This window comes from Tabrizicola sp., from assembly GCF_041919135.1.
GTDB lineage: Bacteria > Pseudomonadota > Alphaproteobacteria > Rhodobacterales > Rhodobacteraceae > Tabrizicola.
The window spans coordinates 1-98189 of sequence record NZ_JAYRUJ010000014.1 but is presented as its reverse complement, the minus strand read 5'-3'; the positions used below and the strand labels follow the sequence as shown (position 1 = coordinate 98189).

Annotated in this window: 96 protein-coding genes, 2 tRNA genes and 4 pseudogenes; 56 read left to right on the top strand and 46 right to left on the bottom strand. The window is 66.6% G+C overall.

From position 1 onward, the window contains the following. The 5 genes and pseudogenes from rlmN to ACE3UA_RS12230 all read left to right on the top strand — a co-directional run. A partial coding sequence (gene rlmN, locus ACE3UA_RS12250; protein WP_374645451.1) for a 23S rRNA (adenine(2503)-C(2))-methyltransferase RlmN occupies window positions 1–945 on the top strand: 945 nt, incomplete at its 5' end. Window positions 946–957: 12 nt separating this feature from the next. Then, entirely contained in the window at window positions 958–1920 is a 963-nt protein-coding gene (locus ACE3UA_RS12245) for a LysR family transcriptional regulator (protein ID WP_029074207.1), read from the top strand. Window positions 1921–2235: 315 nt separating this feature from the next. Beyond that, window positions 2236–3069, top strand: a pseudogene (gene cml, locus ACE3UA_RS12240) (CmlA/FloR family chloramphenicol efflux MFS transporter); the annotation flags it as partial. A gap of 47 nt (window positions 3070–3116) precedes the next feature. Then, the gene (locus tag ACE3UA_RS12235) at window positions 3117–4037 is read left to right on the top strand and encodes a LysR family transcriptional regulator (RefSeq protein WP_239498451.1); all 921 of its coding nucleotides are present in this window, start codon (window positions 3117–3119) and stop codon (window positions 4035–4037) included. Then, a pseudogene (locus ACE3UA_RS12230) lies at window positions 3974–4159 on the top strand (DUF3363 domain-containing protein); the annotation flags it as partial. The gene ACE3UA_RS12235 and the pseudogene ACE3UA_RS12230, both read left to right, overlap by 64 nt. Before the next feature lie 123 nt (window positions 4160–4282). Here the strand turns inward: ACE3UA_RS12230 and fabF are convergent. Both fabF and ACE3UA_RS12220 read right to left on the bottom strand, forming a co-directional pair. Continuing rightward, entirely contained in the window at window positions 4283–5545 is a 1263-nt protein-coding gene (fabF, locus tag ACE3UA_RS12225; protein ID WP_084639837.1) for a beta-ketoacyl-ACP synthase II, read from the bottom strand. A 4-nt stretch (window positions 5546–5549) separates the two neighbouring features. Further along, the gene (locus ACE3UA_RS12220; RefSeq protein ID WP_031623797.1) at window positions 5550–6056 is read right to left on the bottom strand and encodes a helix-turn-helix domain-containing protein; all 507 of its coding nucleotides are present in this window, start codon (window positions 6054–6056) and stop codon (window positions 5550–5552) included. 269 nt (window positions 6057–6325) lie between these two features. On the opposite strand from ACE3UA_RS12220, the gene ACE3UA_RS12215 reads away from it, so the two are divergent. Together ACE3UA_RS12215 and ACE3UA_RS12210 are read left to right on the top strand one after the other, a co-directional pair. Continuing rightward, window positions 6326–8314: a conjugal transfer protein TraG gene (locus ACE3UA_RS12215; protein ID WP_271258272.1), complete on the top strand. Its 1989-nt coding sequence runs from the start codon at window positions 6326–6328 to the stop codon at window positions 8312–8314. Window positions 8315–8324: 10 nt separating this feature from the next. Next, a complete protein-coding gene (locus ACE3UA_RS12210) occupies window positions 8325–8798 on the top strand; it encodes a CopG family transcriptional regulator (protein ID WP_374645446.1) in 474 nt (157 codons plus the stop codon). Between the two features lie 76 nt (window positions 8799–8874). Here ACE3UA_RS12210 and ACE3UA_RS12205 read toward each other — a convergent pair whose 3' ends face one another. Beyond that, window positions 8875–9645: an alpha/beta fold hydrolase gene (locus ACE3UA_RS12205; protein WP_031623917.1), complete on the bottom strand. Its 771-nt coding sequence runs from the start codon at window positions 9643–9645 to the stop codon at window positions 8875–8877. Window positions 9646–9975: 330 nt separating this feature from the next. On the opposite strand from ACE3UA_RS12205, the gene trbB reads away from it, so the two are divergent. From trbB to trbF, 8 genes are read left to right on the top strand one after another with little or no spacing between them, the layout of a single operon-like run. Beyond that, entirely contained in the window at window positions 9976–10971 is a 996-nt protein-coding gene (gene trbB, locus ACE3UA_RS12200; RefSeq protein WP_029074262.1) for a P-type conjugative transfer ATPase TrbB, read from the top strand. After that, complete coding sequence (locus ACE3UA_RS12195) at window positions 10968–11300, top strand: TrbC/VirB2 family protein (RefSeq protein WP_029074261.1); 333 nt, start codon at window positions 10968–10970, stop codon at window positions 11298–11300. Before trbB ends, ACE3UA_RS12195 begins: the two co-directional genes overlap by 4 nt. Then, window positions 11300–11581 carry a VirB3 family type IV secretion system protein gene (locus ACE3UA_RS12190; RefSeq protein WP_029074260.1) on the top strand — a complete coding sequence of 94 codons (282 nt, stop codon included), beginning with the start codon at window positions 11300–11302 and terminating at the stop codon, window positions 11579–11581. The genes ACE3UA_RS12195 and ACE3UA_RS12190 overlap by 1 nt, the downstream gene beginning before the upstream one ends. Window positions 11582–11591: 10 nt before the next feature. Beyond that, on the top strand, window positions 11592–14084 hold the full coding sequence (trbE, locus tag ACE3UA_RS12185) for a conjugal transfer protein TrbE (RefSeq protein WP_029074259.1): 2493 nt from the start codon (window positions 11592–11594) through the stop codon (window positions 14082–14084). After that, the gene (gene trbJ, locus ACE3UA_RS12180; protein WP_029074258.1) at window positions 14081–14857 is read left to right on the top strand and encodes a P-type conjugative transfer protein TrbJ; all 777 of its coding nucleotides are present in this window, start codon (window positions 14081–14083) and stop codon (window positions 14855–14857) included. Before trbE ends, trbJ begins: the two co-directional genes overlap by 4 nt. A gap of 14 nt (window positions 14858–14871) precedes the next feature. After that, a complete protein-coding gene (trbK-alt, locus tag ACE3UA_RS12175) occupies window positions 14872–15138 on the top strand; it encodes a putative entry exclusion protein TrbK-alt (protein ID WP_031623918.1) in 267 nt (88 codons plus the stop codon). 2 nt (window positions 15139–15140) lie between these two features. Then, a complete protein-coding gene (gene trbL / locus ACE3UA_RS12170) occupies window positions 15141–16496 on the top strand; it encodes a P-type conjugative transfer protein TrbL (RefSeq protein WP_029074256.1) in 1356 nt (451 codons plus the stop codon). Beyond that, entirely contained in the window at window positions 16493–17182 is a 690-nt protein-coding gene (gene trbF / locus ACE3UA_RS12165) for a conjugal transfer protein TrbF (RefSeq protein ID WP_031623919.1), read from the top strand. Before trbL ends, trbF begins: the two co-directional genes overlap by 4 nt. A 5-nt stretch (window positions 17183–17187) precedes the next feature. Here trbF and ACE3UA_RS12160 read toward each other — a convergent pair whose 3' ends face one another. Continuing rightward, the gene (locus ACE3UA_RS12160) at window positions 17188–17565 is read right to left on the bottom strand and encodes a nuclear transport factor 2 family protein (RefSeq protein WP_029074878.1); all 378 of its coding nucleotides are present in this window, start codon (window positions 17563–17565) and stop codon (window positions 17188–17190) included. Window positions 17566–17661: 96 nt separating this feature from the next. On the opposite strand from ACE3UA_RS12160, the gene trbG reads away from it, so the two are divergent. The 7 genes and pseudogenes from trbG to ACE3UA_RS12125 all read left to right on the top strand — a co-directional run. Next, window positions 17662–18579, top strand: a complete 918-nt coding sequence (gene trbG / locus ACE3UA_RS12155; protein ID WP_200523655.1) for a P-type conjugative transfer protein TrbG — start codon at window positions 17662–17664, stop codon at window positions 18577–18579. Beyond that, window positions 18576–19712 carry a TrbI/VirB10 family protein gene (locus ACE3UA_RS12150; RefSeq protein WP_031623920.1) on the top strand — a complete coding sequence of 379 codons (1137 nt, stop codon included), beginning with the start codon at window positions 18576–18578 and terminating at the stop codon, window positions 19710–19712. The genes trbG and ACE3UA_RS12150 overlap by 4 nt, the downstream gene beginning before the upstream one ends. Before the next feature lie 2 nt (window positions 19713–19714). Next, the gene (locus tag ACE3UA_RS12145; protein ID WP_029074252.1) at window positions 19715–19936 is read left to right on the top strand and encodes a DUF2274 domain-containing protein; all 222 of its coding nucleotides are present in this window, start codon (window positions 19715–19717) and stop codon (window positions 19934–19936) included. Between the two features lie 135 nt (window positions 19937–20071). Beyond that, window positions 20072–20389, top strand: a complete 318-nt coding sequence (locus ACE3UA_RS12140; protein WP_029074251.1) for a hypothetical protein — start codon at window positions 20072–20074, stop codon at window positions 20387–20389. Between the two features lie 2 nt (window positions 20390–20391). Beyond that, entirely contained in the window at window positions 20392–20739 is a 348-nt protein-coding gene (locus ACE3UA_RS12135; protein WP_374645439.1) for a DUF6516 family protein, read from the top strand. After that, complete coding sequence (locus ACE3UA_RS12130) at window positions 20736–21134, top strand: helix-turn-helix domain-containing protein (RefSeq protein WP_183794222.1); 399 nt, start codon at window positions 20736–20738, stop codon at window positions 21132–21134. Before ACE3UA_RS12135 ends, ACE3UA_RS12130 begins: the two co-directional genes overlap by 4 nt. Further along, window positions 21131–22183, top strand: a pseudogene (locus ACE3UA_RS12125) (recombinase family protein); the annotation flags it as partial. The gene ACE3UA_RS12130 and the pseudogene ACE3UA_RS12125, both read left to right, overlap by 4 nt. 576 nt (window positions 22184–22759) lie before the next feature. Here ACE3UA_RS12125 and ACE3UA_RS12120 read toward each other — a convergent pair. The 10 genes from ACE3UA_RS12120 to ACE3UA_RS12075 all read right to left on the bottom strand — a co-directional run bounded on the left by ACE3UA_RS12120 (window position 22760) and on the right by ACE3UA_RS12075 (window position 32621). Then, window positions 22760–22836, bottom strand: a tRNA-Arg gene (locus ACE3UA_RS12120). 630 nt (window positions 22837–23466) lie between these two features. Next, window positions 23467–24687, bottom strand: a complete 1221-nt coding sequence (locus ACE3UA_RS12115; RefSeq protein WP_374645437.1) for a cysteine desulfurase — start codon at window positions 24685–24687, stop codon at window positions 23467–23469. Continuing rightward, complete coding sequence (locus ACE3UA_RS12110) at window positions 24680–25276, bottom strand: YIP1 family protein (protein ID WP_374645435.1); 597 nt, start codon at window positions 25274–25276, stop codon at window positions 24680–24682. Before ACE3UA_RS12110 ends, ACE3UA_RS12115 begins: the two co-directional genes overlap by 8 nt. Then, window positions 25273–25761, bottom strand: coding sequence for a YIP1 family protein (locus ACE3UA_RS12105; RefSeq protein ID WP_374645433.1), 489 nt, complete (start codon window positions 25759–25761; stop codon window positions 25273–25275). The genes ACE3UA_RS12110 and ACE3UA_RS12105 overlap by 4 nt, the downstream gene beginning before the upstream one ends. Then, the gene (gene sufD, locus ACE3UA_RS12100; RefSeq protein WP_374645431.1) at window positions 25758–27059 is read right to left on the bottom strand and encodes a Fe-S cluster assembly protein SufD; all 1302 of its coding nucleotides are present in this window, start codon (window positions 27057–27059) and stop codon (window positions 25758–25760) included. The genes ACE3UA_RS12105 and sufD overlap by 4 nt, the downstream gene beginning before the upstream one ends. Further along, entirely contained in the window at window positions 27059–27814 is a 756-nt protein-coding gene (sufC, locus tag ACE3UA_RS12095; protein WP_374645429.1) for a Fe-S cluster assembly ATPase SufC, read from the bottom strand. Before sufC ends, sufD begins: the two co-directional genes overlap by 1 nt. Before the next feature lie 22 nt (window positions 27815–27836). Next, window positions 27837–29498 (bottom strand): glycosyltransferase family 2 protein, encoded by a 1662-nt coding sequence (locus ACE3UA_RS12090; protein ID WP_374645427.1) that lies wholly within the window; start codon window positions 29496–29498, stop codon window positions 27837–27839. Further along, window positions 29498–31015: a Fe-S cluster assembly protein SufB gene (sufB, locus tag ACE3UA_RS12085; RefSeq protein ID WP_374645425.1), complete on the bottom strand. Its 1518-nt coding sequence runs from the start codon at window positions 31013–31015 to the stop codon at window positions 29498–29500. Before sufB ends, ACE3UA_RS12090 begins: the two co-directional genes overlap by 1 nt. Window positions 31016–31027: 12 nt before the next feature. Further along, on the bottom strand, window positions 31028–32071 hold the full coding sequence (locus ACE3UA_RS12080; RefSeq protein ID WP_374645423.1) for a cysteine desulfurase family protein: 1044 nt from the start codon (window positions 32069–32071) through the stop codon (window positions 31028–31030). Between the two features lie 76 nt (window positions 32072–32147). Next, entirely contained in the window at window positions 32148–32621 is a 474-nt protein-coding gene (locus tag ACE3UA_RS12075) for an Rrf2 family transcriptional regulator (RefSeq protein WP_197641745.1), read from the bottom strand. Window positions 32622–32802: 181 nt separating this feature from the next. Between ACE3UA_RS12075 and ACE3UA_RS12070 the strand changes: the two genes are divergently transcribed. The 6 genes from ACE3UA_RS12070 (at window position 32803) to typA (ending at window position 38303) form a co-directional block, all read left to right on the top strand. Further along, the gene (locus tag ACE3UA_RS12070) at window positions 32803–33462 is read left to right on the top strand and encodes an alpha/beta hydrolase (RefSeq protein WP_374645421.1); all 660 of its coding nucleotides are present in this window, start codon (window positions 32803–32805) and stop codon (window positions 33460–33462) included. A gap of 1 nt (window position 33463) precedes the next feature. Further along, complete coding sequence (locus ACE3UA_RS12065) at window positions 33464–33733, top strand: hypothetical protein (protein ID WP_374645419.1); 270 nt, start codon at window positions 33464–33466, stop codon at window positions 33731–33733. Continuing rightward, window positions 33730–34314 (top strand): HD family hydrolase, encoded by a 585-nt coding sequence (locus tag ACE3UA_RS12060; RefSeq protein WP_374645417.1) that lies wholly within the window; start codon window positions 33730–33732, stop codon window positions 34312–34314. The genes ACE3UA_RS12065 and ACE3UA_RS12060 overlap by 4 nt, the downstream gene beginning before the upstream one ends. A 168-nt stretch (window positions 34315–34482) precedes the next feature. Further along, entirely contained in the window at window positions 34483–35697 is a 1215-nt protein-coding gene (locus ACE3UA_RS12055; protein WP_374645415.1) for an NADP-dependent isocitrate dehydrogenase, read from the top strand. A 115-nt stretch (window positions 35698–35812) separates the two neighbouring features. Then, a complete protein-coding gene (locus tag ACE3UA_RS12050; RefSeq protein WP_374645413.1) occupies window positions 35813–36415 on the top strand; it encodes a YitT family protein in 603 nt (200 codons plus the stop codon). 70 nt (window positions 36416–36485) lie between these two features. Further along, entirely contained in the window at window positions 36486–38303 is a 1818-nt protein-coding gene (typA, locus tag ACE3UA_RS12045) for a translational GTPase TypA (protein WP_374645411.1), read from the top strand. 73 nt (window positions 38304–38376) lie between these two features. On the opposite strand, the gene ACE3UA_RS12040 is transcribed toward typA, so the two are convergent. The 4 genes from ACE3UA_RS12040 to recA form a co-directional block, all read right to left on the bottom strand. Continuing rightward, window positions 38377–39171: a class II glutamine amidotransferase gene (locus tag ACE3UA_RS12040; RefSeq protein WP_374645409.1), complete on the bottom strand. Its 795-nt coding sequence runs from the start codon at window positions 39169–39171 to the stop codon at window positions 38377–38379. Window positions 39172–39293: 122 nt separating this feature from the next. Next, window positions 39294–39584 carry a DUF1330 domain-containing protein gene (locus tag ACE3UA_RS12035; RefSeq protein WP_125323858.1) on the bottom strand — a complete coding sequence of 97 codons (291 nt, stop codon included), beginning with the start codon at window positions 39582–39584 and terminating at the stop codon, window positions 39294–39296. Between the two features lies 1 nt (window position 39585). Next, the gene (alaS, locus tag ACE3UA_RS12030; RefSeq protein WP_374645406.1) at window positions 39586–42240 is read right to left on the bottom strand and encodes an alanine--tRNA ligase; all 2655 of its coding nucleotides are present in this window, start codon (window positions 42238–42240) and stop codon (window positions 39586–39588) included. Between the two features lie 145 nt (window positions 42241–42385). Beyond that, entirely contained in the window at window positions 42386–43453 is a 1068-nt protein-coding gene (gene recA / locus ACE3UA_RS12025; RefSeq protein ID WP_374645404.1) for a recombinase RecA, read from the bottom strand. A 203-nt stretch (window positions 43454–43656) separates the two neighbouring features. Between recA and ACE3UA_RS12020 the strand changes: the two genes are divergently transcribed. Both ACE3UA_RS12020 and ACE3UA_RS12015 read left to right on the top strand, forming a co-directional pair. After that, window positions 43657–44247, top strand: coding sequence for a hypothetical protein (locus ACE3UA_RS12020; RefSeq protein ID WP_374645402.1), 591 nt, complete (start codon window positions 43657–43659; stop codon window positions 44245–44247). 105 nt (window positions 44248–44352) lie between these two features. Next, window positions 44353–44913: a YSC84-related protein gene (locus tag ACE3UA_RS12015; protein WP_197641756.1), complete on the top strand. Its 561-nt coding sequence runs from the start codon at window positions 44353–44355 to the stop codon at window positions 44911–44913. A 154-nt stretch (window positions 44914–45067) separates the two neighbouring features. On the opposite strand, the gene ACE3UA_RS12010 is transcribed toward ACE3UA_RS12015, so the two are convergent. Next, window positions 45068–45931: an NAD(P)-dependent oxidoreductase gene (locus tag ACE3UA_RS12010; protein WP_374645399.1), complete on the bottom strand. Its 864-nt coding sequence runs from the start codon at window positions 45929–45931 to the stop codon at window positions 45068–45070. An 80-nt stretch (window positions 45932–46011) separates the two neighbouring features. Here ACE3UA_RS12010 and ACE3UA_RS12005 point away from each other — a divergent pair, with 80 nt between their 5' ends. Continuing rightward, complete coding sequence (locus ACE3UA_RS12005; RefSeq protein WP_374645397.1) at window positions 46012–48477, top strand: penicillin acylase family protein; 2466 nt, start codon at window positions 46012–46014, stop codon at window positions 48475–48477. A 42-nt stretch (window positions 48478–48519) separates the two neighbouring features. Here the strand turns inward: ACE3UA_RS12005 and hflX are convergent, their stop codons facing one another. The 9 genes from hflX to dusB form a co-directional block, all read right to left on the bottom strand. Further along, window positions 48520–49794, bottom strand: a complete 1275-nt coding sequence (gene hflX / locus ACE3UA_RS12000; protein WP_374645465.1) for a GTPase HflX — start codon at window positions 49792–49794, stop codon at window positions 48520–48522. 56 nt (window positions 49795–49850) lie between these two features. Then, window positions 49851–50084 (bottom strand): RNA chaperone Hfq, encoded by a 234-nt coding sequence (gene hfq / locus ACE3UA_RS11995; protein ID WP_008028786.1) that lies wholly within the window; start codon window positions 50082–50084, stop codon window positions 49851–49853. Between the two features lie 133 nt (window positions 50085–50217). Beyond that, window positions 50218–51735: a potassium transporter TrkG gene (locus ACE3UA_RS11990; RefSeq protein WP_374645394.1), complete on the bottom strand. Its 1518-nt coding sequence runs from the start codon at window positions 51733–51735 to the stop codon at window positions 50218–50220. Further along, window positions 51735–53111 carry a Trk system potassium transporter TrkA gene (trkA, locus tag ACE3UA_RS11985; RefSeq protein WP_374645392.1) on the bottom strand — a complete coding sequence of 459 codons (1377 nt, stop codon included), beginning with the start codon at window positions 53109–53111 and terminating at the stop codon, window positions 51735–51737. Before trkA ends, ACE3UA_RS11990 begins: the two co-directional genes overlap by 1 nt. Window positions 53112–53176: 65 nt before the next feature. Continuing rightward, window positions 53177–54571: a sigma-54-dependent transcriptional regulator gene (locus tag ACE3UA_RS11980; RefSeq protein ID WP_374645390.1), complete on the bottom strand. Its 1395-nt coding sequence runs from the start codon at window positions 54569–54571 to the stop codon at window positions 53177–53179. A gap of 3 nt (window positions 54572–54574) precedes the next feature. After that, a complete protein-coding gene (locus ACE3UA_RS11975) occupies window positions 54575–56842 on the bottom strand; it encodes an ATP-binding protein (protein ID WP_374645388.1) in 2268 nt (755 codons plus the stop codon). Window positions 56843–56940: 98 nt separating this feature from the next. Next, window positions 56941–58308 carry a response regulator gene (locus tag ACE3UA_RS11970; RefSeq protein WP_374645386.1) on the bottom strand — a complete coding sequence of 456 codons (1368 nt, stop codon included), beginning with the start codon at window positions 58306–58308 and terminating at the stop codon, window positions 56941–56943. Continuing rightward, window positions 58308–59387 (bottom strand): nitrogen regulation protein NR(II), encoded by a 1080-nt coding sequence (locus tag ACE3UA_RS11965; RefSeq protein WP_374645384.1) that lies wholly within the window; start codon window positions 59385–59387, stop codon window positions 58308–58310. Before ACE3UA_RS11965 ends, ACE3UA_RS11970 begins: the two co-directional genes overlap by 1 nt. Continuing rightward, window positions 59384–60355, bottom strand: a complete 972-nt coding sequence (gene dusB, locus ACE3UA_RS11960; protein WP_374645463.1) for a tRNA dihydrouridine synthase DusB — start codon at window positions 60353–60355, stop codon at window positions 59384–59386. The genes ACE3UA_RS11965 and dusB overlap by 4 nt, the downstream gene beginning before the upstream one ends. 184 nt (window positions 60356–60539) lie before the next feature. On the opposite strand from dusB, the gene ACE3UA_RS11955 reads away from it, so the two are divergent. Genes ACE3UA_RS11955 through ACE3UA_RS11945 form a run of 3 tightly spaced genes read left to right on the top strand, consistent with a single transcriptional unit; the run spans window position 60540 to window position 62640 of the window. Further along, window positions 60540–61673, top strand: coding sequence for a bifunctional 2-C-methyl-D-erythritol 4-phosphate cytidylyltransferase/2-C-methyl-D-erythritol 2,4-cyclodiphosphate synthase (locus ACE3UA_RS11955; protein ID WP_374645382.1), 1134 nt, complete (start codon window positions 60540–60542; stop codon window positions 61671–61673). Beyond that, a complete protein-coding gene (locus tag ACE3UA_RS11950) occupies window positions 61670–62176 on the top strand; it encodes a phosphatidylglycerophosphatase A (protein WP_374645380.1) in 507 nt (168 codons plus the stop codon). Before ACE3UA_RS11955 ends, ACE3UA_RS11950 begins: the two co-directional genes overlap by 4 nt. Beyond that, entirely contained in the window at window positions 62173–62640 is a 468-nt protein-coding gene (locus tag ACE3UA_RS11945; RefSeq protein ID WP_374645461.1) for a CinA family protein, read from the top strand. The genes ACE3UA_RS11950 and ACE3UA_RS11945 overlap by 4 nt, the downstream gene beginning before the upstream one ends. A 36-nt stretch (window positions 62641–62676) precedes the next feature. Here ACE3UA_RS11945 and ACE3UA_RS11940 read toward each other — a convergent pair whose 3' ends face one another. Together ACE3UA_RS11940 and ACE3UA_RS11935 are read right to left on the bottom strand one after the other, a co-directional pair. Beyond that, on the bottom strand, window positions 62677–63543 hold the full coding sequence (locus ACE3UA_RS11940; protein ID WP_374645378.1) for a PHB depolymerase family esterase: 867 nt from the start codon (window positions 63541–63543) through the stop codon (window positions 62677–62679). Window positions 63544–63600: 57 nt separating this feature from the next. After that, window positions 63601–64056 (bottom strand): type II toxin-antitoxin system RatA family toxin, encoded by a 456-nt coding sequence (locus tag ACE3UA_RS11935; protein WP_374645459.1) that lies wholly within the window; start codon window positions 64054–64056, stop codon window positions 63601–63603. Window positions 64057–64252: 196 nt separating this feature from the next. Here ACE3UA_RS11935 and hpt point away from each other — a divergent pair, with 196 nt between their 5' ends. The 4 genes from hpt (at window position 64253) to ACE3UA_RS11915 (ending at window position 66902) form a co-directional block, all read left to right on the top strand. Further along, window positions 64253–64795, top strand: coding sequence for a hypoxanthine phosphoribosyltransferase (gene hpt / locus ACE3UA_RS11930; protein ID WP_374645376.1), 543 nt, complete (start codon window positions 64253–64255; stop codon window positions 64793–64795). 3 nt (window positions 64796–64798) lie between these two features. Further along, window positions 64799–64963, top strand: a complete 165-nt coding sequence (locus ACE3UA_RS11925) for a hypothetical protein (protein ID WP_374645374.1) — start codon at window positions 64799–64801, stop codon at window positions 64961–64963. 60 nt (window positions 64964–65023) lie between these two features. Further along, the gene (locus tag ACE3UA_RS11920; RefSeq protein WP_374645372.1) at window positions 65024–65911 is read left to right on the top strand and encodes a cytochrome c; all 888 of its coding nucleotides are present in this window, start codon (window positions 65024–65026) and stop codon (window positions 65909–65911) included. 112 nt (window positions 65912–66023) lie between these two features. After that, window positions 66024–66902 carry a hypothetical protein gene (locus tag ACE3UA_RS11915; RefSeq protein WP_374645370.1) on the top strand — a complete coding sequence of 293 codons (879 nt, stop codon included), beginning with the start codon at window positions 66024–66026 and terminating at the stop codon, window positions 66900–66902. Window positions 66903–66947: 45 nt separating this feature from the next. Here ACE3UA_RS11915 and lipA read toward each other — a convergent pair whose 3' ends face one another. Beyond that, a complete protein-coding gene (gene lipA, locus ACE3UA_RS11910) occupies window positions 66948–67892 on the bottom strand; it encodes a lipoyl synthase (RefSeq protein WP_374645368.1) in 945 nt (314 codons plus the stop codon). A gap of 137 nt (window positions 67893–68029) precedes the next feature. Here lipA and ACE3UA_RS11905 point away from each other — a divergent pair, with 137 nt between their 5' ends. Beyond that, the gene (locus ACE3UA_RS11905) at window positions 68030–68611 is read left to right on the top strand and encodes a hypothetical protein (RefSeq protein WP_374645366.1); all 582 of its coding nucleotides are present in this window, start codon (window positions 68030–68032) and stop codon (window positions 68609–68611) included. On the opposite strand, the gene ACE3UA_RS11900 is transcribed toward ACE3UA_RS11905, so the two are convergent. After that, window positions 68608–69729, bottom strand: coding sequence for a DUF6456 domain-containing protein (locus ACE3UA_RS11900; protein WP_374645364.1), 1122 nt, complete (start codon window positions 69727–69729; stop codon window positions 68608–68610). The genes ACE3UA_RS11905 and ACE3UA_RS11900 overlap by 4 nt on opposite strands. A gap of 221 nt (window positions 69730–69950) precedes the next feature. Between ACE3UA_RS11900 and ACE3UA_RS11895 the strand changes: the two genes are divergently transcribed. Beyond that, the gene (locus ACE3UA_RS11895; RefSeq protein ID WP_374645362.1) at window positions 69951–70235 is read left to right on the top strand and encodes a DUF6477 family protein; all 285 of its coding nucleotides are present in this window, start codon (window positions 69951–69953) and stop codon (window positions 70233–70235) included. Window positions 70236–70251: 16 nt separating this feature from the next. Here ACE3UA_RS11895 and ACE3UA_RS11890 read toward each other — a convergent pair whose 3' ends face one another. Next, window positions 70252–71793: a trimethylamine methyltransferase family protein gene (locus ACE3UA_RS11890; RefSeq protein ID WP_374645360.1), complete on the bottom strand. Its 1542-nt coding sequence runs from the start codon at window positions 71791–71793 to the stop codon at window positions 70252–70254. Between the two features lie 232 nt (window positions 71794–72025). Between ACE3UA_RS11890 and ACE3UA_RS11885 the strand changes: the two genes are divergently transcribed. Both ACE3UA_RS11885 and guaA read left to right on the top strand, forming a co-directional pair. Beyond that, a complete protein-coding gene (locus ACE3UA_RS11885) occupies window positions 72026–72664 on the top strand; it encodes an outer membrane protein (RefSeq protein ID WP_374645358.1) in 639 nt (212 codons plus the stop codon). A gap of 77 nt (window positions 72665–72741) precedes the next feature. Continuing rightward, entirely contained in the window at window positions 72742–74316 is a 1575-nt protein-coding gene (gene guaA, locus ACE3UA_RS11880; RefSeq protein WP_374645356.1) for a glutamine-hydrolyzing GMP synthase, read from the top strand. A 72-nt stretch (window positions 74317–74388) separates the two neighbouring features. On the opposite strand, the gene ACE3UA_RS11875 is transcribed toward guaA, so the two are convergent. Further along, window positions 74389–74859: a hypothetical protein gene (locus tag ACE3UA_RS11875; protein ID WP_374645354.1), complete on the bottom strand. Its 471-nt coding sequence runs from the start codon at window positions 74857–74859 to the stop codon at window positions 74389–74391. Window positions 74860–74958: 99 nt separating this feature from the next. Between ACE3UA_RS11875 and ACE3UA_RS11870 the strand changes: the two genes are divergently transcribed. The 6 genes from ACE3UA_RS11870 (at window position 74959) to ACE3UA_RS11845 (ending at window position 80470) form a co-directional block, all read left to right on the top strand. Beyond that, window positions 74959–75888, top strand: coding sequence for a DMT family transporter (locus tag ACE3UA_RS11870; RefSeq protein ID WP_374645352.1), 930 nt, complete (start codon window positions 74959–74961; stop codon window positions 75886–75888). Between the two features lie 41 nt (window positions 75889–75929). Next, entirely contained in the window at window positions 75930–76994 is a 1065-nt protein-coding gene (locus ACE3UA_RS11865) for a hypothetical protein (protein WP_374645350.1), read from the top strand. A 98-nt stretch (window positions 76995–77092) separates the two neighbouring features. Beyond that, window positions 77093–77950, top strand: a complete 858-nt coding sequence (locus ACE3UA_RS11860) for an ATPase (RefSeq protein WP_374645348.1) — start codon at window positions 77093–77095, stop codon at window positions 77948–77950. Window positions 77951–78007: 57 nt separating this feature from the next. Next, window positions 78008–78925, top strand: coding sequence for a homoserine O-succinyltransferase (metA, locus tag ACE3UA_RS11855; RefSeq protein ID WP_374645346.1), 918 nt, complete (start codon window positions 78008–78010; stop codon window positions 78923–78925). A 61-nt stretch (window positions 78926–78986) separates the two neighbouring features. Then, window positions 78987–79859, top strand: a complete 873-nt coding sequence (gene ppk2, locus ACE3UA_RS11850) for a polyphosphate kinase 2 (RefSeq protein WP_374645344.1) — start codon at window positions 78987–78989, stop codon at window positions 79857–79859. Continuing rightward, window positions 79856–80470, top strand: coding sequence for a TetR/AcrR family transcriptional regulator (locus ACE3UA_RS11845; protein WP_374645457.1), 615 nt, complete (start codon window positions 79856–79858; stop codon window positions 80468–80470). The genes ppk2 and ACE3UA_RS11845 overlap by 4 nt, the downstream gene beginning before the upstream one ends. 232 nt (window positions 80471–80702) lie before the next feature. On the opposite strand, the gene ACE3UA_RS11840 is transcribed toward ACE3UA_RS11845, so the two are convergent. The 5 genes from ACE3UA_RS11840 to ACE3UA_RS11820 all read right to left on the bottom strand — a co-directional run bounded on the left by ACE3UA_RS11840 (window position 80703) and on the right by ACE3UA_RS11820 (window position 85397). Continuing rightward, complete coding sequence (locus ACE3UA_RS11840) at window positions 80703–81776, bottom strand: ABC transporter ATP-binding protein (RefSeq protein ID WP_374645455.1); 1074 nt, start codon at window positions 81774–81776, stop codon at window positions 80703–80705. A gap of 23 nt (window positions 81777–81799) precedes the next feature. Then, complete coding sequence (locus ACE3UA_RS11835; RefSeq protein WP_374645342.1) at window positions 81800–82609, bottom strand: ABC transporter permease; 810 nt, start codon at window positions 82607–82609, stop codon at window positions 81800–81802. Beyond that, on the bottom strand, window positions 82606–83475 hold the full coding sequence (locus ACE3UA_RS11830) for an ABC transporter permease (protein ID WP_374645340.1): 870 nt from the start codon (window positions 83473–83475) through the stop codon (window positions 82606–82608). Before ACE3UA_RS11830 ends, ACE3UA_RS11835 begins: the two co-directional genes overlap by 4 nt. Window positions 83476–83592: 117 nt before the next feature. Continuing rightward, entirely contained in the window at window positions 83593–83853 is a 261-nt protein-coding gene (locus ACE3UA_RS11825) for a hypothetical protein (protein ID WP_374645338.1), read from the bottom strand. Between the two features lie 119 nt (window positions 83854–83972). After that, window positions 83973–85397, bottom strand: coding sequence for a PLP-dependent aminotransferase family protein (locus ACE3UA_RS11820; protein WP_374645336.1), 1425 nt, complete (start codon window positions 85395–85397; stop codon window positions 83973–83975). Window positions 85398–85466: 69 nt separating this feature from the next. On the opposite strand from ACE3UA_RS11820, the gene ACE3UA_RS11815 reads away from it, so the two are divergent. Beyond that, a complete protein-coding gene (locus ACE3UA_RS11815) occupies window positions 85467–85670 on the top strand; it encodes a DUF1127 domain-containing protein (protein ID WP_374645334.1) in 204 nt (67 codons plus the stop codon). 87 nt (window positions 85671–85757) lie between these two features. On the opposite strand, the gene ACE3UA_RS11810 is transcribed toward ACE3UA_RS11815, so the two are convergent. From ACE3UA_RS11810 to ACE3UA_RS11790, 5 genes are all read right to left on the bottom strand, one after another. Further along, entirely contained in the window at window positions 85758–87638 is a 1881-nt protein-coding gene (locus tag ACE3UA_RS11810; protein WP_374645332.1) for an acyltransferase family protein, read from the bottom strand. Window positions 87639–87749: 111 nt separating this feature from the next. Further along, complete coding sequence (gene rpsI, locus ACE3UA_RS11805) at window positions 87750–88232, bottom strand: 30S ribosomal protein S9 (protein WP_197644169.1); 483 nt, start codon at window positions 88230–88232, stop codon at window positions 87750–87752. 2 nt (window positions 88233–88234) lie between these two features. Further along, a complete protein-coding gene (rplM, locus tag ACE3UA_RS11800) occupies window positions 88235–88699 on the bottom strand; it encodes a 50S ribosomal protein L13 (RefSeq protein WP_374645330.1) in 465 nt (154 codons plus the stop codon). Window positions 88700–88882: 183 nt separating this feature from the next. After that, the gene (locus tag ACE3UA_RS11795; protein WP_374645453.1) at window positions 88883–89659 is read right to left on the bottom strand and encodes an SseB family protein; all 777 of its coding nucleotides are present in this window, start codon (window positions 89657–89659) and stop codon (window positions 88883–88885) included. Between the two features lie 4 nt (window positions 89660–89663). Beyond that, on the bottom strand, window positions 89664–90260 hold the full coding sequence (locus ACE3UA_RS11790; RefSeq protein WP_374645328.1) for a uracil-DNA glycosylase family protein: 597 nt from the start codon (window positions 90258–90260) through the stop codon (window positions 89664–89666). 241 nt (window positions 90261–90501) lie between these two features. On the opposite strand from ACE3UA_RS11790, the gene ACE3UA_RS11785 reads away from it, so the two are divergent. The 4 genes from ACE3UA_RS11785 (at window position 90502) to kdsA (ending at window position 94991) form a co-directional block, all read left to right on the top strand. After that, window positions 90502–91716 carry a Na+/H+ antiporter NhaA gene (locus ACE3UA_RS11785; protein ID WP_374645326.1) on the top strand — a complete coding sequence of 405 codons (1215 nt, stop codon included), beginning with the start codon at window positions 90502–90504 and terminating at the stop codon, window positions 91714–91716. A 98-nt stretch (window positions 91717–91814) separates the two neighbouring features. Then, window positions 91815–92468, top strand: coding sequence for an ABC transporter ATP-binding protein (locus tag ACE3UA_RS11780; protein ID WP_197644178.1), 654 nt, complete (start codon window positions 91815–91817; stop codon window positions 92466–92468). Further along, window positions 92452–94140, top strand: coding sequence for a capsule biosynthesis protein (locus ACE3UA_RS11775; protein ID WP_374645323.1), 1689 nt, complete (start codon window positions 92452–92454; stop codon window positions 94138–94140). Before ACE3UA_RS11780 ends, ACE3UA_RS11775 begins: the two co-directional genes overlap by 17 nt. 20 nt (window positions 94141–94160) lie before the next feature. Further along, entirely contained in the window at window positions 94161–94991 is an 831-nt protein-coding gene (kdsA, locus tag ACE3UA_RS11770) for a 3-deoxy-8-phosphooctulonate synthase (protein ID WP_374645321.1), read from the top strand. 78 nt (window positions 94992–95069) lie between these two features. Here the strand turns inward: kdsA and ACE3UA_RS11765 are convergent, their stop codons facing one another. After that, complete coding sequence (locus ACE3UA_RS11765) at window positions 95070–96236, bottom strand: NAD(P)/FAD-dependent oxidoreductase (protein WP_374645319.1); 1167 nt, start codon at window positions 96234–96236, stop codon at window positions 95070–95072. A gap of 112 nt (window positions 96237–96348) precedes the next feature. Here ACE3UA_RS11765 and ACE3UA_RS11760 point away from each other — a divergent pair. From ACE3UA_RS11760 to ACE3UA_RS11750, 3 genes are all read left to right on the top strand, one after another. After that, window positions 96349–96423: transfer RNA gene (locus tag ACE3UA_RS11760), tRNA-Gln, on the top strand. A gap of 187 nt (window positions 96424–96610) precedes the next feature. Further along, entirely contained in the window at window positions 96611–97024 is a 414-nt protein-coding gene (locus ACE3UA_RS11755) for a hypothetical protein (protein WP_374645317.1), read from the top strand. A gap of 394 nt (window positions 97025–97418) precedes the next feature. Beyond that, entirely contained in the window at window positions 97419–98108 is a 690-nt protein-coding gene (locus ACE3UA_RS11750) for a primase-helicase family protein (protein ID WP_374645315.1), read from the top strand. On the opposite strand, the pseudogene ACE3UA_RS11745 reads toward ACE3UA_RS11750, so the two are convergent. Next, window positions 98092–98189 (bottom strand): annotated as a pseudogene (locus tag ACE3UA_RS11745) (IS5/IS1182 family transposase); the annotation flags it as partial. The gene ACE3UA_RS11750 and the pseudogene ACE3UA_RS11745 sit on opposite strands and share 17 nt — an antisense overlap.

Below are 98189 nucleotides of genomic sequence, written 5' to 3'. Positions count from 1 at the left end.
TATCGCGACCTGTTCTGCCCACACATGGACCTGCCGCGCGCCTTGCGGAACTGGTCAGAGGCTCGGGGCGTCCAGTTGCGGAGCCTTCGCAAAATCACGCATGAGCGCGGCGGTCGGTCGCAGAAGGTGCTTTTCGGCCTTCATGACGGTTATGCCGTTGAAAGCGTTCTGATCCGTCGTCACGACGGACACACCGCCTGTATTTCGTCACAGGTTGGATGTGCCTTCGCCTGCCAGTTCTGCGCTTCCGGCCAAGCCGGCCTCAAGCGCAACCTTTCGGCGGGCGAGATTGTCGAACAGGTCGTTCAACTCGGGCCGAAGGTCAACCGGATCGTGTTCATGGGCATCGGCGAGCCTTTGAACAACTACGAGCAGGTGATGAAGGCGATTCGTATCCTGCGCGACCGGCGAGGGATGAATTTTCCCACCACGGGAATCACGCTTTCGACCATCGGCATACCGAAGGCTCTAGCGCAATTGCGAGAAGAGCATCTGGCGATCAATCTGACTATATCGCTGCATGCGACGACGCAGGAAGTTCGCGACCGTCTCATCCCCGGATCGCGTAAGCACGACATCAAGGAGGTCATCGCGCGCGCTTCGTCATGGGCGGAACGGCACAACCGGATCGTCACCTTTGTCTATCTGGTCCTCCCCGGCATCAACGACACGCTTGCTGATGCGAAACGGCTTGCCGGTCTCATGAACAAGCGAAGGGCGCGTGTGAACCTTATGCGCTGGAATCCTGTCGATGGCATCGCGCTTGATCGAACCGGCGACCGCAGCCTCGGACTTTTCCGTGAAGTGCTGGATCGCGCCGGTGTGCCGGTCGTGGTGCGGGATACACAGGGGCGGGATATTTCGGCGGCATGCGGTCAGCTCTGGTTGCGCGATCTGCGCGGAATCCCGGTCGAAAAACGCGGAGCCACAAAAAAGGCCGCCTAGCGGGAGCTTAGGATGCGGCGTTCGAAAAGACATGCGAACGATGCCTTCCGATCAAGTGAAACGCTGCTCGGGTCGCGCATACCTCTCTTGTCGCTGATCCAGACGCTTGCGGTCGCTGAATATCTCAACTTCCGCCACGCAGCGAACGCACTCGGGGTTGCACAATCCAGCGTCAGCGCCCGCGTGAAGGCGCTGGAAGAAGACCTTGGCATCCTCCTGTTCGAGCGTCGTGCGCGTGGCGTTCGGTTGACCGAAGCCGGACGCCACTTCGTCGAGCGGATCGCAGCCGGCGTCGATCAACTCGACCATGCGGTGAAGACCGCAGGCATGGCGGCGACGGGGGAATGGGGCCGCCTGCGCATCGGCGTCCATGCCTTGATTCCGCGCAGCTTCCTCGCCGATCTGATCGGGCAGTATCGGGAAAACCATCCCGGCATCGAGGTCGAAATCACCGAAGGCACGGCCCGCGATGCGGTCATGCAGCTTCGTGCCGACCGGCTGGACGTGGCGTTCGTCGCTGGCACACCAGAGCTGCCCGACTGCCATACACGGCCGGTCTGGACTGAATCGCTGGTAGCGGTGCTACCGGATAGGCATCGTCTTGCCGGGCAGCCGGCAATCACTTGGGCCGATCTGGTCGGCGAAACCTTCCTTGTCCGCTATGGTGGCACTGGCCCGCAGGTTCATGACCATATCGTGCTGCGCCTTGCCGGGCGCTGGCCCGCGCCTTCGATACTGCGCTTCGACGTAGGACGTGGCACGCTACTATCCATGGTCGGACAGGGATTCGGCATTACCATCGTCGGGGCAGCGACGGCACTGCTGCCGACTGCCGGCATCACCTTCCTGCCTTTCGCCGATGAGCCAGAGCCGGTTGCCTTTACCGCCGTCTGGTCGCCGTTCAATCGAAGCGCCGCGCTCCGTGATCTGCTCTCTCTCGCAAAAGAAATGGGTCGGCTGATCCGCGTCGACTGAACCTCTGCCCGTTCCAGCCAACCGCCAAAGCAAGGCATAGGGGTTTCATACGGCCAAGAATGACGGGAACGTCAACAGCGGGGGATTGGGTGGCTACGAGCCAGCGATACGGCATTGCGAGGCAACAGCTGATCGTATAAGTGATAGCTAGTCAAATTTGTGATCGTGGAGTGGTCAGCATGGGAAATCCAAAGTCAGCAGACAAGTAAGCCGCAACAGCAAAATTGTTGTTGCGGCGCTCTGTGAGACCAATCCCATGTGATTGCTGATGTGCAGACGCCGCCCGAGATTTCTTAATCGAGCGGTTGACTTATCATGACCATCACACGCCCTGCATGGGCCTATACGCTGCCGGCAGCCCTACTGCTGATGGCTCCCTTCGACATCCTCGCTTCACTGGCGATGGATATTTATCTCCCCGTCGTTCCAGCGATGCCCGGCATCCTGAACACGACGCCCGCCATGATCCAACTCACGTTGAGCCTCTATATTGTGATGCTCGGTGTGGGCCAGGTGATTTTTGGTCCGCTCTCAGACCGCATCGGGCGACGGCCAATTCTACTTGCGGGCGCAACGGCTTTCGTCATTGCGTCTCTGGGAGCAGCTTGGTCTTCAACTGCACCAGCCTTTGTCGCTTTCCGTCTGCTTCAAGCAGTCGGCGCGTCGGCCATGCTGGTGGCGACGTTCGCGACGGTTCGCGACGTTTATGCCAGTCGTCCTGAGGGTGTCGTCATCTACGGCCTTTTCAGTTCGATGCTGGCGTTCGTACCTGCGCTCGGCCCTATCGCCGGAGCGTTGATCGGCGAGTTCTTGGGATGGCAGGCGATATTCATTGCTTTGGCTATACTGGCGATGCTCGCACTCCTAAATGCGGGTTTCAGGTGGCACGAAACCCGCCCTCTGGATCAAGCGAAGACGCGCCGATCTGTTTTGCCGATCTTCGCGAGTCCGGCTTTTTGGGTTTACACCATCGGCTTTAGCGCCGGTATGGGCACCTTCTTCGTCTTCTTCTCGACGGCTCCCCGTGTGCTCATAGGCCAAGCGGAATATTCCGAGATCGGATTCAGCTTTGCCTTCGCCACTGTCGCGCTTGTAATGATCGTGACAACTCGTTTCGCGAAGTCCTTTGTCACCAGATGGGGCATCGCGGATTAAATCTGTTGAGCAATCATCTCCTTTCGGGGCGAGTGCCAATGATGACCTTAGTTCACACTCTCGCTGTCGCCGAATATCTCAACTTCCGTCACGCCGCCAACGCGCTCGGCGTTGCACAGTCCAGCGTCAGCGCCCGCGTGAAGGCACTGGAAGAAGACCTCGGCATCCTCTTGTTCGAGCGTCATGCGCGCGGCGTTCGGCTGACCGAGGCCGGACGCCATTTCGTCGAGCGGATAGCCGTAGGTATTGACCAACTCGACCATGCGGTGAAAACCGCCGGCATGGCGGCAGCCGGAGAAAGCGGCCGGCTTCGTATCGGTATCCATGCCCTGATTCCGCATAGCTTCCTCGCAAAGCTGATCGGCCAATACCGCAAGGATTACCCCGATGTTGAAGTCGAGATCGCCGAAGGCCCGGCCCGTGAAGCGGTGGTGCAGCTTCGCGCCGGCAGGTTGGACGTGGCGTTCGTCGCGGGCACGCCCCAACCACCCGACTGCCATTCCCGTCGCACATGGACCGAACCGCTCTTGGCGGTGCTACCGGAACGGCATCCGCTCGCCAAGCGGTCAGCCGTCACATGGCCCGATTTGGCAGGCGAGACGTTCCTTGTCCGGCATGGCGGCACTGGACCGCAGGTTCATAGCCATATCGTGCTACGCCATGCCGAGCGCTGGCCTGCGCCGTCGATCCTGCGCTTCGACGTGGGGCGTGGCACCCTTTTGTCTTTGGTCGGACAGGGCTTTGGCATCACCATCGTCGGCGCGGCCACGGCGCTGTTGCCGACAAACGGCATTGTCTTTTTGCCCTTCACCGACGAGCCGGAGCCGGTCGCCTTCTCGGCTGTCTGGTCGCCGTCCAATCGCAGCGCGGCGCTTCGCAACCTGCTCAGCCTCGCCAACGACATGGGCCGGAAGGTCTGCACGGACTACCGTTCGATACTACCACGGATAGCGAAGGCGTGAGCGACAAGTCCAACGGCACCGTACAATTATCCAGCAGCCAGTTCGCTGTGGTTGAAAAGAGCCATAAATGCACCCTTGTCCCGTGGCGGCCGGTCATCAACCGCCAGCTCAGCAGCGAGGTCTGCGCGGGCAGATAGGACCGGCGCTATAGGATCAATGCTCTATTCGACCTTCCTCTCAAAAGCGTTATCTGACCATCGTTGCGTAGCGAACCGAAGTGTTTGCGGAAGCACAGTCCGGGACTGTTACTGCCATCGCCGGAAAGCGACACTTGCATTAACACCGCCAAAGCCGAATCCGTTGGAAATGGCATGTTCCATGAGAATGGGCCGCGCAGATTGGCGAACGAGGTCGATACCAGCGGCAACAGGATCGGGGGTTTCTAAATTTCTCGTTGGGGGAGCAATTTGATCGCGCAAAGCGAGCACCGTGAAGATTGCCTCAATACCGCCTGCGGCACCAAGTAGGTGCCCCGTAGCCGATTTCGTGGCGCTTACGACCACATCATGATTGCCGAACACGGATTGTATCGCGGCAATTTCTCCTCGATCTCCTACGGGGGTGGAGGTGGAATGTGCGTTCAAATGTTGAATATCGATTGGTTTCAACCCAGCACTGTGGAGTGCAATTCCCATCGCACGGGCCGCGCCTCGGCCGTCATCTGGACCGGCAGTCATATGATGTGCATCGGCGCTTGTGCCGTATCCCACCAATTCCGCTATGGGCTTGGCACCCCGAGCGAGGGCATGTTCTAATTCCTCTATGACGATCAGACCCGCCCCTTCAGACATTACGAAACCATCGCGCCCGGTGTCGAACGGCCTCGACGCCAGTTCCGGGGTAGTATTGTAGCCGGTGGATAGTGCTCGCGCGGCAGCAAATGCCCCAAGACTAACCTTATCAATGCATGCTTCTGCCCCGCCGCACAGAGCGATGTCGGCCTCGTTAGAGCGTATCAGCCGCGCGGCGTCGCCGATGGCTTGAACGCTGGCAGCGCAGGCGGTTACAGGCGTGCCAATAGGACCTGTAAATCCATGCCTGATGGTAACATGTCCTGCCGCGAGATTGGCCAGAAACGATGGCACGGTAAAGGGTGATAGCCTCCGTGCTCCCCGTGTATCCGTTATACGAACTGCTGAAGCAATTGCAGGAAATCCGCCTATACCAGAGGCAATAATTGTCGCCGTGCGCTCACGTTCGTAGTCGCACGTAGGATGCCATCCCGCCGTTTCAAGAGCCTCCATCGCGGCCGCTAGTGCGAACAGAATGAAGCGATCCATTTTTCGTTGATCCTTTGTGTCAACGATCACATCGGGATCGAAACCGGCTTCGGAATCTTCAATCAGGCTGGGAACGAGTCCTCCGATTTTCACCGGCAGGTCGCTGGAGATTTCATCGGGCAAACTCCTAATTCCTGATTTTCCTTCCAAGAGCCTTTTCCAGCTTGTTTCGGTCCCGGAACCAAGAGGGCCCACCAGACCCATGCCGGTTATAACAATTCGACGCATTTGATTATTCCGCTTTTTCTGAGTTTACCCGCTTCACACGGTTTATGACGCGCATCGTTTCTTCCGTCGCCGCTGGGCCTGCTAGAAGAACCGTGTTTTCAGGAGTGATTTTTTCTCCAGTATCCGCATCGACTATGATGGCGTTTCGTTCCCTACCGGTTTCCCTGTCGCCAAGGCGCATGGCTATTTCATTGGGCGCAAGATTCCGGTTTCCCCATGCGAACAGGGCGATTGCTACCGGATAGAAATCTCGCCCCTTGTCGGTAAGGACGTATTCAAATCGAGGCGGATGATCATTGTATCGTTGCCTTTCAAACAACCCTTCGGCTGTGAGATGTTTCAATCGCCTCGCCAAAATGTTCGTGGAAATACCGAGATTCTTCTCGAATTCATCGAATTTGCTCAACCCTTGGAAGGCGTCCCGCAGGATCAGGATGCTCCACCAGTCACCGACGCTTTCCAGCGCTCGGGCTGCGGGACATTCGGATGATAGAAAGCTTGTTCGTTGCATGGCACATCCATAATGGCGTTACTTCCATTATGCAAGTTACCTATGTGACAGCGGCGACATGACGCGAGGGCTATCCGAGGCATCCATTGCGGCGATTCGCCCGACCAGTTGAGCAGCGGCGATCACCCGGCCGGATGGCGGTGAATGCAACCCGTCCTATTTGCCGCCGATAGTATCCGGCAGCCCTCTCGCATCCGCTTTCCTGTTGCCTGTCCCGATTTTGCCTACTCTCTGATCGGCTCCGTCTCTTTTGCCGACTGGAGCCTGCATTGCGCGGAGGCCGAATCCTTTGGAGTCAGATCGCCGTAGTCTTCACCATCGTCTTGGTGATGACGTGGGCGGCGACGCAATGGGTAGCGTTTCGTCTCGGCTTCCAGCCCCAGCTTGGCAATCCGTGGTTCGAGCTGGTTGGCCTGCCGGTCTATTATCCGCCGGCCTTCTTTTGGTGGTGGTTTTCGTTCGACGCCTACGCGCCCGCGATCTTCGTCGAGGGCGGCATCATCGCCGTATCGGGCGGTTTCCTCGCCATCGCCGCCGCCATCCTCATGTCGATCATCCGGGCACGGGAGGCGCGCAACGTCGCCACCTATGGTTCGGCGCGATGGGCAGAGGATAGGGAAATCCGCACCGCCGGCCTGCTCGGTCCCGATGGCGTCCTGCTCGGCCGATACAACCGGGACTACCTGCGCCATGATGGCCCGGAGCATGTCCTATGCTTCGCCCCGACGCGCAGCGGCAAAGGTGTCGGGCTGGTGGTGCCGACGCTGCTGACATGGTCCGCATCCGCCATCGTCCACGACATAAAAGGCGAAAACTGGACGCTGACAGCGGGCTTCCGCGCGAAGCATGGCCGCGTGCTGCTGTTCGATCCAACCAACGCCAGATCGTCGGCCTACAACCCGCTGCTGGAGGTCCGGCAAGGGGAATGGGAAGTCCGCGACGTGCAGAACATCGCGGATATTCTGGTCGATCCCGAAGGCAGCTTGGACAAAAGGAACCATTGGGAAAAGACCAGTCATTCGCTGCTGGTCGGCGCGATCCTGCATATCCTCTATGCGGAGAAGGACAAGACCTTGGCGGGCGTTGCCAACTTCCTGTCCGATCCGCGTCGCCCGGTCGAGGCGACCTTGCGCGCCATGATGGATACGCCGCATCTCGGCGAGGCTGGCGTTCATCCCGTCATCGCGTCGTCGGCCCGCGAGCTGCTGAACAAGAGCGAGAACGAGCGCAGCGGCGTCCTTTCCACAGCCATGTCATTTCTCGGCCTCTACCGCGATCCCGTGGTGGCGCAGGTGACGGCACGATGCGACTGGCGCATTGCCGATCTGGTCGGCAGCCGCCGGCCCGTCACGCTCTATCTGGTCGTGCCGCCGTCCGACATAAACCGCACCAAGCCGCTTATCCGCCTGATCCTCAACCAGATCGGCAGGCGGTTGACCGAGGAACTGACCACCTCCGGCAAGCGCCATCGCCTGCTGTTGATGCTGGACGAGTTTCCGGCGCTCGGCCGGCTCGACTTCTTTGAATCGGCGCTCGCCTTCATGGCGGGGTATGGAATCAAAGGCTTCCTGATCGCGCAGAGCCTCAACCAGATCGAGCGCGCCTATGGGCCGAACAACGCCATCCTCGACAACTGCCACGTCCGCGTCAGCTTCGCCACGAATGACGAGCGGACGGCCAAGCGGGTGAGCGACGCGCTTGGCACCGCGACCGAGTTGCGCGATTCCACCAACTACGCCGGCCATCGCCTTGCACCGTGGTTAGGTCACTTGATGGTTTCACGGCAGGAGACGGCTCGGCCGCTGCTCACGCCGGGCGAGATCATGCAGCTTCCGCCAACCGACGAAATCGTCATGGTCGCGGGCACGCCGCCGATCCGCGCAACCAAGGCCCGCTATTTCGAGGATGCGCGGTTTCAGGAACGCATCCTGACCCCGCCCGATCTGGTCGCCGCTCCGCTGGCGCCCAGCCCATCCGCCGATGACTGGTCCGGCCGCGTGGTCGCGGCGGGAAGCCGTTCCGCAACGGTCGCCGCAGATGCGACCGAGGGCGATCCGGCCAACGCCGGCATTCGCCGCGAGCCGGAATTGCCCGAGCATGAGGAAATCGTCACCCCGCCGCCATCCCCCGAACAGGAGTTCGACATTCTGGACGACGAGCCGGATGTTGACGCGGCCAAGGCCCGCACTATCCGCCAGCGCATGAGGATGGTGGCGCGGCAGGTGGCGATGAACCCCGATGATGGAATCGAGCTTTGAGGACACGCCTATGACCACACGCACCCGCCTGAATCTCTATTTCGACCCAGCGCTCATCCCGCAGATCGAGGCGATGGCGCTGCGCCGCTCGGCGGCGCTGCGCCGCAATGTCTCGAAATCCGCCATCGTGGAGGCGGCGGTCATGTCCTACCTGTCCGGCGATGCCGACGACCAGCTTGAAGCCGCCATGTCTCGCCGCTTGGATAAACTCGGCCGCCAGATCGACACGCTCGACCTAGATCTCGCCGTCCTCGGCGAGACGGTCGCGCAGTTCATCCATTTCTGGATGACCCTCACGCCGCCGCTTTCAGGAGCCGCGCAATCTGCTGCCCGCGCGAAAGGTGCGGAACGGTTTGAAGGATTCATGCAGAATCTCGGCCGGCGTCTGGCGACGGGCGACAGGTTCTTGAAGGAGATTACGAGAGATGTTGGGCCTGAAGAAGGTCTTCCGGGGTTGAACAATCATCCAACGCAGGAGCGCTGATGAAGATTATTGCACCGACTATAGTCGCTATGCGCGGCGCTAGGTTCGCCTACTTCTCTCCGTCAACGCATCAATGTTATCTAGAGCTTCCGAATTGCTGAACTACCTCTCCGGTTATCCACGCGCTATCAGGCATCAGATCAAAGTGATTTCGCCCAGGGCGTTCGAGATACCGTGCTGATGGGAAATGTGCGACGGCGGCGGCTGTTGCATTCCGAAAAAAGCACTTTTCGCCTGCATAAAGTAAAACTGGCGCAGTGAACGACTCAGAAGCCGCACCCAAGGGCGGCCATTCAGCTTCAGCGGTGCGTAATGCATGAAGTGCGTTGGTGTTGACGCGAGCAAGACGGGTGGCCATGCCGTCCGGCACATCGAACATTTGCATCCAAACAGCAAGCCAAGCTTGTGCTCCACTGGAAAATGTTTCGGCAACCATATCTGTCGCCAAATCGACTTCAGAGTGAAGCTCGAACCCCCCAAGAATCAATCCTCGATAAGCCTCTGGATTTTGAACGGCGGCAGCGAGCGCTATTTTTGCGCCGAGCGAGTATCCCCAGACTAATGGATTTACTAGATCTAGGGTGTTGATTACCGTTTCAATGTCAGAAGCCATTTTGGGCAATGCGTAAGAGGACGAATTCGTGGGGCATGTGCTTAGCCCGTGCCCGCGAGGTTCGACACATACGACATGAAATTCCTTAGCCAATCCTGAGATGTAGCCAAGTTCTAACCAGTCCTCACAGGTCATGCTGATGCCAAAGATCAGGACAAGAGGCAGGTTCGTTTCATCACCAAACGTCTCATACCTCACGAGAACGTCGTCATTTTTAACATAGGGCATGACCATCAATAACGTGCGACAAGCCTGATCGCAACTTCGGTAGCAAAAAGGAGAGGTGGAAAGGCAGCAGAATCTCGGCCGGCGTCTGGCGACCGGCGACAGGTTCCTCAAAGAGCTGTCGCGCGACCTCGACTCACTTCCCGACGATCCGTTGCCGGACGAATCCGAGAGCAACGGCGATCAAGAATAAGTATTCGGACCCGTCCTATTTACCGCCGATGGCCGCCGATTGCCGCCGCCGCTTAGATACTTGTTGAACCGGCCCAATTCCGGGCTTTCTTAATCGACCCCGATCCGGGGACCGCCTGTTGCGCCCCGCCAGAAGCCGGGGCCGACATGACCACCAACCACCACAGACAGGAAGCGATCCAGCGCGGCGCGCGCATGTTGCGCACCGCGCTCGGCCCCGCCATTGCCCGGCTGCTCGAAGACCCGGCCGTGGTCGAGGTAATGTTGAACCCGGACGGTCGCCTTTGGGTGGACCGGCTGTCCGAAGGGCTTTCCGACACGGGCGAACGCCTGTCCGCCGCCGATGGCGAACGCATCGTGCGGCTGGTCGCGCATCATGTCGGCGCAGAGGTTCATGCCCGCAGCCCCCGCGTCTCGGCAGAGCTGCCCGAGAGCGGGGAACGGTTCGAGGGCCTTTTGCCGCCCGTGGTCGCCGCGCCGGCCTTCGCCATCCGTAAACCTGCCGTCGCGGTGTTCACGCTCGACGACTATGTGGCCGCCGGCATCATGTCTGCCGATCAGGCGGAAACGCTGCGCGAAGCCGTCGCAGCCCGCGCCAATATCTTGGTGGCGGGCGGCACTTCCACCGGCAAGACCACGCTCACCAATGCCCTTTTGGCGGAGGTCGCCAAGGGCGCGGATCGTGTCGTCATCATCGAAGACACCCGCGAGCTGCAATGTGCCGCGCCCAATCTGGTGGCGCTGCGCACCAAGGATGGCGTCGCCAGCCTGTCGGACCTTGTGCGGTCCTCGCTGCGCCTGCGCCCCGACCGCATCCCGATTGGGGAGGTGCGCGGATCGGAAGCCCTCGACCTGCTCAAAGCATGGGGCACGGGCCATCCCGGCGGGATCGGCACCATTCACGCCGGCACCGGCATCGGCGCGCTTCGTCGCCTTGAACAGCTCATCCAAGAGGCTGTCGTCACGGTCCCGCGTGCGCTGATCGCCGAGACTATCGACCTTGTTGCCGTCCTTTCCGGGCGCGGTTCCGCGCGCCGGCTGGCCGAGCTTGCCCGCGTCGAGGGGCTGGGGCCGGACGGCGACTACCGCATCACGCATCCCATCCCTTCGGCAATCCCCACCAGCACAGGAGAATCTTCATGATCCGCACCCTTACGCGCGGCTATCGCTTCGCCACGACCGCCGCATCTGCCCTTGCCATCAGCCTCATGCTTGCCCCGGCCGCCCATGCGTCCGGTTCGTCGATGCCATGGGAACAGCCCTTGCAGCAAATCCTCCAGTCCATCGAGGGGCCGGTCGCCAAGATCATCGCCGTCATCATCATCATCGTGACGGGCCTGACCCTCGCGTTCGGCGATACCAGCGGCGGCTTCCGTCGCCTGATCCAGATCGTTTTCGGCCTGTCCATCGCGTTCGCCGCATCGAGCTTCTTCCTGTCTTTCTTCTCGTTCGGCGGCGGGGCGCTCGTTTGATGGCGGGCGGCCTCGAACTGCTCGACGCGGTGCCGGGCTTCACGGTCCCGGTCCACCGGGCGCTGACCGAGCATATTTTGCTCGGCGGCGCACCGCGCTCCATCGCCATCATGAACGGAACGCTGGCCGGAGCCGTGGGCCTCGGTTTGCGCCTCTGGCTGGTCGGCATCGCCATTTGGGCAATCGGCCATTTCGCAGCCGTATGGGCGGCGAAGCGCGATCCCCAATTCGTCGAGGTCGGGCGTAGGCATCTGCGCGTCCCCGGCCATCTGGCGGTGTGAGGGCGCGGCCATGATGAACCTTTCCGAATATCGCCGCACCGCCGCCCGGCTCGCCGACTATTTGCCATGGGCCGCATTGCTCGGCTCCGGCGTCGTCTTGAACAAGGACGGCAGTTTTCAGAGGACCGCGAAGTTTCGCGGTCCCGATCTGGATTCCGCCGTCGCGGCCGAGCTGGTCGCCGTCGCCGGCCGCATCAATAACGCCGTGCGCCGCCTCGGCTCCGGCTGGAGCATCTTTGTTGAGGCGCAGCGCAGCGAGGCCGCGACCTATCCCGACAGCACCTTTCCCGATGCGGCATCGGCGCTGGTCGATGCCGAGCGCAAAGCCGGGTTCGAGGAAGCAGGCACGCATTTCGTGTCGGGCTATTTCCTGACCTTCCTCTGGCTGCCCCCGGCCGAGGAAGCCGCCCGCGCCGAAACATGGCTCTACGAGGGCCGCGAGAAAACCGGCGTGGACCCGTGGGAGCTGCTGCGCGGCTTCATCGACCGCACCGACCGCGTGTTGGCTTTGCTCGACGGCTTCATGCCCGAGTGCCGTTGGATGGATGATGGCGCGACGCTGACCTATCTCCACTCCACCATCTCGACCAACCGGCATCGCGTGCGCGTGCCCGAGGTGCCCATGCACCTCGATGCGCTGCTCGCCGACCAGCCCTTGACCGGCGGGCTGGAGCCGCGCCTTGGGACCAAGCATCTGCGCGTGCTGACCATCGTGGGATTCCCGACCGCGACGACGCCGGGCCTGCTCGACGAAATGAACCGCCTGCCGTTCCCCTACAGGTGGAGCACGCGCGCGATCCTGCTCGACAAGACCGACGCGACGCGGCTGCTGACCCGCATCCGCCGCCAATGGTTTGCGAAGCGCAAGAGCATCGCCGCGATCTTGAAAGAGGTGATGACCAACGAGGCGTCCGCGCTGGTGGACACCGACGCGGCCAACAAGGCGCTCGACGCCGACATGGCCTTGCAGGAACTCGGCGCGGACGTGGCGGGCATGGCCTATGTCACGGCCACCGTCACCGTATGGGATGCCGACCCGCGCCTAGCCGACGAGAAGCTGCGCCTGGTCGAGAAGATCGTTCAGGGGCGCGACTTCACCGCCATGCCCGAGAGCGTCAACGCGGTTGACGCATGGCTCGGCAGCCTGCCCGGACACGCCTACGCCAATGTCCGCCAGCCGCCCATCAGCACATTGAATCTCGCCCACATGATCCCGCTGTCGGCGGTGTGGGCGGGGCCGGAACGGGACGAGCATTTCGGTGCGCCCCCTCTGCTCTTTGGAAAGACCGAAGGCTCAACCCCGTTCCGGTTGTCTTTGCATGTCGGCGACGTAGGGCACACCCTTGTCGTCGGCCCCACGGGCGCGGGCAAGAGCGTGCTGCTCGCCCTTATGGCCTTGCAGTTCCGGCGCTACGCCGGATCGCAGGTCTTCGCCTTCGACTTCGGCGGCAGCATCCGCGCCGCCGCGCTCGCCATGGGCGGCGACTGGCACGACCTTGGTGGCGGGCTGACAGAAGGGGCCGAGGCGTCCGTCTCGCTCCAGCCGCTCGCCCGCATCCACGACACCTATGAACGCGCATGGGCGGCGGACTGGATCGCCGCCATCCTCATGCGGGAAGGCATCGCCATCACGCCCGAGGTCAAAGAGTATCTTTGGACGGCGCTGACTTCGCTGGCCTCGGCCCCGGTCGAGGAACGCACCATCACCGGCCTTGCGGTGCTGCTGCAATCCAACGATCTGAAACAGGCGCTCCGGCCGTTCTGCGTCGGCGGTGCCTATGGCCGGCTGCTCGACGCCGAAGCCGAACATCTCGGCTCGGCGGATGTGCAGGCGTTCGAGATCGAGGGCCTTGTCGGGACTGGAGCGGCCCCGGCCGTGCTGTCCTACCTGTTCCACCGCATCGGCGACCGGCTCGACGGGCGGCCGACGCTTCTCATCATAGATGAAGGCTGGCTTGCGCTGGACGACGAGGGTTTCGCCGGCCAGCTCCGCGAATGGCTGAAAACGCTCCGCAAAAAGAACGCCAGCGTCATCTTCGCCACGCAAAGCCTGTCCGACATTGACGGCAGCAACATCGCGCCCGCGATCATCGAGAGCTGCCCGACGCGGCTTCTGCTGCCGAACGAGCGCGCCATCGAGCCGCAGATTACCGAGATTTACCGGCGTTTCGGGTTGAATGACCGGCAGATCGAAATCCTCGCACGGGCCACGCCCAAGCGCGACTACTACTGCCAGTCGAGGCGCGGCAATCGCCTGTTCGAGCTTGGCCTGTCCGAAATCGGCCTCGCGCTCTGCGCCGCATCCGCCAAATCCGACCAGACGCTCATTGCACAGATCGTCGCCGAACACGGCCGCGACGGCTTCCTCGCCGCATGGCTACGCGCGCGCGGCGTCGAGTGGGCGGCCGAGCTGATCCCCAACCTCACCAATCTTGCCGACCGGCCGGAATCCGCCGCGCCGGCCCGGCTCGATACCCACCCCACACAGGAGATTCTTCCATGACCTATCCCAAGTTTGTCGGGGCTTCGGCCCTCGCGCTGGCGCTCGCAGTGCCCGTCGCGCTGTCGCCCATGCTGGCAAGCCCGGCCCATGCGCAATTCGGTTTCGGCCGGATCGTCTATGACCCGAGCAACTACGCGCAAAACCTGCTCACGGCAGCGCGCACGCTGGAGCAGATCAACAACCAGATCACCAGCCTCCAGAACGAGGCGCAGATGCTCATCAATCAGGCCCGCAATCTGGCGAGCCTGCCGTATTCGTCGCTCCAGCAGCTCCAGCAGAACGTGAGCCGGACGCAGCAGCTTCTTAGCCAAGCGCAGAACATCGCGTTCGAGGTCGGGCAGATCGACCAAGCGTTTCAACAGCAATACGGCAACGTCTCGCTTTCGACGACCGACGCCCAGCTTGTCGCCGATGCGCGCAGCCGGTGGGAGAACACGGTCGGCGGCTTGCAGGACGCAATGCGCGTGCAGGCGGGTGCGGTCGGCAACATCGACAGCAACCGCGCCGAGATGGCCGCGCTTGTCGGCCAGAGCCAAGGCGCGACCGGCGCGCTGCAAGCCACGCAGGCCGGCAACCAGCTTCTCGCGCTCCAGTCACAGCAGCTTTCCGATCTGATCGCGGTCATCTCGGCGAACGGCCGCGCCGACGCGCTGACCGAAGCCGAGCGCGCGACCGCCGCCGAACAGGGCCGCATCCAGCGCGAGCGTTTCCTGACGCCCGGCAGCGGCTATCAGCCGGGTAACGCGCAGATGTTCAACAACGGCAACAACTGACCGGGAGGCTCGCCATGGACGGCAAGATGCTGGTCCGGCTCGGGGCCGTGGTGTTCGTTGCGATTGCCTTGACAGTGACCGCAATCGACATGACGCGGAAGGACGAGCCTTCCGCGTCACGGCCGGCATCGGCCCTCCAGCCCCCGGCCGATCCCCTGCGCGAAACCCTGCGCCGTTGCCAGCAACTCGGCGAGGCGGCGGCGAGCGACACCGACTGCCTCGCCGCATGGGCTGAATCCCGCGACCGCTTCCTCGGCCGTGACCGCAGCGAGGCGCGCTGACCATGGGAAACACGGGCGTCATCGACAATTTCCTCGGCGTATTCACGCGCTACATCGACAGCGGGTTCGGGCTGTTGTCTGGCGAAGTCGCCTTCATCGCTACCACCCTGATCGTCATCGACGTGACGCTTGCCGCGCTCTTTTGGGCATGGGGCGCAGATGACGACATCATCGCTCGGCTGGTGAAGAAGACCCTTTTCGTGGGCGTCTTCGCCTACATCATCGGCAATTGGAACAACCTCGCCCGGATCGTCTTCGAGAGCTTCGCCGGCCTCGGTCTCATGGCGTCGGGCACCGGCTTTTCTGTCACCGGTCTGACGCGGCCGGGCCGCGTAGCGCAGACCGGCCTCGACGCCGGCCGCCCGCTGCTCGACTCCATTTCCGACCTGATGGGCTGGATCGCCTTCTTCGAGAACTTCATCCAGATCGCGTGCCTGCTGTTCGCATGGGCGCTCGTGGTGTTGGCCTTCTTCATCCTCGCCATCCAGCTTTTCGTGACCCTCATCGAGTTCAAGCTGACCACGCTTGCCGGCTTCGTCCTCATCCCCTTCGGCCTGTTCGGCAAGACCGCCTTCATGGCCGAGAAGGTCTTGGGCAACGTGGTGTCCTCCGGCATCAAGGTTCTGGTGCTCGCCGTCATCATCGGTATCGGCAGCACCTTGTTTTCGCAATTCACGGCCGGTTTCGGCGGGGCGACCCCGACCATCGACGACGCCATGGCGATTGTGCTGGCAGCTCTGTCGCTGCTCGGCCTCGGCATCTTCGGCCCCGGCATAGCAAACGGCATCGTTTCGGGCGGCCCGCAGCTCGGCGCGGGTGCTGCCGTGGGAACCGGGCTTGCGGTCGCAGGTGCAGCCGTCGCCGCTGGCGGCGGGGCCATGCTCGCCGCCAAAGGTGGTGCCGCTGCCCTGTCCGGCGGGGCCGCGGCCGTCCGCGGCGGCGCGGCCACCGCGGGCGCGGCGACCGCCGCCTATAGCGTCGGATCGCTTGGCCAGTCCGGCGCGGCAGGCGTCGCCTCCGGTCTCGGCGGCGTCGGCCGCGCAGCAGGTTCGGCCGCCATCTCACCCCTCAAACGCGCCGCCGCGCGGGCCAGCGAATCCGTCAAATCCAGCTTCTCCGAAGGTTCGAAGGCCGGATTCGGCGCAAGCGGCGGCAGCTCCACCATGGGAACGGTCGGCGGGAGCGATGCTGCGCCCGCATCGCCGGCACCATCCGCCGGTCCTCCGGCCTGGGCGCAGCGCATGCAGCGTTCGCAAGCCCTCAACCACGGCACGACCATGGCCGCCCATGCGGTGCGCTCCGGCGACAGCCACGGCTCCGGTTCCTCCATCAATCTTTCCGAAAGTGACCGCTCATGAGCATCTTCAAACGACCAGCAACTCATTACGGCAAGACGCCGGAACCCGAGACGCCTTATCAGCGCGCCGCGCAAGTGTGGGACGAGCGTATCGGCTCGGCCCGCGTGCAGGCGCGGAACTGGCGGCTCATGGCCTTCGGCTCGCTGATCCTCTCGGCCGGCTTCGCCTCTGCGCTGGTCTGGCAGTCCGCGCGTGGGACCGTGGTGCCTTGGGTCGTGCAGGTGGACAATCTCGGTCAGGCGCAGACCGTCGCGCCAGCCAATGCCGACTATCGCCCGACCGATCCGCAGATTGCTTTCCATCTCGGCCGCTTCATCGAACAGGTCCGCGCGATCCCGGCCGACGCGATCATCGTCCGCCAGAACTGGCTTCGCGCCTATGAATGGACCACGGATCGCGGCGCGGCGGCATTGAACGATTACGCCCGCGCCAATGACCCTTTCACCAAGGTCGGCCGCCAACAGGTCGCCGTCGAGGTGTCCAGCGTCATCCGGGCCTCGCCCAACAGCTTCCGCGTCGCGTGGACGGAAAGGCATTTCGAGAACGGCCAGCTTTCCACCACGGAACGATGGACGGCCATCCTCACTATCGTCATCCAGCCGCCGCGCGACGCCGAGCGCCTGCGCGCCAATCCGCTGGGAATCTACGTCAATGCAATTTCGTGGTCGCGGGAGATGAGCCAATGAAAACGTCAGCTTGCATCAATCACCTCGCTGATCTTTCCCTTGGAGATCATGAAGAACGAGGTGCCCGCTATCTCGATCTTCTGCCCAGCCTTCCAGCCGTTGGGCAGGTCGGCCTTGACCTTGGCGCGATAGCCGATGCGCACCGCTGCACGGTCCTCAATGGCGATGCAGTCGAGAATTGTCTGTTCTCTTTCCGCAAACAATTCAACACCCTGTTCCGCCAACGCGCGAAATGCCTCAATCCCATGCGTCTCGTTCGTCACTTCTCCGTTCGATCTGTTGATAAACCGAACGTCGCCCGACAGGCAGTCGAGCATCGCCTGAACATTCATCGTGTTGTAGGCGTCGATATACCGGGCAACAATCGTCGGGACAGTATCCATCCTGTCAGTTCCTCACTACTAATCCTAAAGCCGCTATCGTATGCTATTTTTGTGACGGTCGTGGCAATCGCTTTGACCGGCTGCGCCACCAATCGGATGCCGCAATTCAGCTATGACGCCAGCGTTCCGCCGCTGCCGACCGTGCAGGCGGCAGCAGTCGACAACACGCCCCGGCCGCTGCATGTGCCCCCGGCATGGACCGTGGCGCGGGGCGGTACGGCTGCCGGCACGCCGACCGGCCGCGTCGAGAACGCCAATGCAGCCGCCCGCGTCGAGCCGCGCCGCGAAGGCTACTACAACGCCATCCAGATATATCCGTGGTCGGAAGGCGCGCTCTATCAGGTCTATGCCGCAGTCGGGCAGATCACGACGATCGCGCTGGAGCCGGGCGAGAGCCTGACCGGCGCGGGGCCAATCGCGGCGGGCGACACCGCCCGCTGGATCATCGGCGACACGGAATCCGGTTCGGGCGCGAACCGCCGCGTCCATATCCTCGTGAAGCCGACGCGACCCGACATCGCCACCAACCTTGTCGTCACCACCGACCGGCGCACCTACATGATCGAGCTGCGCGCCCGGGAATCGCTCTACATGCCCGCCGTCGCCTGGGCCTATCCCGCGACGCCCGGCCAGCGCCGCACCGTTCCGACAGCCCCGATCATCCCCGCCGAGGCGGCGCGGAACTATCGCTACGCCTTGCAGGTGCAGGGCGATAGCCCGCCATGGCGGCCCGTCTCCGTCTTCGACGATGGCCGCCGCGTCTATGTCGTCTTCCCGGCCGGGATCGTGCAGGGCGAGATGCCGCCCATCTTCGTGCTTGGCGCGAACGGCGAGCCGCAGATCGTCAACAGCCGAGTCCACCAGAACGTCCTGATCGTGGACCGCCTGTTCGGCGCGGCCGAGCTGCGCCTTGGCTCTGGCAGCCGCCAGCAGGTCGTCAGGATCGTCCGCACCAACCCGACGCAGGCCGCCGACGCGCAGCCCGCCAGCGCGACCGGAGGCTCCCCGTCATGACCGACAACACCATCACCGAAACCGCAGCCCCCATGCGGCTGCGCGCCGAGCCGCCGCGCGTCACCCGCCTGTCCCGCAAGATGCTGGCGGGCGTCGGCGCGGTTGCGTTGCTCGGCATCGGCGGCGCACTCATCTATGCGCTCCAGACCCGCGACGGAGGGCCGGACGGCGGCGAACTCTACTCGACCGAGAACCGGCCCACGGCGGACGGCCTCGCCGGTCTGCCAAGCGACTATAGCGGGCCGGTGCTCGGCCCCGCGCTGCCCGGAGATTTGGGCCGTCCGATCCTCGACGCGCAGAACCGAGGGCAGCCCGTCGCACCGCCTACGATGGCGACGCCCGCCGTCGATCCCGCCGAGGAACGCCGCCGCGCCGAGGAAGAAGCCGCGCGCTTAAGCAATGTGTTCTTCCAGTCCGGCCCGCGCACGGGATCGCCGGCAGGGACGGCCATGCCCAGCCTTGCCGGTCTTGGCCTCGGCGGACAGCCCGCGACGCAGGACCGGCACGCGGCTTTCCTCAATGGACCCGTGGACCGGCAGACTGTCGCGCCGGATCGTGTCGCGCCGCCGGCATCGCCCTACATCCTTCAGGCCGGGGCCGTGATTCCGGCCGCGCTCATCACCGGCATCCGTTCGGACCTGCCGGGCCAGATCACGGCTCAAGTGACCGAGAACGTCTATGACAGCCCGACCGGGTCGCTGCTGCTGATCCCGCAGGGAACGCGCATCATCGGCCAATACGATGACGGCGTGACCTTCGGCCAGCGAAGGGTGCTCTTGGTGTGGAACCGCCTGATCCTGCCGGGCGGCCGTTCCATCGTCCTTGAGCGTCTGCCGGGTGCGGACGCTTCCGGTTACGCCGGGCTTGAGGATGGCGTGGATTACCACTGGTGGGATCTGATGAAGGCCGCAGGGCTGTCCACGCTGCTCGCAGTCGGCACGGAACTGGCGACCAGCGACGAGGACCGGCTTATCCGGGCCATCCGCGACGGGGCGCAGGATACCGTCAATCAGGCGGGGCAGCAGATCGTCCAGCGCCAGTTGCAGGTCGCACCGACGCTGACCATCCGGCCCGGCTTCCCGGTCAGGATCATCGTCACCCGCGACCTTGTATTCGAACCGGCAGGAGGTTGACCATGACCAAGCTGAAACTCGGCCCGCTGCCCGACGACAAGCCCGTGAAGATCACCGTGGAGCTGCCTGCGCCACTTCACCGCGATCTGGTCGCCTATGCCGAGGTGCTGGCCCGCGAGAGCGGCCAGCCCGCCGCCGATCCCGTCAGGCTCATCGTGCCGATGCTGGAGCGGTTCATCGCAACGGATCGCGGCTTCGCCAAGGCACGGCGAGCCGCCAACTGAGTCCCATCCCGGCAGGGGTGCCGCCAGCGCATAGGCGCAAATGCGGCACGCTACAGGCCGCCGACTGCCCTCCATGGTTCGCCTAATTCCGGGGCCTTGAGCGCCTCGGATTCCAACAGAACCAAGGAGGATTCCATGTGCGCAGAGCGCCGCCGCGCCCGGAGAGGGCGACCGCGACAGTCGATCCCCGAACCACTTCCCGACGATCTTTTCGACTACGCCGACGATCCTACGCCCGACGGCCGGACGCGAGCCGGCAACATGCCACTTCTCGGCCCGGATGGGCAGAGGATGCGTGTCACCGACGACTGGCCCGAAGACATTCCCGTCACCGAAGCCGAGATTGACGTGTTCGAGCGTTGGTTCGGCGATGTGTTCGACGAACTCTTGAACCCGAGAAAGCCGAATGACAGCTTGCAATACCTATCACAAACTGATAGGAAAAAGACGTGAGCGTGGATCGTGATCCAAGCCTCGACACGCTTCTGGACCTCGACGGACAGATGCTCTTTGTCGATCCCGAGGGCGGCCATTGGGTGAAGTTCGTCGTCACCCGCGTTCCGGCCTCGCCGGAAAAGCCGCACGGCCTCGATTATTCGCTCACGCTTCACGAGCCTTCGGGCGAACGGCTGGTCGGCTTCGACAATGCCCATCCGGTCGGCCGAGGCAGGCGCGGCGCGCCGATGGACCATCGGCACCGCTTTCAGACCGTGAAGCCTTACGCCTACGAGGATGCGGCCACGCTGCTGGCCGACTTCTGGCAGGCCGTGGACGCGGTATTGAAGGAACGAGGTGCCCTATGACCACATTGAAAGTCGGGATTGCCGACTATGAAGAAATGAAGGCCCGCACCATGCGGATCGCGCGCGGCGAGGAAAAACCTGTGCCCAGCGATCCGAAGGTGTGGTTCACCTCGACCGAATCCTTTGCCAAGGTGCTGTCGGCCGGCAACCGCGAACTGCTGCGCATCATCGCCGAGAAAGCCCCGGCATCGCTGGAGGAACTGGCGGAAATCACCGGCCGGGCCGGCTCCAATCTGTCACGCACCCTGAAAACCATGGAGAACTACGGTCTTGTGCGACTCGAACCGGGGCATGGGCGTAAGCTCGCGCCCAAGGTGGTGCATGACCGCGTGGAGCTGGCGTTGCCCCTGATCGACCACCCCAAGATGAAGAAAGCTATGGGAGGCCGACCATGAACATTCACAGCCCAACCACTACCGCCCGCGCCGCGCTCTACCTGCGCGTTTCGACTGCCCGGCAGGCGGAGCATGATATTTCCATTCCCGACCAGAAGCGGCAGGGCGAAGCCTATTGCGAGCAGCGCGGCTATCAGCTCGTTGAGACTTATGTGGAACCGGGCGCAACCGCCACCAACGACAAGCGCCCCGAATTCCAGCGCATGATCGAGGCGGGCACGTCGAAGCCCGCGCCCTTCGACATTGTCGTGGTGCATAGCTTCTCGCGCTTCTTCCGCGATCACTTCGAGATGGAGTTCTACGTTCGCAAGCTGGCGAAGAACGGCGTCAAGCTCGTGTCCATCACGCAGGAAATGGGCGACGATCCCATGCACCAGATGATGCGGCAGATCATGGCGCTGTTCGACGAATACCAGTCCAAGGAGAACGCCAAGCACGTCCTGCGCGCCATGAACGAGAATGCCCGGCAGGGTTTCTGGAACGGCGCACGGCCGCCCATCGGCTATCGCATCGTCGCGGCCGAGCAGCGCGGATCGAAGATCAAGAAGAAGCTGGAGATCGACCCGCTGCACGCCGACACCGTGCGGCTGATCTATCGCCTGTTCCTCGAAGGAGACGGCACGTCCGGCGCGATGGGCGTCAAGGCCATCGCCACCTATCTCAACGAGCGCCGCTTCTTCACCCGCGACGGAGGGCGTTGGGGATTGGCGCAAATCCACGCCATCCTGACCCGCACCACCTATATCGGCGAGCACAGGTTCAACACCCGCTCGCACAAGGATCGGGAGAAGAAGCCGGAGAGCGAGGTCGCCATCATGGCGGTGCCGCCCCTAATCGAGCGCGAGACGTTCGACGCGGTGCAAGCCCGCCTCAAGTCCCGCAATCCCATGGTGACGCCTGCACGTGTCTCCAGCGGCCCGACGCTCCTGACCGGCATTTGCTTCTGCGCCAAGTGCGGGGGAGCGATGACGCTTCGCACCGGCCAAGGCAGCACGGGCGCGACATACCGCTACTATACCTGCTCGACCAAGGCCCGGCAGGGCAAGACCGGCTGCAAGGGTCGCACGATCCCCATGGACAAGCTGGACCATACGGTCGCCGATTATATCGGGGACCGCCTGCTCCTGCCCAAGCGGTTGGAAACCGTCCTTGCCAGCGTCATCGACCGCCGACAGGAACGCACCGAGCGCCGCCGCGAGCATCTTGCCGAGCTTCAAAGGCGAATCACGGAAGCCGACCAGCGGCTCGGCCGTCTCTTTGACGCCATCGAAGCCGGCATGGTGGACAAGGACGACGCCATGGCAAAGGAACGCATGGTGAGCCTCAAGGCATTGCGGGATCAAGCCGCCGCCGACGCGGAGCGCACGCAGCTCGCGCTCGATAGTTCAGGCAATCAGGGCGTCACCCCCGATATGCTCAAGGGGTTTGCCCGCAAAGCCCGTGAACGGATCAGGCTCAACGATGGCGGCTACCGCCGCGACCATCTACGCGCGCTGGCGCAGCGTGTCGAGGTTGCCGACGACGAGGTTCGCATCATGGGATCGAAGTCGGAACTGCTGCGAACGCTGGTCGCCGCTTCAAGCGTAGAAACGGCGGCGTTCGGCGTTCATAGTTCTGTTCTGAAATGGCGCACCCGACACGATTCGAACGTGTGGCCTCCACCTTCGGAGGGTGGCGCTCTATCCAGCTGAGCTACGGGTGCATCGTCGTTTTGATAGTGTGCGAGATCAACCAAGGTCAATCCCGAAACCAGTTACTCGAATCAACGTCATTCATGCGGTTCCGAGGGCCGCCAACTTCCGTCGTTCTTACTCTACAACCTCCTTAAAGTTTGCTTCCGTGGCGCTTCCGCGACCAAGAGAGCGATTTTCACAGTTCTATCGACTTCCACCAATTCCTTGGTTTCTATCGACATTTTCTACACCCACAACAAAGCCACTTGACTTACCTCTGCCTTCGGAGGGCAGCACTCTATCCAGCTGAGCTACGGGTGCCTGGGCCTGTCCTTAGCCGAAGCCTGCGGGGGTTTCAACGCCAAAGGAAAGAACTTCCGCCCCGCAACCAGCGAAAATGCAGGGCCCCGGACGATGCCCATGCCGAGGGGCGCTGAACCTGGGCCGAAGGGTGATACTATCGCGCGACGACGGCAGCCTGCCGGGTTTCGCCGACGCGACGGGGGCGGGGCGAGGATGGCCGCGCTGGACGCCAGCCTGTCGCATGACCTTGGCACCGGCCGCTTATTCGCGCTGCCGGGAAAGACGGCCCCGGAACCATGGCAATCGCGCCGGGGTGAAATGCGGCCGTCTGGGGATGAGGCGGGGTTTCCGACGCCTCAGGCGAACAGCTCGTGTGCAAGCTCCAGCGCCGAGACCAGGGCGTCGACCTCCTCCAGCGTGTTGTAAAGCCCGAAGGAGGCCCGGCAGGAGGCGGTGATTCCAAGATGCGTCATCAGCGGCATGGCGCAATGCGTGCCGGCGCGGACGGCGATGCCGCGTTTGTCCAGGATGGTGGAGATGTCGTGGGCATGGGCCGCGCCCTGCATGGTGAAGGAGAAGATCGCCCCCTTCCCCGCCGAATTCCCCTGCACGTTCAGCCAGTTGAGGCCCTGCAGCCGGTCGCGCGCATAGTCGCGCAGGCTGCGCTCATGCGCGGCGACATTGGCCATGCCGAGGCCCATGAGATAATCCAGCGCCACGCCAAGGCCGATCTGCTGCACGATGCCGGGGGTCCCGGCCTCGAACTTCATCGGCGGGTCGTTCCAGGTGACGGTATCGCGCGTGACCTCGCGGATCATGTCGCCGCCGCCCAGGAAGGGGCGCATCTCGGCCTGGCGCTCGCGCGAGATCCAGATCGCGCCCGAGCCGGAGGGGCCGTAAAGCTTATGCCCGGTGATGGCGTAGAAATCGCAGCCGATGGCCTGCACGTCGACCGGCATGTGCACCGAGGACTGGCTGCCGTCGACGAGGACGGGCACCCCCTTCTCGCGCGCGCCCCGGCAGATCGCGGCGACATCAACCACGGTGCCAAGCACGTTCGACATCTGGGTCACGGCGACCAGCTTCGTCCGGGGGCCGATCGCGCCGATCACCGCCTGCGGGTCCAGGTCGCCGTTGCCGTCCACCTCGACCCATTTCAGCACCACGCCCTGCCGTTCGCGCAGGAAGTGCCAGGGGACGATGTTGGCGTGATGCTCCATCACCGAAAGCACGATCTCGTCGCCCGGCTGCAGGCGCGGCGCGGCCCAGGCATAGGAGACGAGGTTGATCCCCTCGGTCGTGCCGGTGGTGAAGACGATCTCCTCCTCCGACGCGGCGTTCAGGAAGCGGGCGATGGTGCCGCGGGTGGATTCGTATTTCTCGGTCGCGAGGTTCGACAGGTAGTGCAACCCGCGGTGGACGTTGGCGTATTCCTGCGCATAGCCGCGGGTGATCGCGTCGATCACCACCTGCGGCTTCTGCGCGCTGGCGCCGTTGTCCAGATAGACCAGTGGCTTGCCGTTCACCTGGCGCGACAGGATCGGGAAATCGGCGCGGATCTTGGCGAGATCATACATTGGACAGGGCCTCCGGCCCGAGGATGAGGCCCATGAGCAGCGCCGCCAGCAGGGCCGCGGCGAAGGTCGTGACGACCATTCCGGCGAAGACCGCGCCGAGCGATCTGAAGCCGTGCAGTTCGGCGATGAAATTCACCGAGAGCCAGAGGAACAGGCCGAAGCCCACAAGGCCGATCAGCCCGGCGAAGGGCGGGATCAGCACGAAGGCCACCAGTTGCAGGATCTGCACGCCCAGCATCAGGAGTTGCAGCCAGACCACGACCAGCAGCGAATCCGGAAGGTTTCCGCTGCCGCCGAAGGCGCGGCCGACGCGGTAGGTCAGGACGGCGGTCAGGATCAGGATCAGCCATTGCACGACCGCCGTGCGGACCGGGCTGGAGGCAAGAAAACCGGCCATCGGCTCGTCCCCCGGCGGGGCGAGGACGAAGCTGGCCTGCAGGATTAGCGTCGACAGGACCGCCATCAGCAAAAGCCCGGCCGACCGCGCCGAGAGCGGCACGCCCTCGGCCAGAAGCGCGCGGGTGGCGGCGCGGGGATCGCGCAGGGACAGGCGCGCGAGGTCGCGGATGCGGGCGGGCAGTCCGGTCATGCCGCGCCCCCGCGCTCGGCCTCGTGCAGCATGGTGAGCCAGAGCCAGAGAAATGCCGCGCCCACTCCGATCCGCACCGAGGTAAGGGCGGGTCCGGGACCGATCATTCCCGCGACAAGGCCCTGCAACAGCATCAGCGGGCCAACGGTCGCCAGCGCCCAGAACAGGGCGATGCGCGCAGCATACCAGCTGCCCTGCCCTCCCAGCGGGCGGGCGATCAGCCGGCTGATGGCGGCCAGGGCATACCAGAAGGGTATCAAGGCCAGCACCGCCAATCCGAAGGCCAGGATGCGGGGCGCGGCCGAAGCCTCTCCCGCAAGGAAGGCGTCGCGCGCGGCGACGGGCCACAGGCCGACGAAGGCCAGGATCAGGAAGACGAGGAGCAGCGTGAAGGCAAAGGCCTCGGACCTGCCGCGCGCCAGATGGCGGCGCAGCGCCGCGCGCGGCGCGCGCCAGGTCGAGACCAGTTCGGTCGAGACGGTCATCGCCCCGCCTTCGCCGCGTGGCGCGCGAGCCATGCCTCCAGCCGGCCGCGGATGTCCTCGGCGATGGTCTCGTCGGCGATCTCCTGGATCGATTCGGCGAGGAAGGCCAGGACCAGCAGCGCCTGCGCCACGGTGCGCGGCACGCCGCGCGATTGCAGGTAGAACAGCGCCGTCTCGTCGATCGCGCCCGAGGTCGAGCCGTGGCTGCATTTCACGTCGTCGGCGTAGATCTCCAGCTCGGGCTTGGCGAGGAACTGGCTGTCCTCGTCCAGAAGCAGGCTCTGGCTGATCTGGTAGCCGTCGGTCTTCTGCGCGCCGGGCTTCACCAGGATCTTGCCCTGGAACACGCCCGTCGCGCCGTTCATCAACACCTTCTTGAACACCTGCCGGCTTTCGCAGGCCTCGGCGGCATGGGTGATGAAGACGGTATCGTCGTGGTGGAAATCGCCGTCCCCGACCGCTGCCCCGGCGACATGGGCGCGGGCCTCGTCGCCGGTCAGTTCCAGCACCGCCTCGTTCCGGGTCATCCGGCCATTGGCGGTCAGGGTGAAGGAGCGGAACTCGGACCTCGCCCCCAGGCGGGCGAAGATGTGGGTGGCGGCGCGGCGTTCATGGTCGCGGCCCTGGACGCGGATATGGTGGAACTCGGCCCCGTCGGCGACCTCGACCTCCAGCACCTTGGTCAGGCGCGCGGCACCCGGACCGCTTTCCAGAAACGTCAGCGCGGCCCCGGCCTCGACCTTAACGCAATGGTGCAGGATCGCGTCGGAAGTTGCTGATTCATGGACATAATGCAGCGCCACAGGGCGCGCGGCGCGACCCGTCACCCGGATCAGGACACCATCGGTTGCCTCGGCCGTGGCAAGCGCCGCCAGCGGGCGCTGCACCGGAATCTGCCCCCGCGCCTCCAGCACGCCATAGACGCCTTGCGCCCAGTGGATGTCCTTCCCTCCGGCCTCGGCCAGCCGCTCGATCTCGACCCCGGCGAGGGTCGGGTCATCGGATTGCGCCGGATCGAACAGGCCATCGACGAAGACCAGTTTCAGCCGGTCGATCCCGTCGAAGACCGGCGTCTCGTCGCCGGCCGCGAAGGGCGCGGCGGCAGAGACTTCGGGCGAGATCAGGCCCGCCGGATCGGTGTAGCGCCAGTATTCGTCGCGGCGCGCGGGCAGGCCCATGGCCGCAAGCCGGGCCCGCGCCTCGGCCCTTGCCCCGGCCAGCCAGCCCTTGCCCGCATGCTCCGGCATGACCGCCAGCCGCGCCGCGAGCGCGTCTTCCTTGACCTTCGGCAGTGCCATCAGCCCACCTCGTTCAGAATGTCGGCATAGCCGTTGGTTTCGACCTCCAGCGCCAGCTCCGGCCCGCCGGTCTTGACGATCCGCCCCGCCGCCATGATGTGCACCACGTCCGGCTTGATGTGATCGAGAAGCCGCTGATAATGGGTGATGACCAGGAAGGACCGCCCCGCGCTGCGCAGCGCGTTCACGCCGTCCGAGACCAGCTTCATCGCGTCCACGTCCAGGCCGGAGTCGGTCTCGTCCAGGATGCACATCCGGGGCTCCAGCATGGCCATCTGCAGGATTTCGTTGCGCTTCTTCTCGCCGCCCGAGAAGCCGACATTGACCGGACGCTTCAGCATCTCGGCGTCGATCTTCAGCGCCCTGGCCTTCTCGCGCACCAGTTTCAGAAAGTCGCCGGCGGACAGTTCCTCCTCGCCGCGCGCCTTGCGCTGCGCGTTCACCGCCGTCCGCAGGAAGGTCATGTTGCCGACGCCGGGAATCTCGACCGGATACTGGAAGGCCAGGAACAGGCCGGCCGCCGCGCGCGCCTCGGGCTCCATTTCCAGAAGCTCCTGGCCGTCCAGCGTGGCCGAGCCCGCCGTCACCTCATAGCCGTCGCGGCCCGAAAGCACATAGGACAGCGTCGACTTGCCCGAGCCGTTCGGCCCCATGATCGCATGGACCTCGCCCGGACCGATCTTGAGGTCGACGCCGCGGAGGATCACCTTGTCCTCGTCTTCAAGTTTGACGTGCAGGTTGTTGATTTCAAGCATTTTTCTTTTCCTGTATCCGATGTCAGCGCGGGTCCTGGAACCAGCCGATGACCTGGGTGAGCATTTCGGGCGGGATCGGCCCCGGCGTGACGGTGAAGCGCGCCATGCGGCCGACCACCTCTTCCTTGCGGGCCAGTTTCTCGACCGCGTGATAGTATTTGCGGTCCAGGTAATCGTCAAAAAGCACCGTGGTCGGCCGCCGCGCGCGCAGGCGCACCGCCGCCAGGCAGGCGGCGCGGAACCGGCCGTCGATCAGCACGAGGTCGGGCTCGCCCAGATCGGGACGGTCCCAGACCGAAAGCGCATAGCGCGGAAAGCGGGCATGCTGCGCGGCGGTGCGGGGATAGCCCCACTCCTTGGTCGGGCCGATGTCGACATGATGGACGCGGGCCCTGTCCGACACTCCCGCCAGCGCCTCGGCCAGCCTTGCGGCCCAGTCGGGATCGCTTTCCACGCTGACGACCTGCGCCCCGCCCCGCGCGGCCAGCATGGTGGATCCGCCGCTGCCATATTCAAGCACGTTGCGCGCCCCGGCATAGGCCTTGGTCACGAAGGCTGCCTCGAGGTCCGGGAAGGTCAACTCGAATGCAGGCGCGACCGCCTCTGCACGCATGCCTTCCCCCTGCGCCACGTCTTCCTGACTTTCTGTCGGCAGCGCCGCCAGCAGCTTTCGAACCAGGCCATCCGAGACCGCCTTTGCCCTGGCGACGGCGGGATGGGCAAGCAGGCGCTCGATCTCGACGGTCACCGCGTCCTGCCAATACAGGATCGAGCGGTCCGCCTCCTCATTGCGATCATGCTCGCGGAAGAATGCGCCATTGTGCCGGTCATTCGCCTCGCCAGCCGCGTCTGCCTTGTAGCCGCGCCCGCGCTGCTTTTTCAGGGCGAAGAACTCGGGGGTGCGCACGAGGTAATGGTTGATCTGCGCCAGGGCCCAGCCGGATTCCCTGGGCGTCACGGCGTTCGTCCGGCCGAGGGAGGCACCCCGGCTCCAAAGCAGTTGCCGACGCCCCGGACGGCCCGGCTTTCCCGAGCCGGTCAGCACCGCCGCCAGGTCCAGCCCCACCTCGGCGTTGACGAGGGGACGGTGGATTCCGACGCTGGCGAAACCCGCGATCGAGGCGGTCTTGCGGAACAGCGACTTCACTTCGAGATTGCCTTTGAACGGCAGGCCCGACGCCCGTTCGAAGGCAGGGCTCAGGAACCGGCCGGGGAAGGTCGCATGTCCGTTGCTGCCGAAGATGCGCCAGTTGACCAGAAAGCACTGGGCCGCGCCCATGGCGCCGATCAAGGCGTCAAGATTGCGGTCCCCTACGTGGACATTCAGGAATTCGTCCGCATCCAGCCACATGTACCAGTCACCATCGCGGTATCCGATCTCATGCGTGAACGCGGTCGAGGCGACGGTCTGCGGCGATTGCCCCGCTTCGACGGAGGTCCGCAGGTGCCGGATCTCGCCCGCCTCGGCCAGTGCAGCCAGCAATTCCTCCATGCCGTCGTTCGACGGATTGGAGCAGATCACGATGTCGTCGAAACCGATGAGCTTGTGATAGGCGACCCATTCCAGCAGGAACGGCGCCTCGTTCTTCATGGCCGAGAACAGCACCTTCCTTGTCGCGGCAACCGGATGGCCGACGACCTCGGCCACCCCCGCAAGGGCCGCAGAGTTTGCCGGCGCATCCATCACCCGACCGAGCCTTCCAGGCTGATCGCAACCAGGCTCTGCGCCTCCATGGCGAATTCCATCGGCAGGGCCTGAAGGACCTCCTTGCAGAAGCCGTTCACCACCAGGGCGACCGCCTCCTCCTCGTCCATGCCACGGCTGCGGCAGTAGAAAAGCTGGTCGTCATCCACCTTGGAGGTGGTCGCTTCGTGTTCGACGCGGCTGGAATTGTTGCGCACTTCGATATAGGGCACGGTATGCGCCCCGCATTTGTCGCCGATGAGGAGACTGTCGCACTGGGTATAGTTGCGGCTGTCCTTGGCCTTGGGGTGCATCGACACGAGGCCCCGATAGGTGTTCTGCGCCCGGCCCGCCGAGATGCCCTTGGACACGATGCGCGACTTGGTGCGCTTGCCGAGGTGGACCATCTTGGTCCCGGTATCGGCCTGCTGGGCGTTGTTGGCGATGGCGATCGAGTAGAACTCGCCCTGGGAATCATCGCCGCGCAGGATGCAGGAGGGGTATTTCCAGGTGATCGCCGAGCCGGTTTCCACCTGCGTCCACATCACCTTGGCCCGGTCGCCCCGGCAATCGGCGCGCTTGGTGACGAAGTTGTAGATGCCCCCCACCCCGTTCTCGTCGCCCGGATACCAGTTCTGCACCGTGGAATATTTCACCTCGGCATCCTTCAGGATCACGATCTCGACCACGGCGGCGTGCAATTGGTGGATATCGCGCTTTGGCGCGGTGCAGCCCTCCAGGTAGCTGACGTAAGAGCCTTCGTCGGCGATGATCAGCGTGCGCTCGAACTGGCCGGTGTTCTCGGCATTGATGCGGAAATAGGTCGAGAGTTCCATCGGGCAGCGGGTGCCCTTGGGGATGTAGACGAAGGAGCCGTCGCTGAAGACGGCGCTGTTCAGGGTGGCGAAGAAGTTGTCCGACTGCGGCACGACGCTGCCCAGATACTGTTTCACCAGTTCGGGATAGTCGCGGATCGCCTCCGAGATCGGGCAGAAGATCACGCCGGCCTTGGCCAGTTCCGCCTTGAAGGTGGTGCCCACGGAAACCGAATCGAAGACCGCGTCCACCGCCACCTTGCGGGGTTCCGCCTCACCTTCGACTCCGGCCAGAAGCATCTGTTCCTTCAGCGGAATCCCGAGTTTCGCATAGGTGGCCAGCAGCTTCGGGTCGACCTCGTCCAGCGACTTCGGCTTCGAGGACATGCTCTTGGGCTTGGCGTAGTAATACTGGTCCTGATAGTCGATCTCGGGATAGTTCAGCATCGCCCAGCGGGGTTCTTCCATCTGCACCCAGCGCCGATAGGCGGCGAGACGCCAGTCCAGCATCCATTCCGGCTCGCCGTTCTTCTGGCTGATCAGGCGGACGATGTCCTCGCTGATGCCCTTCGGGGCGTATTCCGTCTCGATCTCGGTTTCCCAGCCGTATTTGTACTTGCCGGCCATCGCCTGCACGGTCTCGATCGTCTCGCGGTCGACGCCCTCGCGGATATCCTGGCTCGTCTCGAGAATGGCGGTCATCGGCGTTTCCTTTCAGGCGGCCCGGGTTCGGGCCTTGGCATAGGCGGCGGTCCAGGCTTTTGCAAACCGCTGCACGTCATCTTTCGTTACCCCGGGCCCGATCGAGACCCGGATCGCCTGCGCGGCACGGGCCTCGTCGAAACCCATCGCCGTCAGGACGCGGCTGGCCCGCACCTTGCCGCTGGAACAGGCCGAGCCCGCCGAGACGGCGAACCCCGCAAGGTCCATCGCCATGACCTGAGTCTCGCCCTTCCAGCCGGGGGCGATCAGGCACAGCGTGTTCGGCAGTCTAGGCGAACCATTTCCGACCGAAATAGTCTCTTTTGTCGCAGCAGACAACTCCGATTCTAGAATATTTCTAATCTGGGCGACTTCCTCCCAGATCCCGCCCGCCAGATCGCGCTGCGCGGCCTCGGCGGCGGCGGCGAAACCGGCGATGCCGATCAGGTTCTCGGTCCCGGCACGGCGGCCCATCTCCTGCCCGCCGCCCCGCAGCTGCGCGGGAACCTCGATCCCTTGCCGCACCACCAGCGCGCCGATGCCCTTGGGCCCGCCCAGCTTGTGCGCGCTGACCAGCCCCATGTCGCAGCCCAGCCAGTTGAAGGCAAAGGGCACCTTGCCGAAGGCCTGCGTCAGATCGCTGACCGCCAGCCCCTGCGGCAGGTCCTGCAGCACCCCGGTCTCGGAATTCGCCAGTTGCAGCGCCGTGCGGCCCGGATCGGCGACCGTGACCCTGCCCTGCCCGTCCACCGGCAACGACGGCTCGCACCAGGCCGCCACCGCATCATGCTCCACACCCGCGCAGGAAAGCCCGCGCCCCGCGCAGGCCAGGGCCGCCGCCTCGGTCGCGCCCGAGGTGAAGACGACATCCGCCCCCTCGGCCCCCAGCGCCGCCGCGATCTTCGCGCGGCTGCGTTCCATCAGCGCCTTGGCCGCCCGCCCCTCGGCATGGACCGAGGACGGGTTCCCCACCACCTCCATCGCCGCGACCATCGCCGCCCTGGCCTCGGGCCGCAAAGGCGTGGTCGCGTTCCAGTCGAGATAGAGCCGGGTCATGCCGCTGCCTCTTGGCGAAAATACGCCACGGGAGGTCCGGAGAAACCCTCCGGGGCCGGGCAAGGGCGCAACGCCCTCATTCCTCGTCCACCACGCGGAACAGGCTTGGCACCGCGGGGCACGGCGTCAGGTCGTTCTTCACCACATCCGACAGCCGCACCTGGTGCAGGAAGACATAGACATTCGCCGACAGGCTCTCCCACAGCCGGTTGGTCAGCGATTGCGCCCGCGTGCCCGACAGCCCGCCCGAGGCCCCCGCCCCGGTATGCATCGCGTCCACCGTCTCCTCGACCGCCTGCATCACGTCCGAGATGCGGATCTGGTCCGGCGAGCGGGCCAGCTTGTAGCCGCCGCCGGGACCGCGCACCGCCTCGACCAGGCCGGCGCGGCGGAGTTTCACGAAAAGCTGCTCCAGATAGGGCAGCGAGATGTCCTGGCGCCGGGAAATCTCGGCCAGCGAGACCAGATCGTCGCCGCCCGCCTTCGCCTCGGCCAGCGCCAGGTCGGCCAGCGCCACCATCGCATAACGTCCCTTGGTCGAAAGCTTCATCGGCCCCTCCTGCCTTACCGCGCGGGCATGACCGCCATGCCAAGCCGATTGACGACGCGCGCCGCGAGCATTACCTGAAACCCGACCCCTCGAACAGGCGGCCCGGCCGTCTTTAGAATGGTTCTATTTTACCCGAGCGAAAGCGTCAAGAAACCGCGCGCTCCCGCATGAGAAGAGGCCCATGCCCGAGGTTATTTTTGCCGGCCCCGACGGTCGCCTGGAAGGCCGCTACCATCCGCAGAAGGAACGCGACGCGCCGATCGCCATCGTGCTGCATCCGCATCCCGCCTATGGCGGGACGATGAACAACAAGGTCGTCTACAACCTGCATTATGCCTTCTACAACCTGGGCTTCACCGTCCTGCGCTTCAACTTCCGCGGCGTGGGGCGCAGCCAGGGCGAATACGACCAGGGGATCGGCGAGTTGTCCGATGCGGCCTCGGCGCTGGATTACCTGCAGTCGATGAACCAGAACGCCAAGCATTGCTGGGTCGCGGGCTTCTCCTTCGGGGCCTGGATCGGGATGCAGCTTCTGATGCGGCGGCCCGAGATCACCGGCTTCGTCTCGGTCGCGCCGCCGGCGAACCTGTACGACTTCAGCTTCCTCGCACCCTGCCCCTCCTCGGGGCTGATCATCAACGGCACCGCCGACAAGGTGGCCCCGCCCAAGGACACCCGCACGCTGGTCTCCAAGCTGCATGAGCAGAAGGGGATCACCATCACCCATGCCGAGATCGAGGGCGCGGACCACTTCTTCAAGGACGAAGAGGCGCATATGCAGCCGATGATCCAGACGGTCAGCGATTATGTCCGCCGCCGCATGGGCGAGGCCTCGCGCTGAGATGACCAAGCTTCAGGACCTCGCCGACCAGCTGGCCGAAGACGTCCTCGCCGCCGAGGCGGAACTGGACGACGACCGCTTCTACGAGAAGGTGGCCAAGGTGCTGATGGCGGCCTCGCCCACCTTCCAGGAGGCCTATATCACCTCGATCCGCGTCCGCCTGGCCGAGCGCCGGGGCCGCGAGTTCCTGGAAAAGGCGCTGGCGGCCAAGCGGGGCGAGATCGCGGAGGAACCCGTGGCCCCGGTCGATTTCGGCGGCATGGGCCATTGAGCGAGCGGCTGGAAGCCCAGTTCGCCTTCCTGAACGAGGCCGACCGGCTGAAATCGGTGCTGCGCGCGACGACCCTGGTCGACGGGTCGCGGCCCGAGAATTCCGGCGAGCATTCCTGGCACCTGGCGCTTTACGCGCTGGTTCTGGCCGACCAGGCCGGGCCGGGGGTCAGCGTCGACCGGGTGATCCGCATGCTGATCCTGCATGACCTGGTCGAGATCGACACCGGCGACGTGCCGATCCATGCCCGGAACGGCCAGGCCCATGCCAGCCCCGAGACGCTGGCCGCCGAGGCAAAGGCCGCCGACCGGATCTTCGGCCTGCTGCCCCCCGACCTTGGCACCAGCCTGCGCGCGCTCTGGGAGGAGTTCGAGGCGGCCGAGACGCCCGACGCCCGCTTCGCCAAGTCGCTGGACCGCGTGCAGCCGGTGATGGCGAACCTGATGTCGGGCGGCGGGACCTGGGCCAGCTACGAGGTCACCTATGCACAGCTGGAATCGCGCGTGGGCGTGAAGATCGCCCGCGGCGCGCCGGCGCTTTGGGACTGGGTGAAGGAAAAGGCCCGGCCCTGGTTCGGCTGACCCCTCCTCGTTCGACTGCGTCTCCTCGTCGGCCGCGCGGCGAGGAGTGACGAAGTCATCGACGAGCGGGTCGGCGAAACTTTCGGTATACAATCGCATACCGCACTTCCCAAGCCTGCGCTTTTCCGCTAAGACAGCCGCAATCGAATCCCCCGACCGGAGAAACCCATGTCGAAGATCAAGGTAGCCAACCCCGTCGTCGAGCTTGACGGCGACGAGATGACCCGGATCATCTGGGACTTCATCAAGCAGAAGCTGATCCTGCCCTATCTCGACATCGACCTGAAATACTACGACCTCGGGATCGAGGAGCGCGACCGCACCGACGACCAGATCACCATCGACGCGGCGAACGCCATCAAGCAGTATGGCGTCGGCGTCAAATGCGCGACGATCACCCCGGACGAGCAGCGGGTCGAGGAATTCGGCCTGAAGCAGATGTGGAAATCGCCGAACGGCACGATCCGCAACATCCTGGGCGGCGTGATCTTCCGCGAGCCGATCATCTGCAAGAACGTGCCGCGCCTGGTGCCGCACTGGACCCAGCCCATCGTCGTCGGCCGCCACGCCTTCGGCGACCAGTACCGCGCGACCGACTTCCGCTTCCCCGGCAAGGGCAAGCTCACGATGAAATATGTGGGCGACGACGGCACCGTGATCGAGAAGGACGTCTATTCCGCGCCGTCTGCGGGCGTCTACATGGGGATGTACAACCTCGACGACTCGATCACCGACTTCGCCCGCGCCTCGCTGAACTACGGGCTGGTGCGGGGCGTGCCGGTCTATCTGTCGACCAAGAACACCATCCTCAAGGCCTATGACGGCCGCTTCAAGGACATCTTCCAAGCCGTCTTCGACGCGGAATTCGCGGACGAGTTCAAGAAGCGCGGGCTGACCTACGAACACCGGCTGATCGACGACATGGTGGCCTCGGCGCTGAAATGGTCGGGCGGCTATGTCTGGGCCTGCAAGAACTATGACGGCGACGTGCAGTCCGACATCGTGGCGCAGGGCTTCGGCTCGCTGGGCCTGATGACCTCGGTCCTGATGACCCCCGATGGCAAGATCGTGGAAGCGGAAGCCGCCCACGGCACCGTGACCCGCCACTACCGCGAACACCAGAAGGGCAAGCAGACCTCGACCAACTCCATCGCCTCGATCTATGCCTGGACCGGCGGCCTGAAGCACCGCGCGACGCTGGACAACAACGAGGCGCTGATGCGCTTTGCCACCACGCTGGAGAAGGTCACCGTCGATACCGTGGAAGACGGCCACATGACCAAGGACCTGGCGCTGCTCGTGGGACCGGATCAGAAATGGCTGACCACGATGGGCTATCTGGAAAAGGTCGACGAATACCTGAACAAGGCCCTGAAGGGGTAAACGGGATGGTGCGCTGCAGCGCACCCTGCGCTGACGGGCCGGGGGCAATCCCGGCCCTTTTCGTTGCGTGGTTTGCCCCTTTCGTCGACCGGCCCGCTCGGCTATGTCGGCGGCGATGACCGATGCGCGCCGCCACAACCTGATCGAGGATGCCCAGGGCATCGCCTATGGCGCGACCATGGCGGCCTTCGGCATCGTGATCCTGACCCATCTCGGCCTCGTGACCGGACAGACGGCGGGGCTGGCGGTGCTGATCTCCTATGCGACCGGATGGAATTTCGGGCCGGTCTTCTTCGCGATCAACCTGCCCTTCTACCTTCTGGGCTATCTGCGGATGGGGCTGGCCTTCACCGTCAAGACCTTCCTTGCGGTCGGCCTCCTCTCGGCGCTCAGCCTCTGGCTGCCGGGACAGGTCGCCTTTGCCACGCTGAACCCCTGGCTGGGCGCGGTGCTCTTCGGCTTCGTCTCCGGCTCGGCCTTGCTGGCGCTGTTCCGGCACGGGGCCAGCCTTGGCGGGATCGGAATCGTCGCCGTCCTGTTGCAGGACCGGCTGGGCTGGCGGGCGGGCTGGGTGCAGCTTGCCTTCGACGCCGTGCTCTTCGCGGCGGCCTTCCTGGTGATCGAGGCGCGGCTGGTGCTGGTCAGCTTCCTCGGCGCCCTGGTGGTGAACCTGGTCATCGCGATCAACCACCGCCGCGACCGCTATGTGGTGGCCTGACCGGGCTCCCTCTGGCGGCCTGAGCAAAAACCCTGTAAGGCCGCGCCAATCTCATTGGAAACCGGACCCCATGGACCTGCGAAACATCGCGATCATCGCCCACGTCGACCACGGCAAGACCACGCTGGTGGACGAGCTTCTGAAGCAGAGCGGGTCCTTCCGCGACAACCAGGCGCTGACCGAACGCGCCATGGACTCGAACGACATCGAGCGCGAGCGCGGGATCACCATCCTGGCCAAGGCGACCTCGGTCGAGTGGAAGGGGATGCGGATCAACATCGTCGACACCCCCGGCCACGCCGATTTCGGCGGCGAGGTGGAGCGGATCCTGAACATGGTCGACGGCGTCTGCCTTCTGGTCGATGCCGCCGAGGGCCCGATGCCGCAGACCAAGTTCGTGCTGACCAAGGCATTGGCCCTCGGCCTGCGCCCGATCGTGGTGCTGAACAAGGTCGACAAGCCCGACGCCGAGCCCGACCGCGCGCTGAACGAGGTCTTCGACCTGTTCGCCAACCTCGGCGCCACCGACGAACAGCTTGATTTCCCGCATGTCTATGCCTCGGGCCGCTCGGGCTGGGCCGACATGGAGCTGGACGGGCCGCGGAAAGACCTTTCCGCGCTGTTCGAATTGATCGTGCGCCACGTCCCCGCCCCGAAGCAGATCGCGCGCCAGGAAGAGCCCTTCTCCATGCTCGCGACCACGCTGTCCGCGGATCCCTACCTTGGCCGCATCCTGACCGGCCGGGTGGAATCGGGCAAGATCGCCACCGGGACCACGCTGAAGGCCCTGTCGCGCACCGGCGACCGGATCGAGCAGTTCCGCGTGACCAAGATCCTCGCCTTCCGGGGCCTGTCGCAGCAGCCGATCGACGAGGCCGTCGCGGGCGACATCGTCACCCTGGCCGGCATGACCAAGGCCACCGTGGCCGACACGCTCTGCGCGCTGGAGATCGACACCGCCCTGCCCGCCCAGCCGATCGACCCGCCGACCATCACCGTGACCTTCGGCATCAACGACTCGCCCCTGGCGGGCCGCGACGGCAACAAGGTGCAGTCCCGCGTCATCCGCGACCGGCTGATGAAGGAGGCCGAGGTCAACGTCGCGATCAAGGTCGCCGATACGCCCGGCGGCGAGGCCTTCGAGGTCTCGGGCCGGGGCGAATTGCAGATGGGCGTGCTGATCGAGAACATGCGCCGCGAGGGCTTTGAACTCTCGATCTCGCGCCCCCGCGTGATCATGCAGGAGGAAGGCGGCGTCCGGCAGGAGCCGATCGAGGAGGTCATCGTCGACGTGGACGACGAATATTCCGGCGCCGTCATCGACAAGCTGACCGGCGAGCGCAAGGGCGACCTGGTCGAGATGAAGCCCGCCGGCGTCGGCAAGACCCGGATCATCGCCCATGTCCCCTCGCGCGGGCTGATCGGCTATCAGGGCCAGTTCCTGACCGATACCCGCGGCACCGGCGTTCTCAACCGCATCTTCCACGGCTGGGCGCCGCACAAGGGCCCGATCCAGGGCCGTCGCCAGGGGGTGCTGATCTCGACCGAAAGCGGCGTTTCCGTCGCCTATGCTTTGTGGAACCTCGAGGACCGGGGCCGGATGTTCATCGGGCCGCAGGAACAGGTCTATGTCGGCATGATCATCGGCGAGCACAGCCGGGACAACGACCTGGAAGTGAACCCGCTGAAGGGCAAGAAGCTGACCAACGTCCGCGCCTCGGGCACGGATGAAGCCGTCCGCCTGACGCCGCATATCAGGATGAGCCTGGAAGAGGCGATCGCCTATATCGACGACGATGAACTGGTCGAGGTGACGCCGAAGATCATTCGCCTGCGCAAGCGCGAACTGGATCCGAACGAGCGGAAACGGGCCTCGCGGAAGGAGTGACCGCCGGGGTCGGGGGCCAAGAATTTCAAGGAAAATTCTTGTCAAATTCCTTGCTTAAGGAATTTGGCTCCGGTCAGGCGGCGGCGGCCAGACGGCAGGGCAGGAAGTCCTCGACCATCGCGGTATCGCCGTCGAAGGTGCAGAAACTGTAGGGTGGGACCTCCTCCCATCCGCACTCCTCGGCTTCCAGCGGCTCGGACACTACCGCCCGGCCCTGGCGCGTGTCGGACCAGCGGTGATAGAGCGAGGGCGCGGCCGCATCCGTTGCGTAGCGCACCGCGTAAAGCCGCTGGCCATCCGACAGGGCCGCCGTCATCCGCAGATGCGGCCCCTGCCCCTTGGCCCGCGCCAGCCGGATGAACCGCGCCGCCGCCCGTTCCAGCGCGCCGCGCGGGTCGGCGTCCAGACCCTCGGCCAGCGCCACCAGGAACAGCGCCTCGCTGTCGGTCGCGCCCTTGCGGTGGGGATAAAGCGTCTCGGGGATCATCATGTCCGCATCGCGGCGGAAGGCGTCATAGCCGCCGACCTGGCCGTTGTGCATGAAGCTCCACCTGCCATGGGTGAAGGGATGGCAGTTGTTGCGGCTGGTCGCGGTGCCGGTCGAGGCGCGGACATGCGCCAGGAACAGGTGCGACTGGACCTGTGCGGTCAGGCTTTTCAGGTTCGGGTCCGACCAGGCCGGCAATACGTCGCGGAACAGCCCCGGCTCCGGCTTGGCGCCATACCAGGCGATGCCGAAACCGTCGGCATTGATCGCCGTGTGGCATTGCGTGGCGCAATGGCTTTGATGGATCAGGGAATGACCGGGGCGGCTCACGATCTCCTCCAGGAAGATCGGCGCCCCGGTATAGGCGGCCCAGCGGCACATCAGCGTGCCCCCGTGGGAAAAAGGATCATCAGCCCGGCCCTTCGTTTCCTGTCACGATAGCAGAAAGCCAAGGGACCGGGGAAGATATTCCCGATATTTTGGCGAAAACCGGAAGGAAAACCCTACTCGATCTCCTCCACCACCATCAGGTCGCGCAGGCTCGCGCCCTTGGCATGGGCAAGCGCGGCCTGATAGGCGGGCGAGTTATAGCATTCCACCGCCTTTTCCAGGCTGGGGAAGCGGGCGACCACGTTGCGGGCGCGGTCGTTGCCCTCAAGCTGCACATAGCGGCCGCCGCGGGCGAGGAAGACCCCGCCATGCGCGGCGATCGCGGGTCCGGCCTCTTTCGCATAGCGGCCATAGGCCTCGGCGTCGGTGACATGGACATGGGCAATCCAGAGCGCGGTCGGCATCCTATCCTCCAATCGCGGCTTCCGCCGCCTTGATCGCAGCCTCGGCCTGGGCGATGTCGGCGCCCCCGGCCTGGGCCATGTCGGGCCGCCCGCCGCCACCCTTGCCGCCCAGGGCCTCGGCCGCGGCCTTGACCAGCGTCACGGCAGAGAGCTTGCCGGTCAGGTCGGCGGTCACCCCCGCCGCGACGGCCGGTTTCGCGCCGGTGTCGGCAATGAGCAGCACCGCCCCCGAGCCGAGCCGGGCCTTCATCTCGTCGATCAGCGCCGGAAGATCCTTGCCCGAGACGCCCGAAAGCACTTGAGCAACGAACTTCACCCCGTTGATTTCCTTTGCTTCCGGGCCAGTGGCCTTGCCGCCCATCGCCACCTCGCGGCGCAGTTGCGCGACCTCGTTCGCCAGCGCCTTGCGCTCATCGAACAGCGCGCGGATCCGGTCGGCAAGCTCGGCCGCCGGGGCCTTGATGATCGCGGCGATGTCGTTCAGCCGGGCGTCCTGCTGGCGCAGATGGTCCAGCGCGGCCTGCCCGGTCAGCGCCTCGATCCGCCGCACCCCCGCGCTGGACGCGCTTTCCGACAGCAGCACCATCGCGCCGATGTCGCCGGTGCGGGCGACATGGGTGCCACCGCACAGCTCCAGCGAATAGGTCTTGCCGTCCGAACCCTTGCCCGAACCGTCGAGCGTGCCCATCGAGACGACGCGCACCTCGTCGCCGTATTTCTCGCCGAACAGGGCCTGGGCGCCGATGGCGCGGGCGTCGTCCGGGGTCATGATCCGGGTCTCGACCGGCGAGTTCTGGCGGATGAAGGCGTTGACCTCGGCTTCGATGGTTTGCAGGTCCGGGGCCGCGATGGCGGCCGAATGGCTGAAGTCGAAGCGCAGCCGGTCGGCGGCGTTGAGGCTGCCCCGCTGGGCGACATGATCGCCAAGGGTGCGGCGCAGCGCCTCGTGCAGCAGGTGCGTCGCCGAATGGTTGGCGCGGATCGCCGAACGGCGGCCGTGCGCGACCTCCAGCTTCGCGGGTTGTCCTTTGATCACAGTGCCTTGCGTGACTTTCGCGATGTGGATGAAGACCCCGGCGGCCTTCTTCACGTCGGTCACTTCGGCGCTGCCGGTATCGGTGCGGATGATCCCGGCATCGCCGACCTGGCCGCCGCTTTCGGCATAGAACGGCGTCTGGTTAACGACGATCTGCACGGTTTCACCCGTCGCGGCCTGCCCGATGGCGGCCCCGTCGCGGACCAGCGCGGTGATCACGCCCTCGGCCGTCTCGGTGTCGTAGCCGAGGAATTCGGTCACGCCATGCTCTTCGGCCAGATCGAACCAGATCTTCGCATCACCCGCCGCCCCGGTGCCTGACCATGCGGCGCGGGCCTTGGCCTTCTGCTCGGCCATGGCGGCGTCGAAGCCCTGCACGTCGACCTCGCGCCCCTTCTCGCGCAGCGCGTCCTGCGTCAGGTCCAGCGGGAAGCCGTAGGTATCGTACAGCTTGAAGGCGGCCGCACCGGGCAGGGCAGCGCCTTCGGACAGGCCGGACAGCTCGTCATCCAGAAGCCGCAGGCCGCGGTCGAGGGTCTGCTTGAACTTGGTTTCCTCAAGCTTCAGCGTTTCCTCGATCAACGCCTGCGCCCGCGACAGTTCGGGATAGGCCCCGCCCATCTGCCGCACCAGCGCCGGGACCAGCCGGTGCATCACCGGGTCCTGCGCGCCAAGCATATGGGCGTGCCGCATCGCGCGGCGCATGATCCGGCGCAGGACATAGCCGCGCCCCTCGTTCGAGGGCATCACCCCGTCGGCGATCAGGAAGGAGGTCGAGCGCAGGTGATCGGCGATCACACGGTGGTGGATTTTTCCCGGTCCGTCAGGGTCTTGCGAGGTGACGTTCGCGCTGGCCTCGATCAGGCTGCGCATCAGGTCGGTGTCGTAGTTGTCGTGCTTGCCTTGCAGAAGCGCGCCGATCCGCTCCAGCCCCATGCCGGTGTCGATCGACTGCATCTCCAGCGGAACCAGCCGCCCGTCGGCGAACTGTTCGTTCTGCATGAAAACGTTGTTCCAGATCTCGATGAAACGGTCGCCATCCTCTTCCGCGCTGCCGGGCGGGCCGCCCCAGATCGACGGCCCGTGGTCGTAGAAGATCTCGGTGCAGGGGCCGCAGGGGCCGGTCGGGCCCATGCGCCAGAAGTTGTCATCGCTGGCGATGCGGATGATGCGGTCGTCGGTCAGGCCCGAGACCTTCTTCCAGATCGTCGCCGCCTCGTCGTCGGTGTGGTAGACGGTGACCAGAAGCTTGTCCTTGGCCAGTCCGAAGTCGCGGGTCAGCAGCTCCCAGGCGAAGGCGATCGCCTGCTCCTTGAAATAGTCGCCGAAGCTGAAGTTCCCCAGCATCTCGAAGAAGGTATGGTGGCGCGCGGTATAGCCGACATTGTCCAGGTCGTTGTGCTTGCCGCCCGCCCGCACGCATTTCTGCGCCGTGGTCGCGCGCTTGTAGTCCCGCGTCTCGACCCCGGTGAACAGGTTCTTGAACTGCACCATGCCGGAGTTGGTGAACATCAGCGTCGGGTCGTTCCGCGGCACGAGGGGCGAGCTGTCGACGACGCGGTGGTCGTTGCGGCGGAAGAAGTCCAGGAAGGTGGAACGGATGTCGTTCAGCGATGCCATGTGCGGGCGGTCCTTGCCGAGAGCGGGAATTCGGCCCCCCATGTAGCCCCCCGCAAGGGGGCTGTCCACAGGCGCGCCCGCAGCGCAGGAAAAAAGCCGGAGGCGGTTGCCCCCGGCCCTTTTCGGCCACCGCCTCGTGCCGGGTTCAATCGTCCAGGACTTCGCCCTCTTCGCCGGCCATGGTGAAATCAAGGCCGTTCGCCGCGCGGATCTTGTCCTCGATCTCCATCGCGACAGAGGGGTTCTGCTTCAGGAAGGACTTGGCATTCTCGCGGCCCTGGCCGATGCGTTCGTCCTTGAAGGAATACCAGGCCCCCGACTTCTCGACCACGCCGGCCTTGACGCCGATGTCGATCAGCTCGCCGGTCTTGGAGATGCCCTCGCCATACATGATGTCGAATTCCACCTGCTTGAACGGCGGCGCGACCTTGTTCTTCACCACCTTGACGCGGGTGGAGTTGCCCACGACCTCATCCCGGTCCTTGATCGCGCCGATGCGGCGGATGTCGAGGCGGACCGAGGCGTAGAACTTCAGCGCATTGCCGCCGGTGGTGGTTTCGGGGCTGCCGAACATCACGCCGATCTTCATCCGGATCTGGTTGATGAAGATCACCATGCAGTTCGACCGCCCGATGCTGGCGGTCAGCTTGCGCATGGCCTGGCTCATCAGCCGGGCCTGGCTGCCCATCTGCATGTCGCCCATGTCGCCCTCGATCTCGGCCTTGGGCACCAGGGCGGCGACCGAGTCCACGACGACCAGGCTGACCGCGCCCGAGCGCACCAGCGTATCGACGATCTCCAGCGCCTGCTCGCCGGTGTCGGGCTGGCTGATCAGCAGCTCGTCCAGATTGACGCCCAGTTTCTTGGCATATTGCGGGTCGAGCGCGTGTTCCGCGTCGACGAAGGCGCAGACGCCGCCCTTCTTCTGCTCCTCGGCCACGACATGCAGCGTCAGCGTGGTCTTGCCCGACGATTCCGGCCCGTAGATCTCGATGATGCGGCCCTTGGGCAGGCCGCCGATCCCCAGCGCGATGTCGAGACCGAGCGAGCCGGTGGAGGTGGCCTCGATCTCCATCGCCGGGCTGTCGGCGCCAAGCTTCATGATCGAGCCCTTGCCGAACTGCCGCTCGATCTGCGCCAGGGCGCTTTCCAGAGCCTTCGCCTTGTCCATATCCCGCTTGCTCCCGAGGTCGAGAAGATTTGCCGCCGCCATGTCCGTCTCCTTATTCCACAGCCGCCGGGACGCGGCAATCCTGCCCGATGTTCGCCAAGTGTTCGCGTCGTTATGAGCACAAAGACGGAACATTTCAACCGATTTCTCTGCAAGACCAGCTTTTGCCCGCTTTGGTTAAGGGATAGTTTACGCCGCCGCCCGAAAGCGGGCGGGATGCGGGATTCTTTGCCGGAGGTGCTGATTTGCTGGTGTTCTGGGAGCAGAGGCTTGCCTTTCTGGCCACGCCAAAGACCGGGTCGACGGCGATAGCCGCCGCGCTCGAATCGCTGGCTTCGGTGTCGATCCAGCGCCCGCCGCTTCTGAAGCACACCACGGTGCATCGCTACCGCCGCTTCATCGGACCATATCTGGAGGCCGCGTCGAAGGACAGCTTCACCCTGGTCGCCCTGATGCGCGAGCCGCGCGACTGGCTCGGCTCCTGGTACCGCTTCCGCCAGCGCGAGGAGACGCCGGCCGAGAAATCCACCGCCGGGATGAGCTTCGACGAGTTCGTGCAGGCCTGGTGCCGGGACCCGCGGCCGGAGGTGGCGGATGTGGGCAGCCAGGCCCGCTTCCTGCGGCCCAGGCAGGGGGTCGGGGTGGACCGGCTCTTCCGCTATGAGGAGATCGACGCCTTCGTGCATTTCCTCGAGGACCGGCTGGGCTGCGAGATCATCCTGCCCCGGCTGAACGTCTCTCCCCCCGGCGCGACCGAGCTTTCGCCCGCGACCGAGGCGATGCTGCACGAGGTCGCGGCCGAGGATTTCCAGCTATATGGCTCGCTTTCCGGTTAGGCGCGCGGGTGCCGGTCGGTGTATCGGGGCATGACAGACGGCGGGAAAACGGGTATCCCTTGGGCAAGGGGCCGTGAGACCCCATGAGGCAGAAAGGGCGGACAGATGGACCTTCAGGACGGATTTTCCCGGCGCGGGCTTCTGATGGGGATGGGGGCGCTGGCGCTCTCGGCCTGCAACAACGGGGTGGGATCGAACGGGGCGGCGCAGATCGACGCCCGGGTCGAGGCGACGCAGAACTTCCTCTTCAGCCGCTACCCCGGCACACAGGATCTGGCGAGCCGGGCCAATGGCGTGCTCTACATGCCGCTGATGACCGAGGCGGGTTTCGGGATCGGCGGGGCCTTCGGGCGGGGCGCGTTGCGGATCCGGGGGGTGACGGTCGATTATTATTCGGCCGCGAAGGGGACGATCGGCTTCCAGATCGGGGCGCAGCAATATGCCCACGCCCTGTTCTTCATGACCCCCGAGGCGCTGGAGCAGTTCCGGCGCGGGCCAGGCTGGGCGGCGGGGGCGGAGGTGCGCTATGCGACGCCGGAACAGGGGGCCTCGATCGGGAAGGAGACGACCGAGCTTGACCCGGTGATCGCGCTGATCTTCGGCCAGCAGGGGCTGATCGCGGGCGCGACGCTGGGCGGGGTCAAGTATACGCGGATCATTCCCTGAAGCTGTCCACCGTGGACAGGTTTGACGGGGAAAGGATTTCAATGGCTTGCGCGCGGACGTTCAGAAAGCGTTAAGGTATTCCCCGGCACGGGGCGGGCAGTATCGCCCCCTTGCATCTGCACGGCTGGCGGCGGACGGCGCGCGGTAGCGCCGTCTACTTCAGCCGGCGGATCAGGCTGGAGGTGTCGTTCCGGCCGCCGCCCATCAGCTGCACGTCCTTGTAGAACTGGTCCACCAGCGCCGTGACCGGCAGGCGGGCGCCGATCTCCTCGGCGGTGTCGAGGCAGATGCCGAGATCCTTGCGCATCCAGTCCACCGCGAAGCCGAAATCGAATTCGTCCGCCAGCATGGTCTTGTGCCGGTTGACCATCTGCCAGCTGCCCGCCGCGCCCTGGCTGATCACCTCGACCACCTTCTCGCCGTCGAGCCCGGCCTTCTGGCCGAAGGCGAGCGCCTCGCTCAACCCCTGCATCAGGCCCGCGATGCAGATCTGGTTCACCATCTTGGCCAGCTGGCCCGCCCCGGACGGCCCGATCAGCCGGCAGATCCGGGCGTAGGAGGCCATCACCGGCTCGGCCCGGGCGAAATCCGCCGGATCGCCGCCGCACATGATCGAGAGCTGTCCGTTCTCGGCCCCCGCCTGCCCGCCCGAGACCGGCGCGTCGACGAAGGCAAGGCCGGTGGTGGCCGCCTGCGCCGCAAGCTTGCGCGTCACCTTCGCCGAAACCGTGGTGTGGTCGACGAAGATCGCCCCCGGCGTCATGCCGGCGAAGGCCCCGTCGGGGCCGGTGCAGACCGCGCGCAGGTCGTCGTCGTTGCCGACGCAGGCGAAGACGAACTCGGCCCCCTTCGCCGCCTCGCGCGGGGTGGGCAGGTTGCGGCCCTTGTGGCGGGCGATCCAGGCCTCGGCCCGGCCGGGGCTGCGGTTGTAGACCGCCACGTCATGCCCCTTGGCCGCCAGATGCCCGGCCATCGGGGAACCCATCACGCCAAGTCCCAGAAACGCAACTTTCGCCATGCCGATTCCCCGCTCATTGCCCTTGACTGGGTGATGGACTAGGAACCGATCCCATCCCTGCCGTCAAGAACAGGACAAAGATGCTGACCGCGTTTCGCTGGCTGATCCGGATCGTCTCGGGGCTGATCGTCCTGGGGGTGGTCTTCGTGCTGCTGGCCTACTGGATCCTGTCGCGGTCACTGGTGGATTATGACGAGGATTTCACCCTGGCCGGGATCAGCGCCCCGGTCGAGATCGTGCGCAACAACGACAACGTGCCGCATATCCTGGGCAAGAGCGACGAGGACGTGTTCTTCGCCCTGGGTTTCGCCCATGCGCAGGACCGGCTGTGGCAGATGACCATGCTGCGGCGGACGGCGCAGGGCCGGCTGTCGGAACTGTTCGGCCAGCCCACGGTCAAGGTCGACGAGCTGATGCGGCGGCTGGACCTTTACGGTCTGGCGCTGCAGGACGTGGCGGCGCAGGACCCCGACACGCTGGCGGCGCTGGAGGCCTATTCGGCCGGGGTCAATGCCTGGATCGGCGAGATCAACAAGGGCGCGCGCGGGCGCGGTGCGCCGGAGTTCTTCCTGTTCGAGCCGGAGATTTCGGCCTGGGCTCCGGCGGATTCGATCGCGATCCTGAAGCTGATGGCGCTGCAGCTGACCAGCTCGGCCCAGACCGAGATCCTGCGGGCACGGGTCTCGCTTCTGCTTGCGCCCGAGCGGCTGGCGGACCTGCTGCCCGACGATCCGGGACAGGGCGTCGCCGCCCTGCCCGACTACGCAAGCCTGGTGCCGGGGGTGGCGGCGGATGCCGCGCCGGTGGATTTCGCGCTGGGGCCGTTCTCGCCGGTGGCCGATCCCGGAATGGCGGGCGCGTCCAATGCCTGGGCGGCGATGCCCGGACGCTCGGCCGCGGGAGGGAGCCTCCTGGCCAATGATCCGCACCTGAACCTGACCGCACCGACGATCTGGTATCTGGCGCGGCTGGAGCTGGCCTCGGGCGGGGTGATCGGCGGGACCATTCCGGGCGTGCCGGCGGTGCTGGTCGGGCGGTCCGAGCGGCTGGGCTGGGGGCTGACCACGGCCTATGTCGACGACCAGGACGTGCTGATCGAGGAGGTGAACCCGGAGGATGGCGAGGAATACCGCAGCCCGGACGGCTGGGCCCGGTTCCGCAGCCGCCAGTCGATCATCACGGTCAAGGATGCCGAGCCGGTGACGCTGACCCTGCGCTGGTCGCGCAACGGGCCGATCCTGCCGGGAACGCATTACGACCTGGCCGCGATCACGCCGCCCGGCCATGTGGCGGCGCTGGCCTGGACCGCACTGGCGCCGGGCGACACCTCGATGACGGCGGCGCTGCGGATGATGCGGGCAGGCACCGTGGCCGAGGCGCAGGAGGCGGGCAAGCTGGCGGTGGCCCCGGCGCAGAACCTGATGCTGGCCGACAAGGACGGGATTGCGCTGCAGGTGGTGGGGGCCCTGCCGGCGCGGGACCCGGGCAATCCCGGCCAGGGGCGGCTGCCGGTGCTGGGGGCCGATCCGCGCGCGGGCTTCAAGGGGGTCTTGCCCTATGAGGACAATCCGCGCTTCGTCAACCCGGCCTCGGGCCTTCTGGGCAATACCAACAACAAGACGGTGGACCGGCCGTTTCCGCAGCATGTCAGCTTCGACTGGGGCGACACGCAGCGGATCCAGCGCTGGCTGACGCTGATGAAGGCGCGCGAGGTGCATACGCGGGAAAGCTTCATCGAGGCGCAGCTCGACACGGTGAACCCGACGGCGCGCGCGCTGCTGCCGCTGATCGGGGCGGATCTGTGGTTCACCGGCGAGGCGGCGCCGGAAGGCACGCCCGAGCGGCTGCGGCAACGCGCGCTGGTGCTGCTGGCGGAATGGAATGGCGAGATGAACGAGCATCTGCCCGAGCCGCTGATCGCCGAGGCCTGGCTCAGGGCGCTGATGAACCGCCTCATCCGCGACGAGATCGGCGCGATGGCCGACAGCTTCACCCATGTCTCGCCGGTCTTCATCGAGCGAGTGTATCGCAACGTGGGCGGCGCGGGCGTCTGGTGCGACGTGATCCAGTCGGCGGCGGTGGAAAGCTGCACCGACATCGCGCGGATCGCGCTGGACGAGGCGCTGCTGGAGCTGACCGAGAGATATGGCGACAATCTGGAAAGCTGGCGCTGGGGCGATGCACACCAGGCCACGCATGACCATCCGGTGCTGGGCGACGTGCCGTTCCTGAAGTATTTCGTCAACATCCGCCAGTCGACCAGCGGCGGTGACGACACGCTGATGCGGGGCGTCACGCGCGGCACCGGGCCGGAGCCCTATCAGAACGTCCATTCCGCCGGCTATCGCGGGGTCTATGACTTTGCCGACCCGGATTCCTCGGTCTTCATCACGGCGACGGGGCAATCGGGGCATCCGCTCTCGCGGCATTACGACGACCTGGGCGAGCTTTGGCGGCGGGGGGAGTATATCCCGATGTCGCTGGACCCCGAACTGGCGCATGCCGCGGCGGCGGGGGTGATGGTGCTGACGCCGGAAGGGCAGTGACCCGGCCGTCGCGCGCGGAGGACGGAGCGTCCGGGGCGAGGGTCAGAGGTGGCGCCAGCGGTTCTGCTGGCGGGCGGTCCAGCGGACGGTGAGGCGCCAGGCGTCCTCGGTCTCGGTCTCGGACTGGACGATGTTCTGGTCGTGCAGCCAGGCGCGTTTGCGGCCATCGGCAAAGGGGATGGTGAGGCTCGCCTCGCTGCGGTCGGCGTCGAGGGTGGCGGAGATCAGGGCCAGGAGTTTCTCGACCCCCTCGCCGGTCAGGGCCGAGACGGGCAGGACGCGCGGGCGCTGCGCGGCCTGGGCGGCCAGCGCCTCGCGCCGGGAGGCATCGACGAGGTCGAGCTTGTTCCAGACCTCGATCTGCGGCGTATCCTCGTCCAGGCCGAGCGAGGCCAGGATGTCGGCGACGTCGGCGGCCTGTTCCACCGTCTCGGGGTGGGAGATGTCGCGGACATGCAGGATGAGATCGGCCGACAGGACCTCTTCCAGCGTGGCGCGGAAGGCGGCGACGAGCTGGGTGGGCAGGTCCGAGATGAAGCCCACCGTGTCCGACAGGATGATCCTGGCGCCCGAAGGCAGCACCACTCCGCGCATGGTGGGGTCGAGCGTGGCGAAGAGCATGTCCTTGGCCAGGACCTCGGCGCCGGTGATGCGGTTGAAGAGAGTGGACTTGCCGGCGTTGGTGTAGCCCACCAGCGCCACGATGGGGAACGGCACCTTGGCGCGGGCGGCGCGGTGCAGCTCGCGGGTCTTGACCACCTGGTCGAGCTGGCGGCGCAGCTTGACCACCTGGTCGTCGATGGCGCGGCGGTCGTTTTCCATCTGGGTCTCGCCGGGGCCGCCGACGAAACCGAAGCCGCCGCGCTGGCGTTCGAGGTGGGTCCAGGCGCGGACGAGGCGGCTGCGCTGGTAGCTGAGGGCGGCGAGTTCGACCTGCAGCACGCCCTCGCGCGTGCGGGCGCGGTCGGCGAAGATCTCCAGGATGAGGGAGGTGCGGTCGAGCAGCTTGACCCCCCATTCCTTTTCCAGATTGCGCTGCTGCACCGGCGAGACCGGACCATCGACGATCACGAGGTCGATGCGGTCGGCCTTGAAGCGGTCCTTCAGCTCCTGAACCTTGCCCGAGCCGAGAAGCGTGCCGGGATGGGTGCGCGACAGGCGCACCACCTCGGAGCCCTGGACGTCCAGCTCCGGCAGGGCGGCGGCAAGCGAGACGGCCTCGGCCAGCCCATGTTCGGGCAGGCGGCGGGTGCTGGCGGATTTCAGCGCCGGGTGCAGGACCCAGACGCGGGTGGCCCGCGCGGCGGTGTCGCGCAGGCGGTTCCCCTCACGGCTGGAGAGAAGGTCCTCGTCCTCGGTCGGGTCGCGCGAGATCAGTCTTCCCCTTCGTAGAGGCTGATCGGGGCGCCCGGCATGATCGTCGAGATCGCATGCTTGTAGACCAGCTGCGACTGACCGTCGCGGCGCAGCAGCACGCAGAAATTGTCGAACCAGGTGATGACGCCCTGAAGTTTCACACCATTGATCAGAAAGATCGTTACCGGAACCTTGGCCTTCCGCACATGGTTGAGGAAGGCGTCCTGCAGGTTTTGCTTGTCGGCGGCCATTGTTTTTGCCTTGTTGTTCTAGCGCTTCACTGTCGCGTCTTGGTTGTTCTTCGTTCTGGCAGTCGGGTGCCTGCGAACCGGCACTTTTTCAAGTATGAATCGGCTTCACCGGAGTTTCCAGCGCAAAAGCGACTCAGCCGCGGCGGCCGCCGGGAAGGATCAAAGCCAGAAGCGCCAGCATCTCGAGCCGGCCCACGACCATCGCAAGGCCGAGCACCGCCTTCACCGGGTCGGAGAGCGCGCCGAAGGCGATGGGCTGGGCGGTGCCAAGCTCGGCCAGGGGGCCGGTGGTGGTAAGCGCGGCAATGGCGAGGACGAGGGCGGATTCGAAGCGCACGCCAAGGACGGTCAGCACCGCGACGGCCAGCGCGATCGAGATGCCGAAGAGCATGAAGAATACCCAGGCGATCTGCGCCCCCTCATGCGCGAGACGGCGGCGTTCGGCCCCGCCGCGGCCGATGGAGGAGGGATGGATCACACGCTCCAGCTCGCGCTCGCCATGGCGCAGGAGGGCGTAGACGCGCAGGAGCTTGACGCCTCCGGCCGCGGTCGCGGTGCCGCCGCCGAAGATCGCCAGCCCCATCAGCACCGCGGCCGAGGTGCCGATGCCGGACCAGGCCTCGCCCGCGATCCAGTGGCCGGAGACATAGCCGGTCGTGGTCAGGAAGGAGGTGGCGGTGAAGAAGACGCCCCAGAGCGCGGCAAGCGCGGTGCGGAGGCTGGCCTCGATATTGGCGGCCTCGGCGACGAAGTAGTGGCGCAGGAACAGGATCGCGGTGAGCGAGGCCAGGATCAGCGCGGCGAGGTGCAGTTCCGGGTCGGCGAGGAGCGGCGCGCGGTTGCGGGCAGGTTGCAGGCCGGGAAAGGCGCGGCGGGTGATGGCGAAGAGGAAGAAGAAGCAGATCAGCATCTCGCCGGGGATGGCGGCGCGGCCGCCTTCCAGCCGGGTCCCGCCGGAGATGCCGGAGGTCGAGAGCGTGCCCATGGCGTGGATCAGCGCCGAGAGACCGTCCTCGCCCAGCGTGAGCAGGCCGAGCCAGAGCAGGAAGGTGAGCCCGGCATAGACCGGCAGGATGCGCAGCGCCATGCGGACGAGGCGGTCGGTCGGATCCTCGGCCCGGCCGATCTGGGCGGCGCCGAGGATGCCGCGACCGGGCACGCGGCCGGTCGCGACCTCGGCCCCGCCAAGGTTCAGGGGGGCGAGGATCGCCGTGGCGGCGATCAGGGTGACGAGGCCGCCGAACCAGCCCACCAGCGCGCGCCAGAGGTGGATCGAGGGGGCCAGACGCTCGGCCGCATAGGCGGTGGCGCCGGTCATGGTGAAGGAGGAGATCATCTCGAACCAGGCATTGGCGGCGCGGGTGTCGGGGATGGTCTCGAGCAGCGGCAGCGCCATGGCGCAGGGCAGAAGCGCATAGGCCCCGGCCAGCGCGGCCAGATGGCGGCGCGGGCTGGTGCTGCGGGGGCGGCCGGAGGTGGCGATGCCGAGAAGGACGGTGACGATCAGGAGGACAAGGGCGGAATAGAAGAAGCCGCGCGCGACATCCATGTCATCGACGGCAAGCGCATGGACGGCAGGCAGAAGCGCGAGGCCGCCGGTCAGGCCCAGCAGGAGGACCGGCAGCGGCAGGCGGGCGAGCCGGGCGCGCATCAGAAGAAGTCGATGGAGACCTGCAGCAGGCGCTCCACCTCGGGGACGTCCTTGGCCATGGCGAAAAGCGCGATCACATCGCCCGGATCGACGCGCAGGTCGCCGGTCGGCTTCAGCACCTTGTCGCCCTTCAGGACCGCGCCGACCAGCACGCCCTCGGGGAATTCGATGTCGCGCACCAGGCGGCCGGCAAGGGGCGAAGTCGAGAGGACCTGGGCCTCGATCATCTCGGCCTCGGCATCGCCGATGGAATAGACCGCGCGGACGCGGCCGTGGCGGATGTGACGCAGGATCGAGGAGACGGTGGTGGCGCGCGGGTTGATGTAGGCGTCGATGTCCAGGGGCGCCATCAGGGGCGCAAGCGTGGGGTCGTTCACCAGCGCGATGGTCATCGGGCAGCCGGCCTGCTTGGCGCGGACCGAGACGAGGAGGTTGGTCTTGTCGTCGTCGGTCACCGCGAGGATCGCGTCGGCCCGGTCCACCGCCGCCTCGAGCAGCAGGTCGATGTCCATGCCGTCGCCGTTCAGCACGATGGTCCGCTCCAGCGCGTCGGCGGCCTGTTCGGCGGTGGCGCGGTGCTTCTCGATGATCTTGGCGCGGATGCGGTCGGTGCGGGCCTCGAGCGCCCGGGCCACGGCAAGGCCGACATTGCCGCCGCCGACGATGACCACGCGTTCCTGTTTCTTGGTCTTCTTGCCGAAGATTTCCAGCGCGCGGTTCACGTCCTCGAACTGGGTGAAGACGTAGATCTGGTCGTCGGCGTAAAGCTGGTCGCCGGGATCGGGGGCGAAGAGACGGCCCTCGCGCCGGACACCGACGACGATGGCGCGCAGGGTGGAGAAGAGTTCGTTCAGCTGGCGCAGGGGGGTGTTCAGGACCGGGCAATCCTCGTCGAGCTGGATGCCGAGAAGCTGCGCGCGGCCGCCCATGAAGCTTTCGGTGTCGAAGGTCGCGGGGGCGGCAAGGCGTTGCAGCGCGGCCTCGGCCACCTCGCGCTCGGGCGAGATCACCACGTCGATCGCCAGCCGGTCCTGGTTCATCAGGTCGCCGTACAGCGCGTCCAGATAGTTCTGCGCCCGGATCCGGGCGATCTTGCGGGTGATCGAGAACACCGACTGGGCCACCTGGCAGGTGACCATGTTGACCTCGTCGGAATGGGTGGCGGCGATCAGCATGTCGGCATCGCGCGCGCCGGCCTTTTCCAGCACGTCGGGGTGGCTGGCGAAACCGACGATGCCCTGGACGTCCAGCGTCTCGGTCGCACGGCGGACGAGATCCGCGTTCACGTCGACCAGGGTGACGTCATTGCGCTCTCCTGCCAGATGGCGGGCGATCTGCCAGCCGACCTGCCCTGCCCCGCAGATGATGACCTTCATCCGTCGCTCCGCCCCTCGCCAATGCCCTGCATGTCAGATCGGCCCATGGGGGTCAACGCAGAGGCTCATTCCTCATGCTCGCCGAAGCCGCGCCCGCCGGTGCGGCTGGTGCCGACCACGCCCAGCGACTTGAGCTTGCGGTGCAGCGCCGAGCGTTCCATGCCGACGAAGCTGGCGGTGCGGCTGATGTTGCCGCCGAATCGGTTGATCTGGGTCAGCAGGTATTCGCGTTCGAAAAGCTCGCGCGCCTCGCGCAGCGGCAGGGTGGCGATGGACCCGCCCAGCGAGAGCGCGCTTTCCGACTGGGCCTTGGACTCGTTGCCGGGCAGTTCCTGCGGCTCGATCGGGCCGGAGCCCTCGCCCAGGATCAGGACCCGCTCGATCACGTTGCGAAGCTGGCGGATGTTGCCCGGCCAGGGCATGGTCTGCAGCACGGTCTCGGCCTCGGGCGACAGTTCGCGGGCGGGCAGGCCCTGGCTCTTGTGGAACCAGTCGATGAAATGGCGGGTGAGTTCCGGGATGTCGTCGCGCCGTTCGGCAAGGGCGGGGACGGCGATCGGGACGACGTTCAGCCGGTCGTAGAGTTCCTGCCGGAAGCGGCCAAGCCCGATCTCGGCGCGCAGGTCGCGGCAGGTCGAGGAGATGACGCGCAGGTCGACGCGGACCTTGTCGGTGCCGCCGGCGCGGGTGAACTGCTGTTCGGTGAGGACCCGCAGGATCTTGGACTGGGTGCCGAGGGGCATGTCCGCCACCTCGTCGAAATAGACGACGCCGCCGTGGGCCTGCTCCAGCAGGCCGGGCTCGACCCCGCGCTCGGGCGTCTCGCGGCCGAAGAGGACCTCTTCCATCCGCTCGGGCTCGATCGAGGCCGAGGAAACGGTGATGAAGGGCGCGGAGGCGCGGTTCGAGTGCATGTGGATATAGCGCGCGGCCATTTCCTTGCCGGTGCCCGGCTCGCCCGCCAGCATCACCCGGCCGTTCGACTTGGTCACCTTGTCCAGATTGGCCTTCAGCGTCTTGAAGGCGACCGAATTGCCCAGCATGTCCGACGAGGCCACGTCGCGGCGGCGCAGCTCCTGGTTCTCGCGGCGCAGGCGGCTGGTCTCCATCGCGCGGGCGACGACGACCATCAGCTGGTCGATGTTGAAGGGCTTCTCGATGAAGTCGTAGGCGCCCTGCTTGATGGCGGCGACGGCGATCTCGATGTTGCCATGGCCCGAGATGATCACGACCGGCACGTCCGGGTTGTCGCGCTTGACCGCCTTGAGGATGTCGATCCCGTCCATCCGGCTGTCCTTGAGCCAGATGTCCAGGATCATCAGCGAGGGCGGCTCCTCGTTGATGAGCGCCATGCAGTCGTCGGAATTGGCGGCGAGGCGGACCGGATAGCCCTCGTCCTGCAGGATGTCGCCCACGAGTTCGCGGATGTCCTGTTCGTCGTCAACGATCAGAATGCTCATGTCTCAACCTCCTTGCCCCTGGGAGACGGTTTCCGGGGGAACGTGCGATCGGGGCCGGCGCCGGGTCATGCGCGGCAAGTGAATCTCGGCCATGGCGCCGGCATGGTCGTTGCCCGCGAAGACCGGCGCGTCGAGGAGGGCGAGCGTGCCGCCATGTTCCTCGATGATCTTCTTGACGATGGGCAGGCCAAGGCCGGTGCCCTTGGCGCGGGTGGTGACATAGGGTTCGAACAGGCGGGCGCGGTCCGGGGGCAGGCCGGTGCCGTTGTCCATGATGCGGATCACGGCCTCGGCCTCGTCCTGGACCAGTTCGACGCGGATTTCGGGGGCAAAGCCGGGGGCGGACTTTTCCTGATGGGTCTCAATCGCTTCGCCGGCGTTCTTGATCAGGTTCGTGATGGCCTGCCCGATCATCGTGGCGTCGAGTTCCATCGACAGGGCCTCGCGCGGGATCGACTTGACGAAACGGACCGAGGGCTGGCCGTTTTCCTGCAGAAGCACCGCGCCGCGCAAAAGCTCGGCCAGGTCGCAGTCGCGGCGGTCGGGTTCGGGCATCCGGGCGAATTTCGAGAATTCGTCGACGATCCGGCGCAGATCGTTGGTCTGGCGGACGATGACGTCGGTGTACTGCTCCAGGTCCTCATGGTCGCGGACCTGGGTGGCGAACTTGCGCTTGATGCGTTCGGCCGAAAGCTGGATCGGGGTGAGCGGGTTCTTGATCTCATGCGCGATGCGGCGGGCGACATCGCCCCAGGCGGCCATGCGCTGCGCGCTGACGAGGTCGGTCACGTCGTCGAAGGCCACGACATAGCCTTCCAGATCGCCCGCCTCGGAGCGGCGGGTGGACATGCGGACGAGGAGGCTTTCCAGCTTGCCCTTGCGGGTCAACCGCACCTCCTCCTGCACGGCGGTGCCGGTGCCTTCGCGCAGGCGGTCGAAAAGGGCGGCGAATTCCGGGACGGCGGCGGCCAGCGGCAGGTCGGCCTGCCCGTCGAAATCCAGCAGACGCTCGGCCGCGCGGTTGACGAAATCGACGTCGCCGTCGGGATCCAGGCCGATCACCCCGGCGGTGACGTTGGAGAGCACGGAGTCGAACAGGCGGCGGCGGGCCTCGGTCTGGGCGTGGCTTTCGACCAGCGCCTCGCGCTGGCCCTTGAGCTGACGGGTCATCTGGTTGAACAGCCGCCCGAGCGAGGCGATCTCGTCGTCGCCCTCCTCCTCGGTCACGCGGACGTCGAGGTCGCCCCGCCCTACCCTTTCGGCCGCGCCGGCCAGCCGGCCCACCGGGCGCGAGAGCCGCTCGGCGAACCACAGGCCCAGCCAGACGGCGGCCAGGATCAGGATCAGCGCGAAGCCGAGGTAGATCAGGCCGAAGTTGAACAGCAGCCGCCCGCGCTCCGATTCCAGCTGGTTGTAGAGCTGGACGGTTTCCTGGGTCTCGTCCAGCAGCGACAGGATCGAGCCGTCGACCCGCCGGGTGACGTAGAGGTAGCGGTCGGCATAGGCGTCGAGGAAGATCAGGGCGCGAAACTCGTTGTTCGGCCAGTCGGGGATCAGGACCGTGTTCCCCTCACGCGCGCGCTGGAGCTGTTCGGGGGTCAGGGGTTCGAAGTCGAAGAGATAGGAGCGTTCGCCCCGGGTCTTGAGATCGCCGTCGCCGTCGACGAGATAAGCCTCCTTCAGGCCGCGCTGGATGATCTGCTGGCCCTGGCTCAGCAGCGGGCGCAGCTGGTCGTCGCGCAGGAAGACGGTCTGGCGCTTGGCGCGGTTCAGGTAGCCCGCCAGCGCGGTGGCGTCGGTGGCAAGGTCGTCGCGCTGCACCGCCTCATAGGCCTGGGCGGCCGAGAGCGAGGAGCCCACTACCGAGCGCACGCGGTCGGAGAACCAGCCTTCGAGGCCGATGTTGATCGACAGGACCGCGAAGACCGCGACCAGCACGGTGGGAACCAGCGCGACCAGCATGAAGACGCCGGACAGCCGCAGGTGCAGCCGCGACCCGGCCGAGCGCGAGCGGCGGTCGGCCAGAAGGCGCATGACCCGGGCCAGGACCAGGGCTGCCACGACCAGGACATAGACCAGGTCGGAAAGCAGGATCAGCCGCAGCGTGGGCGAGGTCGCGTCCTGGCTGAAGGGCCCCATGGCCAGGAAGGTGGCGACGGCCAGGACCGGGCCGAGGAACACGAGGCCCAGGGTAAGCGCGGTCTGCAACCGGCGCTGGCGGCGCAGGCGCGACAGGCGTGCCCAGACATCGCTTTGAACCCTGCGCTCCACCGATGGCCTGCCCGTAACCGGGGTCTTGCGCGCCCCACACCACTATATCTTGCGGGACGCCGGGGTGAAACCCGAAAGACACATTCAGAGTTGCGCAGTTACATCAATTTGCGCCCGCGGCTGACGCGGATGTCGAGGTCGGTGATCTTCTTGCGCAGGGTATTGCGATTGATTCCCAGCAGGTCGGCGCATTTCGCCTGGTTGCCCGCGGTGGCGTCCAGCGCGATCTCGATCAGCGGCGCCTCGACCTCGCGCAGGATGCGCTGGTAGACGCCGGGGGGCGGCAGCTGGCCGCCGTGCAGGTCGAAATACCGTTTCAGATGCCGCGCGACCGAGGCGGAAAGCCGGTCGGGCCCGCCCGCCTCGGCGCGGGGTTCGGGGCCGGGCTGGGTGCCGAGGACCTGCTCGACCTCGGCGGCGGAAATCTCGGGTTCGGTGGCGGTGACGAGAAGGCGGCGCAGGGTGTTTTCCAGCTGGCGGACGTTGCCGGGCCAGGGATGGGCGCGGATCAGCTGGGCCGCCTTCGGCGAGAGATGGCGGGCGGCGCCGAGTTCGCGCTCGGCCCGGGCGAGGAAATGGTCCGCCAGAAGCGGGATGTCGTCCAGCCTTTCGCGCAGGGCGGGCACATGCAGGGTGACGCCGCCAAGGCGGTAGTAGAGGTCCTGGCGGAACTGGCCGGCGCCGATCCGCGCGGCAAGGTCGGACTGGCTGGTGGCGATGATGCGGGCGGCGTCGTCGCGGGGCAGGTCCAGCATCCGGACCAGCCGGGCCTGCGTCTCGGCGTCGTAATCGGCCACTTCGTCGAACAGGATCGTGCCGCCGCGCGCCCTGGCCAGAAGCGTCGCGGCCTCGTCGGGGGCGGCAAGGTCGCCGGCCTGGGCCTGGGTGAAGGGCAGCGTGCGGCGGTCCGAGAAATCGTGGATCGCGCGGGCCAGCAGCGACTTTCCGGTGCCGGATTCGCCGGTGATCAGCAGGGGAAGGTCGGTGTTCACCACCCGCGCGACCAGCCGGTACAGCGCCTGCATCGCCGGGGTGCGGCCGACGAGCGGCAGGCCCTCGCCGGGGTCGCGCGGCGGAGGGGCCGGCGCTTTCGGCAGGTGGCGCTTCTGCTCCAGCGCCTTGGCCGAGCGCCGCATGAGGTCGGGCAGGTCGAAGGGTTTCGGCAGGTAGTCGAAAGCCTCGGCCTCGGTCGCCCGGATCGCGGTCATGATGGTGTTCTGGGCCGAGATGACGATGACCGGCAGGCCGGGCCGCAGGCGCGAGATGCGGGGCAGCGCGTCCAGCCCGTTGCCGTCGGGCATGATCACGTCCGAGATGACCAGATCGCCCTTCCCCTCCTCGACCCAGCGCATCAGCGTCATCAGGCTGGCGGTGGCATGGACCTTGCAGCCCGCGCGGGTCAGCGCCTGGGTCAGCACGGTGCGGATCGTGCGGTCGTCGTCGGCGACAAGGATGGTGCCGTCCATCAGTTCGCTTCCTTCTTCAACTCGCGCGGGGCCATGGGCAGCGACACGCGGAACAGGGTGCGGCCGGGGGTCGATTCGACGGTGATCCAGCCGCCATGGTCGGTGACGATCTTGGAGACCAGCGCCAGGCCGAGGCCGGTGCCGTTCTCGCGGCCCGAGACGAAGGGCTGGAAGATGTTGGCGGCAAGGTCGGGCGGGATGCCGGGGCCGTCGTCGATGATCTCGACCGTCAGGGGCAGCGCGGCAAGCGCGCCGTCCTTGCCCCGGATGCGCAGCGAATGGTCGTAGAAGCTGTGCAGGCGGATGGTGCCGCCCGCCTTGCAGGCCTCGGCCGCGTTGCGGATCAGGTTGAGGAAGACCTGCTGCAACTGGTCGGCGTCGGCGAAGGTGGGCGGAAGCGAGGGATCGTAATCCTGGGTTATGGTCATGTGCGCGGCGAAGCCCACCAGCGCCGAGCGGCGGGCCCGATCCAGCGCGTCATGCAGGTTCACCGGCCTGCACTCGGGCGGGCGGAGGTTGCCGAACTGCTCCACCTGTTCGAGAAGCTTCACGATGCGGCGGGTTTCCTCGACGATGAGGTCGGCAAGCTCGCGGTCCTCGGGGGCGAGGTTCATCGACAGAAGCTGCGCCGCGCCCGAGATGCCGGCAAGCGGGTTCTTGATCTCATGCGCCAGCATCTCGGCCATGCCGATTGCAGACCGGGCGGCGGTCCTGGCCCCGCGCGAGCGGCCGAGACGGTCGGCAAGTTCGCGCGGGGAGAGGATCATGAGGATGGTGCCGGGATCGTCCTGCAGCGGCGCGAGGTGGATGGTGCATTGCACGGGCGGCCTCTCGCCCGTGGTGACGTCCACGTCGTTGATGTTCAGCGCCGCGTGGTTGGCGCGGGCGCGGGCCAGCGCGTCCTCGACCGGCGCGTCGATGGAAAGGCGGTCGAAGACGGGCTGGTCCGCCAGCGCCCGGGCCGAGGCATTGAGGAAGGTCTCGGCCGCCGGATTTGCCCGCAGGATGCGGGACTGCGCATCGATCAGCAGCGTCGGCAGCGGCAGCGAGGCCCAGATCGGCGGCGGCTCGGCGCTCATGCCGCCAGTTCCAGCTCGGCGAAGGCCTGTTCGATCAGCTGGATCACCTCGGCCGGGTCGGTGGAGGTCAGGATCGGCTCGCGCGCATGGGGCAGCCCGGCCGCGTCGAGATACCAGCCAAGATGCTTGCGCGCCATGCGCAGGCCAAGCTCGCGGCCGTAGAAGGTGAGCATGTCGTCGTAATGGTCCAGGATCATCCGGCCGCGCGCGCCGCCCTCGGGGACTTTCGGCGCGGGGGTGCCGTAGATATCATGCGCCACCTGCGCGAGCTTCCATGGCGCGCCCTGCGCCCCCCGGCCGATCATCACGCCATCGGCGCCGGAAAGGCGCAGCGCCTCGCGCGCGGTGGCGGTGTCGGTGATGTCGCCATTGGCGATGACGGGGATGCGGACGGCCTCTTTCACCGCGCGGATTGCGGCCCAGTCGGCATTGCCCTTGTAGAACTGGCAGCGGGTGCGGCCGTGGATGGTGATCATCCGGATGCCCGCCTCTTCCGCGCGCTTCGCGAGGTCGGGCGCGTTGTGCAGCCTGTCGTCCCAGCCGAGGCGGGTCTTCAGCGTGACCGGCACCCCGACCGCCTTCACCACCGCCTCGATCAGCGTCATCGCAAGGTCGAGGTCGCGCAGCAGCGCCGAGCCGCAAAGCCCGGTCGTCACCCGCTTGGACGGGCATCCCATGTTGATGTCGATGATCCGCGCGCCCTGCCCTTCGACGAACTTCGCGCCCTCGGCCATCCAGTGCGGATCGCGGCCGGCCAGCTGCACGCTGGTCGCCTGTTCGCCAAGGCCCAGCTCGGCCCGGGCGCGGGCCTCGGGCTGGGCGCGGACGATCTCGGCGCTGGCCACCATCTCGGAGACCACCAGGCCTGCGCCGAAGCGGGCGACGAGGCGGCGGAACGGCAGGTCGGTGATTCCGGCCAGGGGGGCCAGGACGACCGGCGGGGTCAGCGAAAGCGGGCCGAGAGGCAGCAAGGGCGGGTCCTTCTTGCGGATGCGACAGTGCTACGCCCGGCCGGGGAGACGACCAAGGCGGCGGCGGGGCATTATGACCGAAAAACATGCGATGCACAAATTTTGGGCAGAATCCGGGGCCAAGCGCCAGATTGTCTTGCAGGGCCGGCTGGATTAGGCAGGGACCAAAGGAAGGGCCCGCATGGATACTGCCGTCATCGTCGTCGCCGCCGGTCGCGGCAGCCGCATGGGCGGCGAGGTGCCGAAGCAATGGCAGATTCTGGCAGGCCAGCCGGTGCTGGCGCATGTGCTGGCGGCCTTTGCCGGACTGCGGGTGCTGCTGGTGATCCACCCCGAGGACCGGGCGCGGGCGGAAGGCTTCGGCGTCGAACTGGTCGAGGGCGGGGCGACGCGGGATGCCTCGGTGCTGGCGGGACTGCGGGCGCTGGAGGGCTCGGGCGTCGAGGCGGTGCTGATCCATGACGGGGCGCGGCCGCTGGTCACGCGCGGGCTGGTGGACCGGCTGGTCGCGGCCCTGGCGGTGCACCAGGGCGCGGCCCCGGCCCTGCCGGTCAGCGATGCGCTCTGGCGCGGCGCGGGCGGGCTGGTGGCGGGCACGGTGGACCGGGCCGGGCTTTACCGGGCGCAAACGCCGCAGGCCTTCCGCTTCGCACCGATCCTCGCGGCGCATCGCGCCCATCCCGGCGGCGCGGCGGATGACGTCGAGGTCGCGCGGGCGGCGGGACTTGACGTGGCCATCGTCGAGGGCGAGGAGAGCAATCTGAAGCTGACCTGGCCCGGCGACTTTGCTCGGGCCGAGGCGATCCTGAAGGGGCGGAAGTTGGAGAGAAGATTGGCGGATGTGCGGTTGGGCAACGGCTATGACGTGCACGCCTTCTGCGAGGGGGACCATGTCTGGCTCTGCGGGATGAAGCTGCCGCATGGCAAGGGTCTGCTCGGCCATTCCGATGCCGATGTGGGGATGCACGCCCTGACCGACGCGATCTACGGCGCGCTGGCCGAGGGCGACATCGGGCGGCATTTCCCGCCCTCGGACCCGCAATGGAAGGGCGCGGCGAGCCATATCTTCCTGGCGCATGCGATCGCCCTGGCGGCGGACCGCGGCTATGCCTTGGGCAACTGCGACGTGACGCTGGTCTGCGAGCGCCCGAAGATCGGCCCGCATGCCCTTGAAATGCAGGCGGAACTGGCGCGGATCATGGGGGTGGATGCGGGGCGCGTCTCGGTCAAGGCCACGACCTCGGAACGGCTGGGCTTCACCGGACGCGAGGAAGGCATCGCCGCCATCGCCACCGCGACCCTGGTGAGGGCATGAGCCGGCTCGTCGCCACCTTCTTCGGCGCGGGCTTCCTGCGGCCCGCCAGCGGCACCTGGGCCAGCGCCATCACCGTGGCGCTGGCGGTGGCGGCCTATCAGGCGGGCTGGGCGCTGGCGGTTCCGGCGGGCGCCGTGCTGGCGGTGGTCGCGGGCTTCCTGGCCGTGCCGCCCTATCTGCGCGCGACCGGGGGCGAGGACCCGTCGGAGGTGGTGATCGACGAGGTGGCGGGGCAGCTTCTGGCGCTGTCCTTCACGGTGATCCCGCTCTGGCGGCATGGGGTGGCGGATCTGGCGCTGGGGGCCTGGCCGGGCTGGCTGGCGCCGTTCCTGCTGTTCCGGCTGTTCGACATCTGGAAGCCCTGGCTTGTCGGCCGGGCGGACCGGACGGGGGGAACGGTCGGGGTGATGCTGGACGACCTCTGGGCCGGGCTTTTCGCCGGGCTCTGCGCGGTCGGGCTGGCCGGGCTCTGGCATGGGCTGGTGCAGCCGTGGCTGGGATAAGCGTTGCCGAGCTGCTGGCGCGGGCGCGCAAGCGGGGGCTGACCTTCGCCACGGCGGAAAGCTGCACCGGCGGGATGGTCGCGGCGGCGCTGACCGATGTGGCGGGGGCGTCGGACGTCTTCGAGCGCGGCTTCGTCACCTATTCCAACGCGGCCAAGCAGGAGCTGCTGGGAGTCGCCGCGGAAACGCTCGCCGCCCATGGCGCGGTCTCCGAGCCGGTGGCGCGCGAGATGGCCGAGGGCGCGCTGGCCCGGTCGGCGGCCGATATCGCGGTGTCGATCACCGGGATCGCCGGGCCGGGCGGGTCGGAGTTCAAGCCCGAGGGCCGGGTCTGCTTTGGCCTGGCGCGGAAGGGCGGCGCGACGCGGGTCGAGACGGTGGAGTTCGGCGCACCGGGCCGGGCCGGAGTGCGCCGGGCGGCGACGGAACACGCGCTGGGGCTTCTGGCGGCGGCGCTGGAGTAGGGCCGGTTCCTTTCGAGAGACTTTGGCCGCCGCTCCTTATGGATGCAGCGCGAAGAAGCGCAGCATTTCGGCATTGGCGTCGATCTCCTGCGTCTTGCCTTCCGCCAGCCGCGCCTTGCGGCCCCCGGGCCAGTGATGCGCGCCACCCTCGATGGTGATCAGCCGCAGGATCACCAGGCCGCGCTTGCTGTAATCCCCGATCCGGACCGAGGTCCCGTCGCTGATCCGGTCCACCGACCGGCTGACGGCGTGGATGCCGCCGCCCCATGGCGCGAGGAACGCCTTCACCACCGTCCGAACCGGGGCGAAGTCGGTGCGGGTGAGGCTGCCCTCGCCCCTGCCGCCCCCGTAGGGCACCATCGTGTCGGCGGTGCCGTGGATGATCAGCGCGGGCACCCTGCCCCGCACCCTGGTGCTGCCGGTATCCATCGTGCCCGCGACGCCCGCGACGGCGCGGACGAGGCCGGGGTTCCGGGCGGCGAAGGTCTCGGCCAGGATCGCGCCGTTCGACATGCCGGTCAGATAGACGCCCTGTCTGCGCAGGCCGAAGCGGGCGCCGGCATCGGCGATGACCGCTTTCAGGAAGGCCTCGTCGTCGATCCCCCGGCGCATCGCATAGCCGCAGCAATAGCCGCCGTTCCAGGTCAGAAGCCGCTCGTCCCGCCGCCCGCTGCCGGCGGGGAAGGCCACCGCATAGCCCGCGCGGGTCGCGGCGCCGGCAAGGCCGGAGGCGGCGGCGAACTGGTCGGGGTCGCCACCGCCGCCGTGCAGCGCGATGATCAGGGGCGCGCCTTCCGGCCGCGCGGGCAATTCGATCCGGTAATGCCGCTCGCCCAGGCGGACGGTTTCGGCAAGGGCCGGAAGAGGAAGCAGCAGGGCGATCAGCAGGACAAGCTTGCGCATCGGGGGCCTCGGGGTTGCGACCCAGGTTTCACGCCGGCCTGCGGGCGTTCCGTCGCGTCAGGGCGCCGCGGGCCCGTAAAGCTCGGCCGCGCGGCGTTCGAAGGCGCGGACGATGCGCAGCATGGCCTCGTTGAACACCACGCCGATGATGCCTTGCAGGATCGCGTTGCGGAATTCGAAATCGACGTGGAAATCGACCTCGCAGCCGCCGGGAAGGTCGCGGAAGGCCCAGGTGGATTTCAGGTGGCGGAACGGTCCGTCGAGATATTCGGTGCCGATCCGCAGCTGATCCGGCCAGAGCGTCACCCGGCTGCCGAAGCGTTCGCGGAAGACCTTGAAGCTGATCACCAGGTCGGCCTCCATCACCTCGCCACCGGGAATGGGGCGGCGCGACCGGATGCGGGCGGCCGAGTTCCAGGGCAGGAACTTCGGATAGGAGGCCACATCGGCCACCAGATCGTACATCTGGCGGGCGGTATAGGGCAGGCGCTTGGTCTCGGAATGGCTGGGCATCGGCACGGGGCTGTTTTCCCCCATGTCGCGCGTCGGGGCGCGGGGGTCAAGCACCTGCGCCCATCCGTCGCCGCCGTCCTGTCCGGCGGTCCGCTTCGGGCCCGGCGGCGGGGGATCTGCAGGGGCGATGCAGCTTCCCCTCGAAACGGGCGGCGAATACCGCTAGGAAGGCCTCGCTCATCCAGGGAATCCGTCCATGTCCCACCCGCCCTATGTCATCGACCAGCTGATCAGCGCCAAGGCCATCGCCGCGCGGGTCGAGGCCCTTGCGCGCGAGATCACGGCGCATTTCCACGGCACCGACAAGCTGGTGATCGTGGGGCTTCTGCGCGGATCCTTCGTCTTCATCGCCGACCTCGTGCGCGAGATCGAGCTGCCGGTCGAGGTCGATTTCCTGGAGGCCTCCAGTTATGGCGATGCGATGCATTCCAGCCGCGAGGTGCGGATCCTGAAGGACCTGCGCGGCGAGATCGCGGGGCGCGACGTGCTGCTGGTCGAGGATATCGTCGATACCGGCTTTACGCTGCATCATGTGATCCACCTGCTGCAGGCGCGCGAGCCGCGGCGGCTGAAGGTCTGCGCGCTGCTGGACAAGCCCTCGCGCCGCGAGGTGCCGGTCAAGGCGGACTGGACCGGCTTCGAGATCCCCGACGAATTCGTGGTGGGCTATGGCATCGACTACGGGCAGCGGAACCGCAACCTGCCCTATATCGGCAAGGTCCGTTTCCTGGAGAGCTGAACCGTGCTGGTCTGGCTCATGCGCGCGAAACGCAGGGCGCGGCACCCGCCTTCGGCCAGGCGGGTGGCGCTGGTCCTGGGCGTGGTCGCGGCCTGTCTGGCGGTGGCGGGGGCGGAATGGCTGTTCGGCTGGCCGGACTGGCTGCGGGTCGACCGCCTGAAACCGTGATTGGACAGTCCGGCCCGCCCGACTAGGCTGGCGCGGATCAACAAGGAACGGAGGGACGGGATGCGGGTTCTGCGCTGGCTGGTGCTTGTGGCGGTGGTGGCGGCCGGGGTCCTGTGGCTGCTGGCGCGGCCCGATCCCCTGTCGGCGGGCGATGTCGCGGGGCTGACCGGCGATGCCAGCCGGGGCGAGGCGGTGTTCCTGGCCACGGGCTGCGCCTCGTGCCACATGGCGCCGGGGGCCAAGGGCGAGGCGCAGCTGGTGCTGGCGGGCGGACAGCGATTCGCATCGGATTTCGGGACCTTCGTGGCGCCCAACATCAGCCAGGACCCCGTGGCCGGGATCGGCGGCTGGAGCCTTCTGGACCTGGCCAATGCCATCCAGCGTGGCGTCAGCCCCGGGGGCGAGCACTATTACCCCGCCCTGCCCTATGCCGCATACGCCAGGATGAAGCGGCAGGACGTGGCGGATCTTTACGCGTATCTGCAGACCCTGCCCGCCGATCCGACGCCCAGCCAGCCGCATGAGATCGCCTTCCCCTTCTCGCGGCGCGAGGCGGTGGGGCTGTGGAAGCTGCTCTACCTGTCGGACGGCTGGTCGCTGGAGGGGAACCTGACGCCCACCGCCGACCGGGGCCGCTATCTGGCCGAGGCGATGGCGCATTGCGGCGAGTGCCACACGCCCCGCACGGCGCTGGGAGGGCTGGACACCGCGCGCTGGCTGGGCGGCGCGCCGAACCCCTCGGGCGAGGGGCGGATCCCCAACATCACGCCGGGCAAGCTGGGCTGGACGGCGGCGGACATCACGCAATACCTGACCACGGGCTTCACGCCGGACTATGACAGCGTCGGCGGCCATATGGCGCATGTGGTCGAGAACATGGCCCGGCTGCCCGAGGGCGACCGGCTGGCGGTGGCGGAATATCTGCTGGCGGTGCCGACCGTGGAGTGACGTGGCCCCGGCGCAACAGCCGGGGTCGCCCTACCCCATATCGGGCCGCATCCCTTTTCCGGGGCAGGATATTGCGGTATGATGTTGCAATCGAAAGCAGATTGGACTTGCCATGACCCGCGTTCTTCTTCCCGCCCTTCTCGCCCTCGCCGCACTTCCCGCTGCGGCGCAGGAGGCCGCGACCGGCCTGACCTTCGGCGGCGAGGTGAAGCTGGAATATGTGGATGGCGGCCCGACGGGCTGGGCCCTTGACGGCGACCTGGGGATGACCTGGCGCTCGGGCGGGATGCTGGGCTTCGATGCCGCCGTGGACAGCACCCATCTCGACGATGGCCAGGACCTGACCAATGGCTGGGCCGCGCTGGTCCTGTCGACCGGAATCGGCGAGATCGCCGTTGGCGCGCCCCGCCCGGTGCTGGAAACCATGCGGGTGATGCCGCGCTTTTCCTCCTCGCGCGTGGTGGACCTGCGGGCCGGCACGTTCACCGGGTCGCTGGCCAGCCTTGCCAGCTTCGAGGACAACGGCATGACCCCGGGCGTGACCTGGCAGCAGACCACGGGCAACCTGACCTTCGGCGCGGGCTATCACCACCTGAACGACGCGAATATCGACGTGGGGGAAGGCGTGATGCGCTTTGAACGCGGCGCGACGACCTTCTTCATCACCGGCCAGTTCGCCACCACCCCCGGCGACGACCCGAGCATCATGCAGATCGGCGCCTTCCATGATGCCGACCGCTTCGACCTGGGCGCGGCGCTGTCGCGCTATGACATGTCGGGCACGCATAACGGCCTGCGGCTTTACGGCAGCTTCGATGTGATGTCGGCCCTGACGCTGCGCGGCGACATGCTGCTCTTGGAGGATACGAGCGACCTCTATTCCGTCTCGGCGACCTACAGCATGGACAACGGCCTGTTCGTCGAGGGCGGCGGCACCAAGCTGGAAGGCGCGGACGAGATCTACGATATCGGCGTCGGCTTCAAGTTCTGAGACCGGCACAGGATGGAAAGGGCCGCCCGTCGGGCGGCCCTTTGCTTATCCCCTGCCCGCCTGCCGTGCCGCGCGCATCCGGGCAAAGTCGTCGCCGGCGTGGTAGCTGGACCGCGTGAGCGGCGTGGCCGAGACCATCAGGAAACCCTTGCCCCAGGCCGAGGTCTCATAGGCCTTGAACTCCTCGGGCGTCACGAAACGGGCGACGGCGTGATGCTTGGGCGTCGGCTGCAGATACTGGCCGATGGTCAGGAAATCCACGTCCGCCGAGCGCATGTCGTCCATCACCTGCAACACGGCCTGCCGATCCTCGCCAAGGCCGACCATGATTCCGGATTTGGTGAACATCAGCGGGTCCAGTTCCTTGACCCGCTGCAACAGGCGCAGCGAATGGAAATAGCGCGCGCCGGGGCGGACCTCCAGGTAAAGGCCGGGGACGGTTTCCAGGTTGTGGTTGAAGACGTCCGGCCGCGCCTCGACCACCTTCTCCAGTGCCGAGGGGGCGCATTTCAGGAAGTCCGGGGTCAGCACCTCGATCGTGGTGGCGGGAGAGCGGTGGCGGATCGCGCGGATGGTCTGGGCGAAATGCTCGGCCCCGCCGTCATCCAGGTCATCGCGGTCGACGCTGGTCACGACGACATGCGCCAGCCCCAGTTCCGCGACGGCATGGGCGACGCGGCCCGGCTCGAAGGCGTCCAGCGCCTGCGGCTTGCCGGTGGCGACGTTGCAGAAGGTGCAGCCGCGGGTGCAGATCTCGCCCATGATCATCATGGTGGCGTGGCCCTGGCTCCAGCATTCGCCGACGTTGGGGCAACCGGCCTCCTCGCAGACGGTGACAAGCTTCTTCTCGCGCAGGATGTCGCGGGTCTGCCTGTAGCCTTCCGAGGTCGGGGCCTTGACCCGGATCCAGGCGGGTTTCTTCGGCTGGGCATTGTCGGCACGATGCGCCTTTTCGGGGTGCCGCTCACCGGGAAGCTTGAGGTCGCGCATGGATTTCCCCCTCTGGGCCTTGCCTCCCAGATAATCGCGTTCCCTTCCCTTGGCAACGCGCGGCCCGGGGCAATTTGACGCGGATCAAGGCCGCAGGCTTGCCGCCATGGCATCCGCGGGCCAGTTTCGGAGGGATGATGACGCCGCTGGACCTTTCGCTTGCCGTTCTGGCCCTGCTCTTGACGCCGGGGCCGACGAATACGCTGATCCTGCTGGCCGGGGCCGAGCGTGGCCTTCGGGGCGCGCTGCGCCTGATCCCGGCCGAGCTTGCGGGCTATTTCCTGACCGTCCTGCCGCTGGCGCTGCTGGGCGCGGCGGCGCTGGAGGGGCTGCCCGCGCTGCGCATCGCGGTGACGCTGGCGGCGGCGCTGTGGGTCGCGGTGCTGGCGGTGCGGCTGTGGCGCCTGCCGGGGCCGGATTCGGCGGGGCGGGCGGTCAGCGCACGGGCGCTGGTCACGACCACCGCGCTGAACCCCAAGGCGCTGATCTTCGGGCTGGTCCTCCTGCCCTCGCCCGAGCGGCTGGGCGGGAACCTCGCCCTCTTCGCCGCGCTTGTCGCGCTGGCGGCCGTCTTCTGGGCCGCCGTCGGCGCAGGACTTGGCGGCGCGGGACCTGGCGGGGCGGGCCGGCCGCGCGCGTTGCTGGTGCTGCGGCGGCTGGCCTCGGTCTTTCTGGCGGCGATGTCCTTGCTTCTCGCCCTGCGCGGGGTCGGGGCTTAGCCGATCAGCGGGCCCGAGCGGCCATAGGTCTCGTCATAATGCCGGCGCAGCCGCATCAGCGCGATGCGCAGCACGATCTTGCCCGAGCGCGCGGCCCAGCCCATGCGCCTTTCCGCCACCTCGAGGCCTTCCAGAAAGCAGCAGCAGCGCAGGACCACGTCGCCGAGGCCGGGGCCGAGGTCGCGCAACGCCGCCGCCACCCGCCCCCGCGCGACCGAGGGCCCCTCGCCCAGGCCCGAATCGGGCTGGAAACCGCCACGGTCGCCGCCGGTCAGGAAGCGGTCCCAGTTCTGCGCCACGCGCGGGCCCATCTGCGCCAGTTCGAAATCCTCGCGCAGGCGTTCGGCGGCCTGGACCAGTTCGGGTTCGAGGAAGGGCTTGCCGTCCCGGTCGCGGCGGCGGCCGAGCAGGCTGACCGGGCTTTCCGCCAGGTTGTAGCGCACCCGGCGCGGGCCGGCGTCGTCGATCACCTCGCGCTCGCCCCAGAGGCGGTGCTGGTCGGCGAAGCTGCCTGCCGCCTCGTTCATGCCTTGCCGGCGGCGGTCCTCCTCGTCCACCATCCGCTTCAGCGCGGCGCGGCCCGCCGAGGTGATCTCGTAGCTGGAGACGCGCCCCGCCTTCCGGCAGGCGATCCAGTCGCGCAGGATGAAGGCCTGGGCCACCGGCCGGTCCAGCACCGCCGTCCGCAAGGAACGGCCATCGGGAAACTCGCGTAGGACGGCCGCCTTCTCCATCTCGGGCGCGATCGCCATGACCGCCCCCGGCTCGGCCAGGCGGCGCAGGACGCGGCGGCCCTCGCGGTCGAGAAGCTGCGGATCGCAGAGGTCGGCGGTGGCGCCATCGGGGCGGAGGGGGGCGGTCATGGGCGGGTCATCCTTTCGATCCGGGTGATCGGCCGATCGGAGGACAAGACGGGAGACCGCCGCCAGGGCCTCGTCCATCAGCGGGTCGTCGCGCCGGTTCTCGTAGCGGCGGACCTGGCGCAGGATGGTCGAGGCATGCAGCCCTTCGCGCCGCGCCAGCGCCCTGAACGATGTTCCTTCCTCGACGTGGTCCAGGTAGTGGCGCACTGCGGCGGGAAGCCAGTCTGGCAGGCTGGCGGCGGTGAGTTCCGGCAATTCAGTCGTCCCGTCTTGGTCCACTTGCGGCGGCGGTGAGTCCAGCCTGGACGCCGCAACCTTGGGTGGAATTGGTTACCTGATCGTTAACCTCTCGGCCAACGTGGAGAATTGACGGGAATTCCTAAACTTCCTGGTAACCTCCGCGCGCTGCAATGGTTCGCCGCGCAACGCCAGGTTGACCCATGGCATCGTGCCCTCTCGTCGAAATGGAGTGCACGATGTCCGATTTCCGCATGATGCTTGCCGACCTGCGCCGCCCGCGCCTTCTGGTGCGCGCCGCCCGTTTCGGGCTGGGCGATTACCGGCGCGAGCGCGACCTGCGGCGGCTGGTGCCGACGGGGGCCTCGCCCGAGGTCACGGTGCCGCGGCTGATCGCGGTCGAGGAGGAGCTGGAAGCGACGCGGGTGGCGGGCGACGCGAGCTATTCGGTCGCGCGCCACATCGACGTGCTGATCGCGCTGCTGGCCGAGGCCCGCCTCCTGCGCGGGGCGGACCTGGCCTGAGGCAAGGCCGGCGCCTTCAGATGAAGGCGTCGGGCATCTCGGCCTTGCGCTGTGCCACGAAGGCCTCCAGCGCCTCGCGCTTGCCCTCGTCCAGCGCCGGGGGCTGGTAGTCGCCGAGCTGCTTCTTGACCTTCTCGGCCGCAAGCGCCTGCGTGTCGCGGCTGCCTTCCTCGGCCCAGGTCTCGAAGGGCTTGTAGTCCAGCAGTTCCGTGCGCCAGAAGGCCGACTTGAAGTTCGCCTGGGTATGGCTGCAGCCAAGGTAGTGGCCGCCGGGGCCCACTTCGCGGATCGCGTCCATCGCCTGGCCGTTGGCATCCATCGAGACGCCCTGCGCGAGGTGGTGCAGCGTGCCGAGCTGGTCGGCGTCCATCACGAATTTCTCGTAGGACGACACCAGCCCGCCCTCCAGCCAGCCGCAGGCGTGCAGCATGAAGTTCACGCCCGCCAGGAGCGCCATGTTCAGGCTGTTCGAGGTCTCGTAGGCCGCCTGCGCATCGGGCAGTTTCGAGCCGCAGAACGATCCGCCGGAACGGTAGGGCAGTCCCAGCCGCCGCGCGAGTTGCCCCGCCCCATAGGTGATATGCGCGGCCTCCGGCGTGCCGAAGGTGGGCGCGCCCGAGTTCATGTCGATCGAGGTCACGAAGGCGCCGAAGATCACCGGCGCGCCGGGGCGCACGAGCTGGCTGTAGGCCACGCCCGCCAGCACCTCGGCCAGGACCTGGGTCAGCGTGCCCGCGACCGTGACCGGCGCCATCGCGCCGCCGACGATGAAGGGCGAGATGATCGCGGCCTGGTTCGCGCGGGCATAGACTTCCAGCGCGCCCATCATGATGCCGTCGAAGGTGAGCGGCGAGTTGATGTTGATCAGGCTGGTCATCACCGTATTCCGGTCGACGAAATCGTCGCCGAACAGGATCTTCGACATGGCGACCGAATCCGCCGCGCGCGAGGGTTCGGTGACAGATCCCATGTAGGGCTTGTCGCTCAGCGTCATGTGCGCCATCAGCATGTCGAGGTGGCGCTTGTTCACCGGCACGTCGGTCGGCTCGCAGACCGTGCCGCCGGAATGGTGCAGCCATTTCGACATGTAGCCGAGCTTCACGAAGTTCCGGAAATCCTCCAGCGTCGCATAGCGGCGGCCGCCTTCGGCATCGCGCACGAAGGGCGGGCCGTAGACCGGGGCGAGGACCAGGTTGCGCCCGCCGATCTCGACATTGCGCTCGGGGTTGCGGGCGTGCTGGGTGAAGGTCCGGGGCGCGGTGGCGCAAAGCTTGCGGGCCAGGCCGCGCGGGATATGCACCCGCTCGCCCTTCACGTCGGCCCCGGCCTGGCGCCAGCGTTCCAGCGCCTCGGGGTTCTCGACGAAGTTGACGCCGATCTCTTCCAGCACGGTCTCGGCGTTGTGCTCGATGATCTGCAGCGCCTCCTCGTTCAGGATCTCGAAATCCGGGATGTTGCGCTGGATGAAACGCGCGGTCTCGAAGCTGACCGCGGTCCGCTCCGCCCGGCGGCTGGCGCCCCCACCACTGCGCGCCCTGCGTCCTGCAACTTCGTTCATGTCGGCCTCCGATGTGCTTTGTCGCCCTTATGCCGCCAAATGCGCCGGGCTCGCTTATCGAAACCGGCGATTGTTCTCCAAAACCGACATTGCTTGCGGCCGATTGCGACAGCTTCCAAGTTGCCGGACGGCGACACCCCGGGGCCGATGCCGGTCCCGTGCCGTCAAGGCGCTGGCCCAAACCGGAATCCTTTGGCAGACTGCCCGCGATTTGAGCAGAGGGAGTTGACAGGTGAAATACGCAATGACTGCGCTGGCGATGCTGCTCGCCTCTCCCCTGTCCGCCCAGGACTGGTCGGGCCAATGGGGCGGCTTCGCCCTGGGCTATGGTGCCGGAAGCTATGAGCAGGGCAACTTCGAGGCCGACGAGACCGGCGAGGATGTGGATCTCGACGGCTTTCTCGTGGGGCTGCACTACGAACGGAATTTCCAGCGCGGCAATCATGTGCTCGGCTTTGACCTGGGCCTGTCGAAAGGGGTCCGCGGGACTTCGCCGCAGGAACCTGGCCCGACCTACTGGGCCTGCGAGTTGGGCGAATGCTTCGTCAACGTCGAGGCCCTGTTCACCCTGCGGGGCAGATACGGCTGGCTGGTGACCCCCGAGACGATGATCTACGGCGCAGGAGGGCTTGCCGCAGGCAAGGTCGACGGCGGGATCTACAACTTCACCCGGAATTCCTCCACCGCCGTCGGCTATACGATCGGTGCGGGGCTGGCGCATATGATCCAGCCCGACCTGATGCTTTATGCCGAGGTCAACCATGTCGACCTGGGCACTCTCGACCTCGGCCCGCTTGGCACGCCCGGCGACACCCTGGACGGCAGGGGCGACTTCTCCACCGTCCTGATCGGGGTGAACTTCCGCTTCTGACCCCCGCGCCCGCCTCGGGCACCCTATCCGCGCGTTGCGGGCCTTGCGATTCCGGCTGCCATCGCTTACGCGGGCGCATGACCCAGGCACATGACCGTCTTCTGATCATCGACTTCGGTTCCCAGGTGACGCAGCTGATCGCGCGCCGCCTGCGCGAGCTGAATGTCTATTGCGAAATCCACCCCTTCAACCGCGTGGACGAGGCCTTCCTGCGGGCCTTCGCCCCCAAGGCGGTGATCTTCTCGGGCGGGCCGGCCTCGGTCTACCAGGAGAACGCGCCGATGCCGCCGAAAGGCGTCTTCGACCTTGGCGTGCCGATCCTGGGGATCTGCTATGGCCAGCAGGTGATGATGCATTGCCTCGGCGGCCATGTCGAAGGCGGCCACGGCACCGCCGAATTCGGCCGTGCCTTCGTCACCCCCACCGAGCTGACCCACCCCGTCCTCGCCGGCTGGTTCCCGCCCGAGGACGGCCCCCAGGCGCGCGAGCAGGTCTGGATGAGCCATGGCGACCATGTCTCGAAACTGGCCCCCGGCTTCCAGGTCCTCGGCACCTCGCCTAACGCGCCCTTCGCGATCACCGCCGATCCGGCGCGCCACTTCTACGCCGTGCAGTTCCACCCCGAGGTGCACCACACCCCGAAGGGCGGCCAGCTTTACGCGAACTTCGTCAAGCTCGCCGGGTTCAAGGGCGACTGGACCATGGGCGCCTACCGCGAGGAGGCGATCCGCAAGATCCGCGAGCAGGTCGGCGACCAGAAGGTGATCTGCGGCCTGTCCGGCGGGGTGGACAGCTCGGTCGCGGCGGTGCTGATCCATGAGGCGATCGGCGACCAGCTGACCTGCGTCTTCGTCGATCACGGCCTCCTGCGCCTGGGCGAGGCGGAACAGGTCGTGACCATGTTCCGCGACCATTACCACATGCCCTTGATCCATGCCGACGAGTCGGACCTGTTCCTCGGCGCGCTCGAGGGCATCTCGGACCCCGAGGTCAAGCGCAAGACCATCGGCCGGCTGTTCATCGAGGTCTTCCAGAAGCACGCGGCCGAGGTCGGCGGCGCCACCTTCCTGGCGCAGGGCACGCTTTACCCCGACGTGATCGAAAGCGTCAGCTTCTCCGGCGGCCCCTCGGTGACGATCAAGAGCCACCACAATGTCGGCGGCCTGCCCGAGAAGATGGGCCTGAAACTGGTCGAGCCGCTGCGCGAACTCTTCAAGGACGAGGTCCGCGCCCTTGGCCGCGAACTGGGCCTGCCCCCCGGCTTCATCGGCCGCCATCCCTTCCCCGGCCCCGGCCTTGCGATCCGCTGCCCCGGCGAGATCACCCGCGAAAAGCTGGACATCCTGCGCCGGGCCGATGCGGTCTACATCGACCAGATCCGCAAGCACGGGCTTTACGACGAGATCTGGCAGGCCTTCGCCGCGATCCTGCCGATGCGCACCGTGGGCGTGATGGGCGACGGGCGGACCTACGACTATGCGCTCGCGCTGCGCGCGGTGACCAGCGTGGACGGCATGACCGCCGACTACTATCCCTTCACCCATGATTTCCTGGGCGAGACCGCCACAAGGATCATCAACGAGGTCAAGGGCGTCAACCGCGTCTTCTACGACTGCACCTCGAAACCGCCGGGGACGATCGAGCTGGAGTGACGCCTCCTCGATGACTTCGTCACTCGTCGTCAGGCCCACCGGCGACGAGAAGACGAAGTCGAACGAGGAGCGTCACCAGAGCCCGCCATGCGCGCCCTGCACCGCTCCCGCCACCGCCAGGGCGGACAGGGCCAGCAGCACCCGGTGCAGCCGCAGGACCAGCGCGAAGGTGGCCTCGGGGTCGCGGCTGGCGCGCTGGTGGAACCAGCGGTGCAGGACCAGGGGCTCCAGCACGAACAGGACCAGCGTGAAGATCGCCCAGACCGCGACCATCAGGTGCAGCCACCAGTAACCGGGCAGAAGGAACAACCCCCAGCCGTCGGTCAGCCACAGCATCCACAGGCCCGACAGGCCCGCCGCCAGCGTCGACAGCTTCGCCTGCGCGCCGAAGCGGCCCTCGATCCGCTCGAAGGTCGCGATCCGGTCGGCGGGCGGCAGCGCCCGCATCTGCGGCAGGATCACCAGCGTGACCATCGCCACCCCGCCGATCCAGTGCAGCACCGCCAGGACATGGATCATCCGAGCCAGGACATGCGTGTCCATGGGTCACCTCCCTCATCCCTGATGCCCGACAGGCCGGGCCTGCGCCTTGTCGCAAGTCAAGCTCTGGACTTCCCTGCCCGGCCCGGCAAGTCTCGGCCCATGACCGCGCCCCACCGCCCCCTTGCCGCCGCGCTCTGGATGACCGGCTCGATCGCCGCCTTCACGGCCATGGCGATCGCGACCCGCCAGATCGGCGGCGTGCACGACACGTTCGAAATCCTGGCCTACCGCTCGGTCGTCGGCTGGGTCCTGGTGGTTGCCATCGCGCTGGTGCTGGGGCGGGCGCGCGACTTCCGCACCGACCGGCCGGGCAGCCATGTCTTCCGCAGCGTGCTGCATTTCAGCGGCCAGTCGCTCTGGTTCTGGGCGCTTACCGTGATCCCGCTGGCCCAGGTCTTCGCGCTGGAGTTCACCTCGCCGATCTGGGTCATCCTGCTCGCGCCCATAGTCCTGGGCGAGCGGCTGACCCGGCGCAAGCTTCTTGCCGCGGCCCTCGGCTTTGCCGGCATCCTGGTGGTCGCGCGCCCGGATTTCTCGGCACTCCAGCCCGGCGTCCTTGCCGCCGCCGCCGCCGCGATCTTCTTCGCCGCGACCAACATGATGACCAAGCTTCTGACCAGGGGCGAGTCGATCGTCACCATCCTGTTCTGGCTTACCCTGACCCAGACCGGCTTCGGCGGCGCCGCGATGCTGGCCGATGGCGCGGTCACCCTGCCGACGCTGGCCACCCTGCCCTGGCTGGCGCTGATCGGGGTCTCGGGCGTCACCGCGCATCTTTGCCTGACCAGCGCGCTCAGCCTTGCCCCGGCCGGCACGGTGGTGCCGATGGATTTCGCCCGCCTGCCGATCATCGCCGTGGTCGGCGCGGTCTTCTATGCCGAGCCGGTCGAGCCGGCGCTGTTCCTTGGCGCGGCGCTGATCTTCCTCGGCATCTGGATCAACCTGCGGAGTGGCATTTCCGCGCCAGCGGCCACGTCACGAAACCGTGACGCGGCGTCACGAATTGACCGCCGGAAGTCCGGGACCTAGCCTGATTCTCAGGGGAATTCTCTTTCCGGGGATGAGGAACAATGAAACGATTTCTGACCACTATGGCGGCCCTGACGACGGCCGGGGGCGTGCAGGCGGGGGGCGTCGAAAGGTCCAGCCAGTCGGTCGCGATCCTGTTCGAACAGGGCCGCTATGCCGAACTCAGCTTCGGGCATTTCGCACCCGATGTCAGCGGCACCGTCGGGCCGTTTTCTTCGGGCGACATGGCGCCCAGCTACAACAGCTGGAGCCTGGGCTACAAGATGGACATCGGCGACCGTATGGACTTTGCCCTGATCCTGGACCAGCCGATCGGGGCCGACGTGGCCTATCCGGGAACCTTTGTGCCGCTGGGCAGCTATCCGCTTGCCGGCACGACGGCCGACCTGTCCTCCAGCGCGATCACGGCGCTTCTGCGCTACAGCTTTGAAAACAACGTCTCGGTCTATGGCGGCCTGCGCTACCAGACGGTGCATGGCGTGGTCTCGATCCCGCTGGTGGTCGGCTACACGATGGAGACCAACCACGACTCCGAACTCGGCTATGTGGTCGGCCTCGCCTGGGAGAAGCCCGAGATCGCCGCGCGGGTCGCGCTGACCTACAACTCGGCCATCACCCATAGCCTGGAATCCGTGGAGTTCGGCGCGCTTGCGGACGGGTTCGATACCGAAGTCCCGCAGTCGGTGAACCTGGAGTTCCAGACCGGCATCGCCAAGGACACGTTGCTGTTCGGCTCGATCCGCTGGGTGGACTGGAGCGAATTCGTCATCGACCCGCCGTTCTATCCGCCGCCGATCCCGCTGGTCGCCTATCCCAAGGACCGCGTGACCTACAACCTCGGGATCGGCCGCCGTTTCAATGAAACCTGGTCGGGCGCGGTGACGCTGGGCTATGAACCCTCGGACGGCGAGCTGACCGGCAACCTCGGCCCGACCGACGGGATGCGCAGCATCGGCCTGGCCGCGACCTATACCCGCGACAACATGAAGATCACCGGCGGCATCCGCTATGTCGACATCGGCGATGCCACGACCAACACCGTGGGCGGCAACTTCTCCGGCAACTCGGGCCTGGGCGTCGGCCTGCGCGTCGGCTACAGCTTCTGATCTTCGCCCCGAGGGGCCCTGAACCCCGCCCTCGGGCGGGGTTTTCCATTGTGCAATCACGGCCCCCCGGCTAACAGAAGCCCGATTGGGGTGACGCGATGATCTACAGTTCCGGCAACGACTACCTGGCCGCGCCGCGCAAGCGGGTGATGCTTTTCGGCATGTCCGGCCTTGGCAAGACCTACCTGTCGAACCTGCTGCGCGACCATGGCGACTGGTTCCACTACTCGGTCGATTACCGGATCGGCACCCGCTACATGGGCGAATTCATCGCCGACAACTTCAAGCGCGAGGCGATGAAGGTCCCGCTGCTGCGCGAGTTGCTGATGACCGACTCGGTCTACATCGCCTCGAACATCACCTTCGACAACCTTGCCCCGCTCTCCACCTACCTCGGCAAGCCCGGCGATCCGGCCAGGGGCGGCGTGCCCTTCGCCGAATACATGAAGCGCCAGGAACAGCACCGCGCCGCCGAGGTGGCCGCGACGCTGGACACCGCCCGCTTCATGGAGCGCGCCGAGGAGCTTTACGGCTATCCGAACTTCGTCTGCGACACCTCGGGCTCGATCTGCGAGGTGGTCGAGGCCGAGGACCCCGCCGATCCGGTGATGCGCCAGCTGGCCGACACGCTGCTGATGGTCTGGATCAAGGGCTCCGACGCCCATACGGCCGAGCTTGTCCGCCGCTTCGATCGCGCGCCGAAGCCGATGTATTACCAGCCGCATTTCCTTCACGCGGCGTGGGAGGAATACCGCGCAACCCATTCCGTCAACGAGGAAACCTGTGATCCCGATCACTTCGTGCGCTGGACCTATGCCCGCGCCCTGGCCCACCGCCAGCCGCGCTATGCCGCGATGGCGCGCTGGGGGGTGACGGTCACCGCCGAGGAAGTGGCCGCGGTCCGCACCTCCGCCGATTTCGACGCGCTGATGGCCCGCGCCATCGACCGCGCCTGACTTGCATCCCGGGGCGCGACGCCCTAGCTCTTGGCCTTCATTCCGGGGAACCCGACCATGCCGATCACGCTGCCCGAAACCCTGCCCGCCTATGACGTGCTGCGGTCCGAGGGCGTCATGGTCATGTCCCCCGACCGCGCCGCGCATCAGGACATCCGGCCGCTGCGGATCGGCCTCCTGAACCTGATGCCGAAGAAGATCCAGACCGAGAACCAGTTCGCCCGGCTGATCGGCGCCACGCCGCTGCAGATCGACCTGCACCTGATCCGCATGTCGGAACACACGACCAAGAACACCGCCGCCGAGCATATGGCGACCTTCTACCGCCCCTTCCAGGAGGTGAAGGGCGACAGGTTCGACGGGCTGATCATCACCGGCGCGCCGATCGAGCATCTGCCCTTCGAGGAGGTCACCTACTGGGACGAACTCTGCGAGGTCATGGACTGGACCCAGAGCAATGTACATTCCACCTTCGGCGTCTGCTGGGGCGGGATGGCGATGATCAACCATTTCCACGGCGTCGCGAAGCACATGCTGGACCACAAGGCCTTCGGCTGCTTCCGGCACCGCAACCTTGCGCCGACCTCGCCCTATCTGCGCGGCTTCTCGGATGATTTCGTCATCCCCGTCAGCCGCTGGACCGAGATGAAACAGGCCGAGATCGACGCCGCCCCCGGATTGCGCACGCTGCTGGGCTCGGACGAGGTCGGCCCCTGTCTGGTCGAGGATCCCGGCCACCGCGCGCTTTATATCTTCAACCATTTCGAATACGACAGCGACACGCTGAAGCAGGAATATGACCGCGACGTTGCCAACGGCACCCCGATCAACGTGCCGATGAACTACTACCCGGACGACAACCCTGCCCTGCCGCCGCTGAACCGCTGGCGCAGCCATGCGCATCTCCTCTACGGCAACTGGATCAACGAGATCTACCAGACCACGCCCTACGATCTGGCCCAGATCGGGCGCTGAGATCCCGCCGCATTGCGCTGACCGGGGCAATCGCCATACTGCCGCAAACAGGGAGGCGAGGATGACCCTACCATTCGACGGCGCGATCAGCCGCTATTTCCGCGAGGGCGCGCCGAAAGCGGTGCGCAAGGCGATCGAGGCGGCGGACAAGGACGACATCCTGACCGCCTCCTACCCCTACCGCGAGGAGATGAAGGGCAAGGACTACGACGCCCGGATGGAGGAGTTGCAGATCGAGCTGGCCAAGATGCAGGCCGGGTTCAAGACCTCGGGCAAGCGGCTTCTGGTGGTGTTCGAGGGCCGCGACGCCGCCGGCAAGGGCGGCACTATCAAGGCGGTGACGGAAAACCTGAACCCGCGGCAGGCCTATGTCGTGGCCCTGCCGAAGCCCAGCGAGCGGGAAAGCCAGCAATGGTATTTCCAGCGCTACGTCGACTGGCTGCCCGCCCAGGGCGAGATCGCGCTGTTCGACCGCAGCTGGTACAACCGCGCGATGATCGAGCATGTCTTCGGCTTCTGCAAACCCGAGGAACGGGCGAAGTTCTTCCGCCAGTTGCCCGAGTTCGAGCAGATGATCGTCGACGAGGGGATCATCTTCCTGAAGATCTGGCTGGAAGTGGGCCGCGCCGAGCAACTGAGGCGCTTCCTCGACCGCGAGGGGGATCTTCTGAAGCAGTGGAAGCTTTCCCAGATCGACGTCGACGGGCTGGCGAAATGGGACGACTACTGCGCCGCCATCGACGAGACCATGCAGAAGACCCATTTCAGGCACGCGCCCTGGACGGTGATCCTGTCCGACGACAAGAAGCGCGCCCGGATCGCGGCGATCCAGACGATCCTGTCGGCGGTGGACTATGCGGGCAAGGATGGGAAGGCCGTCGGCAAGCCGGATGACAGGATCTGCGGCGGGCCGAAGCTGCGGTCGAAGGGCTGATGAAACGAGGGTATCACCACGGCAACCTCCGGCAGGCGCTGGTCGAGGCGGCGCTGGCGCTGATCGCCGAGAAGGGGCCGCAGGGCTTCACCCTGTCCGAGGCGGCGAAGGCGGCGGATGTGACGCCGGCGGCGGTCTACCGGCATTTCGCGGGGCGGGACGACCTCTTGGCCGAAGTCGCGCGGCAGGGGTTCGACATCTTCGCCGCGCTGCTGGAATTTGCTTTCGACGAGGGGCGGCCCTCGGCGCTGGCGGCCTTCGAGGCGACGGGGCGGGCCTACCTGGCCTTCGCCCGGAAATATCCCGGCCATTACCAGGCGATGTTCGAGAGCGGGCTGCAGCCGGGGCGGCATCCGGATCTGGCCCAGGTCGCGGGCAAGGCGCGGGCGACGATGGAGCGGGCGGCGGAGCTTCTCGTGCGGGGGATGCCGGAGGGGCGGCGGCCGCCGGCGGGCATGATCTCGGCCCATGCCTGGGCGGTTTCCCACGGGGTGGTGGAACTGTTCCTGCGGGGGAACGGCGGGCCGCAGCCCTGGCCGGCGGAGGACCTGCTGGAGACCGCGATCGGGATCTATCTGCGCGGGCTGGGGTTGATCGCGCCGGATCGGTGAGCCGGGCTGTCCACAGTGGACAGGACGCGGCACACAAGGAATATCAGGCACTTGCCCGGGGACGTTCAGGAAGTGTTAACCCTGTTCCGGCCTTCCAACGGGATTTCCTTTCGCCATCCGGCGGCATCAATCGGCCCTTCCCGACGCCGGGGAGGCGGCTCGTCGATGACTTCGTCACTCCTCGCAGGCGGGGCGCGCCGACGAGGAGACGAAGTCGAACAAGAAGGGTTGCCTAGCGGAACAGCACCAGGGCCGAGGGGCTCCAGGCGACACGGACCCTGGTGCCGACCTCCAGCACCGGGCGGCCGGGGACGTTGCGCATCGACAGGCGCACCTCAACGTCCGTCCCGCCGAGGTAGACGTCGTAATAGGTCATGTCGCCGAAATAGATCACCTCGTCGATCACGCCGTCCGTCTCGCGCTCAAGGGGCTTCTGGTCGTCGTAAAGCAGCGTCAGCGTCTCGGGCCGCAGGCCGACCACCGGGCTTTCGCCGTGCGCGGGCGGGGCCATGGAGGCGTCGATGGTGACGCGGCCAAGGCCCTTGGCCTCGATCTCGACCTTGTCGCCGGCCTCGGACAGGACCTCGGCCGGGATGAAGTTCATCGTGCCGATGAAATCCGCCACCTTCTTCGAGTTCGGGCGGCGATACAGCGTCTCGGGATCGGCCAGCTGGGCGATCTCGCCCTCGAACATCACGGCGATGCGGTCGGACATGACCAGCGCCTCCTCCTGGTCGTGGGTCACCAGGATGAAGGTGATGCCGACCTGGCGCTGCAGCTTGATCAGCTCCACCTGCATATGCTCGCGCATCTTCTTGTCGAGCGCGCTGAGCGGTTCGTCCAGCAAGAGCACCTTGGGCTTCAGGATCAGCGCCCGCGCCAGCGCCACCCGCTGCCGCTGGCCGCCGGAAAGCGCATGGGCGGCGCGGGCGCCATAGCCCTTGAGGCCGACCATCTCCAGCGCCTCGGCCACGGCCTTCGCCTTCTCCGCCTTCGGACGGGGATCCCTGCGCAGGCCGAAGCCCACGTTCTCGGCCACCGACATATGCGGGAAGATGGCGTAGGACTGGAACACCATGTTCGTCGGCCGCGCATTCGCGGCCACCCCCGCCACGTCCTTGCCGTCGATCATCACCACGCCCGAGGAAATGTCCTCGAACCCGGCGATGGTGCGCAGGAGCGTGGTCTTGCCGCAGCCCGAGGGGCCGAGGAGCGAGAAGAACTCCCCCGCCTTGATCGTGCCGTTGATCCCGCGCAGCGCGTGGTAGTCGCCGTAGTATTTGTGGACGTCCTTGAACTCGATCATCGTCGGACGGTCATCGGAAAAGGTCACAGGAAGCCTCCGGAATCTTTGCCCCCGGCCTTGGCGATGCCGCGGCGGCGCATGTACTCGGCGAAACCGAGCAGGATGATCGAGAACAGGACCAGCAGCGTCCCGAGCGCCAGCATCGACGGCACCTTGGCGGGAAAGCGGAACTGGCCGAAGATATAGACCGACAGGACGGGCTTGCCCGAGCCGAGGAAGTTCGCCAGCACGAATTCGTCGATCGAGATGGTGAAGCAGATCAGGAAGCTGGCGATGATCCCCGGCATGACCAGGGGCAGGATGATCAGCCGGAAGGTGGCCGCCCGGGTTTCGCCCAGGTCGAGCGCGGCTTCCTCCAGCGACTTGTCGAGCGACTGGAAGGCCGAGGTGAGGATCGCCACCGCGAAGGGCATGCAGAGCAGCACATGGCCCATGATGATCGTCAGCATCGACAAGGGCACCGAGAGCGACAGCAGCACGATGAGGAGCGCCATGGCGACCACGATGTCGGGCAGGACCATGGGCAGCATGATCAGGCCCATGGCGGCCGGCTTGCCGGGGAAGGCATAGCGCACCGAGGCCCGGGCCGCGAAAAGGCCGAGAATGGTGGCGATGGTCGAGGTGGAGAGCGCGATCACCAGGCTGCGCAGAAGCGCCGAGCGCAGGTTGGCATCGGCCCACATCTCGCCGAACCATCTGGTGGTGAAGCCCTTCAGCGGGAAGGCCACGACCTGCGAATCGTTCAGCGCGAAGACCGGCAGGATCAGGATCGGGGCGTAGAGAAACACCAGGTAGAGGATGGCATAGACGCCGAGACCCGTGCCCTGTTTCATTTCCGGCCTCCGAGGTAACGCTTGTTCCACAGCACGAAGGCCACCGAGATCAGCGCCACGATGGTCATGGCCCCCACCGCGATGGCCGAGCCCATCGCCTGGTCGCGCTGCTTCAGCATGGCGACCTCCATCAGGTTGGCGATCATCGGGGTCTTGCCGCCGCCGATCAGTTCCGGCGTCACATAGTCGCCCACCGTCGGGATGAAGACGATCAGCACCGCCGCGATCACGCCGGGCAGCGAGAGGGGCAGCGTCACGCGCAGGAAGGTCATCCAGCGGCTTTCGCCAAGGTCCTGCCCGGCCTCGAGCAGGCTGCGGTCCACCTTCTCCAGGCTGACGAAGATCGGCAGCACCGCGAAGGGGGCATAGGCATGGGCGAGCGTGATGATGATCGAAAGCACCCCGTTCGACAGGATGTTCGGCTGGGTGTCGGTGATCCCCAGACCCATGACGACGGAATCGAAGATGCCGTCATAGCCCAGGATCGTGCGCCAGAGCGCCACGCGGATGATGTAGCTGGTCCAGAACGGGATGGTGATCAGGAACAGCCACAGCGCCTTGCGCGAGGGCGCGACGTGGAAGCTGACGAAATAGGCGATCGGATAGGCCAGAACCACGGTCGCGAGCGTGACGAAGAAGGACACGATCAGCGAGCGCCACATCAGCGCGCGATAGACCGGCTTGGTGAGGAGGTCGTAGTAGTTGTCCAGCGTCAGCGGCAGCGAGACGCTGCCCTTCTCGCCGGTCAGGACCGAATAGACCAGCACCGTCGCGAGCGGTGCGGCGAGCATGAGGATCGCGTAAAGCGCGGGCGGGCTGATGAGCTTGAGCCCGGCCCTGGCCTCGGTACTTGGCGTCTGCGCCATCTTGCCCCCTGTCCCGGCCGCACTGCGGCAGCCTTGCGATTTGATCAAATTAAACCGAAGGAGCGGCCTTAGGCAAGAGGGGCCTTGCGCGGGACGGAAAATCGCCCCGCGCGCGGCCTAACCCGCGATACGCTCGATGGAAATCGCGCGCTTCTTCAACTCTTCGTGCAGCGTCGGCACCACGCGGAGCGCGCCCACCGCGACGCGCAGGGCGTCGCTGATCCGGTCCTCGGACGGCTGGGCCGAGGCGACGCGCCAGACCATGCGGCGGGCGACGCCGTCGTCGTAGATGATTTCGGTGGTCCCGGCCCGCGTCTTGCGCCAGCCAAGGAAATCGGCGCCCCCGTGCGGGGCGTGGAAGGTGGATTGCAGGCCCATTTTCGGACTCTCGCCATTTGACTGCTCTGCGGCGACTTTCCGTCAGGTCGGCGGCCCCGGTCAACCTGCGCCCCGCCCACATCCTCGTGAGCGAGTCCCTTTTGCAACAGGTCGGGTTTTCAGACCGACAGGTCGGCGGGCGGCCGGGCGAGAAGTTCGGCCAGGCGGCGCGTGGCGCTTTCGAAATCGCCGCGCGGCAGGTTGGCGGCGATGGCGATGCGGACGGCGTTCGGCGCGCGGCCGTGCACCAGTGCATATTCGTCGGCCGAGCGCAGCAGCACGCCCTTCGCCTCGGCCGCGCGGACGAAGGCCGAGGCGCGCCAGCCGATCGGCAGGCGGAGCCAGACGAAGGGAACGCCCGCCTGCCAGGAGAGGTCGTAGCTGCCCAGCTGGTTGACCAGGATCTGCTGGCGGGTGGCGAATTCGGCCTGGACCGCCGCCCGGATCCGCGCCGCCGACCCCGAGCGGAAGAGGTGCAGCATCAGGTCCGCCACCGGGCGCGAGAGCGCGAAGAACCCGTGCTGCGCGGTCAGCCGCCCGGCCTCGCCCATGCCCGAGGGGCAGACCACATAGCCGAAACGCAACGCCGCCGAGAGGGTCTTGGAGACCGAGCCGACCAGCCAGACCCGCTCCGGCGCAAGGGCGCGCAGGGAGGGTATGTCGCTTTCGGCCACCGAATAGCAGTCGTCCTCGAGCACCTGGAGGTCATAGCTCCGCGCGATGGCGGCGATGTCCTGGCGGCGCCGTACCGGCATCCGGCCGGTGGTCGGGTTCTGCGCCTCGGTGGTGAGGCAGAGGACCTGTGCGCCATGGCGGCGGCAGGCGGCCTCAAGTGCGGCGGGCACGATGCCGTGCTCGTCGATCTCGACCGGCACCACCTCGGCCCTCGCGGCGCGGGCGGCGTAGCGGAAGCCGGGATAGGCCAGTTCCTCGATCAGCACCACCGGGCGTTCGCCACGCAGGCAGCAGTCGAAGATCAGCGAAATGGCGTTCTGCCCGCCATGGGTCAGCGCCACCTCCTCGGGGCCCACGGGGCCAAGGATGCGGTCGCCAAGCCAGGTGACGACCTCGGCGCGCAGCGCGGCCTCGCCCATCTGGCTGGTATAGTCGAGCCAGCCCTGCCCGGTCGAGGCCGCCATCTCCAGCAGCGCGGCGCGGAAGGCCTCGGCCTGGCCGACCTCGGGCACCAGCGGCGGGCGCAGGTCGACAAGCCCGGTCGAACCGCCGGTAACCCGTTCGGTATACAATGCCTGGGTCGGGCCGAGGCGGGGCGATTGTGCCGCTACAAAGGTCCCCCGCCCCACGGTGGCGGCCAGCAGCCCCTCCTGCGTCGCCAGCTGATAGGCGCGGGACACGGTTCCGGGCGTCAGATGCAACCGCCAGGCGAGGTCGCGCACTGTAGGCAATTGAGAATTCGCCGGTAGTTCCCCGCTACGGATCGCGTCGCGCAACGCCCGGCTGAGGCCGAGATACTTCGGGCCGGGAAATTGACTCAGATCGGGCGACCATCTTGTATCAGTCACAATTATCCTCTGGCGGTTCATTCCGGGGAATTGTACATTGTCTTACAGAATATCGGCGATTGTATCAATACAAAGTCACAGGAGGCTGCGATGCCCCAGACCACGACCCAGACCCTGCCCTTCAGCGCCCCGCGCGGCTTTGTCGCGCGCCTGACCCGCAGCGCCACCGATGCGATCGCCCGCCGCCGCAACCGCCGCGCCCTCGAGCGGCTGGACCAGCATCTCCTGCGCGACATCGGCCTGTCGCGCGACGAGGCTCGGACCGAGGCGGCCAAGCCCTTCTGGCAGCCCTGAGCGCGATCCTTTCTTACCCCTGACTGGGCCGGGATCTCCCGGCCCTTCTTTTTTGCGGCGGGACCATGTTCAGCCCGAGGGGGCGGGTCAGGATAACGCGTCCCGGACAAGATCGGCGATGATCCTGCCCACTTGCTTCGATCCGACCACGTTCAAGTGGTTGCTGTCACGAAAGAGCATCCCGCCATCGCGCACCATCGAACATTGCCCGCCTTCGCAGAAGATCTGACGGACGGGCACAATCGGCACGCCGGTTTCAGCGGACAACCGTTCGAGCATCGGCCTGTAGATTTCGTTTGCCGCGAGTGCGTCGGTCTTCTCTGTCGTGCAGTGTTTCATGCTGGCCGGGAAAAGCCCATATTTGCAGTTCGCCGCATCGGACGCAAACCAGGGCAGATCCCCCACGACGAAGACCTTCACGCCCAGACCTTGCAGATAGGTCAAGGTCGCCTTCAGGCCAGCTTCGAAGCCGGCCGGATCGTCGTATTGCACATACCGGCGCGGCCAATGCATTGCGAAGACGACCACCTCGAGGCTCTCCATCCTGGAAAGCTCGTCAAAGATGACGGCCATCTGCGGATCCCCAAGCAACGGGACCGTGTTCTGCAGATATGAGGCCACCACTTCGTCGGGCAGCGCCTCGGCCAGGCCGGGAAAGAGGTGCTCGGCATGAGAATCGCCGATCAAGGCCACCGTGACCGGACGGCCCGCGTGACTTTGGAAGCACCGGGCCTGACCCTCATGTCGCGGTGCCGCATCGCGAATTCTGCCGTTGTCGCAAACCTCGAATCGCTGCCTTACGGTGTCGAAGAATGCGTCGCTGCCGATATCGCCCGCATACCGCGCCTCGACCCGCCCCGGCACACCATCCTGCACCGAGATTGCCACGGCAACGGCCATCAGCCCGGCAGCGACTGATGCAAAGGTCCAAGTGAAACGTCCGCGGTTTCCCAGCACTCTGGGCCTCGTGCCCCGGAATGGTTGCTCGATGAACCGCCAGATCAGCCAGGCCAGGGCAAGCGTGACAAGGCAGAGCGCGCCCATCATCAGTGCGGACGGTTCCTCGGGACTGCGGATGCGGGCGAAGGCGAAAAGCGGCTGATGCACCAGATAAGCGCTGTAGCTGACCAGGCCTATTCCGACCGGGGCGGAGTGCGAAAGCATCCTGCCGGCAAGCGTATCCTCGCGGCAGAACAGGACGACAAGCACCGTTCCCGCGACCGGGAACATCGTGAACGGCACGGCACTCGCCAGTTGATCGTCATAGAGCAGGACGGAGCCGAGGATCAGGCCCAGACCTGTCAGCGCGAGCGTGCCATTCCGCAGACGGCGATGGGGTGGAAGCAGAAGCGCGCAGAGCGACCCTGCCCCCAGTTCCCAGAACCGCGAAGGGCTGAAGAAGAAGTTCCGTTCGGCATTCAGGCTGTTGCCGAATGCGTTCAAAGCCAGGCTGCCGATCGCCAGCCCAAGCGTGACCGCGATCAGGGTGCCCCTGCCAAAGCGATGCGACAGCAAGAGGATCAGCGGGAAAAGCAGGTAGTACTGCTCTTCGACGGCAAGGCTCCAGGTATGCAGCAGCGGTTGCAGTTCGGCATCGGGGGCGAAATACGAGACCTGGCTCATGAAGTAGATGTTCGACAGGAACACCAGAACCGCGCCAAGGCTGTCGGTGAACCCCTTCAGTTGCTCGGGCAGCAGCCAGAGCCAGGCGAAGGGCAGGCACAGGAGCAGGATCGCGAAGAGCGCCGGAAGGATGCGGCGCGCGCGACGCTCGTAAAAGCGCAGGATCGAGAAGTCGCCGCGCCCGAGCTCTTCCACAAGGATGGTGGTGATCAGATAGCCCGAAATGACGAAGAAGACGTCGACGCCAACGAATCCGCCGGGAACGGCCTGAAATCCGGCGTGGAACAGGATCACCGGCAGGACGGCGACCGCCCGCAACCCGTCAATCTCGCGCCGATAGATCATCACCCGCAACCGCCCTGAATAGCTACCGGAGTTCCGTATCCCGTTTCCATTCAAAGCAAAAGGGCGCGACCCACGGCCACGCCCCTCGCAAGACAGGTGATGCGACGCTTCTCAGCGCTTCGAGAACTGGAAGCTGCGGCGGGCCTTCGGCTTGCCGTACTTCTTGCGCTCGACGACGCGGCTGTCGCGGGTCAGGAAGCCTGCCGCCTTCAGCGCGCCGCGCAGGGCGGGCTCATAGAGCTGCAGCGCCTTGGAGATGCCGTGCTTCACCGCGCCGGCCTGGCCCGAGAGCCCGCCGCCGGCGACGGTCGCGTAGACGTCGAACTGGCCTTCCACGTTGGCAACGGTGAAGGGCTGCTTCAGGATCATCTGCAGCACGGGGCGGGCGAAGTAGACCGCCATTTCCTTGCCGTTGACCACGACCTTGCCGGAACCGGGCTTGACCCAGACGCGGGCGACCGCATCCTTGCGCTTGCCGGTGGCATAGGACCGGCCCAGCTTGTCGCGGACCGGCGCGCGCGGCGCGGCCTCGACGGCGGCGGGAGCGGAACCGACGGCGGATTTCAGGTCATCGAGGGATTTGATGTCGGCCATGATCACGCGCTCCGGGTGTTCTTCGGGTTCAGGACCTTGAGGTCCAGAACGGTCGGCTGCTGCGCCTCATGCGGATGCTCGGCCCCGGCGTAGACGCGCAGGTTGGTCATCTGCTGGCGGCCCAGGCGGTTGCGGGTGATCATGCGCTCGACCGCCTTGATCACGACACGCTCGGGATGGGCGCCTTCCAGCACCTGCCGCGCGGTGCGCGACTTGATCCCGCCGGGATGGCCGGTGTGCCAGTAATAGACCTTGTCGTCGCGCTTGTTGCCGGTCATCTGCACCTTGTCGGCGTTGATGACGATGACATTGTCGCCCATGTCCATGTGCGGGGTGAAGGTCGGCTTGTTCTTGCCGCGCAGGATGTTGGCGACGATCGTGGCGAGGCGACCCAGAACGACGCCCTCGGCGTCGATCAGGATCCACTTCTTCTCGATGTCCGCCGGAGTAGCGGTGAAGGTTTTCATCGTGGTTCCTAACGAAGAAGGAGGCCTGACGGCCCCCGGCAATTCGGATGCGGGCTTGTCGCAGAAGCCGGCCACAGCGTCAAGCGTATCGATCCATAATTTATCGATGTAAAACAATGTCTTGCAAGAACGGTATCAAAATACCCCATTATCCGCCTGCTCTTTTCGGCCACGGGCGCCGGGCTATCTCAGCTTCGGCGGGCGCGAGGGGTCCATGCCGGGGGCGGCCGGGGCCAGGTCCTGCACCTGCGGCTGGGGCAGGTCGAAGCGCAGCCCGACCCGCGCCATCGCCCCGGCCGCAGCCTCGCCCGAGGCGAGGAAGGCCACGTCCAGCTCGCCCGCCTCGACGCCCGAGAAGACCAGCGCCTCCTGCATCGCGCGCGCCAGCGCCGCCTCGGCCCCGGGGGCCGCGTCGAGGAAGGCCAGGAGATGCCCGCGCCGCCCGTCCCGGTAGACCACCCCCGCCAGCACCGCCGCCGTCGCAAGCCCGCCGGCGCGCGCCAGCTTTGCGTCCAGCGCCGCCACCACGGCCTCGGGCACCAGGGGCGGCACGAAGTCGCGCGGCTGCGCCTCCAGCTCCTCGGGGGCCTCCTCCAGCGTCTCGGCCAGCCAGTCCAGCGCCTCGGGCGGCAGCAGCATCGACGAGGGCGCCACGCCGAGGTTCACCCCCAGCCCGATCCCCTGCCCGCGCAGCAAGCCCGCGATCACCCGCCCCGGCAGCGCGGCATAGGGCGCGATCCCGCCGGAAAAGCTCGCCAGCCGCTCCTCGCGGTCGAAGACCAGCACCACGGGCCCCTCCTCCAGCTCGAAGACCCTCGGCTCCAGCCGCGCGCCCTCGGCCTCGCGCTCCAGCAGCAGCACCAGCTCGCCATCCGCCAGCCGCTCGAAGAAGCGCAGCCGCAGGGTCTCGTTCTCCGGGTCGGCGGATACCGCAGCATGGGCGGCATCCAGCAGGGTCAGAAGGTCAGTCATCCATCAGGCTCCGGATCCGGGTGCGCAGGGCGGGCAGAAGCTCGGCCTCGAACCAGGGGTTGCGCTTCAGCCATGCGGTATTCCGCCACGAGGGATGCGGCAAGGGAAAGACGCCGCGCGCGGCGGGTCCGCGCCAATCGGCCACGGCGGCGGTCACGCCTTGCGATCCGGGGCGCAGGCCCAGGTGCCAGCGGATCGCCGCGCCGCCGACCAGGAGCGTCAGCGGCACCGCGCCCAGTTCCGCCATGACCCGCGCCCGCCAGGTCGCGGCGCAAAGCGGCGGCGGCGGCAGGTCCGCGCCCTTGGCGTCATAGCCCGGAAAGCAGAAGGCCATCGGCACCACCGCGACGCGGTCAAGATCGTAGAACTCGTCCGCGCCGATCCCCATCCAGTCGCGCAGGCGGTCGCCCGAGCGGTCGGTGAACGGCCGCCCGCTCTCATGCACCCGCAGGCCCGGCGCCTGCCCGGCCACCAGCACCCGCGCGCCGGGCCGGAACCAGGCGACGGGGCGCGGCGCATGACCCGTGGCGGTGGCGGCGAAACGATCGGCGCAAAGCCGGCAGGCCCGGATATCCTCGATCAACCCCATCGCCCGATAGCTGGTCCTTGCCGCGCCCCGGCACAAGGGCCAGCACCTTCCTCCTGGCGAAAATACCCCCGCCAGAGGCATCCGCCCCCCTCCCCCGCGCCCCTTCTGCCCGACCGGGCCGCGGCAGCGCCGTCCTTCGGGGCTCGATGCCCCGGAGGACGGCACCCGGTCCGGGGGCGGCCCATTGCGGCAGGCGGGAAAACCGCGTCAAATGGCCGGACCCTCGCCGCCACAGGACCAGATGTACCGCGTCTCCGCCTTCGTTCCCCGCTTCGCCTGGGCCCTGCTTGCCGGGGCCGCCCTCGCCACGCTCTGGGTCAATCTCGCGCCCGCAAGCTATTACGACGCGGTCGAATGGCGCATCGCCGACCTGGCGCTGCCGGGCTGGCTGGCGCCCTTCCCGGTCAGCCTGACGCCGATGAACCTCTTGTCCGAGGGGCTGATGGCGCTGTTCCTGTTCTTCGTCGGCAAGGAGCTGCGCGAGGCGCTGGTCGTGGAACAGGGCGCGCTGGTGGGCGGGCGGGCGCTGCTGCCGCTGGGGCTGGTGCTGGGCGGCATGATCGGCGCGGCGGGGAGCTGGCTGATCGTCTCGGCCCTGATCGAGACCGCCGGCGAGGCTGGATTCGGCTCTGGCTGGCAGGTGCCGCTTGGCACCGATGTGGCGCTGTGCTTCCTGGTCGGGCGGCGGGTCTTCGGGCCGGGCCATCCGGCGCTGCACCTGCTGCTGCTCCTGGCCATCGCCACCGACATCCTGGCGCTTCTGGTCCTGGGCCTGACCCAGCCCGCCGCCGGGCTGCGGCTGCCCTGGCTGCTGCTGCCGGTCCTTGCGACGTTCCTCGCCTGGCGCTTCCACGGCCGCGCCCTGCCCGCAGGCGCGCCCGAGCGCGCGCGCCGGGCGCAGCGCCGCCTCTGGCCCTATCTGCTGGCCGGCGCGGTCTCCTGGATCGGGGTGGTCGCGGCCGGGCTGCCGGGCGCGCTGGGGCTTTTGCCGGTGATCCCGGCCATCACCCCGGCCGACCGCAGCTTCGGCCTTTTCGCCGAGGCCGAGGAGCTGTTGCACGATCCGATGAACCGGCTGGCGCATGCCCTGTCCTGGCCGCTGGTCGGGATCCTGTTCCTGTTCGGCCTGACGCGGGGCGGCATCGACCTCGGCGCCGTCGCGCCCACCACGCTGACCGCGCTGGCCGCGCTGGCGATCGGCCGGCCGCTGGGGATGCTGGCGCTCGGCCTCGGCCTGGCCGCCGCCCTCGACCTGCGCCTGCCGCAGGGGCTTTCCCTGCGCGACCTTCTGGCCATCGCGCTGATCATGGGGCTGGGCTTCACCGTCCCGGTCCTGTCGCTCGAGACCGCGCTGCCCGGCGGCGCGATGCAGGAGGCGGCGCGGCTGGGGATCGCGCTCAGCCTGCTGGCCGGGCCGCTTGCGATCCTTGTCGCGCGCCGCCGGGCCGGGGGCTGACCTTCGACCGCCCTTTAAACGACACAAACGGGATGTTAACCCTGCGCCAGTAATAGGGGTGAGGCGCGGCACGGGGAGGTGCCCGCCCAGAGGCGGTGATGATCGAGTTTCAGGGGGTTTCCAAGTCGTTCTGGACCGGCACGCAGCGCAAGGTCATCCTTGACCGCGCCTCGTTCCGGGTCGACCTCGGCCGCTCGCTCGGCATCCTGGCGCCCAACGGCGCGGGCAAGACCACGATCATCAACATGATGGCCGGGCTGGAGAAGCCCGACGAAGGCGTGATCCGCAAGACCTCGCGCGTGTCCTTTCCGCTGGGCTTCATGGGCGGGGTGAACGGCAAGCAATCCGCCAAGGAGAACTGCCGCTATATCGCGCGGCTGTACGGGCTGGACCCGGATTATGTCGAAAGCTTCTGCCGCTGGGTCTGCGGCCTGGGCGAATATTTCGACATGCCGATCTCGACCTATTCCTCGGGGATGCGCTCGCGCTTCTCCTTCTCGCTGCTTCTGTCGATCGAGTTCGACATCTACCTGATCGACGAGGGCATGCCCGCCGCCAGCGATGTGGAGTTCAACCGCAAGGCCGGCAACCTGCTGAAGGAACGGCTGCAGAACGCCACCGTGGTGATCGTCTCGCATTCGCCGCAGACCCTGCAGAAATTCTGCGATTCCGCCGCCGTGCTGCGCAACGGCCGGCTTTACCAGTTCGACACGCTCGAGGAAGCGAAGCGCCTTTATGACTACACCGCCTAAAGCCACGCGTTTCCACATCCGCCCGCAAGAGCGCCCCCCCGTCCCGCCCGCGCCGGACGAGGCCGGGATCTTCGACAACCACGACGACGGCTTCGGCGCGATGGATTTCCGCAGGCCCGGGGACGCGCCCGCCGCGGACCGGCCCGGGGTCACCGTCACGAAGGTCCCCCGCATCGCCGGGGACGAGGCCATCGCGGCCGCGCTCGCCGCCATCGCGGCCGAGGGGCTGACCCAGCGCCAGCTGCGGCGCGCCCGGCTGGTGGCCGCGAAAGCCGGGCTTGTCGCCGCCTCGGACCTCGATGCCGTGCGCCAGCTGCGCCTGGCCGGGATCGACCCGTTCTCGCGCGGCTCGCTTCTGGACATGGTCAGCTCCCGGCTTGGCGGCGCGGGGGGTGCCGCCGCCGCGCCCGAGGACCCGCCCCCGGGCCGCGAGCTGTCGCGTCTGCCCGGAGACGTGGTGCAGCTGCCGCAGACCGCGCGCCCCCTGGCGCTGCCCTCGACCGAAGAGCGCGCCGAGGTCAACCAGGCCAGCGAGATCCTGCGGATGCAGCAGGACATCGCCCGCCGCCGCCGCCGCCGCCTGATCCTGCTGGCCGCGCGGCTGACAGCCTTCGTCCTGCTGCCCACGCTCCTGGCGGGCTGGTACTTCTTCCGGCTCGCCACGCCGATGTTCGCCACCCGGGCCGAATTCGTGATCCAGCAGGCCGCGCCGACCGCCGCCGCCGGGCAGCTGGGCGGCCTTCTGTCCGGCACCGCGCTGGCGACCTCGCAGGATTCGATCGCCGTGCAGGGCTATCTGCAATCGCGCGAGGCGATGGCGCGGCTGGAGGAAGATCTCGGCTTCCGCGCCCATTTCCAGAGCCCGGCGATCGACCCGGTGCAGCGGCTTGACCCCGGGGCCAGCCTGGAGGCCGCCTACAAGGTCTACCGCCGCTTCGTGAAGATCTCCTACGACCCGACCGAGGGCATCGTGCGGATGGAGGTGATCGCCGCCGATCCGGCCGTGGCCTCGGCCTGGGCCGACCAGCTGATCCGCTATGCCGAGCAACAGGTCGACCACCTGACGCAGCGGCTGCGCGCCGACCAGATGACCGAGGCGCAGACCGGCTATGACGAGGCGCAGGCCGCGCTGGCCGCCTCGCAGCGCAAGCTGGTCGAGTTGCAGGAACGCTTCAAGGTGATCTCGTCCGAAAGCGAGGTCGGGCTGATGACGGCGCAGATCTCGTCGCTGGAGACGCAGCTGACGACCGAGCGGCTCTCGCTGGCGCAGATGCAGGCGAACGAGACCCCGAACGAGGCGAGGATGGAGCCGGTGAAGCGCCGGATCGCCACGCTGGAGGCCGAGATCGCCGCGGTCCGCACCCGGATGACGGAAAGCACCGCCGAAAGCTCGAGCATGGCCCAGGTCCAGGGCGAGCTGCTGGTCGCCCAGGCCGACCTGCAGACCCGGCAGATGATCCTGGCCACCGCGCTGCAGTCGATGGAGACCGCGCGGGTCGAGGCGAACCGCCAGGTGCGCTATCTCTCGCTTTCGGTGCGCCCGATTCCGCCCGACGCGCCGACCTATCCGCGCGCCTTCGAGAACACCGCCGTCACGCTGTTGATCATGCTGGGGATTTACCTCATGGTCTCGATGACCGCCGCGATCCTGCGGGAGCAGGTCTCGGCCTGACGGTGACTTCGGGGGATGCGATGAAGGATGTAAGGATCGGCGGGCTGACCGTCGGCAACGACCGCCCGCTGCTGGTGATCGCGGGCCCCTGCCAGTTGGAAAGCCTGGACCATGCCCAGATGATCGCGGGCGAGATGGCGCAGGCCTGCCGGGCGGCGGGGGCGCAGTTCGTGTTCAAGGCAAGCTACGACAAGGCCAACCGCACCTCGCTGTCGGGCAGGCGCGGCATGGGGATCGAGGCGGGGCTGAAGGTGCTGGAGGCGGTGCGCGCCATGGGCATGCCGGTCCTGACCGATGTCCATGACGCCGGCCAGGCGCACGAGGCGGCCGCGGTGGTGGACGTGATCCAGATCCCGGCCTTCCTCTGCCGCCAGACCGACCTCCTCCTCGCCGCCGGGGAAACCGGGGCGGTGGTGAATGTGAAGAAGGGCCAGTTCCTCGCCCCCTGGGACATGGCCAATGTCGCGGCCAAGGTGGAAAGCACGGGCAACGATCGCATCCTTCTGACCGAGCGCGGAGTCAGCTTCGGCTACAACACGCTGGTGGCCGACATGCGCAGCCTGCCGATCATGGCGCGCACCGGCTGGCCGGTGATCATGGACGCGACCCATTCGGTGCAGCAGCCGGGCGGACAGGGCGGCTCGTCGGGCGGCCAGCGCGAATTCGCGCCGGTGATGGCGCGGGCGGCGGTCTCGCTGGGAATCGCGGGCGTGTTCATCGAAACGCATGAGGATCCCGACCGCGCGCCCTCGGACGGGCCGAACATGATCCCGCTGGCCGCGATGCCGGAGTTGCTGGCCAGCCTGATGGCCTTCGACCGGCTCGCCAAGGCGGATCCCCTGCGGCCCTGAACATGACGCCTGCCAGGGGCGCCACCGGAAATCGTAGGATTTCCGGGACGATTTCCGTTCGGAAATCGGTGCCCGGCGTCAGATCACCTGCCCGGCAGCCCAGCCGCTCGACCAGGCCCACTGGAAGTTGTAGCCGCCCAGCCAGCCGGTCACGTCCACCACCTCGCCGATGAAGTGCAGGCCCGGCACCGCCTTCGCCGCCATCGTCCGCCCGTCCAGCGCCCGCGTGTCCACGCCGCCCAGCGTCACCTCGGCCGTGCGATAGCCCTCGGAGCCCACCGGCACCAGCCGCCAGTCACGGATCCCCGCCGTGACCCGGTCTAGCACCGCCGACGGCAGCTCGGCCATGGTCTGCGTCACCCCTGCCGCCTCCTCCAGATGCCGGGCCAGCCGCTCGGGCAACCAGCGCCCCAGCACGCTGCGCAGCGCCAGCTTGCCGCGTGCCGCGCGCAGCTCCGCCGCCACGTCTAGGCCGGGCAGAAGGTCAAGGTGAATGGCCTCGCCCTCGCGCCAGTAGCTGGAGATCTGCAGCACCGCCGGACCGGACAGCCCGCGATGGGTGAAGAGCAGCGCCTCGTCGAACCCCGCCTTGCCGCAGGAGACCCGCCCCGGCAGCGACACCCCGGCGAGCGGGCGCATCCAGGCCAGTTCCTGCTCGGCGAAGGTCAGCGGCACCAGCGCGGGCCGGGTTTCCACCAGCGGCAGGCCGAAGCTTTCGGCGACGCGGTAGCCATATCCGGTGGCCCCCATCTTCGGGATCGACTTGCCTCCGGTCGCCACCACCACGGCGCCCGCGCTCTGGACCCCGCGCACGGTCTCGACCGTGAAGCCCGCGCCCGACCGCCGCACCTCGCCCAGGGCGCAGCCAAGCCAGAGCGTCACCCCCGCGCGCTCCATGTCACGGACCAGCATCGCGACCACCTGGGTGGCCGGCCCGTCGCAGAAGAGCTGGCCCAGGGTCTTTTCGTGCCAGGCGATCCCGGCGGCATCCATCCGGGCGATGAAATCCCACTGGGTGAACCGTTTCAGCGCCGAAAGCGCAAAGCGCGGATTCTGCGACAGGAATCGCTCGGGCGCGATCTGCAGGTTGGTAAAGTTGCAGCGCCCGCCGCCCGAAATGCGGATCTTCTCGCCCGGCGCTTTCGCATGGTCGACGACCAGCACCCTGCGGCCGCGCCGGCCCGCCTCGATGGCGGCCATCATGCCGGCCGCGCCTGCGCCAAGGATGATCGCGTCCCAGTCCATCCCCCCTGTTACCCGCCGCTCCCCGGCCCTGCAAGCCAGCGCCGAGCCGCGAAATTTTCGCCATTGGCCCCTTGCACCCCCTGCGGGCCTTCGCTAAACACCGCCGCACGGTTGGGGCGTCGCCAAGTGGTAAGGCAGCGGTTTTTGGTACCGCCATACCTAGGTTCGAATCCTAGCGCCCCAGCCAGCCACTCTCTTCGTTCGTGGCGTCAACCTTCCCTGCATCAAAATCTGACGGTAGTGCAGTCAGTGCCCCACAGGATGCCCCACATCCGAGCATACAGCGCTATGCCGTACTTTTGCCCGTCTCAGCGCCTACGGTGAGGTACGACTCAAGATGTCCCGACCGTGATGAATCTTGCGAGGAAGCTTTTATGTGGCAGAAAGTAAAAGAGAAATTTACGGGCTCAACCGACGTGGTCACCCAGGTTTTCGACAGGGCGGTGAAGGAGACTGGGGCTGCCCTGGACAGCGAAGCGGCCACCAAGCTCAAAGAAGCAACGAAGTCGGCCATCGACACTGCACGCAAAGTATCTCTGTACCTGACGGACCTAAACGGAGATGGAAAATTTGATAGCGAGGACATCAAGTTAGCAGCAGAAAAGGCCGGGCTTGCTTGGGACAAGATCGACCCTGATCTCAAGACAGCCATGCTGGCCGGTGGGGCGGCTGGCATCGGGGTAAACTTTATCCCTTTCGTCGGACAAGCCGTTGCCGTGCCAGCATTCGTCGTAACCACGGCTTACTTCTACATGGTAGCTAAGCTTAGGGGCATTGGGCGGAAGTGAGCGTACCCCTCAGGCTGCTGCTTCTTTAGCGCATCAGGCATTCGATCTTCCAGCCGCTCCCGACCTCGCCAACGGGAGCCAGGGGAGCCGAGACCCCACATCCTCAGCGTCCATAGCCACGCCCTTGACAATTTGGGGACGACCTCCTACATGCCGAGGCGCAGCGAGCTTCTTGCTGTGACTTGACTAAAATATTTAAACTTCAAAACCTTACAGCCGACGGCCCTTTCAACGGCCAGGCAATTCAATCACTCGGCCACGTCATTAGGCCAGCAACAATGGAAAACAAATGCCTTCACTAGAACTATCCCAAACAGAACCACCTTCATCGGAGCCCGACCTAGCTTCAAACGTCATCAACCTTCGCACAGTCGAACCCAACCCCTCGCCAACCTTGACGACCGACGAGCCACTGGCTGACCAACTGATCCGGATGCTCGCATCCAGCTATGTCCGCAAAGAAAACCGGTTCTATCACATCGATCGACCGTCAGAGGCGCTGTCTCAACCCGACTTGCAGCGCTCCTTCCTGACCCCCGCCCAAGTACGAAACAGCGGGAAGCCAGTCCCAGCAACTGTGATGAAGCAGGTTTACGACACTGCAATCACTCAGATGAACCCCAACCCACTCCGCTCCATTCCGGTTTGGACGGGTGGCGTCGTTCCGTATCCCAGCAACACGGAACGTCGTATTCTGCTGGAGAGCGGACAAGTCGTCTTGAACTCCTGGAGGGAGCCAAGCTATCGGCGGCTCGGGATGGTAGAGCCACATGCCGGACCCTTCAGCGCGCTCTTCCTCATGATGTTTCAACGGGAGGATGAACGCAACCGAGTCCTGGACTGGCTGGCTTGGTGTCTGCAGAACGAGAGCAGAAAGCCGAACTGGGCCATCATGCTTTACTCCCAAGCCAAGGGAACTGGCAAATCGACCTTCTGCAACATCGCCACTCGGCTTTTCGGCGAAGAGAACACGGCACGTCAGAACAACCTCGAAAAGGTAGCGGGCAAGTTCAACGGCCCTATGCTGAACAGCAAGCTGATCGTTAGGGTCAGGACTCGTTCTCGGATCATAGCCAGAACATGACGGTTGCGGCGAGTGCGACGGCGGAGAGGAAGACTTTTGGGCATCTATCGTAGCGGGTCGCGACCCTGCGCCAGTCCTTCA

Coding starts and splice junctions, on each gene's coding strand:
- ACE3UA_RS12245 (WP_029074207.1), top strand. CDS start 958: ATGCGGCGTTCGAAAAGACATGCGAACGATGCCTTCCGATCAAGTGAA.
- ACE3UA_RS12235 (WP_239498451.1), top strand. CDS start 3,117: ATGACCTTAGTTCACACTCTCGCTGTCGCCGAATATCTCAACTTCCGT.
- fabF (WP_084639837.1), bottom strand. CDS start 5,545: ATGCGTCGAATTGTTATAACCGGCATGGGTCTGGTGGGCCCTCTTGGT.
- ACE3UA_RS12220 (WP_031623797.1), bottom strand. CDS start 6,056: ATGCAACGAACAAGCTTTCTATCATCCGAATGTCCCGCAGCCCGAGCG.
- ACE3UA_RS12210 (WP_374645446.1), top strand. CDS start 8,325: ATGACCACACGCACCCGCCTGAATCTCTATTTCGACCCAGCGCTCATC.
- ACE3UA_RS12205 (WP_031623917.1), bottom strand. CDS start 9,645: ATGGTCATGCCCTATGTTAAAAATGACGACGTTCTCGTGAGGTATGAG.
- trbB (WP_029074262.1), top strand. CDS start 9,976: ATGACCACCAACCACCACAGACAGGAAGCGATCCAGCGCGGCGCGCGC.
- ACE3UA_RS12195 (WP_029074261.1), top strand. CDS start 10,968: ATGATCCGCACCCTTACGCGCGGCTATCGCTTCGCCACGACCGCCGCA.
- ACE3UA_RS12190 (WP_029074260.1), top strand. CDS start 11,300: ATGGCGGGCGGCCTCGAACTGCTCGACGCGGTGCCGGGCTTCACGGTC.
- trbE (WP_029074259.1), top strand. CDS start 11,592: ATGATGAACCTTTCCGAATATCGCCGCACCGCCGCCCGGCTCGCCGAC.
- trbJ (WP_029074258.1), top strand. CDS start 14,081: ATGACCTATCCCAAGTTTGTCGGGGCTTCGGCCCTCGCGCTGGCGCTC.
- trbK-alt (WP_031623918.1), top strand. CDS start 14,872: ATGGACGGCAAGATGCTGGTCCGGCTCGGGGCCGTGGTGTTCGTTGCG.
- trbL (WP_029074256.1), top strand. CDS start 15,141: ATGGGAAACACGGGCGTCATCGACAATTTCCTCGGCGTATTCACGCGC.
- trbF (WP_031623919.1), top strand. CDS start 16,493: ATGAGCATCTTCAAACGACCAGCAACTCATTACGGCAAGACGCCGGAA.
- ACE3UA_RS12160 (WP_029074878.1), bottom strand. CDS start 17,565: ATGGATACTGTCCCGACGATTGTTGCCCGGTATATCGACGCCTACAAC.
- trbG (WP_200523655.1), top strand. CDS start 17,662: ATGCCGCAATTCAGCTATGACGCCAGCGTTCCGCCGCTGCCGACCGTG.
- ACE3UA_RS12150 (WP_031623920.1), top strand. CDS start 18,576: ATGACCGACAACACCATCACCGAAACCGCAGCCCCCATGCGGCTGCGC.
- ACE3UA_RS12145 (WP_029074252.1), top strand. CDS start 19,715: ATGACCAAGCTGAAACTCGGCCCGCTGCCCGACGACAAGCCCGTGAAG.
- ACE3UA_RS12140 (WP_029074251.1), top strand. CDS start 20,072: ATGTGCGCAGAGCGCCGCCGCGCCCGGAGAGGGCGACCGCGACAGTCG.
- ACE3UA_RS12130 (WP_183794222.1), top strand. CDS start 20,736: ATGACCACATTGAAAGTCGGGATTGCCGACTATGAAGAAATGAAGGCC.
- ACE3UA_RS12115 (WP_374645437.1), bottom strand. CDS start 24,687: ATGTATGATCTCGCCAAGATCCGCGCCGATTTCCCGATCCTGTCGCGC.
- ACE3UA_RS12110 (WP_374645435.1), bottom strand. CDS start 25,276: ATGACCGGACTGCCCGCCCGCATCCGCGACCTCGCGCGCCTGTCCCTG.
- ACE3UA_RS12105 (WP_374645433.1), bottom strand. CDS start 25,761: ATGACCGTCTCGACCGAACTGGTCTCGACCTGGCGCGCGCCGCGCGCG.
- sufD (WP_374645431.1), bottom strand. CDS start 27,059: ATGGCACTGCCGAAGGTCAAGGAAGACGCGCTCGCGGCGCGGCTGGCG.
- sufC (WP_374645429.1), bottom strand. CDS start 27,814: ATGCTTGAAATCAACAACCTGCACGTCAAACTTGAAGACGAGGACAAG.
- ACE3UA_RS12090 (WP_374645427.1), bottom strand. CDS start 29,498: ATGGATGCGCCGGCAAACTCTGCGGCCCTTGCGGGGGTGGCCGAGGTC.
- sufB (WP_374645425.1), bottom strand. CDS start 31,015: ATGACCGCCATTCTCGAGACGAGCCAGGATATCCGCGAGGGCGTCGAC.
- ACE3UA_RS12080 (WP_374645423.1), bottom strand. CDS start 32,071: ATGACCCGGCTCTATCTCGACTGGAACGCGACCACGCCTTTGCGGCCC.
- ACE3UA_RS12075 (WP_197641745.1), bottom strand. CDS start 32,621: ATGAAGCTTTCGACCAAGGGACGTTATGCGATGGTGGCGCTGGCCGAC.
- ACE3UA_RS12070 (WP_374645421.1), top strand. CDS start 32,803: ATGCCCGAGGTTATTTTTGCCGGCCCCGACGGTCGCCTGGAAGGCCGC.
- ACE3UA_RS12065 (WP_374645419.1), top strand. CDS start 33,464: ATGACCAAGCTTCAGGACCTCGCCGACCAGCTGGCCGAAGACGTCCTC.
- ACE3UA_RS12055 (WP_374645415.1), top strand. CDS start 34,483: ATGTCGAAGATCAAGGTAGCCAACCCCGTCGTCGAGCTTGACGGCGAC.
- ACE3UA_RS12050 (WP_374645413.1), top strand. CDS start 35,813: ATGACCGATGCGCGCCGCCACAACCTGATCGAGGATGCCCAGGGCATC.
- typA (WP_374645411.1), top strand. CDS start 36,486: ATGGACCTGCGAAACATCGCGATCATCGCCCACGTCGACCACGGCAAG.
- ACE3UA_RS12040 (WP_374645409.1), bottom strand. CDS start 39,171: ATGTGCCGCTGGGCCGCCTATACCGGGGCGCCGATCTTCCTGGAGGAG.
- ACE3UA_RS12035 (WP_125323858.1), bottom strand. CDS start 39,584: ATGCCGACCGCGCTCTGGATTGCCCATGTCCATGTCACCGACGCCGAG.
- alaS (WP_374645406.1), bottom strand. CDS start 42,240: ATGGCATCGCTGAACGACATCCGTTCCACCTTCCTGGACTTCTTCCGC.
- recA (WP_374645404.1), bottom strand. CDS start 43,453: ATGGCGGCGGCAAATCTTCTCGACCTCGGGAGCAAGCGGGATATGGAC.
- ACE3UA_RS12015 (WP_197641756.1), top strand. CDS start 44,353: ATGGACCTTCAGGACGGATTTTCCCGGCGCGGGCTTCTGATGGGGATG.
- ACE3UA_RS12010 (WP_374645399.1), bottom strand. CDS start 45,931: ATGGCGAAAGTTGCGTTTCTGGGACTTGGCGTGATGGGTTCCCCGATG.
- ACE3UA_RS12005 (WP_374645397.1), top strand. CDS start 46,012: ATGCTGACCGCGTTTCGCTGGCTGATCCGGATCGTCTCGGGGCTGATC.
- hfq (WP_008028786.1), bottom strand. CDS start 50,084: ATGGCCGCCGACAAGCAAAACCTGCAGGACGCCTTCCTCAACCATGTG.
- ACE3UA_RS11990 (WP_374645394.1), bottom strand. CDS start 51,735: ATGCGCGCCCGGCTCGCCCGCCTGCCGCTGCCGGTCCTCCTGCTGGGC.
- trkA (WP_374645392.1), bottom strand. CDS start 53,111: ATGAAGGTCATCATCTGCGGGGCAGGGCAGGTCGGCTGGCAGATCGCC.
- ACE3UA_RS11980 (WP_374645390.1), bottom strand. CDS start 54,571: ATGAGCATTCTGATCGTTGACGACGAACAGGACATCCGCGAACTCGTG.
- ACE3UA_RS11970 (WP_374645386.1), bottom strand. CDS start 58,308: ATGGACGGCACCATCCTTGTCGCCGACGACGACCGCACGATCCGCACC.
- ACE3UA_RS11965 (WP_374645384.1), bottom strand. CDS start 59,387: ATGAGCGCCGAGCCGCCGCCGATCTGGGCCTCGCTGCCGCTGCCGACG.
- ACE3UA_RS11955 (WP_374645382.1), top strand. CDS start 60,540: ATGGATACTGCCGTCATCGTCGTCGCCGCCGGTCGCGGCAGCCGCATG.
- ACE3UA_RS11950 (WP_374645380.1), top strand. CDS start 61,670: ATGAGCCGGCTCGTCGCCACCTTCTTCGGCGCGGGCTTCCTGCGGCCC.
- ACE3UA_RS11940 (WP_374645378.1), bottom strand. CDS start 63,543: ATGCGCAAGCTTGTCCTGCTGATCGCCCTGCTGCTTCCTCTTCCGGCC.
- ACE3UA_RS11935 (WP_374645459.1), bottom strand. CDS start 64,056: ATGCCCAGCCATTCCGAGACCAAGCGCCTGCCCTATACCGCCCGCCAG.
- hpt (WP_374645376.1), top strand. CDS start 64,253: ATGTCCCACCCGCCCTATGTCATCGACCAGCTGATCAGCGCCAAGGCC.
- ACE3UA_RS11920 (WP_374645372.1), top strand. CDS start 65,024: ATGCGGGTTCTGCGCTGGCTGGTGCTTGTGGCGGTGGTGGCGGCCGGG.
- ACE3UA_RS11915 (WP_374645370.1), top strand. CDS start 66,024: ATGACCCGCGTTCTTCTTCCCGCCCTTCTCGCCCTCGCCGCACTTCCC.
- lipA (WP_374645368.1), bottom strand. CDS start 67,892: ATGCGCGACCTCAAGCTTCCCGGTGAGCGGCACCCCGAAAAGGCGCAT.
- ACE3UA_RS11905 (WP_374645366.1), top strand. CDS start 68,030: ATGACGCCGCTGGACCTTTCGCTTGCCGTTCTGGCCCTGCTCTTGACG.
- ACE3UA_RS11895 (WP_374645362.1), top strand. CDS start 69,951: ATGTCCGATTTCCGCATGATGCTTGCCGACCTGCGCCGCCCGCGCCTT.
- ACE3UA_RS11890 (WP_374645360.1), bottom strand. CDS start 71,793: ATGAACGAAGTTGCAGGACGCAGGGCGCGCAGTGGTGGGGGCGCCAGC.
- guaA (WP_374645356.1), top strand. CDS start 72,742: ATGACCCAGGCACATGACCGTCTTCTGATCATCGACTTCGGTTCCCAG.
- ACE3UA_RS11875 (WP_374645354.1), bottom strand. CDS start 74,859: ATGGACACGCATGTCCTGGCTCGGATGATCCATGTCCTGGCGGTGCTG.
- ACE3UA_RS11870 (WP_374645352.1), top strand. CDS start 74,959: ATGACCGCGCCCCACCGCCCCCTTGCCGCCGCGCTCTGGATGACCGGC.
- ACE3UA_RS11865 (WP_374645350.1), top strand. CDS start 75,930: ATGAAACGATTTCTGACCACTATGGCGGCCCTGACGACGGCCGGGGGC.
- ACE3UA_RS11860 (WP_374645348.1), top strand. CDS start 77,093: ATGATCTACAGTTCCGGCAACGACTACCTGGCCGCGCCGCGCAAGCGG.
- metA (WP_374645346.1), top strand. CDS start 78,008: ATGCCGATCACGCTGCCCGAAACCCTGCCCGCCTATGACGTGCTGCGG.
- ppk2 (WP_374645344.1), top strand. CDS start 78,987: ATGACCCTACCATTCGACGGCGCGATCAGCCGCTATTTCCGCGAGGGC.
- ACE3UA_RS11840 (WP_374645455.1), bottom strand. CDS start 81,776: ATGATCGAGTTCAAGGACGTCCACAAATACTACGGCGACTACCACGCG.
- ACE3UA_RS11835 (WP_374645342.1), bottom strand. CDS start 82,609: ATGAAACAGGGCACGGGTCTCGGCGTCTATGCCATCCTCTACCTGGTG.
- ACE3UA_RS11830 (WP_374645340.1), bottom strand. CDS start 83,475: ATGGCGCAGACGCCAAGTACCGAGGCCAGGGCCGGGCTCAAGCTCATC.
- ACE3UA_RS11825 (WP_374645338.1), bottom strand. CDS start 83,853: ATGGGCCTGCAATCCACCTTCCACGCCCCGCACGGGGGCGCCGATTTC.
- ACE3UA_RS11820 (WP_374645336.1), bottom strand. CDS start 85,397: ATGAACCGCCAGAGGATAATTGTGACTGATACAAGATGGTCGCCCGAT.
- ACE3UA_RS11815 (WP_374645334.1), top strand. CDS start 85,467: ATGCCCCAGACCACGACCCAGACCCTGCCCTTCAGCGCCCCGCGCGGC.
- ACE3UA_RS11810 (WP_374645332.1), bottom strand. CDS start 87,638: ATGATCTATCGGCGCGAGATTGACGGGTTGCGGGCGGTCGCCGTCCTG.
- rpsI (WP_197644169.1), bottom strand. CDS start 88,232: ATGGCCGACATCAAATCCCTCGATGACCTGAAATCCGCCGTCGGTTCC.
- rplM (WP_374645330.1), bottom strand. CDS start 88,699: ATGAAAACCTTCACCGCTACTCCGGCGGACATCGAGAAGAAGTGGATC.
- ACE3UA_RS11790 (WP_374645328.1), bottom strand. CDS start 90,260: ATGGGGTTGATCGAGGATATCCGGGCCTGCCGGCTTTGCGCCGATCGT.
- ACE3UA_RS11785 (WP_374645326.1), top strand. CDS start 90,502: ATGTACCGCGTCTCCGCCTTCGTTCCCCGCTTCGCCTGGGCCCTGCTT.
- ACE3UA_RS11780 (WP_197644178.1), top strand. CDS start 91,815: ATGATCGAGTTTCAGGGGGTTTCCAAGTCGTTCTGGACCGGCACGCAG.
- ACE3UA_RS11775 (WP_374645323.1), top strand. CDS start 92,452: ATGACTACACCGCCTAAAGCCACGCGTTTCCACATCCGCCCGCAAGAG.
- kdsA (WP_374645321.1), top strand. CDS start 94,161: ATGAAGGATGTAAGGATCGGCGGGCTGACCGTCGGCAACGACCGCCCG.
- ACE3UA_RS11765 (WP_374645319.1), bottom strand. CDS start 96,236: ATGGACTGGGACGCGATCATCCTTGGCGCAGGCGCGGCCGGCATGATG.
- ACE3UA_RS11755 (WP_374645317.1), top strand. CDS start 96,611: ATGTGGCAGAAAGTAAAAGAGAAATTTACGGGCTCAACCGACGTGGTC.